Origin of the sequence: Mesorhizobium sp. M0518 (assembly GCF_040321125.1) — a bacterium.
Classification (GTDB): domain Bacteria; phylum Pseudomonadota; class Alphaproteobacteria; order Rhizobiales; family Rhizobiaceae; genus Mesorhizobium.
Genome location: NZ_JAMYQY010000005.1, coordinates 57,672 through 170,841, shown reverse-complemented (window position 1 = coordinate 170,841; position 113,170 = coordinate 57,672). Strand labels below are relative to the sequence as shown.

General features: G+C 62.3%; 108 protein-coding genes, 1 tRNA gene, 2 pseudogenes and 1 riboswitch (1 of these 112 running past the window's edge). Of the genes and pseudogenes, 63 read left to right on the top strand and 48 right to left on the bottom strand.

Features of this window, described 5'->3' with window-relative positions:
• The first annotated feature begins 85 nt into the window (after positions 1–85).
• From NKI66_RS09250 to NKI66_RS09240, 3 genes are all read left to right on the top strand, one after another.
• A complete protein-coding gene (locus NKI66_RS09250; RefSeq protein ID WP_023810464.1) occupies positions 86–388 on the top strand; it encodes a DUF1330 domain-containing protein in 303 nt (100 codons plus the stop codon).
• A gap of 451 nt (positions 389–839) precedes the next feature.
• The gene (locus NKI66_RS09245; protein ID WP_127297149.1) at positions 840–1,139 is read left to right on the top strand and encodes a hypothetical protein; all 300 of its coding nucleotides are present in this window, start codon (positions 840–842) and stop codon (positions 1,137–1,139) included.
• Positions 1,140–1,411: 272 nt separating this feature from the next.
• Positions 1,412–2,239 (top strand): class I SAM-dependent methyltransferase, encoded by an 828-nt coding sequence (locus NKI66_RS09240; RefSeq protein ID WP_164892885.1) that lies wholly within the window; start codon positions 1,412–1,414, stop codon positions 2,237–2,239.
• Positions 2,240–2,731: 492 nt separating this feature from the next.
• On the opposite strand, the gene NKI66_RS09235 is transcribed toward NKI66_RS09240, so the two are convergent.
• Positions 2,732–3,031 (bottom strand): hypothetical protein, encoded by a 300-nt coding sequence (locus NKI66_RS09235; RefSeq protein ID WP_245273186.1) that lies wholly within the window; start codon positions 3,029–3,031, stop codon positions 2,732–2,734.
• Between the two features lie 38 nt (positions 3,032–3,069).
• On the bottom strand, positions 3,070–3,288 hold the full coding sequence (locus tag NKI66_RS09230; RefSeq protein ID WP_352440221.1) for a hypothetical protein: 219 nt from the start codon (positions 3,286–3,288) through the stop codon (positions 3,070–3,072).
• A gap of 769 nt (positions 3,289–4,057) precedes the next feature.
• Between NKI66_RS09230 and NKI66_RS09225 the strand changes: the two are divergent.
• Positions 4,058–4,290 (top strand): annotated as a pseudogene (locus NKI66_RS09225) (hypothetical protein).
• A 155-nt stretch (positions 4,291–4,445) separates the two neighbouring features.
• On the opposite strand, the gene NKI66_RS09220 reads toward NKI66_RS09225, so the two are convergent.
• The 4 genes from NKI66_RS09220 to phaC all read right to left on the bottom strand — a co-directional run bounded on the left by NKI66_RS09220 (position 4,446) and on the right by phaC (position 8,640).
• Positions 4,446–4,688 (bottom strand): DUF6894 family protein, encoded by a 243-nt coding sequence (locus NKI66_RS09220; RefSeq protein WP_023810468.1) that lies wholly within the window; start codon positions 4,686–4,688, stop codon positions 4,446–4,448.
• A gap of 336 nt (positions 4,689–5,024) precedes the next feature.
• Positions 5,025–5,099, bottom strand: a tRNA-Glu gene (locus tag NKI66_RS09215).
• A 241-nt stretch (positions 5,100–5,340) separates the two neighbouring features.
• On the bottom strand, positions 5,341–6,588 hold the full coding sequence (locus tag NKI66_RS09210; RefSeq protein WP_023810470.1) for a YcbK family protein: 1,248 nt from the start codon (positions 6,586–6,588) through the stop codon (positions 5,341–5,343).
• A gap of 216 nt (positions 6,589–6,804) precedes the next feature.
• Positions 6,805–8,640, bottom strand: a complete 1,836-nt coding sequence (phaC, locus tag NKI66_RS09205; protein WP_023810471.1) for a class I poly(R)-hydroxyalkanoic acid synthase — start codon at positions 8,638–8,640, stop codon at positions 6,805–6,807.
• 97 nt (positions 8,641–8,737) lie between these two features.
• Here phaC and NKI66_RS09200 point away from each other — a divergent pair, with 97 nt between their 5' ends.
• From NKI66_RS09200 to recJ, 8 genes are all read left to right on the top strand, one after another.
• A complete protein-coding gene (locus NKI66_RS09200; RefSeq protein WP_023810472.1) occupies positions 8,738–9,130 on the top strand; it encodes a hypothetical protein in 393 nt (130 codons plus the stop codon).
• A 44-nt stretch (positions 9,131–9,174) separates the two neighbouring features.
• A complete protein-coding gene (locus NKI66_RS09195; RefSeq protein ID WP_023810473.1) occupies positions 9,175–10,392 on the top strand; it encodes an LL-diaminopimelate aminotransferase in 1,218 nt (405 codons plus the stop codon).
• A gap of 47 nt (positions 10,393–10,439) precedes the next feature.
• Positions 10,440–11,753, top strand: a complete 1,314-nt coding sequence (locus NKI66_RS09190) for a homoserine dehydrogenase (RefSeq protein ID WP_023810474.1) — start codon at positions 10,440–10,442, stop codon at positions 11,751–11,753.
• A gap of 132 nt (positions 11,754–11,885) precedes the next feature.
• Complete coding sequence (locus tag NKI66_RS09185; RefSeq protein WP_023810475.1) at positions 11,886–12,242, top strand: hypothetical protein; 357 nt, start codon at positions 11,886–11,888, stop codon at positions 12,240–12,242.
• Positions 12,243–12,313: 71 nt separating this feature from the next.
• Positions 12,314–12,481: a Thivi_2564 family membrane protein gene (locus NKI66_RS09180; protein WP_023810476.1), complete on the top strand. Its 168-nt coding sequence runs from the start codon at positions 12,314–12,316 to the stop codon at positions 12,479–12,481.
• Between the two features lie 202 nt (positions 12,482–12,683).
• Positions 12,684–13,667 carry a class II fructose-bisphosphatase gene (gene glpX, locus NKI66_RS09175; protein ID WP_023810477.1) on the top strand — a complete coding sequence of 328 codons (984 nt, stop codon included), beginning with the start codon at positions 12,684–12,686 and terminating at the stop codon, positions 13,665–13,667.
• A gap of 73 nt (positions 13,668–13,740) precedes the next feature.
• On the top strand, positions 13,741–13,974 hold the full coding sequence (locus tag NKI66_RS09170; RefSeq protein WP_023810478.1) for a DUF6434 domain-containing protein: 234 nt from the start codon (positions 13,741–13,743) through the stop codon (positions 13,972–13,974).
• A gap of 180 nt (positions 13,975–14,154) precedes the next feature.
• Positions 14,155–15,939: a single-stranded-DNA-specific exonuclease RecJ gene (recJ, locus tag NKI66_RS09165; RefSeq protein WP_023810479.1), complete on the top strand. Its 1,785-nt coding sequence runs from the start codon at positions 14,155–14,157 to the stop codon at positions 15,937–15,939.
• A gap of 7 nt (positions 15,940–15,946) precedes the next feature.
• Here recJ and NKI66_RS09160 read toward each other — a convergent pair whose 3' ends face one another.
• The 3 genes from NKI66_RS09160 to folE all read right to left on the bottom strand — a co-directional run bounded on the left by NKI66_RS09160 (position 15,947) and on the right by folE (position 18,190).
• Positions 15,947–16,921 (bottom strand): patatin family protein, encoded by a 975-nt coding sequence (locus tag NKI66_RS09160; protein ID WP_196815316.1) that lies wholly within the window; start codon positions 16,919–16,921, stop codon positions 15,947–15,949.
• A gap of 81 nt (positions 16,922–17,002) precedes the next feature.
• A complete protein-coding gene (gene hisI, locus NKI66_RS09155; RefSeq protein WP_023810481.1) occupies positions 17,003–17,464 on the bottom strand; it encodes a phosphoribosyl-AMP cyclohydrolase in 462 nt (153 codons plus the stop codon).
• A 90-nt stretch (positions 17,465–17,554) separates the two neighbouring features.
• Complete coding sequence (gene folE, locus NKI66_RS09150) at positions 17,555–18,190, bottom strand: GTP cyclohydrolase I FolE (RefSeq protein ID WP_023810482.1); 636 nt, start codon at positions 18,188–18,190, stop codon at positions 17,555–17,557.
• 239 nt (positions 18,191–18,429) lie between these two features.
• Here folE and NKI66_RS09145 point away from each other — a divergent pair, with 239 nt between their 5' ends.
• A complete protein-coding gene (locus NKI66_RS09145) occupies positions 18,430–18,867 on the top strand; it encodes an iron-sulfur cluster assembly scaffold protein (RefSeq protein WP_023810483.1) in 438 nt (145 codons plus the stop codon).
• Positions 18,868–18,885: 18 nt separating this feature from the next.
• On the opposite strand, the gene NKI66_RS09140 is transcribed toward NKI66_RS09145, so the two are convergent.
• Positions 18,886–19,791, bottom strand: a complete 906-nt coding sequence (locus tag NKI66_RS09140; protein ID WP_023810484.1) for a LysR substrate-binding domain-containing protein — start codon at positions 19,789–19,791, stop codon at positions 18,886–18,888.
• Between the two features lie 91 nt (positions 19,792–19,882).
• Here NKI66_RS09140 and NKI66_RS09135 point away from each other — a divergent pair, with 91 nt between their 5' ends.
• From NKI66_RS09135 to NKI66_RS09105, 7 genes are all read left to right on the top strand, one after another.
• On the top strand, positions 19,883–20,041 hold the full coding sequence (locus tag NKI66_RS09135; RefSeq protein ID WP_081734812.1) for a hypothetical protein: 159 nt from the start codon (positions 19,883–19,885) through the stop codon (positions 20,039–20,041).
• A 74-nt stretch (positions 20,042–20,115) separates the two neighbouring features.
• The gene (gene yidD, locus NKI66_RS09130; RefSeq protein ID WP_023810485.1) at positions 20,116–20,490 is read left to right on the top strand and encodes a membrane protein insertion efficiency factor YidD; all 375 of its coding nucleotides are present in this window, start codon (positions 20,116–20,118) and stop codon (positions 20,488–20,490) included.
• A gap of 147 nt (positions 20,491–20,637) precedes the next feature.
• Positions 20,638–21,465 carry a class D beta-lactamase gene (gene blaOXA, locus NKI66_RS09125; RefSeq protein ID WP_023810486.1) on the top strand — a complete coding sequence of 276 codons (828 nt, stop codon included), beginning with the start codon at positions 20,638–20,640 and terminating at the stop codon, positions 21,463–21,465.
• Positions 21,466–21,640: 175 nt separating this feature from the next.
• Positions 21,641–23,617, top strand: coding sequence for a threonine--tRNA ligase (gene thrS / locus NKI66_RS09120; RefSeq protein WP_023810487.1), 1,977 nt, complete (start codon positions 21,641–21,643; stop codon positions 23,615–23,617).
• An 86-nt stretch (positions 23,618–23,703) separates the two neighbouring features.
• Positions 23,704–24,642, top strand: coding sequence for a lysophospholipid acyltransferase family protein (locus tag NKI66_RS09115; protein WP_023810488.1), 939 nt, complete (start codon positions 23,704–23,706; stop codon positions 24,640–24,642).
• 108 nt (positions 24,643–24,750) lie between these two features.
• The gene (locus NKI66_RS09110; protein WP_023810489.1) at positions 24,751–25,026 is read left to right on the top strand and encodes a type II toxin-antitoxin system ParD family antitoxin; all 276 of its coding nucleotides are present in this window, start codon (positions 24,751–24,753) and stop codon (positions 25,024–25,026) included.
• Positions 25,016–25,330 carry a type II toxin-antitoxin system RelE/ParE family toxin gene (locus NKI66_RS09105; protein WP_023810490.1) on the top strand — a complete coding sequence of 105 codons (315 nt, stop codon included), beginning with the start codon at positions 25,016–25,018 and terminating at the stop codon, positions 25,328–25,330. The genes NKI66_RS09110 and NKI66_RS09105 overlap by 11 nt, the downstream gene beginning before the upstream one ends.
• 34 nt (positions 25,331–25,364) lie before the next feature.
• On the opposite strand, the gene NKI66_RS09100 is transcribed toward NKI66_RS09105, so the two are convergent.
• Positions 25,365–26,327, bottom strand: a complete 963-nt coding sequence (locus tag NKI66_RS09100) for an RgsD C-terminal domain-containing protein (RefSeq protein ID WP_352751492.1) — start codon at positions 26,325–26,327, stop codon at positions 25,365–25,367.
• A gap of 158 nt (positions 26,328–26,485) precedes the next feature.
• On the opposite strand from NKI66_RS09100, the gene NKI66_RS09095 reads away from it, so the two are divergent.
• Together NKI66_RS09095 and NKI66_RS09090 are read left to right on the top strand one after the other, a co-directional pair.
• Complete coding sequence (locus NKI66_RS09095; protein ID WP_352751490.1) at positions 26,486–27,070, top strand: nitroreductase family protein; 585 nt, start codon at positions 26,486–26,488, stop codon at positions 27,068–27,070.
• The gene (locus tag NKI66_RS09090) at positions 27,071–27,679 is read left to right on the top strand and encodes a flavin reductase family protein (RefSeq protein ID WP_352751488.1); all 609 of its coding nucleotides are present in this window, start codon (positions 27,071–27,073) and stop codon (positions 27,677–27,679) included.
• Here the strand turns inward: NKI66_RS09090 and NKI66_RS09085 are convergent.
• Positions 27,676–28,407 (bottom strand): TetR/AcrR family transcriptional regulator, encoded by a 732-nt coding sequence (locus NKI66_RS09085; RefSeq protein WP_352751486.1) that lies wholly within the window; start codon positions 28,405–28,407, stop codon positions 27,676–27,678. The two genes, NKI66_RS09090 and NKI66_RS09085, sit on opposite strands and share 4 nt — an antisense overlap.
• A 108-nt stretch (positions 28,408–28,515) precedes the next feature.
• On the opposite strand from NKI66_RS09085, the gene NKI66_RS09080 reads away from it, so the two are divergent.
• On the top strand, positions 28,516–29,190 hold the full coding sequence (locus tag NKI66_RS09080) for a methyltransferase family protein (RefSeq protein ID WP_352751484.1): 675 nt from the start codon (positions 28,516–28,518) through the stop codon (positions 29,188–29,190).
• 7 nt (positions 29,191–29,197) lie between these two features.
• Here NKI66_RS09080 and NKI66_RS09075 read toward each other — a convergent pair whose 3' ends face one another.
• Both NKI66_RS09075 and NKI66_RS09070 read right to left on the bottom strand, forming a co-directional pair.
• Positions 29,198–30,079: an HpcH/HpaI aldolase/citrate lyase family protein gene (locus NKI66_RS09075; protein ID WP_352751482.1), complete on the bottom strand. Its 882-nt coding sequence runs from the start codon at positions 30,077–30,079 to the stop codon at positions 29,198–29,200.
• A gap of 3 nt (positions 30,080–30,082) precedes the next feature.
• Entirely contained in the window at positions 30,083–30,535 is a 453-nt protein-coding gene (locus NKI66_RS09070; RefSeq protein ID WP_140760577.1) for a MaoC family dehydratase, read from the bottom strand.
• Positions 30,536–30,683: 148 nt separating this feature from the next.
• Between NKI66_RS09070 and NKI66_RS09065 the strand changes: the two genes are divergently transcribed.
• Positions 30,684–31,808 (top strand): DUF2336 domain-containing protein, encoded by a 1,125-nt coding sequence (locus NKI66_RS09065; protein WP_352552897.1) that lies wholly within the window; start codon positions 30,684–30,686, stop codon positions 31,806–31,808.
• Here the strand turns inward: NKI66_RS09065 and NKI66_RS09060 are convergent.
• Together NKI66_RS09060 and parE are read right to left on the bottom strand one after the other, a co-directional pair.
• Entirely contained in the window at positions 31,805–33,871 is a 2,067-nt protein-coding gene (locus NKI66_RS09060; protein WP_352751481.1) for an FUSC family protein, read from the bottom strand. The genes NKI66_RS09065 and NKI66_RS09060 overlap by 4 nt on opposite strands.
• 45 nt (positions 33,872–33,916) lie before the next feature.
• The gene (parE, locus tag NKI66_RS09055; protein WP_023810500.1) at positions 33,917–35,974 is read right to left on the bottom strand and encodes a DNA topoisomerase IV subunit B; all 2,058 of its coding nucleotides are present in this window, start codon (positions 35,972–35,974) and stop codon (positions 33,917–33,919) included.
• Between the two features lie 229 nt (positions 35,975–36,203).
• On the opposite strand from parE, the gene cpaB reads away from it, so the two are divergent.
• From cpaB to NKI66_RS09005, 10 genes are all read left to right on the top strand, one after another.
• Positions 36,204–37,130: a Flp pilus assembly protein CpaB gene (gene cpaB, locus NKI66_RS09050; protein ID WP_245273189.1), complete on the top strand. Its 927-nt coding sequence runs from the start codon at positions 36,204–36,206 to the stop codon at positions 37,128–37,130.
• Between the two features lie 57 nt (positions 37,131–37,187).
• Positions 37,188–38,606 carry a type II and III secretion system protein family protein gene (locus NKI66_RS09045; RefSeq protein ID WP_502897886.1) on the top strand — a complete coding sequence of 473 codons (1,419 nt, stop codon included), beginning with the start codon at positions 37,188–37,190 and terminating at the stop codon, positions 38,604–38,606.
• A gap of 4 nt (positions 38,607–38,610) precedes the next feature.
• Complete coding sequence (locus NKI66_RS09040) at positions 38,611–38,880, top strand: hypothetical protein (protein WP_128303365.1); 270 nt, start codon at positions 38,611–38,613, stop codon at positions 38,878–38,880.
• Positions 38,881–38,929: 49 nt separating this feature from the next.
• Complete coding sequence (locus NKI66_RS09035) at positions 38,930–40,144, top strand: CpaE/TadZ family protein (protein ID WP_023810504.1); 1,215 nt, start codon at positions 38,930–38,932, stop codon at positions 40,142–40,144.
• Entirely contained in the window at positions 40,141–41,565 is a 1,425-nt protein-coding gene (locus NKI66_RS09030) for a TadA family conjugal transfer-associated ATPase (protein ID WP_023810505.1), read from the top strand. Before NKI66_RS09035 ends, NKI66_RS09030 begins: the two co-directional genes overlap by 4 nt.
• A gap of 4 nt (positions 41,566–41,569) precedes the next feature.
• Entirely contained in the window at positions 41,570–42,535 is a 966-nt protein-coding gene (locus tag NKI66_RS09025; RefSeq protein WP_023810506.1) for a type II secretion system F family protein, read from the top strand.
• A 1-nt stretch (position 42,536) separates the two neighbouring features.
• Positions 42,537–43,499 (top strand): type II secretion system F family protein, encoded by a 963-nt coding sequence (locus NKI66_RS09020; RefSeq protein WP_023810507.1) that lies wholly within the window; start codon positions 42,537–42,539, stop codon positions 43,497–43,499.
• 78 nt (positions 43,500–43,577) lie between these two features.
• Complete coding sequence (locus tag NKI66_RS09015) at positions 43,578–44,402, top strand: PA3715 family protein (protein ID WP_023810508.1); 825 nt, start codon at positions 43,578–43,580, stop codon at positions 44,400–44,402.
• 160 nt (positions 44,403–44,562) lie between these two features.
• Positions 44,563–45,033: a hypothetical protein gene (locus NKI66_RS09010; RefSeq protein ID WP_023810509.1), complete on the top strand. Its 471-nt coding sequence runs from the start codon at positions 44,563–44,565 to the stop codon at positions 45,031–45,033.
• A 165-nt stretch (positions 45,034–45,198) separates the two neighbouring features.
• Entirely contained in the window at positions 45,199–46,374 is a 1,176-nt protein-coding gene (locus NKI66_RS09005; protein WP_023810510.1) for a GGDEF domain-containing protein, read from the top strand.
• Here NKI66_RS09005 and gcvP read toward each other — a convergent pair whose 3' ends face one another.
• The 3 genes from gcvP to gcvT are packed head-to-tail and all read right to left on the bottom strand — an operon-like array spanning position 46,375 to position 50,677.
• A complete protein-coding gene (gene gcvP / locus NKI66_RS09000) occupies positions 46,375–49,185 on the bottom strand; it encodes an aminomethyl-transferring glycine dehydrogenase (protein ID WP_023810511.1) in 2,811 nt (936 codons plus the stop codon). It lies immediately after the preceding gene.
• 17 nt (positions 49,186–49,202) lie between these two features.
• The gene (gene gcvH / locus NKI66_RS08995; protein ID WP_023810512.1) at positions 49,203–49,571 is read right to left on the bottom strand and encodes a glycine cleavage system protein GcvH; all 369 of its coding nucleotides are present in this window, start codon (positions 49,569–49,571) and stop codon (positions 49,203–49,205) included.
• A 5-nt stretch (positions 49,572–49,576) separates the two neighbouring features.
• On the bottom strand, positions 49,577–50,677 hold the full coding sequence (gene gcvT / locus NKI66_RS08990; protein WP_023810513.1) for a glycine cleavage system aminomethyltransferase GcvT: 1,101 nt from the start codon (positions 50,675–50,677) through the stop codon (positions 49,577–49,579).
• Between the two features lie 149 nt (positions 50,678–50,826).
• Positions 50,827–50,913: riboswitch (glycine riboswitch) on the bottom strand.
• A 243-nt stretch (positions 50,914–51,156) separates the two neighbouring features.
• On the opposite strand from gcvT, the gene NKI66_RS08985 reads away from it, so the two are divergent.
• Positions 51,157–52,158, top strand: a complete 1,002-nt coding sequence (locus tag NKI66_RS08985; protein ID WP_023810514.1) for a hypothetical protein — start codon at positions 51,157–51,159, stop codon at positions 52,156–52,158.
• 39 nt (positions 52,159–52,197) lie between these two features.
• Here the strand turns inward: NKI66_RS08985 and NKI66_RS08980 are convergent, their stop codons facing one another.
• A complete protein-coding gene (locus NKI66_RS08980) occupies positions 52,198–52,926 on the bottom strand; it encodes a GntR family transcriptional regulator (protein WP_023810515.1) in 729 nt (242 codons plus the stop codon).
• A gap of 8 nt (positions 52,927–52,934) precedes the next feature.
• On the bottom strand, positions 52,935–54,215 hold the full coding sequence (locus NKI66_RS08975) for a D-amino acid dehydrogenase (protein WP_352720224.1): 1,281 nt from the start codon (positions 54,213–54,215) through the stop codon (positions 52,935–52,937).
• 220 nt (positions 54,216–54,435) lie between these two features.
• Between NKI66_RS08975 and NKI66_RS08970 the strand changes: the two genes are divergently transcribed.
• The gene (locus tag NKI66_RS08970; protein ID WP_352751477.1) at positions 54,436–55,233 is read left to right on the top strand and encodes a maleate cis-trans isomerase family protein; all 798 of its coding nucleotides are present in this window, start codon (positions 54,436–54,438) and stop codon (positions 55,231–55,233) included.
• A 31-nt stretch (positions 55,234–55,264) separates the two neighbouring features.
• Here the strand turns inward: NKI66_RS08970 and NKI66_RS08965 are convergent, their stop codons facing one another.
• From NKI66_RS08965 to NKI66_RS08935, 7 genes are all read right to left on the bottom strand, one after another.
• Positions 55,265–56,056, bottom strand: a complete 792-nt coding sequence (locus NKI66_RS08965) for a molybdopterin-binding protein (RefSeq protein WP_023810518.1) — start codon at positions 56,054–56,056, stop codon at positions 55,265–55,267.
• Between the two features lies 1 nt (position 56,057).
• The gene (locus NKI66_RS08960) at positions 56,058–56,939 is read right to left on the bottom strand and encodes a cytochrome b/b6 domain-containing protein (protein WP_023810519.1); all 882 of its coding nucleotides are present in this window, start codon (positions 56,937–56,939) and stop codon (positions 56,058–56,060) included.
• 97 nt (positions 56,940–57,036) lie between these two features.
• Positions 57,037–57,714 carry a DUF1345 domain-containing protein gene (locus tag NKI66_RS08955; RefSeq protein WP_023810520.1) on the bottom strand — a complete coding sequence of 226 codons (678 nt, stop codon included), beginning with the start codon at positions 57,712–57,714 and terminating at the stop codon, positions 57,037–57,039.
• A gap of 31 nt (positions 57,715–57,745) precedes the next feature.
• Entirely contained in the window at positions 57,746–58,216 is a 471-nt protein-coding gene (locus NKI66_RS08950; RefSeq protein ID WP_023810521.1) for a YaiI/YqxD family protein, read from the bottom strand.
• The gene (locus NKI66_RS08945) at positions 58,213–58,485 is read right to left on the bottom strand and encodes a hypothetical protein (protein ID WP_128303376.1); all 273 of its coding nucleotides are present in this window, start codon (positions 58,483–58,485) and stop codon (positions 58,213–58,215) included. Before NKI66_RS08945 ends, NKI66_RS08950 begins: the two co-directional genes overlap by 4 nt.
• Before the next feature lie 62 nt (positions 58,486–58,547).
• Positions 58,548–59,117, bottom strand: coding sequence for an S-(hydroxymethyl)glutathione synthase (gfa, locus tag NKI66_RS08940; RefSeq protein WP_023810523.1), 570 nt, complete (start codon positions 59,115–59,117; stop codon positions 58,548–58,550).
• A gap of 66 nt (positions 59,118–59,183) precedes the next feature.
• Positions 59,184–60,311, bottom strand: coding sequence for an S-(hydroxymethyl)glutathione dehydrogenase/class III alcohol dehydrogenase (locus NKI66_RS08935; RefSeq protein WP_352720220.1), 1,128 nt, complete (start codon positions 60,309–60,311; stop codon positions 59,184–59,186).
• Between NKI66_RS08935 and NKI66_RS08930 the strand changes: the two genes are divergently transcribed.
• The 4 genes from NKI66_RS08930 to NKI66_RS08915 all read left to right on the top strand — a co-directional run bounded on the left by NKI66_RS08930 (position 60,310) and on the right by NKI66_RS08915 (position 67,031).
• Positions 60,310–60,504, top strand: a complete 195-nt coding sequence (locus NKI66_RS08930; protein WP_023810524.1) for a hypothetical protein — start codon at positions 60,310–60,312, stop codon at positions 60,502–60,504. The genes NKI66_RS08935 and NKI66_RS08930 overlap by 2 nt on opposite strands.
• Positions 60,505–60,512: 8 nt before the next feature.
• Positions 60,513–62,525, top strand: a complete 2,013-nt coding sequence (locus NKI66_RS08925) for an acetyl-CoA carboxylase biotin carboxylase subunit (protein ID WP_352720218.1) — start codon at positions 60,513–60,515, stop codon at positions 62,523–62,525.
• A 107-nt stretch (positions 62,526–62,632) separates the two neighbouring features.
• Positions 62,633–66,160 carry a DNA polymerase III subunit alpha gene (gene dnaE / locus NKI66_RS08920; RefSeq protein WP_023810526.1) on the top strand — a complete coding sequence of 1,176 codons (3,528 nt, stop codon included), beginning with the start codon at positions 62,633–62,635 and terminating at the stop codon, positions 66,158–66,160.
• A 67-nt stretch (positions 66,161–66,227) separates the two neighbouring features.
• Positions 66,228–67,031: a potassium channel family protein gene (locus NKI66_RS08915; RefSeq protein ID WP_352751476.1), complete on the top strand. Its 804-nt coding sequence runs from the start codon at positions 66,228–66,230 to the stop codon at positions 67,029–67,031.
• A 12-nt stretch (positions 67,032–67,043) separates the two neighbouring features.
• Here the strand turns inward: NKI66_RS08915 and NKI66_RS08910 are convergent, their stop codons facing one another.
• A complete protein-coding gene (locus NKI66_RS08910; RefSeq protein ID WP_352552931.1) occupies positions 67,044–67,925 on the bottom strand; it encodes a DMT family transporter in 882 nt (293 codons plus the stop codon).
• A gap of 197 nt (positions 67,926–68,122) precedes the next feature.
• Here NKI66_RS08910 and NKI66_RS08905 point away from each other — a divergent pair, with 197 nt between their 5' ends.
• Positions 68,123–68,629: a hypothetical protein gene (locus NKI66_RS08905; protein ID WP_352440262.1), complete on the top strand. Its 507-nt coding sequence runs from the start codon at positions 68,123–68,125 to the stop codon at positions 68,627–68,629.
• On the opposite strand, the gene NKI66_RS08900 is transcribed toward NKI66_RS08905, so the two are convergent.
• On the bottom strand, positions 68,626–69,954 hold the full coding sequence (locus tag NKI66_RS08900; protein WP_352751475.1) for a DNA polymerase IV: 1,329 nt from the start codon (positions 69,952–69,954) through the stop codon (positions 68,626–68,628). The genes NKI66_RS08905 and NKI66_RS08900 overlap by 4 nt on opposite strands.
• A gap of 65 nt (positions 69,955–70,019) precedes the next feature.
• Between NKI66_RS08900 and NKI66_RS08895 the strand changes: the two genes are divergently transcribed.
• Positions 70,020–70,595: a GNAT family N-acetyltransferase gene (locus NKI66_RS08895; protein WP_023810530.1), complete on the top strand. Its 576-nt coding sequence runs from the start codon at positions 70,020–70,022 to the stop codon at positions 70,593–70,595.
• Between the two features lie 107 nt (positions 70,596–70,702).
• Positions 70,703–72,226, top strand: coding sequence for a hypothetical protein (locus NKI66_RS08890; protein WP_352751473.1), 1,524 nt, complete (start codon positions 70,703–70,705; stop codon positions 72,224–72,226).
• Between the two features lie 17 nt (positions 72,227–72,243).
• Here the strand turns inward: NKI66_RS08890 and NKI66_RS08885 are convergent, their stop codons facing one another.
• A complete protein-coding gene (locus NKI66_RS08885; RefSeq protein ID WP_352751472.1) occupies positions 72,244–72,897 on the bottom strand; it encodes a hypothetical protein in 654 nt (217 codons plus the stop codon).
• Positions 72,894–73,193: a DUF3572 domain-containing protein gene (locus NKI66_RS08880; protein WP_127296144.1), complete on the bottom strand. Its 300-nt coding sequence runs from the start codon at positions 73,191–73,193 to the stop codon at positions 72,894–72,896. The genes NKI66_RS08885 and NKI66_RS08880 overlap by 4 nt, the downstream gene beginning before the upstream one ends.
• Before the next feature lie 225 nt (positions 73,194–73,418).
• On the opposite strand from NKI66_RS08880, the gene NKI66_RS08875 reads away from it, so the two are divergent.
• The 9 genes from NKI66_RS08875 to NKI66_RS08835 all read left to right on the top strand — a co-directional run bounded on the left by NKI66_RS08875 (position 73,419) and on the right by NKI66_RS08835 (position 83,612).
• Entirely contained in the window at positions 73,419–73,790 is a 372-nt protein-coding gene (locus NKI66_RS08875) for a response regulator (RefSeq protein ID WP_013531932.1), read from the top strand.
• A gap of 33 nt (positions 73,791–73,823) precedes the next feature.
• Complete coding sequence (locus NKI66_RS08870; RefSeq protein WP_352751470.1) at positions 73,824–75,197, top strand: PleD family two-component system response regulator; 1,374 nt, start codon at positions 73,824–73,826, stop codon at positions 75,195–75,197.
• Positions 75,198–75,719: 522 nt separating this feature from the next.
• On the top strand, positions 75,720–77,192 hold the full coding sequence (locus NKI66_RS08865; protein WP_352751468.1) for an FAD-dependent monooxygenase: 1,473 nt from the start codon (positions 75,720–75,722) through the stop codon (positions 77,190–77,192).
• Between the two features lie 138 nt (positions 77,193–77,330).
• Positions 77,331–78,065 (top strand): FadR/GntR family transcriptional regulator, encoded by a 735-nt coding sequence (locus tag NKI66_RS08860; protein ID WP_352751466.1) that lies wholly within the window; start codon positions 77,331–77,333, stop codon positions 78,063–78,065.
• The gene (locus tag NKI66_RS08855) at positions 78,062–79,249 is read left to right on the top strand and encodes a PLP-dependent transferase (RefSeq protein ID WP_352751465.1); all 1,188 of its coding nucleotides are present in this window, start codon (positions 78,062–78,064) and stop codon (positions 79,247–79,249) included. Before NKI66_RS08860 ends, NKI66_RS08855 begins: the two co-directional genes overlap by 4 nt.
• A 29-nt stretch (positions 79,250–79,278) precedes the next feature.
• Complete coding sequence (locus NKI66_RS08850) at positions 79,279–80,556, top strand: ABC transporter substrate-binding protein (protein WP_127296148.1); 1,278 nt, start codon at positions 79,279–79,281, stop codon at positions 80,554–80,556.
• Between the two features lie 212 nt (positions 80,557–80,768).
• Positions 80,769–81,692, top strand: a complete 924-nt coding sequence (locus NKI66_RS08845) for a carbohydrate ABC transporter permease (protein ID WP_128303391.1) — start codon at positions 80,769–80,771, stop codon at positions 81,690–81,692.
• On the top strand, positions 81,692–82,540 hold the full coding sequence (locus NKI66_RS08840) for a carbohydrate ABC transporter permease (RefSeq protein WP_027036797.1): 849 nt from the start codon (positions 81,692–81,694) through the stop codon (positions 82,538–82,540). The genes NKI66_RS08845 and NKI66_RS08840 overlap by 1 nt, the downstream gene beginning before the upstream one ends.
• 4 nt (positions 82,541–82,544) lie before the next feature.
• Entirely contained in the window at positions 82,545–83,612 is a 1,068-nt protein-coding gene (locus tag NKI66_RS08835; RefSeq protein WP_352751463.1) for an ABC transporter ATP-binding protein, read from the top strand.
• A 315-nt stretch (positions 83,613–83,927) separates the two neighbouring features.
• Here NKI66_RS08835 and NKI66_RS08830 read toward each other — a convergent pair whose 3' ends face one another.
• The 9 genes from NKI66_RS08830 to NKI66_RS08790 form a co-directional block, all read right to left on the bottom strand.
• Positions 83,928–84,137, bottom strand: a complete 210-nt coding sequence (locus NKI66_RS08830) for a hypothetical protein (RefSeq protein ID WP_013531922.1) — start codon at positions 84,135–84,137, stop codon at positions 83,928–83,930.
• A 595-nt stretch (positions 84,138–84,732) separates the two neighbouring features.
• The gene (gene rpmG, locus NKI66_RS08825; protein ID WP_006201775.1) at positions 84,733–84,900 is read right to left on the bottom strand and encodes a 50S ribosomal protein L33; all 168 of its coding nucleotides are present in this window, start codon (positions 84,898–84,900) and stop codon (positions 84,733–84,735) included.
• Between the two features lie 153 nt (positions 84,901–85,053).
• Positions 85,054–85,512, bottom strand: coding sequence for a YqfO family protein (locus tag NKI66_RS08820; RefSeq protein ID WP_023810542.1), 459 nt, complete (start codon positions 85,510–85,512; stop codon positions 85,054–85,056).
• A gap of 111 nt (positions 85,513–85,623) precedes the next feature.
• The gene (locus NKI66_RS08815) at positions 85,624–86,802 is read right to left on the bottom strand and encodes an MFS transporter (RefSeq protein ID WP_023810543.1); all 1,179 of its coding nucleotides are present in this window, start codon (positions 86,800–86,802) and stop codon (positions 85,624–85,626) included.
• Between the two features lie 77 nt (positions 86,803–86,879).
• Positions 86,880–87,620 carry an NUDIX hydrolase gene (locus NKI66_RS08810; RefSeq protein ID WP_352751461.1) on the bottom strand — a complete coding sequence of 247 codons (741 nt, stop codon included), beginning with the start codon at positions 87,618–87,620 and terminating at the stop codon, positions 86,880–86,882.
• An 86-nt stretch (positions 87,621–87,706) separates the two neighbouring features.
• Complete coding sequence (locus tag NKI66_RS08805; RefSeq protein WP_206638025.1) at positions 87,707–88,141, bottom strand: DUF983 domain-containing protein; 435 nt, start codon at positions 88,139–88,141, stop codon at positions 87,707–87,709.
• Between the two features lie 11 nt (positions 88,142–88,152).
• Positions 88,153–90,471, bottom strand: coding sequence for a ribonuclease R (gene rnr, locus NKI66_RS08800; protein ID WP_023810546.1), 2,319 nt, complete (start codon positions 90,469–90,471; stop codon positions 88,153–88,155).
• Between the two features lie 6 nt (positions 90,472–90,477).
• Positions 90,478–93,114, bottom strand: coding sequence for a type I DNA topoisomerase (gene topA, locus NKI66_RS08795; protein ID WP_023810547.1), 2,637 nt, complete (start codon positions 93,112–93,114; stop codon positions 90,478–90,480).
• A gap of 358 nt (positions 93,115–93,472) precedes the next feature.
• Positions 93,473–93,850, bottom strand: coding sequence for a COG4315 family predicted lipoprotein (locus tag NKI66_RS08790; RefSeq protein ID WP_128303545.1), 378 nt, complete (start codon positions 93,848–93,850; stop codon positions 93,473–93,475).
• A 186-nt stretch (positions 93,851–94,036) separates the two neighbouring features.
• Here NKI66_RS08790 and NKI66_RS08785 point away from each other — a divergent pair, with 186 nt between their 5' ends.
• Positions 94,037–94,783 (top strand): cytochrome c biogenesis CcdA family protein, encoded by a 747-nt coding sequence (locus NKI66_RS08785; RefSeq protein ID WP_023810549.1) that lies wholly within the window; start codon positions 94,037–94,039, stop codon positions 94,781–94,783.
• 7 nt (positions 94,784–94,790) lie between these two features.
• Here NKI66_RS08785 and NKI66_RS08780 read toward each other — a convergent pair whose 3' ends face one another.
• Complete coding sequence (locus NKI66_RS08780; RefSeq protein ID WP_023810550.1) at positions 94,791–95,255, bottom strand: hypothetical protein; 465 nt, start codon at positions 95,253–95,255, stop codon at positions 94,791–94,793.
• Between the two features lie 216 nt (positions 95,256–95,471).
• On the opposite strand from NKI66_RS08780, the gene glmU reads away from it, so the two are divergent.
• Positions 95,472–96,839, top strand: a complete 1,368-nt coding sequence (glmU, locus tag NKI66_RS08775; protein WP_023810551.1) for a bifunctional UDP-N-acetylglucosamine diphosphorylase/glucosamine-1-phosphate N-acetyltransferase GlmU — start codon at positions 95,472–95,474, stop codon at positions 96,837–96,839.
• 6 nt (positions 96,840–96,845) lie between these two features.
• Here the strand turns inward: glmU and NKI66_RS08770 are convergent, their stop codons facing one another.
• The gene (locus tag NKI66_RS08770; RefSeq protein ID WP_023810552.1) at positions 96,846–97,220 is read right to left on the bottom strand and encodes a hypothetical protein; all 375 of its coding nucleotides are present in this window, start codon (positions 97,218–97,220) and stop codon (positions 96,846–96,848) included.
• 222 nt (positions 97,221–97,442) lie between these two features.
• Between NKI66_RS08770 and glmS the strand changes: the two genes are divergently transcribed.
• A complete protein-coding gene (gene glmS, locus NKI66_RS08765) occupies positions 97,443–99,266 on the top strand; it encodes a glutamine--fructose-6-phosphate transaminase (isomerizing) (RefSeq protein WP_023810553.1) in 1,824 nt (607 codons plus the stop codon).
• Positions 99,267–99,374: 108 nt separating this feature from the next.
• On the opposite strand, the pseudogene NKI66_RS08760 reads toward glmS, so the two are convergent.
• Positions 99,375–99,559, bottom strand: a pseudogene (locus NKI66_RS08760) (GIY-YIG nuclease family protein).
• Between the two features lie 286 nt (positions 99,560–99,845).
• Between NKI66_RS08760 and NKI66_RS08755 the strand changes: the two are divergent.
• A complete protein-coding gene (locus NKI66_RS08755; RefSeq protein WP_027036784.1) occupies positions 99,846–100,601 on the top strand; it encodes a DUF502 domain-containing protein in 756 nt (251 codons plus the stop codon).
• Here the strand turns inward: NKI66_RS08755 and recG are convergent.
• Entirely contained in the window at positions 100,553–102,661 is a 2,109-nt protein-coding gene (gene recG, locus NKI66_RS08750; protein WP_352440273.1) for an ATP-dependent DNA helicase RecG, read from the bottom strand. The genes NKI66_RS08755 and recG overlap by 49 nt on opposite strands.
• A 308-nt stretch (positions 102,662–102,969) precedes the next feature.
• On the opposite strand from recG, the gene NKI66_RS08745 reads away from it, so the two are divergent.
• The 3 genes from NKI66_RS08745 to NKI66_RS08735 all read left to right on the top strand — a co-directional run bounded on the left by NKI66_RS08745 (position 102,970) and on the right by NKI66_RS08735 (position 108,291).
• The gene (locus NKI66_RS08745; RefSeq protein WP_023810556.1) at positions 102,970–103,257 is read left to right on the top strand and encodes a succinate dehydrogenase assembly factor 2; all 288 of its coding nucleotides are present in this window, start codon (positions 102,970–102,972) and stop codon (positions 103,255–103,257) included.
• A 28-nt stretch (positions 103,258–103,285) separates the two neighbouring features.
• Positions 103,286–106,783: a transcription-repair coupling factor gene (gene mfd / locus NKI66_RS08740; RefSeq protein ID WP_352751459.1), complete on the top strand. Its 3,498-nt coding sequence runs from the start codon at positions 103,286–103,288 to the stop codon at positions 106,781–106,783.
• Between the two features lie 134 nt (positions 106,784–106,917).
• Positions 106,918–108,291, top strand: a complete 1,374-nt coding sequence (locus NKI66_RS08735) for a class II 3-deoxy-7-phosphoheptulonate synthase (RefSeq protein ID WP_013531905.1) — start codon at positions 106,918–106,920, stop codon at positions 108,289–108,291.
• A 104-nt stretch (positions 108,292–108,395) separates the two neighbouring features.
• Here the strand turns inward: NKI66_RS08735 and NKI66_RS08730 are convergent, their stop codons facing one another.
• Positions 108,396–109,469: a diguanylate cyclase domain-containing protein gene (locus tag NKI66_RS08730; protein ID WP_023810558.1), complete on the bottom strand. Its 1,074-nt coding sequence runs from the start codon at positions 109,467–109,469 to the stop codon at positions 108,396–108,398.
• A gap of 408 nt (positions 109,470–109,877) precedes the next feature.
• Between NKI66_RS08730 and NKI66_RS08725 the strand changes: the two genes are divergently transcribed.
• The 3 genes from NKI66_RS08725 (at position 109,878) to NKI66_RS08715 (ending at position 111,363) form a co-directional block, all read left to right on the top strand.
• A complete protein-coding gene (locus NKI66_RS08725; protein ID WP_352751457.1) occupies positions 109,878–110,294 on the top strand; it encodes a GFA family protein in 417 nt (138 codons plus the stop codon).
• 81 nt (positions 110,295–110,375) lie between these two features.
• Positions 110,376–110,735 (top strand): diacylglycerol kinase, encoded by a 360-nt coding sequence (locus NKI66_RS08720; RefSeq protein ID WP_023810560.1) that lies wholly within the window; start codon positions 110,376–110,378, stop codon positions 110,733–110,735.
• A 40-nt stretch (positions 110,736–110,775) separates the two neighbouring features.
• A complete protein-coding gene (locus NKI66_RS08715) occupies positions 110,776–111,363 on the top strand; it encodes a hemerythrin domain-containing protein (RefSeq protein WP_352751455.1) in 588 nt (195 codons plus the stop codon).
• A gap of 3 nt (positions 111,364–111,366) precedes the next feature.
• On the opposite strand, the gene NKI66_RS08710 is transcribed toward NKI66_RS08715, so the two are convergent.
• Both NKI66_RS08710 and NKI66_RS08705 read right to left on the bottom strand, forming a co-directional pair.
• Positions 111,367–111,954 carry a DedA family protein gene (locus tag NKI66_RS08710; protein WP_352751453.1) on the bottom strand — a complete coding sequence of 196 codons (588 nt, stop codon included), beginning with the start codon at positions 111,952–111,954 and terminating at the stop codon, positions 111,367–111,369.
• Entirely contained in the window at positions 111,951–112,514 is a 564-nt protein-coding gene (locus tag NKI66_RS08705) for a DUF1003 domain-containing protein (protein ID WP_352751451.1), read from the bottom strand. The genes NKI66_RS08710 and NKI66_RS08705 overlap by 4 nt, the downstream gene beginning before the upstream one ends.
• A gap of 92 nt (positions 112,515–112,606) precedes the next feature.
• Here NKI66_RS08705 and NKI66_RS08700 point away from each other — a divergent pair, with 92 nt between their 5' ends.
• Positions 112,607–113,170: the 5' portion of a DNA-3-methyladenine glycosylase I gene (locus NKI66_RS08700; RefSeq protein ID WP_352751449.1), read on the top strand. Its footprint extends 153 nt past the window's final position; 564 of the gene's 717 nt are visible here — the first part of the coding sequence; the start codon lies at positions 112,607–112,609; its stop codon lies off the right edge, out of view.

The following is a 113,170-nucleotide window of genomic DNA, read 5'->3' as shown; positions in this document are numbered from 1 at the left end:
TGAAGAGAGTCGTCTTGACCGACGGGCGCCGCCCCCTGGGAGTGGAACGCAAGGGTCGGGCGCCGTTGAGAAGAAGGATGCGCAAATGGCCGCCTATCTGATCGCGGATGTAGACATAAAGGACGCTGCCGTGTTCGAGGAATACCGGCGGGATGTGCCGGCCACCGAGGAGCGTTATGGTGGGAAATATCTAGGTCGTGGCGGTGCGACCAAGGTTTTGGAAGGTGATTGGGAGCCACACCGTTTGGTTATTATCGAATTTCCCGACATGACGTCATTGATGGGCTGGTACAATTCGCCGGAATACGCGCGCCTTATCGAAATCCGTAAGCGTTGCGCCAACACCAGGATAATTGCGCTTGAGGGGATCGCAACACCCACTGTTTGACAGTGGTGACTCGGCTCCGCCTTCATCAGGCAGAATCCGGCTTTTGCCCGAATCCGCACACCGCGAAGTCAGCTGTTTAAAGCCGGGAAACCAGGCAATAAATACGGGCTTACCACCACTGCGGGGCTTTCTCATCATCGCAGTGCCGAGAACCCAACTCGACCGTGCAATTGAAAAGCCCGCCACGGGGGCGACCTGCGGCGGGCTCTTGGAGCGGCTACATCCCTGAGGAATCGACCACTTTGTAGCAGGATTATGACCCGTGTGACCGCGTTAGCCTATGGTGTGATCGCGGAAGACAGGTCTTCGTTGAAGATAACGGCAGAGAGCTTCCCAGTGGCGGGCCATAGGGCAATCCCAGGTGCGGACCTCTGGATTGCCCATTTTTCTTGGAACCGTCGTGCCGCAGCGAAGTTCGGTACCAAAGGGACATTCCGAAATGGAGTTGATCATGAAACAGGTTCTTTTCGCTTCAGCCATTATGGCACTGTCAACTGGCCTCGCATTTGCGCAATCGACCGACACGACCACAGGCGGATCGTCGACCTCGACAACCAAGACCATGCCGAGCACTACGACCGATCAGGGCACGGATTCGACCACCACGAGTGGAACGAACTCGAACTCCGCCAAGGACTGCGCTCCGGGTCAACAAACTGGCAGCGCCAAGCAGGCCGCCCCAGGTCAACAGGACACCGATGCTAACTCGGCTGCTCCTGGTCAGATGAAAAAGACCACGGAAGGCTGCTGACCTGCCTTTGGACTGTCCCAGGTTGATGCATAGCGGTCGATTCTCAGGATGTAGCCGCTTTCGAAAAGCCTGTCGTGCTAGGCCGCCAAGGCGGGTTCGCCTCGCTGAAGGACTTCTGGGAGGTCCAATGAGGATGCGCCTAAACACCCTTTCAGCCGCCATTTATGTTAGACATCTCTAAAGTGCAGATGAGCCGCTCGGCTTTAGAGTGCGCCAAGGGCCTGCATTCGAGCTCTAACTTGTTGTGCTTTTTCATCCGGGGGGACACCAGTATGACAAGCGAACGTCAGCACGAATACGAACTGGGGCATTCGGAAAGAGAACTGAAAAGGCTTGCGACGCAGGCGACATTGGTTGACCCGATGACACGGAATTACCTGCGGCGAGCTGGTCTCCGAGCGGGAATGCATGTCCTTGACGTGGGGAGCGGCGCCGGGGATGTCGCCTTTCTCGCGGCTGATGTTGTCGGACCCACAGGTCTTGTCATCGGCTCTGACAGGTCGGCGGAGGCTCTTGACGCTGCTCGGGCGAGAGCCGCGCAACGTGGTTTGGAGAATGTAATCTTCCACCAATGTGATCCTGCCACCTTCACTTTCGATGTATCGTTCGACGCTATCGTGGGCCGATACGTATTAATGTTCTCGCCCGATCCCGTCGAAATGTTGAGGGGCGTTGCGCGGCATCTTGCTCCCGGCGGCGTGATAGTATTCCACGAAGTCGATTGGACCGGCGCTGCCTCATTTCCCTCCGTCCCGACCTACGACAACTGCTTTCGATGTATCGTTGAGACATTTCGTCGGGTAGGGACCAACCCAAACATGGGCCTGCAACTCCATTCGACCTTCCTCAAAGCCGGGCTGCCGGCCCCTAGCATGGCGGTAAGTGCTCTAGCCGGAGGTGGATCAGACAGTCTGAGCGGCATTGATCTGATCTCCGATCTCGCAGCGATCATGGCTCCGGTCATGGAGCAGATGGGCGTTATCACAGCTTCAGAACTCGGTCCCGAGACGCTTCAAGATCGAATTCGCGCAGAGGTTTATGCAAGCGCAAGCGTGGTGGTCGGCCGATATGAGGTGGGTGCCTGGTCGCGACGAATGTAAGCACCATGATCATGCCTATGCCTTCTACGTCGCTTTCCTCGCCGAGCCGCCGCTTGATGTCACGGGCGGCGCTCGTGCGGGATATCGGCCCTCCAGCATTCAGCCCACGATGACCTGAAAGCCGGCCCATCGCCTCCTGACAGTCAATCTCAGGGTCACTCGCGCTCATGGTGCGTTGATCATGCGTTTCCTTCCACAGTGCTGTCCTCGTCCAATGCATGCGGAACCGGCAGATACGCATTAGCGACAGCCAATCGCCCACTATCGTTCGGATGGTCCGCCCTCCTGAGCCCCATTTCTTCCGCCACGCCCGACAGGGGCTCTTGGACCCTCGGGTCAAGCGCTGGGTTACGTTTCGGAGCATCAGGGCCGCTCGTAGGAGCATTACCAGAAGGTCCGCGCGGGAAAGGTCGGCGGGCGGGTTCTTTGTTAAAATCGCCCGGCAGCCCGAAAAAAGTTTTCCAGACCGGTGCGGATTTGTTCCCAACCCCACTACTGCTGCTCGGGCATTTCAGTATTTTCCTGAGGGTCTTTTTTCACGCCTGGGCTGGGTGACGTGTCCGCTGGCGCATTACCGCCCTGGTTTTGCTCAGGAGCACGCTTGAACGGTGCCGTCTGCCAAGAGCCGTTCGATAAAGGCGTGAGTACAAAGAATGCTATCAGGCCTAGAAAAAGGACGGCGATAACCGCCACGCCCCACGCCATGAGTCTTCGCGTGCCACGCTGTTCTTGCCTGCGAGATAGATTGTCCGCCATTGCTCCGGCCTTTCGTGACGTGGCGCTGGTGAGCAACGCGCCTTCCCGAACTCGGTTCCGCCCGTCGTCCGACATCAGGCTTCGCCTTGAGGCGGCTTCCCGTCGCAGTGACGGTCTGCGGTTTCTGCTTTCTGCTCCGGGGGTGGCCTCTCCGCTCGAATCACCGGTTCCAGGTCGTTGGGAAAATTGGGCGCGTCGACTGGCAGTTTCGGCAGCAAATCTTTTTCGTCCGGTGATAGCGACGGAAGTATCTCTGCCACCTCGGCCAGGATGTCGTTTACGATCCCGTTCATTGCGTGCCTGCTGCGAAAATATCTCCTCTCGAACTTCGCTATTGCATCAAAGTTCCGGCCCATAAGGATGCTTCGTCATTCAGTGGCACGGGACAGGACCGGTGAATTGGCCAATGTTCGAACCCTGCTGGTGATCTGATTTCCATCCAAGGTTTGGCCCGCTGCCGAGCGGTGGGGGCTTTTTTATGTATTAGCGGAACCTGATATGTCGAGGCGGGTTGGAAATGGCGGCAGCGTCCCCCGCTGCCGGGCCGAGGCTCCAAGCCCCGGCCGGGTCCGCCTCTGCCCGCCAGTGGGGGCGGACCCACTGGAACACGCTCCGAAAAGGAGGTTTGGATCGCGCTCGGTTCCCCTGGCGGAGCAGAACATCGGAAGGCCGTCACTGCTCCCTCAGGGCGACAAAATTGATGGGAACATTTTAGCAAACTGTAAATTGAAGGTTCTTCTGCAGGAGGCCAAACTGTCCCAGCGGAGCGTCGACAAAGACCGGTTGGAGCGCGCAGACCGTGAGGCAAAGATTGCTAACGCGGCCGAGAGAGAGGCGCGAGATACAAAAACTGCCCGACTTCGAGAACAACGCCTTGCTGCCGAAGCCAAGGCTTCACAAATCAAGAAAGGTCGATCCGGGTGCTAGGTCGCTTTAGCCGCTGATGCTCGCGCTCGATGCTCGGCTGCTTGATCGGGCCGACTACGGTCGCTTGCCAGCCCGATGGCGATGAGGAATATAATCCTTCCGTTGCGGCGATCCCCTCAAACGGAGTTCGCACAAATGGCCCGATCGAAACCTTCCAAGCAGTTATCACAGGTTGAATCGAGCGCTTTCTGGTGGCAGCGGAAGCGCTGCACCTGAGCATCGTCAAGCCGTTCATATCGCCGCTCTGCGACCACTACAGACAGACACGCGTCTTACATGAGGTGCTTTTGAAAGCCGTGCGGGATGTGACCGGAAGGGAAGTCGAGTTCATCCGGTGGAACACTACTGGGCCGGTGCTACCCACTTAAGGCCTGACGTGTCGGTTAGTCCTTCTAGCAGCTTGCGCGACTCTGCGATTGTGCGGCGCGTCTCCGCGATGGCCGAAAGCATGTTGTCTGCCTCAGCGACCGCATGTCGCTGGCGTCGGTGCGCCGCCATAATGAATAGCTCTAAGGCGATGTCCTCATCCATCGGGCAGCTCACGCACCCACTCGAACGTGACCTTCACGGTGAATAGCGGCTTGCTGGTGTGGTCGCGGACACGGATGGCAACTTTCCTGAAAGTTTCCGGCATCTGGTCTTTGGCTATTTCGAGTAACGCTGTTGCTGCCTCATCTTCAGCGGCTTTCCGGCTTTTAAGCTCGGTGCCTTCAGGGTCGGGAAACACTTCGCCATCGTCCGTTAGATCAAAGAAGAAGCGGGCCATATGGCCTTAATTCCTAACCCCGAAACTACTTGCTGGTTATCCAGTCCACCAAGCCAACTTCGATCTGCTCGCACCCGACATATTCGCGGACCAAGCATGAGGACATTGACGCGCTGCTCTGGTCGTTCCTACCGGAAGAAGTATTGGAAGAGGCGGTCAACGCTTCGGAAGGCGGCGCAGCCTGAACTGTCGCGTTTGGCCCGCTACCTCACGGTGGCGGGCTTTTCTCAGTCACGTTGATTCGGTTTGTGCGCGAACGTCCGCTGAAATTCGCTGCGCTTATTCGACGCTTATGTGACGAATGGGGTACAGATTCGGCTAAGTCGTTGAAAGATCTGGTACGCCCAAGGGGAATCGAACCCCTGTTACCGCCGTGAAAGGGCGGTGTCCTAACCGCTAGACGATGGGCGCGCTCAGACGAAGCGGCTTATACTGGCGTTGTGCGCAACCGGCAACCCGTCAGGTGCCACCTTGGACAACTTTTTTCCGGGCCTGCCAAATCAACGATTTCCCGAAGTTGGCGAGCTTGACGATTAGCGGGGACGCCGCATCGCTCTGCTCCGGAATGATGAAGTTGGGAAGGCTTCGGCCAATCCGATATTCGGGATGCCCAACGGAACGATCTTGGCCGCCAGCCGATCTCAGATCCGCGCTAGCCGTCACCGCCGCTGCGCCGGCGGCAGCGCCAGTTCCAGTCGCGCTCGGGGCCGACGTCGACGTGAACCGATTCTGTGTGGCAGTAGGTGCCGACGCCGCCGCGGCCGGGCATGCTTCTGATGTAGCTCGCCAGTTCCCATTTCGAAACGCCGGGCACCTGGATGTCGGCGGCGGCGCAATACATGTGCAGCGAATTTTTGGCGCCGTTGGCGCGCCGGTTGCGGGCCGGGTCGCGATAGCCTGACGTCACCGTCATCTTGCGGCCGTAGTGGCCTTCGATCGTCTTCAGCACACGCACCAGCGACGGCTTCAGGCAGGCCACGTCGACGCTCTCGTTCTGCTTGAGCAGCCCGTTGGGCGCCAACCGGGCCATGCCGGCGGCTGACGCAACCTGATAGGAGCCGCCGATTGGCCCCTCATCCTCGTTGAGGTCGACGTCGCTTTCGTCATCGAGGCCGGACTTGCGCTTGATCTCGAACAGGGCCGTTTGGCGCACGCCGGGCAGGGCATCGCTGCCAGTGACGTGGCCGGTATCGCCGCCGAGCGAAGCCAGCTGCACCGGCTTGGCCGTGGAACTGGCCGAGGCAAGCGTGATGATCGGCTTTGCCGCTGCTGGCGCCGCTTTTGCCTGCGCCGGGGGCTGCTCGCCCGTCCGGGCGTTGCTGATGATGGGGGCTGGTGTCGCCGAGGCTGGCGTTGCGCCAAACATCGAGGCGAGGAAGCCTTTCTTCTTTGGTGCTTCGGCCTGCGGCATCTCGCCAGCTGTCACATAGACCGGGTTGTTCATGGCCGGAACGGCAGCGGGCTTCGGCGCCGCCACGTCGCCGTCGACCGCGGCAATCTGCTGGGCGACCGCGTCGGTTTGGCGCGCGGTCTGTGCCTGCTGCGTCAGCGATTGCGGCGTGTTTCCAACGATGGTTTCGGCGCCCGCCGGCGTGGTCAGCGGAAAGGCAGCTCCCGGTTTGGACATAGGCACGTAGGCGACTTTTTCAGGCAGCGCCGTATCGCTTGCCGTCATCACCGTCGTCTGCTCGGTCGTGATATCAGACGAATCGGAGGCGATCGCCTTGCCGCTGGAGGCCGCGTTTATGTCCGATGCGGTGGCATTGTAACCGGGCATTCCGACCGACATTGTCGGGTCGCCAGCCGAAGTGCAGGAGGCCAGAAGCAAGGAGCAGAGCGCTGCCACAATGGCGCGGCGTTCTCCCTTTGCGAGGCTCCATCCTGCTGATTTCAAAGTCAAATTCCCCCTCGATGTCCGGTCGGTATATCCTTGGCGCCACACGCATGCGTCGATGCCAGGGTGACCTTTGTCTCCGATCCGGAAACGAGACCTGTGTCAAATCCGCAAGCCTGAAAGTATTTTTGCGGTGATTGCCGAATTACGGCCGCTTGATGGTTGACGACACCATTTCGCCCGCTTTTGGCGGTCCGTCAACTCACCACACATTACAGTCCGTTACACACGTACTTTCACATAGGTGCCGGGAGCATCACCCAAGGTTTTCATATGCTTGCCCGGTTTGCGGGCAGGCACGCGCGTGTTGTCCTTGGCCTCTATCCAGTCTTGCCAGTGCGGCCACCAGGATCCTGGATGGTCGGTGGCATTGGCTATCCACTGGCTAAAGTCGCCCGTCGGCATACCCCCGGTCCAATACTGGTATTTGTTGGATGCCGGCGGATTGACGACACCGGCGATATGGCCCGATCCGGCCATCACATACTCGACTGTGCCGCCGAAATATTTCGAGCCGAGGAACACCGAAAGCGCCGGCGCGATGTGATCTTCCTTGGAGGCGAGGTTGTAGACCGGGATGGTGATGTCGCCGAGCGAGACCGTATGGCCCGCCAGTTCCATCGTGCCTTGCGAAAGGTTGTTCTCGAGATAGCAGTTGCGCAGGTAGAAAGAGTGATTGGCCGCCGCCATGCGGGTGGAATCTGCATTCCAGTAGAGCAGGTCGAAGGGCAGGGGATCCTTGCCGCGCATGTAGTTGTTGACGACATAGGGCCAGATCAGGTCGCCTGAGCGCAGCATGTTGAAGGCGGTCGCCATCTTGGTGCCGTCGAGATAGCCTTTTTCGCTCATCGACTTTTCCACAGCGGCGACCTGTTCTTCGTCGACGAACACTTTCAGGTCGCCGGCATGGGTGAAGTCGACCTGCGTGGTGAAGAACGTAGCCGATTTTATGCGGTCGTCGCCCTCTTGCGCCATCAGCGCCAGTGCCGCCGCCAAAAGCGTGCCGCCGACGCAATAGCCGATCGCGTTGACGTCGCGTTCGCCGGTGGCCTTCTCGACCGTGTCGAGGCCATATTGCAGACCCTCGCGGATATAGGCTTCCCAGCTCTTGGTGCCGTGGCGCTCGTCCGGATTGATCCAGGAGATGACGAACACGGTGTGGCCCTGTTCAACCGCCCAGCGAATGAAGGATTTCTGCGGGTTCAGATCGAGGATGTAGAATTTGTTGATCCATGGCGGGCAGATCAGCAGGGGCCGCTTGAGCACCGTCTCGGTGGCCGGGTCGTACTGGATGATTTCGGCGACGTCGCTGCGGCCGACCACCTTGCCGGGAGTGGTGGCGATGTTCCTGCCGATCTCGAAGGGGGAGTAGTCGGCCTGCCGCAGCTTCAGGTCGCCCTTGCCGGCGGCGATGTCCTCGGCCAGCATCTTCATGCCGCGCACCAGGTTTTCGCCGTTCGAGGCGACGGTTTCACGGAACAGTTCCGGATTGGTCAGGATGAAATTCGACGGCGAGATGGCGTTGGACACCTGCTTGACGTAAAAGCCGGCCTTGTGGCGGGTGTGCTCGTCCAGACCTTCGGCGTGCTCGACCAGATCGGCCGCCCAGCGCGAGGTGACGAGATAGGCCTGCTTGAGGAAATCGAAGAAGGCATTGCGGCCCCATTCCGGGTCGAGGAAGCGCTTGTCCCCGCGCTCCGGCTTGACCGCGTCCTCGGTGTCTTGCGCGGCGTTGCTGGTGCGCTGAATGGCGTTGGCCCAGACCGTCATATAGCCGGAGAACAACCGCGTCTGCGCTTCCAGCGCGCGCTGCGGATCGGCAAGCCAGTATTCGCTGAGCTTGGAAAAGGTCTTCACCATATCGACAACGGGCTCGGCGACATGGTCGCGCACGTCGCCTTTTTCGCGCGGCTCAGCCCAGGCGGAAGCTGCCTTGCCGGCCTGCTCGATCATGCGCGCCATGTTCAGGGCGAAGCGTTCCGGGTCCTTCACCAGATATTGCTCGACGGTCGAAGGCTCGTCATCTTCCGCTTTGCCCGAATCGGGTGTTTTGGACATGGTTGGCGGGGTTCCTCCCGAGGCCTTTTCTTGACATATTAACATGGGACATCCGACCGGGCCAATCTCGCTCTACCTCGGCTGCCAGGGAAACAATATGACGATTAATATTGGCGAGACTGTTTTTTTCGGTGCCGGACGTTTTTGCCGCATCGGCGTGGCGATCGTCCTCATCGGGATTGCCGGGTGCTCGAGCACCAACACGAATGGCCCGACGCCTGTCGCTGCGGGTGCGGGGCCGAAGGATACCGGCACCTTTCCGAACCTGAACATCAAGCCGCAAGTGGCGGCGTCGCAGTTCACCGAAGCCGAGAAGAACGCCAAGCTCGCGCAATTGAAGGCGGATGAGAATGCGCAGGCGGCAAAGGGCGGCGGCCCGAAGGTCGCCAACCAGGCGGCGCTGACGGATCTGGCCAAGAAGCATGGCGACGAAACGCTGAGGCAGATCGAAGCCAAATGCGACCCCACCCTCGACCCTACCTGCAAATAAGTATATAGCGCGCGCCCAACACCCCTTCGCTGTCTGGAACTGCCATGGAAGAATTTCACAAGGTTCGCCGGCTTCCGCCTTACGTGTTCGAGCAGGTCAACCGGCTGAAGGCCAGCGCCCGATCGCGTGGCGCCGACATCATCGACCTCGGCATGGGCAATCCGGACCTGCCGACGCCCAAGGCTATCGTCGACAAATTGTGCGAGGTCGTGCGCGACCCGCGCACGCATCGCTATTCCTCGTCGCGTGGCATTCCGGGCCTGCGTCGCGCCCAGGCCGCCTACTATGGCAGGCGCTTCGGCGTGAAGCTCAACCCCGACACGCAAGTGGTGGCCACGCTTGGCTCCAAGGAAGGCTTCGCCAACATGGCGCAGGCGATCACGGCGCCCGGCGACGTGATCCTGTGCCCGAACCCGACCTATCCGATCCATGCCTTCGGCTTCATCATGTCGGGTGGCGTCATCCGCTCGCTGCAGGTGGAGCCGGACGACGGCTTCATCCCGGCGCTCGAGCGCGGGGTCAAACATTCGATCCCGAAGCCGCTGGCGCTGATCCTCAACTATCCGTCGAACCCGACGGCGCTGGTCGCCTCGCTCGATTTCTACAAGGATGTGGTCGCCTTCGCCAAGAAGAACGACATCATCATCCTGTCCGACCTTGCCTATTCGGAGATCTATTTCGACGGCAATCCGCCGCCTTCGGTGCTGCAGGTGCCTGGCGCGATCGACGTTTGCGTCGAATTCACCTCCATGTCGAAGACCTTCTCCATGCCCGGTTGGCGGATGGGCTTTGCCGTCGGCAACGAGCGGCTGATCTCGGCGCTGACGCGGGTGAAATCCTACCTCGATTACGGCGCCTTCACGCCGATCCAGGTGGCGGCGGCACACGCGCTCAACGGCGACGGCGCCGACATCGCCGAGGTGCGCGATATCTATCACAAGCGCCGCGACGTGATGGTCGATGCCTTCGGCCGCGCTGGCTGGACCATTCCGGCACCGGCGGCATCGATGTTCGCCTGGGCGCCAATCCCGGAGCCGTTCCGACATCTCGGCTCGCTCGAATTCTCCAAGCTGCTCATCGAACATGCCGACGTGGCCGTGGCGCCGGGTGTTGGCTTCGGCGAGCATGGCGACGAATTCGTGCGCGTCGCTCTGGTCGAGAACGAGCACAGGATCCGGCAGGCGGCGCGCAACATCAAGCGCTTCTTGTCGACCAGCGCCAAGCAGCCCAACAATGTCGTGCCGCTCTCCGCTCATCGGTAAGCTTGCCGCAGACGATTTCGATCGAATTTTGAGGGACGTCGCCGGATATGGCTGAAGCATTGCGTGTTGGAATTGCCGGCCTCGGCACCGTTGGCGCGTCGGTGGCGCGCGTGCTGCGCGACAAGGCGGTGGAACTGACCCGCCAGTGCGGCCGCGACGTCATCGTCACCGCCATCTCGGCGCGTGACCCGAAGCGCGATCGCGGCGTCGATCTCAGCTCGGCAGAGTGGTTCGACGATCCGGTCAAGATGGCGCAGACCGCCGAAATCGACGTGTTCGTCGAACTGATCGGCGGCGACGAGGGTCCGTCGCGCTCATCGGTGAAAGCGGCACTCGAAGCCGGCCGTCATGTCGTCACTGCCAACAAGGCGCTGCTGGCCAAGCATGGCGTTGCGCTGGCCGAAATCGCCGAGAAGAAGGGCGTGCTGCTCAACTACGAGGCGGCAGTGGCGGGCGGCATTCCCGTCATCAAGACCATGCGCGAGGCGATGGCCGGCAATTCGGTCACCCGCGTGTTCGGCATCCTCAACGGCACCTGCAACTACATCCTGACGCGCATGGAGGCCGAGGGCATCTCGTTTGATGCTTGCCTGAAGGACGCGCAGCGGCTGGGCTATGCCGAAGCCGATCCGACCTTCGACATCGAGGGCCACGACACCGCGCACAAGCTGTCGATCCTGACCAGCCTTGCCTTTGGCACCAGGATCGCCGCCAATGACATCTACATGGAGGGCATCTCCAACATCACCCAGGCCGACATCCGCGCGGCCGCCGATCTTGGCTACCGGATCAAGTTGCTGGGTGTCGCCCAGCGCACCGAGAGCGGCATCGAGCAGCGCGTGCATCCGACGATGGTGCCGACCGCATCGGTCATCGCGCAGGTGCATGGCGTCACCAATGCGGTGGCGATCGAGACCGACATTCTGGGCGAACTGCTGCTATCAGGCCCCGGTGCCGGCGGCAACGCCACCGCCTCGGCCGTCATCGGCGACATCGCCGACATCGCCAAGAGCCGGCCAGGATTCCAGCATGGTCCGGTCTTCGGACGGCCGGCGAAGGAGCTGAAACCCTACAAGAAGGCGCAGATGCGCAGCCATGCCGGCGGCTACTTCATCCGGCTGACCGTGCATGACCGCATCGGTGTGTTCGCGGCAATAGCCAAGCGCATGGCCGACAGCGATATTTCGCTGGAATCGATCGTCCAGCACGCGGTCAACGGCGAAGCGGCGGCACAAAAAACGGTGATCCTCGTCACCCACGAGACGACCGAGGCCGCTGTGCGCAAGGCCGTCGACGGCATCACCAAGGATGGCCATCTGACCGACAAGCCGCAGGTCATCCGCATCGAGCGGGCAGGGTAGCTTTTGCCCGATAGGCCCTGCGGGACAGGAATCCCGCAGGCATTGAGGTCCGGTCTGGTGGGGACAGCCGCCACACGGGAACGAATTGGTGTCGTCGCCGTTCTCTTGGTCAGCAACCAGAGGAACCGCTTCATGGCCGATGCCAACAAGTCCGACACCCCTAATATCGACGACATCCAGAAGACGCTGGAAAAGCAGATTGCCGATTTGCGCAAGGAGATCACCAAGATCAACAAGAGCATTTCGGCGCGGGGCGCGGAAATGCTCGATGACGCCAGCGAACAGGCGTCCGAGTTGTACGACACGGCCGCGAGCCGCGCTTCGCGTACGGCGCAACAACTGCGCAGCCAGGCTCAGTCCGTCTCGGAAGTAGCGCGCGAAAACCCCGGTACGACGACTGCCCTGGTCGGCGTGATCGGTTTGCTCGGCTTTATGGCCGGTTTCGCCATAGGTCAGTCGACGAACGATACGTCGCGCCGCTGGTATTGACCACGGCGCGATAGGGCCGGGTTTGCCGGCTCGTTTCCTTGTTTCAGCACATCATTTTTAAGGAGGGCACTGTGGCTTCATCCGCCTTGATTAGCATCCTGATCACATTCCTCGTCATCATCCTCGTTCTCTATCTTGTTCAGCGCCTGCCGCTCGACGGCCGGATGAGGCAGATCGTGCAGGTTATCGTCCTCATAATCGGCATCATTTCGCTGCTCAAATATCTTGCGGTTTTCTAGCGCCAAAGAGGTCTAACTTTCGCTTTTCAAGGCCGGCCCGGTTCATTGCGGCCGGCTGGCCTTGTTTCAAAAATGCGGTTTAATCGATTGATATTGCTGACTATTCGATAAAATCTTCCGCAGGTCTTGCCGTTGTCATGCTCGTTTGACAAAACAGGCCCGCCTCCGGCGGGGGCCGCATTGCCAACGAGGAAATCACCAGATGAATGTGGCCCAGAACATCGTCGCCGGCCTTGACCGGATACTCACCATGGAACTGGTGCGCGTCACCGAACGAGCCGCCGTCGCGGCCGCCAGGCTGCGCGGGCGCGGCGACGAAAAGGCGGCCGACCAGGTAGCCGTGGATGCCATGCGCCAGGAGCTCAACCGGCTTTCCATCAAGGGCACGGTGGTGATCGGCGAAGGCGAACGGGATGAGGCGCCGATGCTCTACATCGGCGAGGAAGTCGGCACTGGCAAAGGTCCGGCCGTCGATATCGCGCTCGATCCGCTCGAAGGCACGACGATTTGCGCCAAGAACCTGCCCAATGCACTCGCGGTCATCGCGATCGCCGAAAAGGGCAGCCTGCTGTTCGCGCCGGACGTCTACATGGACAAGATCGCCATCGGTCCGGGCTATGCGGACGGCGTCATCGACATCGACGCCTCGGCGGCTGAGAACATCGCCAGCCTCGCTCGGGCCAAGGGCGTCGCTGTATCGGAAATCACCACCTGCATTCTCGACCGGCCGCGCCATGCCAAGCTGATCGATGCCGTGCGCGCCACGGGGGCCGCGATCCGGCTGATCGGCGATGGCGATGTCGCCGGCGTCATCCACACCACGGACCCGGAAGAAACCGGCATCGATATTTATCTGGGCACTGGCGGAGCACCCGAGGGCGTGCTGGCCGCTGCCGCGCTGCGCTGCACCGGCGGCCAGATGCAGGGCAGACTGATCCTCGACACGGCGGAAAAGGTTGCTCGCGCGGCAAAGATGGGTATTTCCAATCCGAAACGGGTCTATCGGACGGAGGACATGGCGCGCGGCGATGTGTTGTTCGCGGCCACCGGTGTCACCGACGGCAACATGCTGGCTGGCGTCAAGTTCGGCCACAATTACATCACCACCCACACGATCGTGCTGCGCTCGTCGTCGCGGACGGTGCGCGAGATCAAGGCCCGCCATCAGGATCTGGATAAGTTCTGACGCTCGCTTGCGAAGCCGCCTTGCAATTGTTAGCCATTCGGGCGCATCCGATGATGGCTGCAGGGATTTGACGATGAAACCGTTCGACTGGCATGCGGATCCGATTTCGCGTGCCACCGCCATCACAAAGTCCTATCGCAACACCCAGAATGTGCGTCGCTTTCTCATCCGGGAATGCGGCAACGCATTCATGTTCGACCGGCCTTTCATGGCCTGGCTCAAGGACGGTGTGGAAAAGACGATGGGCGATGCGGCCGACGAATGGCTTAGGCGACAGGCTGAAAAGCGGAAAGCGCAGTTTTCTTGACCTATTCCGGGACGGCGCACACCCGTGAATCGCATGGCTTTGCCCGCCTTTGGCCTATAGAGCGTCGCGTGAACGTGACGCGCTTGAAATTGTTGCCAATGCGGGTCGTGGCCTCAAAACCGCTGCGCACTTATGGGCGGCATGCATTGTCGTGCGGCCAACGATGAGTTGGCAAAGCGTATGACCGGCGAAAAACGCCTCTTCCTCGATGTCAGGCAGTCGGTATCAGGGGTTTCCTGGGAACATCGGCTGACAGAACGCCAGGACATGATTGCGCTCGCCATCGCGCAAGGCCATGGCGTGCCCGACATCGTCGCGCGGGTGCTTGCCGGCCGTGGTGTCACCGCCGAACAAACCGAGCGGTTTCTCGACCCGACGATCCGCGATCTTCTGCCGGATCCGGCATCGCTGACCGACATGGACAGGGCGGCGGCCCGCATCGCCGCCGCAGTGATGGCCAGGGAAAAGGTGGCGATCTTCGGCGACTATGATGTCGACGGCGCCGCCTCGTCGGCGTTGCTGAAGCGGTTCCTCACGCATTTCTCGGTGCCGTCGGAAATCTACATCCCGGACCGTATTTTCGAGGGCTATGGCCCCAACCCCGACGCCATGCGCGAACTTGTTTCGCGTGGTGCGACACTGATCGTCACTGTCGATTGCGGCACCAACAGCGCCGTTTCCATCGATGCCGCCAACGAGGCCGGGGCCGACGTCGTGGTGCTCGACCACCACCAGGTCGGCGGTGCCTTGCCGGCGGCAATCGCTGTCGTCAATCCCAATCGCGACGACGACCTTTCCGGGCAGGGCCATCTCTGTGCCGCCGGCGTGGTCTTCCTCGCCCTTGTGCAGACGGCCAGGATCCTGCGTAGCCGCATGCCCGATGCTACGCCGCCAGACCTGCTTTCGCTGCTCGATATCGTGGCATTGGCCACTGTTTGTGACGTGGTGCCACTGACCGGCGTCAACCGTGCCTTCGTGGTCAAGGGGCTGCAGATGGCGCGCCAGCAGAAGAATGAAGGGCTGGCGGCACTGGCACGGGTGTCGCGCATCGGCGAGCCGATCAGCACTTTCCATCTGGCCTATCTGATCGGTCCGCGCATCAATGCCGGCGGACGCATCGGCGATGCCGCACTTGGCAGCCGGTTGCTTGCGACCGACGACCCGGTGGAGGCGCGCACCATTGCCGAGACGCTCGACCGGCTCAACCAGGAACGGCAGTTGATGGAGCAGGAGATGCTCGCGGCGGCGCGCGCCGAGGCCGATGCAGAGCTTGCCGGCGGCAATGGCCCGGCTATCGTCGTCACCGCCAGCAACAGCTGGCATCCGGGTATTGTCGGCCTGCTCGCTTCGCGATTGAAGGACCACGCCCGCCGGCCGGCCTTCGCCATCGCCTTCAACACTGTGGGCATCGGCACCGGTTCGGGCCGCTCGGTCTCGGGTTTCGACCTCGGCCGGCTGGTGCGCGAGGCGGCCGTTGCGGGGCTGATCGTCAAGGGCGGCGGCCATGGCATGGCGGCGGGCATCACCGTCGAGCGGGCGAAGCTTGGTGAGCTCAGGGCGTTTTTCGAAGAGCGGGCGGCAGCCGACGTGTTCCGCCTGCAGGGCGAGGAAAGCCTGGCCATAGACGGTGCGCTTGCCGCTGAAGGCGCGACGCTCAGCCTGCTCGATGCGCTGGAGAAGGCCGGACCCTTCGGTGCCGGGCACGCTGCCCCCGTTTTCGCGCTGCCGCGCCACCGACTAGCCGATGCGCGGCCGGTCGGCACCAACCACATCCGCGTGGAGCTGCAATCGGAAAGCGGCGGCCGCATCCAGGCGATCGCCTTTCGCGCCGTCGATACCGCGCTTGGCGAATTTCTGTTCAAGAACCGGGGCAAGACGATCCACGTCGCCGGTTCGCTGTCGGGAAATTACTGGAACGGCAACCGCACCGTGCAGTTTCGCATCACCGATGCGGCGCGTGCGTAGGTTTTGATCAGGCGAGAACGGTCTGCAGCCGGGTCAACTCGCCGATCTGGGCCATCGTCGCCTGATAGCCGATGTTGATCGCCTCGTCGGCGCGGTGGAACTCGGTCAGGCCGATATGGCTGAGCTTCGGCTGCAGCGACATATCGGGCGGGTCGCCGGCAAGCCTGGCACGCGAAATGCGGTCCTGGATGATGTTGAAGGCCTCGACCATGACGCCGGTAATGCCGAGCCGCGTCTGATGCGACTGGTGCTCGGCGTCGACCTTGCCGGGCCTTGGTGCGTCCTTTTCGATGACCAGTTCGCCGGCGCTGTGTTTTATCACCGCGGCACGGCCGAACAGATCATAGTGAAGGTTGACCGCCACGACGAGCGGCTGCTCGTAGGCGCGGCAGACCGAAACCGGTACGGGGTTGACCAGCGCGCCGTCGACCAGCACGCGGCCATTGCAATTCACCGGCTCGAACACGCCGGGAAGCGCATAGGAGGCGCGCATGGCGGTGATCAATGAGCCGCTCGACAGCCAGATTTCGTGGCCGGTGCGGATTTCGGAGGTGACCGCCACGAACGGCTTGGCAAGGTCCTCGAAACGAATGCCGGCCATGTGCTCGCGCAGCCTTGCATCGAGCTTCATGCCGCCGAACAGGCCGCTGCCGCGCAAATTGAGATCGAGCAGGCCGAAGATGCGGCGCTTGGTCAGGCTGCGGGCGAATTCTTCCAGTTCGTCCAGTTTGCCGGCGAGATAGCAGCCGCCGACCAGCGCGCCGATCGAGGTGCCGGCGATCATCGATACTTCGATGCCGGCTTCGTCGAGCGCGCGCAGCACGCCTATATGCGCCCAGCCGCGGGCGCACCCGCCACCTAAGGCGAGCGAAATGCCTGTTTTCTTCTGGGAGTTCGTTTCGGACGCGCCGCCTGACGAGGACAGGCCGTTGGCCTCCCTGACATCTGGTCTGTTACGCAATGACGCCCACTCGAGCATCATGATCTCCCTTGTCCCACGGCTACTATACGAGCGGGCCGTATCGAAATGATGAATCCGTGTGGTCGGTGTCAGGCAGAAGGTTCAAGCTAGTGGTTTCCGATACGTTTTTTCCGCATCGAACAGCGGCTTGCTGCCGTCGTCGGCAAGCGTCCCCTTGCCATCGATCAGCCCCACCGTCCGATAAAAGCATGAACGCCGGCCAGTGTGACAGGTTGCGTCGTGGCCCAATACTTTGACGCGCAACCATATGGCATCCTGGTCACAATCCGTGAGCATCTCGACGACATGCTGAAAATTGCCTGATGTTTCGCCCTTTTTCCAAAGTTCGTCGCGCGAGCGCGACCAGTAGTGGGCTATGCCGGTCTCCAGTGTCAGTGCCAGTGCTTGCGCATTCATATGCGCAACCATCAACAGCATGCCGTCCGCGGCGTCTGTCACGATGACCGTGACCAGCCCGGCTGCATCGAAGCGCGGCGAAAACACCGCGCCTTCCTCAAGCGCTTTCTTGTCCGACGGAGCTTTTGGAAATTCCAGTGCCGACATCGCCGGTCCATTTTCCTCTTTGACCATGATCTTGTCCGAAAACCGGTCTCCACTTTTCGGGATCATGGTCTGATGGCCGGCGAGGGCCGATCAGACCCCGCCGCCGCGCACCATGGTGACGAAACGGACCTGCTCTTCGGGCGTGTCCTTGAAAACGCCGGTGAAGGTCGAGGTCAGCGTGGTTGAACCCTGCTTGCGGATGCCGCGCATGGCCATGCACATGTGCTCGGCCTCGATCATGACGGCGACGCCGCGCGGATTGAGCACGTCCTGGATGACGCCGGCGATCTGCGCCGTCAGCGCCTCCTGGGTCTGCAGGCGGTGGGCGAAGATATCGACGACGCGGGCGATCTTGGACAGGCCGACAACCTTGCCGTCCGGAAGATAGCCGACATGCGCCTTGCCGATGATCGGCACCATATGGTGCTCGCAATGTGAATGGAATGTTATGTCCTTGACGATGACCAGATCATCGTAGCCGGCGACCTCCTCGAAGGTGCGGCCGAGCTCGTCGGCCGGGCACATGTCGTAGCCACCGAACATTTCGCGGTAGGCCTTTGCCACCCGCTTCGGCGTGTCGACCAGCCCCTCGCGGTCCGGATTGTCGCCGGTCCAGCGCAAAAGCGTGCGCACGGCGGCTTCGACTTCGGCTTCGCTCGGCCGGTCGGTGACCGGCTTTTCCATATAGGCTGACTGTGGCATGAGCTTCTTGATGACGGCATCCATAAAGGCGTCTCCCGTAGTCCCTCTCGGCGGAGGAACGAGTTGAACGGACCACGACCTTTCGGTGTCGGAAACTCGCCCCGTTTCCAGCCCCGTAAGCGGCGTGAACTTCCCGGCAAGGACATTGGCTTTCGTCTTCTTGTCGATACCGGACTGCCACCATTATATAAGGTCATAGCGAGCGAAAGGAAGACACGACAGCGGCAATCGCTGTTCGCTTGGCGGCGACGGATTGGAAAATAATGATAAACGAGGTCTACAACGCGAAAATTCTCGGTTTTGCCGGGAACATTGGCCGCATCGGCCGGCTCGATCATCCTGACGCAACCGCCAAGGCGCACTCCAAGCTATGCGGTTCCACGGTCACCGTCGACCTCAAGATGCAGGACGGCGTGGTCACGGACTTTGCCCATGATGTGAAGGCCTGCGCGCTCGGCCAGGCGTCGTCATCGATCATGGCGCAACATGTCGTCGGCGCGAGCGCCGAGGAATTGCGCGCGGTGCGCGACACCATGCTGAAGATGCTCAAGGAAGATGGCGCCCCGCCGGACGGTCGCTTCGCGGACCTCAGATATCTGGAGCCGGTGCGCGATTACAAGGCCCGTCATGCCTCGACCATGCTGACTTTCGACGCCGTGGTCGACGCCATCGGCCAGATCGAGAAGCGCGCCGAAGCCTGAGGGCCGGCAACCGACCGTTTACAATGCACGTCTGCTTTCGGCAAATTCGCCGCGTACCCAGTCCGCGAACGCGGCGGCCGGCTCCGACAGATCGCGCAAGCTTCTGGCCACCAGCCAATAGGCGCCGGATGCGACGTCGATGTCGAACGGTTTGACCAGCGCGCCGGACGCGACTTCTCCGCCGATCTGCAAGAGATCGCCCAGTGCAACGCCATGTCCGAGCAAGGCGGCCTGCTTTGAAAGCGACGCATCCGCCAGCATCGGCCCGCGCGCCGGCACGGCGTCGGCGGGCACGCCGGCCGCTTCGAACCAGCGCGCCCAGCCCTGGCGGTTCTCCTCGTGCAAAAGCGTGTAGCGACCAAGATCGATCGGCTTCTCGAGGGCGGGGCCCGAGGCAAGCAGCGCCGGCGACAGAACAGGTGAGTCGACTGTCGAAGCAAGTTGCTCGGCTTCGCTGCGCGGCCACGCGGTGGCATGTGCGCTGAAGCGCAAGGCAAGCTCCGGCTGATCGCTGCGGAACTCGATCAGCCTTGGATCGACCTCGAGCGAGATGTCGATGTCAGGCCGCAATTGGCGAAACCGGTTGAGCCGTGGCACCAGCCACACGGATGCAAGCGACGGCTCGACACTGACACGGACCACGGACTGCGCCGGTGTCGCCACCAGTTCTCCAAGCAAGGTGTCGATAGCGTCGAAACTTCTGACAAGCTGATCCAGCAGACGCCGTCCGGTGTCGGTCAGTTCGACACGGCGATGGTGACGTTCGAACAAGGGTTGGCGCAGGAAGATTTCGAGTTCCCGGATCTGCCGGCTGATCGCCGCCTGTGAGACGAAAAGCTCCTCGGCGGCCCGGCTGAAGCTCAGATGCCGGCCCGCCGCCTCGAAGCTCCTCAATGCCGTCAGCGGCAGGCGCCCACGCTTCATTTCGCATAACCCAGGATTATCCGAAGTGGAAATTATACTCGTTTGAAGGCGAAGGCCAGCGGCCGTCTAATCGCATCAAAGGAGACCGACCATGATCCAGTTGCTGAGCATCTTTGGCGATGTCATGCGGATCGCAACGTTTCAATGGCGTGACAGAAGACAGCATGAAAAGCGTTACGAAGAGCCGACCAGTCGTGGCCGGTGGGTGGCTTCGGCTGACTGGCAGCCGTTTCGTCGTTTCCGTCCGTGACGGTGGGCGCGGGGATTGCGTTCTCTAGTAGAAGCCCACATCTATCGCGTGGGAAACGCGAAACGGAGACTGTGGTGCGCGACCAGCATGGGCATGCGCATATCGCCCGGCCGCCGAAACGCGGCCGTAACTGGCCCGGTCCATGGCGCAAGACGCCGGGCCGTCTCCTCGGCACGTCGCTCGTGCGCCTCTACCAGCTGACATTGTCGGGCTTTGTCGGCAATTCCTGCCGGCATCTGCCGACCTGTTCGGAATATGCCCATGAGGCGATCGCCCGCCATGGCCTGTGGGCGGGCGGTTGGATGGGATTTTTCCGGATGCTGCGCTGCGGGCCATTCGGCACGCATGGCATAGACCTCGTGCCGGAGGTGCTGGAGGATCGTTATGTCTGGTTCACGCCATGGCGGTACTGGCGGATCGGCAGCAAGCGCGGCGAAGCGCAGGGGTGATCGCGTCAGTCAGGTCCCGCCGGCTCTGCCCGTTTACGATCCGGTAGGGTTAACAACAGCCTGCACAAAGACTGCGCATTTGAGACAAAATCGAGACAAGAGACCTCGCTAAGCCGCTCGCGAACCCCCTTCTGGAGCGAGCAGAAAATGCGCAATTTCGACCGTCTTCCCTTCATCTTTGCCGGGATACTGTTCCTGCTCGCCTGGCTGCTGGGATTTCCGCTGCGCGCGCAATCGGCGCCGCTGGGGGACGTGCAGTGCACGGTGATCGCCGATGCGGCGAGCGGCAAGGCGCTCTACGAGGACGGGGTGTGCGACGAGCGGTTCAGCCCGGCTTCGACGTTCAAGGTGCCGTTGTCGCTGATCGGCTATGACAGCGGGATCCTGAGCGACGAGCACACGCCGAGCTGGGATTACAAGCCTGAATTCAACGCGGTGAAGCGGGATCAGAAGACCGTCGATCCGGTGGTCTGGGAGCGGGATTCGATCCTGTGGTTTTCCCGGGAAATCACCCGCCGGCTTGGGTCTGGGAGTTTTGCCGGTTATGTCTCGAAATTCGACTACGGCAACGCCGATGTTTCCGGCAATCCCGGCAAGAATGATGGTTTGACCAAGTCCTGGGTGAATTCCTCGCTCAAGATCACGCCGGTCGAGCAGGTCGAATTCCTGCGCAAGCTGCTGGCCCGCAAGCTGCCTGTCTCGGCCAGGGCTTACGACATGACATCAGCCATCATCCCGACCTTCCAGGCCGGAGGCTGGACGGTGCAAGGCAAGACCGGAAGCACCAGGCTGCGCAACGACGTCGACAAGGTTCAGGACAAGCGTTCGCTCGGCTGGTTCGTCGGCTGGGCGCAAAAGGATGGCCGCCAGATCGTCTTTGCGCGGCTTGTCGTCGACACCAACCGCACCGACATGCCCAAGGGCCTCAAGACCCGCGCCGCGTTCCTGAAGGACCTGCCGCTCCTCATCAAATGAACGCTGACATTTGAGCCGGGCTTTACGGAGGCGGAATCTGTCCATAAAAGACAGCCGCTGCCGGACGCATCCGGCTTTTCCCTATGCATATCGTAACCCAAAACCGCCATACACTTTTGGGCGACATGCATTTCAACCACCCGCGCTCGTTTGCGGGACTGGATAGGAGATATATATGCTGAATTCCGTTTCCCTGACATTTCCCGATGGCTCCGTCCGCGAATACGACGCGGCGATGACCGGTGCCGGCCTCGCCGAATCGATCTCGAAATCGCTGGCCAAGAAGGCGGTCGCCTATGCGATCGACGGCACCGTTCGCGATCTCAGCGATCCGCTCGGCAAGTCCGGCAAGGTCGAGATCGTCACCCGCGACGACCCGCGCGCGCTGGAGCTGATCCGCCACGACGCGGCCCATGTGCTGGCAGAAGCCGTGCAGGAATTGTGGCCGGGAACGCAGGTGACCATCGGGCCGGTGATCGAGAACGGGTTCTACTACGACTTCGCCCGTAACGAGCCGTTCACGCCTGACGATTTTCCGGTGATCGAGAAGAAGATGCGCGAGATCATCGCGCGCAACAAGCCGTTCACCAGGGAAGTGTGGTCGCGCGACAGGGCGAAAAAAGTCTTTGCCGACAAGGGCGAGCGCTACAAGCTGGAGCTGATCGACGCCATTCCTGAGGATCAGAATCTCAAGATCTATGCGCAGGGCGACTGGTTCGACCTCTGCCGTGGCCCGCACATGGCCTCGACCGGGCAGATCGGCAATGCCTTCAAACTCATGAAGGTGGCCGGCGCCTATTGGCGCGGGGATTCGAACAACCCGATGCTGACCCGCATCTACGGCACGGCCTGGGCCGACCAGGCGCAGCTCGAAGCCTACCAGATGATGCTGGAGGAGGCCGAGAAGCGCGACCATAGGAAGATCGGCCGCGAGATGGACCTGTTCCATTTCCAGGAAGAGGGACCGGGCGTCGTCTTCTGGCATGCCAAGGGCTGGAAGATGTTCCAGAACTTGGTCAACTACATGCGCCGCCGCCTCGACGAGCAGGGCTATCAGGAGGTCAACGCGCCGCAGGTGCTCGACAAGAGCCTGTGGGAGACGTCAGGCCATTGGGGCTGGTATCGCGACGCCATGTTCAAGGTGACGGTCGCCGGCGACGACACCGATGACGACCGGGTCTTCGCGTTGAAGCCGATGAACTGTCCGGGCCATGTGCAGATTTTCAAGCATGGGTTGAAGTCCTATCGCGATCTACCCGTGAAGCTTGCGGAATTCGGCAATGTGCATCGCTACGAGCCGTCGGGCGCGCTGCACGGGCTGATGCGTGTGCGCGGCTTCACGCAGGACGATGCGCACATCTTCTGCACCGAGGAGCAGCTGGCCGCAGAGTGCCTGCGCATCAACGATTTGATCCTGTCGACCTATGCTGATTTCGGTTTTGACGAAATCAGCGTCAAGCTTTCGACGCGGCCCGACAAACGCGTCGGCACCGACGAAGCCTGGGATCACGCCGAAGCAATCATGGGCAGCGTGCTGGAGACGATCAGGACACGATCCGGCAATCGCATCAAGACCTCGATCAATCCGGGCGAAGGCGCCTTCTACGGACCGAAATTCGAATATGTGCTCAAGGATGCTATCGGCCGCGAATGGCAGTGCGGCACGACGCAGGTCGACTTCAACCTGCCGGAACGGTTCGGCGCCTTCTATATCGGCTCCGATTCCGAGAAGAAGCAGCCTGTGATGGTGCACCGCGCCATCTGCGGTTCGATGGAGCGCTTCCTCGGCATCCTGATCGAGAACTATTCCGGCCATTTCCCGCTGTGGTTCGCGCCGCTGCAGGTGGTGGTGGCGACGATCACCTCGGATGCCGACGGCTATGCGACCGAAGTGGTGGCAAAGCTGAAGGCCGCCGGGCTGTTGGCGGAAGCGGATTTGCGCAACGAGAAGATCAACTACAAGGTCCGCGAACACTCGCTGGCCAAGGTTCCGGTCATCCTCGTCTGCGGCAAGCGCGAGGCGGAAGAGCAGACGGTCAACATGCGCCGGCTGGGCTCACGCGACCAGGAATCGCTTGGCCTTGACCAGGCGATCGCGCAATTGACCGAAGAAGCCGTCACGCCCGACCGCAGGCGCAAACGCGCTGCCTGATCGGCATAGTTTTTCGGCCAAATGGCGGTGGAGCGATCCACCGCCATTTTCATATCCTTGTCACGCCGACCTTGTAACGAACCCCTATGCTCAAGCTGAAATCGCGCGAACGACCCTTTCCCGAGCTTTCCTATGCCAATCCGCGCCAGCCGGCGCTGACGCGCTGGTTCATCCATTCGATCGAAGGCCTGTCGGGCCGCGACCGCTACACCGCGCTTTACGATTTTTGGCGCCGCCAGGTCGTGCCGACCGGCGAGCGTGTGTTCAGCCGCATGCTCGACCTGATCGACGTCCGCGTGCGGACGGCAGATCAGTGGCCGCCAGCGCAATTGCCTGATACGCCGCTGGTGATCGTCGCCAATCATCCGTTCGGCATCGGTGACGGCATTGCCGTGCTGTCGCTGGCCGAGCAGCTCGGACGGCCGTTCCGGGTGATGATCCACAAGGACCTGCTCAAGATCCGCGAGATGGAGCCCTACTCGCTGCCGATCGACTTTTCCGAGACCAAGGACGCGCTGAAGAACAACATGGCCGTGCGCCATGAAGCGGTGCGGCTGCTGAAGGAGGGCGTCACCATCGTGGTGTTTCCGGCCGGCGGTGTCGCCACCGCGCCAAAAGGTTTTGGCCGGGCGCGCGACCTGCCGTGGAAGATGTTTCCGGCCCGTCTCGTCCAGGAGGCCAAAGCGTCGGTCATCCCGATGCATTTTTCCGGGCAGAACGGCAGGCTGTTCCATCTGGTCAGCGGCCCGATGAACATGGCTGAGAGCGACGGCCGGGTGGCGAAATTCATCGGCAAGGCCTCGGTGACATTGCGCACGTCGCTGCTCATCCACGAATTCGCGCGGTTGTCCGGCAAGGCGATCGACGTGCGTGTCGGCAAGATGCTGAGCTGGAGCGAACTGGAGCCATTGCGCGACCGCAAGGCGTTGCTCGACCGCCTTTATCGCGGCGTGTTCGACCTTGCGCCAGTCGTGAGGCGCCGCCGGATTCCGTTCCTGCCGGCGCGGACCAAGCTGGCTGCTTGAGGCAACAAACGTCCGGCTCACGAGGGGCCGAGACTCGACCGTCCGTTCAGAAAATAGTATGACACTGTAACGTTGCGGTGCTATAAGGAGGCAAGAAACGAACTTGCCATGAGAACCAGCAAACCAATCACCGTGACCCTCGGCCGCCAGCAGAGCAGCGTCGACGCACGTCTGGCCTCGGGCGCCTACGATTCCGCCAGCGAAGTCATGCGCGCGGCGCTACGCGCCCTCGATCGCGAGGAGCAGATCATCACCGCTGTTATGCACGCCAAGGTCCAGGAAGCCCTTGACGACCCGCGTCCGGACATCCCGGCAGAAGACGTCTTCAAAGCGTTGCGCGCCCATCATGCGGACCGCATGAAGGCCTCTAAGCGTGACGCATAAGGTCGTCTTCAGGCCAGCGGCTCAAGCCGACCTCTTCGCCATCTACAATTACATCGAAAACGACAGCGGGAATCGGCGTGCCGGCGACTACGTCAACCGCATAGAGGCCGCGTGTATGGCGCTGTCCACCTTCCCGGAGCGCGGGACCGTGCGCGACGCTGTTGGCCCCGGCGTCCGCATCGTCGGTTTTGAACGCCGCGTATCTATCGTTTTCCGGGTCAACGGTGACACCGTGGTCATCCTGCGTGTGCTCTACGGCGGACAGGATTATCCGGCCAGTTCAGAGGATGAAGCAGACACCTGATTCCTCTGGTAGGGATTGCGAACTGCAGTCTGGTCTAATCAGCGCCTTCCTCAGGGTCCATCGCCGCGGCCTCGGTGGCCAGAACCTCGATTTCCTGGTTCTGCCCGGCCACGACCGTAAAATCCTTCTGATAGATGCGGTCGCGGTTCTTGGCGATGATGGTGTAGTCGCCCTCGGCCAGCACCATAGAGGCGAAGGCGCCGACGGTTTCCTTGATCGGATCGCCGGATTCGTTGAGCAGCGACCAGGACGTATCGGCGATCGCCTCGCCACCGGTCTCACGCACCAGCTTCATCGTGATCTCGGCGGCGTGGTGCTCGACGGTGGCTTCGGTCAGCTTGCCGGCCTCGACGCGGATGTCGGAGCGGATGACCGCGTTGACCGCGCCATAGGTCGAGACGACATGGTAGATGCCGGCGTTGAGCCGCACGACACTGTTGGGCTCGACATCGGGAATGATCAGCGCGCGGTCGCCATTGGCCTCGGCGGTGCCCTCGTAGATCGAAAAGCGCAGCTTCTTCGGTGGAATGCGCACGCCGCCGGACAGCACGGCGTCGAGCTTGAGGCCGCCGGCATCGAGCACGAGGCTTTCGCGCTTGGCGTCCTTGCCGACAGTGATGCGCTTGGTGGCTCCAGCCCGGCCGTAGGAGGCGTGAACCAGATAGCTGCCAGGCTCGAGCTGGAAGACGGCGGTGCCGCCATGGGAGGAGGCGACCATCGGCAATTTGCCGTTGACGGCTTCGGGCTTGAAGACCCGCCAGACGATGCCGCGCGTGATGTCGGAACCCTTGTCGGTCAGCTGGGCGGACAGCGTGATGGCGCCGCCGCCGCTTAGTGCCAGTGACGTCTCGCCTTTCGGCGTCGCGTAGCTCGAAATTCCCGGAAGCTTCAGGTTGCTAACACCGTCGACGTTCTGCGCCATGGCGAACGAAACCGGCGCCATCAACAGCAGGGCACCGAGCCAGATCAGGAAAAGACGGACAGTCCCCTCAAACATGCCTTGCGTTGAAGCCCATGGCGGTGGCAATTTCAAGGCTTAAGAGTCCGATCGATACGACTCTCTTCCGTCCGGCGTATCCCGCGTCAATGCCCGAGCCGCCGAATTCCCGATGGTGCGCTTCAGCTCAAAACAGAATGTTCAGGAGACTTGCGCCCATGGCGTCGCCGATCATCGATTTCCTGCTGACCCGAAACTCCGCTCCGATTCCTGATCTGAAGGAGCCGGCGCCGAGCGATGCGGAGATCGCGACGATGATCACTGCTGCTTCGCGGGTGCCCGACCATGGCCGATTGGAGCCCTGGCGCTTCATCGTCTATCGTGGCGACGCCCGCGTCGGGATCGGCAGGCAACTGGCAGCGCTTGCAGAGCAGCGGGAGGGCCCATTGCCGGAAGGCCGCCGCAATCAGGAACTGGCGCGGTTCTCGCGCGCGCCGCTGGTGATCGGCGTAGTATCTATCCCCCGGGAGAATCCAAAAATCCCGCAATGGGAAATGTTCCTGTCGGGCGGCATGGCGGCGATGAACCTGATGACAGCAGCCAACGCGCTGGGCTATGGCACCAACATGATCAGCAACTGGTATTCAGATGTGCCGGAGGGCAGGGCGCTGCTGGGGCTGGCGCCGCAGGAGCGCGTCATCGGCTTCATCCATATCGGCTCCTATGCCGGCCCGGCACCGGAGCGGCCCCGGCCCGATCCGGCAAAGCTGTACAGTGACTATTCGGGGCCGTGGGCGGGCTGAATGTTCTACGAACCTTCAAAGGGCCACGGCCTGCCGCACGACCCGTCGAAGGCGATCGTGGCGCCGCGTCCGATCGGCTGGATTTCGACATTGAACGGGGCTGGTGAGATCAACCTCGCGCCATACTCCTTCTTCAATGCCGTCTCGACGCGACCGTTCATCGTCTGGTTCTCCTCCGAAGGCGAGAAGGACAGCGCCTCCTTCGCGCAGGAAACCGGCGAGTTCGTCGCCAATCTCGTCAGCCGCGATCTCGCGGAGAAGATGAACCGCACATCGGTCAATGCTCCGCGCGGCGTCAATGAGTTCGTCTATGCCGATCTTGCGATGGCGCCGTCGCGCCTGGTGGCGCCGCCGCGCGTGGCGGCAGCGCCGGCAGCGCTCGAATGCCGGGTGACGGAAGTTTTTCGGCCAAAGGCGCTGGACGGATCGCCGACAAGTGCCGTCGTCGTCGCCGGTGAAGTGGTCGGCGTGCATATCGACGACGCCTTCCTCAGTGACGGCCTGTTCGACATCACCAAGGCCGGCAATGTCGCTCGTCTCGGCTATATGGACTATGCCAGCGTCGACCAGGTGTTTTCGATGCGCCGGCCGCGCTGGGACAAGGACTAGATATCAGGCTTGGCCAGCGCCTTGCCGGCACTCTTTCGCCGCCTGGCCGTCATGACGGTGCGCACATAGCCGGGCTCGCCGATCCGGATGCTTCCATCGGGCAGGCCCAGTATGCGGTCGAGAGCGATCTCGTAGAGCCTGACGCGTTTCTCCAGGGCCTCGATCGCGACCTCCATGTCGGCGTCGCTGCCGCCGGCAATTGCCTTGGCAACGACGTCATGCGTGGCCATGCCGAACTGCATGACGATGTCGGCAACACCTTCCGGATCGAAGGTCCTGAAAGTGCCGTCTTCGATCCCTTGCCTGATGATCTTGACCAGCAGAGGTGAAAACGAAGCGCTGGCGGCCAGATTGATACGGTGGAAAAGCACCAGATTCTCAGGCCGAAACATCGTCTCGAAAAGAGTCCAAGCTTCCGGCGCGGTCTCGATCTTGGCCCGCCGCGACCGGCTGAGCAGGCCATTCAGGCGGCCAAGCGGGTCTAGGCCCGGATCGTCGATTATGTCTTGCACCCCAGCCAGTGCCTGTCTTGCAAAGCGATCGGCCAAGGCTTCCAGAAGAGCCTCCTTGGAGGGGAAGTAGTGATAGAAGGCGCCCTTGGAGACGCCGGCGGACGCAATCACGTCGTTGAGGCTCGCTTTGTCATAGCCCTGCGTCAGGAAAAGCGTCTGGGCATGGTCCAGAAGTTCTTCTCGCCTGAACTCTGGATGCTTGATGATACGGGGCATGATGAACCTTCTTCACAGCTCGCTTGAATTACAGACCATTGGTCGGTATGGTAGACCGATGGTCTAAAATTGCTAGCGCAAGTGAGTGGATATCATGAAAGGTCGATCATGATCGCGAAATTGGTCCTTCAAACATTCGTCTGGTTTGGCGCCATGGGCGCCTTGCTCTTCCTGTCGGCCAGCACGCTGCACTGGCCGGGGGCGTGGGTCTATCTGGTGGGGATGGTGGGGCTCAGTCTCACCTTGGGCGTGGCGCTGGCAAGGCGCGATCCCGGCCTGATGAATGAGCGGCTGAGTTCTCCCATCCAAAAGAATCAGGACACGGCCGACAAGGTCCTGCTGTCCATACTACTGTTCGCTATCTTTGGTTCGCAGATATTCATGGGGTTCGACGTCCGTTTCGGCTGGTCCGTGGTTCCCGTCTGGGTGCAGGTGGTCGGCGCGCTCGTCCTGCTGCTCGGAATCTGGATCTGCTATCTGACGATGCTGGAGAACAGTTTCGCGGCGCCCGTGGTGAAGATCCAGGATGAACGCGGACAACATGTGATCTCCACGGGGCCTTACAGCTACGTCCGCCATCCGATGTACGCCGGCGCCATCCTCTTCTTCGCCGGCACGGCACTTCTGCTTGGTTCCTGGTGGGGGCTGGCGTCGGTACTCGTGATCGTCGTTCTCCTGGCCATCCGCACCTTCATTGAAGAGAAGACGCTTCGCACCGGCCTGCGCGGCTATGACGACTATGTGGCCCGGGTCCGTTACCGCCTGATCCCGTTGGTTTGGTAGCAGGCGCTCAGGCGGAAACACCTGCCGCCTTTGCCCGCGCCAGAAGCCCCTCGGCTAGCCGCAGGTGCGGGCGGTCGAACATCCTGCCGTCGATGTTGACGACGCCGGGACTTCCCGCTGCCGCGAACGCGGCAACGATTGCCGCCGATTGTCTCACGGCGTCGACCGACGGCGTGAAGGCGGCGTTGATGACCGGCACCTGATCGGGGTGGATCGCCATCTTGCCGGTGAAGCCATCGCGCTCGGCCTCGGTGCATTCCGCTTCGAAGGCCGCCATGTCGCGAAAATTCGGGAAGACGGTGTCGATCGCCTCGACCTCCGCCGCACCGGCGGCAAGTATGGTCATGGTGCGAGCGTGACGGAACACGTCCGCGTAGCGGCCATGCTCGTCGCGGGCGCTGCGCGCGCCGATCGCCGCCGACAGGTCTTCAGCGCCCCAGGTGAGGCCGGCAAGCCGCGCGCTTGTCCCGGCATAGGTCGCAGCCGCCAGCACGCCTGCCGGCGTTTCTGTGATGATCGGCAGGATCTTGATCGCGCCGTCGGCCAAGCCGTTTTCGGCCTCGCGCACCCTGAGCTTTGCCGACAGGTGCTGCACATCCTGGCCGCTGTTCGACTTGGGCAGCATGATGCCGTCGGGTCGTGCCGGCACCAACGCCGCCAGATCGTCATCCGTCAGCGCGGTCGACAGGTCGTTGACCCTGACATAGATGGCTGAACTGGTTTGCGCCCTGCGTTCTAGGATGAAGCGCGCCGCCACCTCGCGTGCCAGCGCCTTGTTGTGCGGCGCCACGGAATCCTCAAGGTCGACGATGACCACGTCGGCGCCGGCACCAAACCCCTTTTGCAGCTTCCTCTCGGAATCACCGGGGACGAACAGCAAAGAACGCATGCGTCAGGCCGCCTTCTTCAGCATCATCGCTTGCCTCGTGCATTTGGCGACAAGGTCGCCATGCTGGTTGTAGGCGCGATGCTCGAATTCGACGATGCCGCGATCGGGTTTCGACCTGGACTCGCGCACCGAGATGACTGTCGTCTCAACGCGAATGGTGTCGCCATGGAAGACCGGATGCGGAAACACGGTCTCCTTCATGCCGAGATTGGCGACCGTAGTGCCGACTGTGATGTCATTGACCGAAATGCCGATCATCAGGCCGAGCGTGAACAGCGAGTTGACCAGCGGCTTGCCCCATTCGCTCTTGGCGGCGAAATCGAAGTCGATGTGCAGCGGCTGCGGGTTCAGCGTCATTACCGAAAACAGCATGTTGTCGCTTTCGGTAACGGTCTTGCGCAGCGTGTGCTGGAAGACATGGCCGACAACGAACTCTTCGAGATAAAGCCCGGCCATTTCTTCTCCCCAGGTGCTTGACGGTGATAGGCGCTGCAAATCAGGCTCGCAAGCCAGTTAATGAACATGGTGAACGGTTCGTAAACCAATTCTGCCTACGGTCGTCAGTGGGTCAGAAGCTTCTGACAAGGGGCGTAAGCAGGCGGGCATGGTTGTTGTTTCGCATTTCCTGAAATGGATCTACACGGCCAGGGTGTCGGAGCGTGCCGCGGCGGCGAGCGCTCTGGCCCGGGCCTATATCAATTCCGAATTGCCTTTCGAGGACCGTTGCGCCGCCGAGGCGGCGCTGACGCTGTTGCTCGACGATGCCTCGTCGAAGGTGCGGCTGGCGATGGCCGAGGCGCTGTCGATGAGCCACCACGCGCCAATGCAGATCATCAGCGTGCTGGCCTCCGACCAGCCGGAAGTCGCCGGCGTGGTGTTGGCGCGCTCGCCGCTGCTCACCGACGCCGACCTGATCAACCGCGTGGCTTCAAGTCCGAAGGCGACGCAGAAATTGATCGCCGACCGGCCACTCGTCTCGATGGCGCTGTCGGCGGCCATCGCCGAGATCGGCGAGGCGGACGCCTGCGCCGTGCTGCTCGCCAACAGCGGCGCCGACATCGCCTCGCTCAGCTTCCGCCGCATGGCCGAACGGCATGGGCACCTGCCGCTGGTGCGCGAGGCGCTGATATCGGATATCAGGCTGCCGGCCGACTGCCGGCATATGCTGCTCGTCAAGCTTGGCGAAATGTTGAAAACGTCGCCACTGGTGATGGCGATGATGGGCGCGGCGCGAGCCGACCGCGTCATGCGCGACGCCTGCGTCAAGGCTTCCGTGACGCTGATCGAAGGCACGCGCCAGGAAGAACATGCGGCCCTGATCGAGCATCTCAGGCTGCGTGGCGACCTTACCGCGAGCTTTCTGATCCGCACCATCGCGCATGGCAAGGTCGATTTCTTCGGCTCGGCGCTGGTCGCGCTCAGCCAGCAATCCGAACAAAGGGTAAGAGCGCTGCTGGCCGGCGGGCACGACGTGGCCTTGCAGGCGCTGTTCCGCAGCGCCGGACTCGCCGCAGTCACCCATGCCATCATCCTGCGTGCGCTGAAGATCTGGCGCGAGGTTGCCAACGGCAAGCGCGTCGCCGGTGTGCAGGAGGTCAGCTGGCTGATGCTCAAGGAGGTGGGCGGTCAATCCGCCGAGGGTGATCTCGCCGCCTTGGTCAAGTCGATCCATCTCGACGCGCTGCGCGAAAACGCGCGAGGCCACGCGCTGGCGATAGCGGCAGCTTAACCTTTATCCCTCGCGAAAAAGTCCGGGAAATCCTCAATCGCGGCGGCGATGATGCGCAGCGATGCTGCGATTTGAAGCAATTCGCTGGTGCCGTTTCGCTCGGCGATGTTCGCTGCGTACTGCCGGGCGACGGCGACGGTCGAGGTCTGCGGATCGCTGGGGGCGCGGAAAAGCAGTTCGCGCGCCAGTCCCCTCAGGAAGTTGGCGATCGAAAGCGCGGTCTCGGATGGAATGGCATGGCTTTGGCTTGCATCGCGCAGCCGAAGGACCTCCAGGCCGACGGTGACGGCGGCGACTCCGCCGCCCAGAACCGCATCGCCCTTCTGACCGGCATTCTGCACCAGCGGCATCAGCTGGTTGATGCGGTCGTAGGCGAGGCTCTCGAAGGCCGAACGTCTCGGCACGCGCTCATGCAGGCAAAGCCGCGCCAGATCCTCGCGCATGGCGCGCACGATGCGGTTGGCCGCGAGCCACGGATCGGCGGGTAGCACGACGATGAAGACACCGATCGCCAGCAGGATGCCGACCAGGATCGACGCCGAACCGGCGAAGAAGGGTCCGGGATCGTAGGTCATCGCCTGGTGGGGGCTCAGGAAGGCAAGGAAGTTGATGGCGAAGGCCGTCGCCACGCCGACATAGCGTGGATTGGCCATGGCCAACGCCGTCGGTACAAGGATGGGCACGACAAACAGCATGAACCAGCCGAAGCCGGGCAGGGCAGGCAATGCGATCTGGCCGACGAGAAAGGCAAACGGCAGCGCCAGAAGCGTTCCCTTGAAGAAACCCCAGGCGACCTGCACAGGGTCGGGGCGAGCAGCAAACAGGCTCGATACGACAGCAACGAGAATGACCGTACCGGCCGCTTCCGACCATTTCGTCGTCAGCCAGAAGGCAGCGACCAGCAGCGTGGCAAGGGCAGCACGCAAGGCGTTACGCGATGCGCCGGCGTAATCGCGATGCACCACCAGCGCAGGCTGCCTGCTGCCCCGGGCCGGACGCGTGGCAGGCGCGCGCAGGGCGTCGAGGCCGCGCAGCACCTGCTTGAGCGCATCGGCGAAATCGGCGGCGATGGTCAGGCGGGTGATAGTGCCGATCCTGTCGTTGCCCTGGTCGGTCGAGGTATCGGGCATTTGCCGGGCGTTTCCGGCAATCGCATCGAGCCGAGCCACCCACAGCGCCGTATCGTCCAGCGCGCCGGGCTTGGTCGCCAGCTCGCTGACCAGCGATTGTAATTCCGAGCGCACCGGAATGAGCGCCGCATTCTTCGGGGCGGCGTGCGAATGCAGCGCGCGTGCCGCCGAGAGCGCGGAGAGCAGCTGTCCGATGGTGCGCCGGACTGGATGGGCGCGCGGCGCGAAGCTTGGCGCTTCGAGCCTGGCATAGGCGCGCATCTCGCCGAGCGTCTGGGCATCAGTGATCAGCTTTCGGTGCAGCGCGGACAGCGTTGCCGGGTCGCCGCCGGAGAACGCACCGCCGGCATAGGTGGCAAGATCAAGGATGCAGCGTTTCAGGCGCGAGACGATGGCGTCGCTGGCCAGTTTTGGCAGGATCAGGCGGCTGGTCAGGCCGGCGCAGACAATGCCAAGCACGATCTCGGCACAGCGCGCGACCGCGAGGTCGACGACGAGATGCGGCTGTCCGAAAGCGGGCAGGCCGATGATCATTGCGGTGTAGCCCGTGAGGGCGGCGCCATAGGCTTCCGGATTGCGCAGCAGCGACGAGACGAAGGTGCAGATGCCGATCCAGACGGCAAGCACCGTTACCAGCACCCAGGGGTTGGTGCCGCAAACGGTGGTGATGCCGATCGCGGCGATGCCGCCGACCAGCGTGCCGAGCAGCCGGTAGAAGCCCTTCGCCAGTACCATGCCGGCAACCGGCTGGGCGACGATGAACACCGTCATCATGGCCCATTGCGGATGGTCGAGCTTCAGCGCATAGGCGGCTAGCAGAGCGATCAGGCCAGCCGAAACAGTGCGCAGCGAGAAAATCCAGTCCGAACGCGTCGGTTGCGTCAAGCCGGCTAAACTCGTCTCGAAATAGCCTTTCAGCCGCGCCCAGGTCACATGCTCGTCTCCGCAACTGGAGCCTTGTTATGGACCGGCTGGTGGCTAGATATCCAGCACTTCCGTCTCGGCGAATTCGGCGCGTTCCTGGATGAAGCGGAAGCGGGCCTCCGGCTTGGTGCCCATCAATGCATCGACGGCGTCCTTGGTCGCCGCCTCGGCGTCGATCACATCGATCCGAAGCAGCGTGCGCTTCCTCGGATCCATGGTGGTTTCCTTGAGTTGGGCCGCCATCATCTCGCCCAGACCCTTGAAGCGGCCAAGCTCGACCTTGCCGCGCCCGGTAAATTCGGTGCGCATAAGCTCGTCCTTGTGCGCGTCATCCCGGGCATAGGCGACCTTGCCGCCTTGCCTGATCGAGTATAGCGGCGGTACCGCCAGGTAAAGGTGGCCGCCGCGCACCAGCGCCGGCATCTCCTGGTAGAAGAAGGTGATCAGCAGCGAGGCGATGTGGGCGCCGTCGACATCGGCGTCGGTCATGATGATGACGCGGTCGTAGCGCAAATCCTCGTCGCGGTATTTCGACCGCGTGCCGCAGCCGAGCGCCTGGATCAGGTCCGAAATCTGCTGGTTGCCGGCAAGCTTGTCGTTGCCGGCGCTGGCAACGTTGAGGATTTTTCCGCGCAATGGCAACACCGCTTGGCTGGCGCGATCGCGCGCCTGCTTGGCCGAGCCGCCGGCCGAGTCGCCTTCGACGATGAACAGTTCAGCGCCGGCCGCGGCATTCTGCGTACAGTCGGCGAGCTTGCCCGGCAGCCGCAATTTGCGCACCGCGCTCTTGCGCGACACTTCCTTTTCCTGGCGCCGGCGTACCCGCTCGTCGGCGCGCGCGATCACCCATTCGAGCAGCTTCGAGGCTTCCTGCGGGTTGTCGGCCAGCCAATGGTCGAACGGGTCGCGGATCGCGGTCTCGACGATGCGGATCGCCTCGATCGTCGCCAGCCTGTCCTTGGTCTGGCCGACGAATTCCGGCTCGCGGATGAACACCGACAGCATGCCCGCCGCCGAGATCATGACGTCTTCCGAGGTGACGATCGAGGCGCGCTTGTTGCCGACGAGATCGGCATAGGCGCGCAGGCCCCGCGTCAGCACGTTGCGGAAGCCGGCCTCGTGTGTGCCGCCTTCGCCGGTCGGGATGGTGTTGCAGTAGGAATTGATGAAGCCGTCGCCGCCGAACCAGGTCACCGCCCATTCCAGCGACCCATGGCCGCCTTGTTTCTCGCTCTTGCCGGCGAAGATTTCGCGCGTCACCTGGAAGTCGTCGCCGAGCGATGCCTTGAGATAGTCCTTCAGGCCGCCGGGAAAATGGAATTCCGCCTTGGCCGGTGTCTGGTCCTTTTCCTTGATCAGCGACGGATCGCAGGTCCAGCGGATCTCGACACCACCGAACAGATAGGCTTTCGAGCGCGTCATGCGGTAGAGCCGCGCCGGTTCGAACGCCGCGCCCTTGCCGAAAATCTGCTCGTCGGGGTGGAAGCGGATCTTTGTGCCGCGCCGGTTGTGGACCTCGCCCAACTGTTCCAGCCCGGTCACGGGAACGCCGCGCGAGAATTTTTGCCGATAGAGTTGCCGTCCCCGCGCGACCTCGACCTCGAGATGGTCCGACAGCGCGTTGACCACGGACACGCCGACGCCATGCAGGCCGCCTGATGTCTCGTAAACCTTGGAGTCGAACTTGCCGCCCGAATGCAGCGTCGTCATGATCACTTCAAGCGCCGGCTTCTTGAACTTCGGGTGCGGATCGATCGGGATGCCGCGGCCATTGTCGGTCACGGCGAGATAGCCATCGGCCGAGAGCTCGACATCGATGAAGGTGGCATGGCCGGCCACCGCTTCGTCCATCGAATTGTCGATGACCTCGGCGAACAGATGGTGCATCGCCTTGTCGTCGGTGCCGCCGATATACATGCCTGGCCGTCGGCGCACCGGCTCCAGCCCTTCCAGCACCTCGATGTCGGCGGCGCTATAGCCCTCGCTGCCGTCCTTGGTCGAGGCAGGACGCTTGGTGGCTTGCACCACCAGTGGATCCGCAGGGCGCGCTGGCGCGCGAACCGGCTGCGGCTTGTTGTCGTCATTGCCGAAAAGATCGTCCATGCCTGCCATAGAGTCCGATGCTGCGAATCACCTCGCGATACTGCCACGCTTTTCAGCGCCAAGCGACCGAGGTTCCTGTTCCGTTCGGGGATATGGCCCCTCTTACTCCAAAACCATTCGATAACCAAGCCGGCGGAAATAGGTCCGATACCGCGGTGCAGGATTCCTGATTCTTTAACAATGCCGCCTAGGGTTAAGCCCAACAAAACAAGAAACTGCGGGCATCAGGGGTTTCGGCGTGAGGGGCAAGGCCATATCGATGATCGGCATCGCCGCCGTTTTCGGGGCGATCTCGATCTTTGCCGCGGATTTCTGGGTCAAAAGCCAGGCCAAGGCCGATTCCGAAGAGAAGACGTCGTCTATTCCGGCAGCTGTCGTGCCGAAGGTCGAGTTCAAGACCATCGTGGTGGCGAATGCCCCATTGCGCTACGGCATGGCGCTCGACCGCGCGCAGCTCAGCGAAATCCCGTGGTCGCAAGAGGCCGTGCCGCAGGGCGCCTTCACCACCATCAATGCGGTGCTTGCCGATGGCAGCCGCGTGGTGCTGTCGCCGATCGAGGTCAACGAACCGGTACTGCTGACCAAGCTGTCCGGTCCGAACGGCCGCGCGACACTCTCCAACATGATGACGCCCGGAATGCGGGCGGTCACCATCCGCACCGACGAGATAGCAGGTGTCGGCGGCTTCGTCACACCGGGCGACCGCGTTGATGTCGTGCTGACGCGCGATGCCGGCGAAATTCAGGAAGTGGCCAAGAATGCACAGGGTGCGGCCGGATCGACGGTCACCTCCGAGATTGTCGTTGCCGATGCCAAGGTGCTGAGCGTCGGGCAAGGTGCCGACGAGCGCCAGACGACGCCGCAGATTTCCAATTCGGTGACCATCGAGGTGACGACCGACGGCGCGCAGAAAGTGGCGCTGGCCCGCACTGTCGGTACGCTGTCGCTGTCGCTGCGCTCGGCCAGCGAAGGCGGCGACGGCAAGGGCGGCGTCACCACCATCTCTTCGTTCGGTGGATCGGCCGCCTCGAACGTGCAGGCCGCTGCCGGCTCGCTGTTCGATGCCGTGGTGAAAGAGCCGGAGAAGCCGAAGTTCAAGACGGTCATCGTAACGCGCGGCACAAAGGCCGAGGAATACCAGGTTCCTTCGCGGGACCAGAAATAAGCCAGTGGGGACTGGGTGAGGGACGGGACAATGTTCGGGCTGTTCACATATCGGGTCATGGGGCGGTTGCGCGTTTTGCGTGCGGCGGCTGTCGCGTCTTCGCTGGCTGCTGCCGCGATGCTGGCCTTCGGCGCCTCGGCGAGGGCTGACAACGAGATCGTCTATGTGTCGTCGACCAAGAATGCGTCAATCAAGGTCGCCAAGGGCAAGCCGAAGACGATCATGACCAGTGCCGCCTTCTACCAGATCGTCATCGGCGATCCGGAGATCGCCAACGTCAATCCGCTGACCGACAAATCCTTCTATGTGCTCGGCAACAATCTCGGCACCACCGGCATTGCCCTGTTCGATGAGAAAAAGCAGCTTGTCGGCACTGTCGACATCGAGGTGACGCTCGACACAGACCAGTTGGCCAGCACCATTCGCGCCAGCGTGCCGGATGCCAGGATCAAGGTCGGATCGGCCAATGGCCGGGTCGTGCTGTCGGGCGAGGCGGATGACGCGGTCGCCGCCGAAAAGGCAAACAAGATCGCGACGCGCTTTTCCGGCACTGAAGAGGTGATCAACTCGGTCAACATCTCGTCGTCGCAGCAGGTCCAGCTCAACGTCCGCTTTGTCGAAATCAACCGCCAGGCGGGCCAGGATCTCGGCGCCAAATACGCCGCCAATTTCGCCTATGGCATGGGTGGCCGCGACGTCACGCTGCCGGCCGGATCGATACAGGGCGCGGGAACAGGCGAGATCATCGGCAAGCTGCTGTCGAATGGCGTCTCCATCGATATCGCCATCAAAGCGCTGGAAGAGCGCGGCTTGGCGCGGCGGCTGGCCGAGCCGAACCTGATCGCCCGGTCCGGCCAGACGGCGAGCTTCCTCGCCGGCGGCGAGTTCCCGATCCCGGTCTCCGAGGACGACGGCAAGATCTCGGTCAGCTACAAGAAGTACGGCGTCAGCCTGGATTTCACGCCGACGGTTCTGAAGGACGGGCTGGTCAGCCTGGACATCGCGCCGGAAGTCTCCTCGATCGACGCGTCTGCCTCCTACAACATAGGCAGCATTTCGGTGCCCGGTTTCATCGTGCGCCGTGCCAGGACATCGGTCGACCTGAAGAACGGCCAGAGCTTTATGATCGCCGGATTGCTGCAGTCGCAGAACGACATCACCACGTCGCGCATTCCCGGCCTCGGCAAGATGCCGGTGCTTGGGGCGCTGTTCTCGTCGAAATCCTATCAGCGGCGCGAGACCGACCTCGTCATCATCGTAACGCCCTATCTGGTCAAGCCGGTCGATCCGTCGAAGAAGCTCGTCGAGCCGACCGATGGCACGCAGCCGGCCAGCAACGCCGATTATTTTCTCAACAACACCGAGGAAGTGAAGGGCGCCGATACCGGTCGCACCGTGGCGCTGGCAGACGGCCGCGTCACTCAACCTGCAGCGGCCGCTTCGGCTGGGCATTTCCTCGACCTGCCGAAGGATTGAAGCCATGCGTCTGGTCTTTGGATCGAGCGTCGCCTTGCTGCTGGCCGGCTTTACCGCTGGCTGCACCAGCGACGACTATGTGCGCAGCGAAGGGCCGACGGCCGGCGCCGGAAATGCGCAGGCCGCCAACACCGTCATGCAGATGGTCGATCCCTGGAAATACGGGGTCCAGAACACCAGGCTCCTGGTGCCGGCCCAACGAGGCAGTGCCGCGGCCGTAACACCCGATCAGGCGGCCGGTGCCAAGGCGTCGCAGTCCAGCACGACCAATTGATCCCACGGGCAACTGATCCAACGGTCGATCGACCTGACAGGCTGACAGAATGGCAAACGGCATCAAGACCAGGAAGATCCTGCTCGTATCGACCGACAGGACGTTTGCGCAGGACACGCGCACCGCGTTTTCCGCCTCCGAGATCATACAGCTCTCGACAGTGGAGAAGAACGTTACCGAGTTGCGCGGCGAGATCCAGGAAGCCGACTTCGGCGCCATCATCGTCGACATGGATGCGGCAAGGCTGGAGGAGGTCGAGTCGCTGCAGCGCATCATGCGCCGGCTGGAGGACAAGGTTCCTGTCGTCGTCGTCACCCAGGAGTTCAACGCGGCCGCGGTGCGTATTCTCGTGCAGCTCAAGGTCGCGGATTTCCTGGTCAAGCCGATCACCACCGCCGATCTGGTGCGCTCCGTGGTGAGGGCGCTGCAGGGACCCGGTCGGGAGGAAAACAGCGAGTCGCAGATCTACACCTTCATGCCTGCCGCGGGCGGCGTCGGCACCACGACGCTGGCGCTGCAGACCGCCTTTCAGCTGCATCACTCGGTGACGCGCGGCGCGTCGACCTGCGTCGTCGATCTCAATTTCCAGCAGGGCGCCTGTGCCGAATATCTCGACCTCGAACCGCGTTTCGACATCACCGAGATCGAGAACCAGCCCGAGCGTCTCGACCGCCAACTGCTCGACGTGATGCTGTCCAAGCATGCCAGCGGGCTGTGCGTGCTGGCGGCACCGGCGCATCCGGCAGAGATGCGCTCGTTCAAGACCGATGTCGTGGTGCGCATGCTGGACCTCGTTTCGGCCTATTTCGACAATGTCGTCATCGACATGCCACGCACCTGGTTTCCATGGACGGAAACCGTGCTGCTCGGTTCCAACAAGCTCTACATCGTCGCGGAAATGACGGTGCCGTGCCTGCGCCACACGCAGCGGCTGATCCAGGCGGTCTACGAGACTGCCGGCAAGGAAGTGAAGCCGAACGTTATCGTCAATCGTTTCGAACAGAAGATGTTCGATAACGGCATCAAGCAGGCGGACGTCCAGGAAATTCTCGGCGAGCATTTCGTCGGCGGCATCGCCAACAACTACCGGCTGGTGCGCGAAGCGGTCGATCGCGGAGTGCCGCTGCACGAGATCGATCCCAACGCCAATGTCGTCAACGACCTGAAGAAGATCATCCTGCCGGAAGAAGCGGTCCCAACCCGCGCGAAATCGCGCTCGCTGTTTGGTATGGGCCGTGGATTGCTGAAGAGGAAAGCCGGATGACCAGCCGCTTCTCCGCCCTGCAGAACCGAGATGCGCGTCCGCAGCAGCGCGCGCCTGAGACGACGCCGGTCGCCCATCATGCCGTCGTCATTCCGACCAGCCGAAAGGCTTTGCCGGCAAAGCCGGACACTGCGCCGGCAAAGAATGCCAACAAGGTGCTCGATGCGCGCGTGCGTATCCACAGGCTGCTGCTCGAAGAGATCAATCTTGTCGCGCTGGAACGTTTGCCGAAGGAAGAGATGCGCCGGCAAGTGCATGATTTCGTGTCGGAAAAGACCAAGCAGGAGCGGATGGCGATCAACACCGTCGAGCTCGACGCACTGGTCGACGACATCGTCGACGAGATGGTCGGCCTCGGTCCGCTCGAGCCGCTGCTCAAGGACCCCGACATCAACGACATCCTGATCAACGGCCACATGAACTGCTTTGTCGAAAAGAAGGGCAAGCTGCAGCCGGTACACATTCCGTTCAAGGATGAGGCGCATCTCCTGCGCATCGTCAACAAGATCGTCGCCGCGGTCGGTCGCCGCGTCGACGAATCGCAGCCGATGGTCGATGCCCGCATGCTGGACGGCTCGCGCTTCAACGCGGCCATCCGCCCGGTTGCGGTCGATGGGCCGCTGGTGTCGATCCGCAAGTTCTCCAAGAACAAGCTCGGTCTGCACAAACTGGTCGAATTCGGCGCCATCACCCAGAACATGGCCGAAGTGCTGGCGGCGGCCGTGCATGCCCGCAAGACGACGATCATTTCGGGCGGCACCGGCACCGGCAAGACGACCATGCTCAATGCGCTGTCGGCCTTCATTCCGGAAGACGAGCGGCTGATCACCATCGAGGACGCGGCCGAACTCCAGCTGCAGCAGCCGCATGTCGCGCGCATGGAGACGCGGCCAGCCAACATCGAAGGCCATGGCGAGCTGAAGCAGCGCGACCTGGTCAAGAACGCACTGCGCATGCGCCCCGACCGCGTCATTCTCGGCGAGTGCCGCGGCGAGGAGGCTTTCGACATGCTGCAGGCGATGAACACCGGCCACGAAGGGTCGATGGCGACCATTCATGCCAACACGCCTCGCGACGCCATTTCGCGGCTCGAGCAGATGCTTGGCATGACCGGCATGCCGATGACGGTACAGTCGATCCGCAGCCAGATCGCCAGCGCGCTCGACCTGATCGTTCAGCTGACGCGCCTGTCCGACGGCAAGCGCAAGGTGACCAGTGTCGCCGAGGTGACCGGCATGGAAGGAGATGTCATCCAGATGCAGGAGATCTTCCGCTTCGTGCGCACCGGCATGGAGGCCGACGGCAGGATTCTGGGGCACTACGAGGCGACCGGCATCCGGCCGCGCTTCCTTGAGGATCTGCGCGCTATGGGCATCGAGTTTCCTGGACGATATTTCGAACCCGGCCGGCCGCAGGAGTAGCCAAGTGTTCGATGGAATGAGCGCGATCTATGTAGTTTATGCCGCGGCCGCGCTGACCGGCATCCTGATCGCCGAGGCCTGCTACCTGCTTTACGCCGGTCGCAGCGACAAACGCACCGCCATCAACCGGCGCATGAAACTGCAGGAAAGCAAGATCACCCAAGAGCAGGTGCTTGTCCAACTGCGCAAGGAACGCGGCCTCGATGCAGGCACGCCGCTGTTTTCGCTGGATCGGTTCCGCGCTTTGCGAACCCAGTCGGGCATGATCATGCCGCTGTCGAAATTCCTGATGATCACCTGCGGCGTGGCGATGGCGATGACCCTGGTCGCCATCTGGTACGGCTTGCCGCCGCTGATGGGGCTTGTGCTGTTTGTGGTGCTTGTGCCGGTGCTGCCAGTGATCACGCTGCGCTTCAAGCGCAAGCGCCGGGTGAAGCGGTTCGGCATGCAGTTGCCGGAGGCGCTGGAACTGATCACGCGTGGCCTAAAGGCCGGCCATCCGGTGCCGGTGGCGATCGCCATGGTCGCGCGCGAGATGCCCGACCCGATCGGCACCGAGTTCGGCGTCATCGCCGACGAGGTGACCTATGGCTCCGATCTGGTTTCGGCGTTGAACTCGCTGTTCGACCGGGTCGGCCAGGAGGATCTGCCGCTGTTCGTCACCGCTGTCTCGATCCAGACCAGTTCGGGCGGCAATCTGCGCGAGATCCTTGACGGCCTGGCGACGACGATCCGCGAGCGCGGCAAACTGCGCCGCAAGGTGCGCGCAATTGCGACAGAAGGCCGGATGTCGGCCTACATACTGACGGCGGTGCCGGCGTTGCTGTTCACCGCTATCATGGCGCTGATGCCGGGCTTCTACAGCGACGTCTGGGGCGAGGCGAAAACCTGGTACCTGCTCGGTGGGTCTATCACCTGGCTGATGCTGGGCAATCTGATGATGTTCAAGATGTCGAATTTCAAGTTCTGACATGCAGGGCTTCATCGAATTCCTCGCCTCGCTTGCACCGATCTCGTTGATGCCGGTGGCCATCCTGCTGCTGGCGGCGGGTGCTGCCGCTGTTGCCTGGCCTGTTGTCATGGCGAAGGGCGACCGCAACGAGGTCATGCGCCGGCTCAGGGTCGACAACGGTCCCGTGGCCGCCAAACCAGAGCCGGTGCAGAAGAAGAATACCGGCGTCGTGCGCGAGAAGGCGGTGAAGCGGGCGCAAGAATTCTACGCCAGGAGCGATCCGGAAAATGTCGCCCGGCTGCGCATGAAGCTCATCCAGGCGGGCTACATGGAGCCGCGTGCTGTCGGCACGTTCTTCCTGATCCGGTTCAGCGCGATGATCGGCACGGCAATCGGTGTGTTTGTGCTCAACCGGTGGATGGCCAGCCCGGACGCGACGATGGCCAGTCGCTGGACATTCGTCATCCTGTCGGGAGCGGCCGGCTATTTCCTGCCCGGCCTGGTGTTGAGCCAGAAAGTGCGGGAGCGCAGGCGTGAGTACCGCAACGGCTTTCCCGATTTCATGGACCTGATGATTGTCTGCTCGGATGCCGGCATGAGCATGGAGGCGGGCATAGAGCGCGTCTCCAAGGAACTCGCCAAGACCTATCCCGCGCTCAGCCAGAACCTGCAGCTGGTGTCGCTGGAGCTGAGGGCCGGGCGCAGCCTCGACGATGCGCTGAAGGCGCTCGCCGACCGCCTCAGCCTGGACGAGGTGCGTTCCTTCGCCACATTGCTGCAGCAGTCCAAGGAACTCGGCACCAGCCTGTCGGGGGCGCTGCGCGTTTTCTCCGACGACATGCGCCATAAGCGTATGTCGTTGGCCGAGGAAAAGGCGCACGCTTTGCCGGCCAAGATGTCGGTGCCGGTTGTTGTGTGCATCCTGCCGGTGGTGCTGATGATCGCGGCCATTCCAGTCATCGTCAAAATGACGGCGCACTAGCGAGCGCTTCACAAAAGCCCTAGCAAGGGGCTGACAACCATTGTTCTGACCGAACCCGGCTTTGCAGGTGAGAAGTCCATGCTGCTGCGCACTCTCTTGCTCGGCCTTGCCGCGGCCAGCCTGTCGCCCGCCTGGGCCGTGGCCGACGATTGCGGCGATGCCGCCGCCTTGGTGCAGCAGGCCTATCCCAAAGCTCGAAAGAACGCCGACGGCACCTCGTTCACGCTCGAACCCCACACCAGCATCGCCCTGACATTCGCGTATGGCGATCCGCCGGGGCTGGTTTGCAAGATCTGGCCCGCCCATGACGACCTGCTGTTGGTCGCAGTGCCGCTGATGGAGGGGTCCCAACCCAGCGACTACGCGCATGCCGGCGATATCGAGCTTTTGATTGTCGACAGGAAGAGCCGGCAGGTGCGCCAGCGCTTGCTCCAGCCCGGGCTGATGAATGATGATGCCATCGCCATCCGCAAGGTCGAACTTGATACCGGCCGCTATGCGCTGGCGCCCGATGTTACTGCCTTTGGCCTGCGCATCGAAATGGCGAACAATTCGCTGCCTAATCCCTTCAGTGAAACCGACCTGCGGCTCTATGCCGTCGATGGCGATTCCCTGAGGATGGTGCTCGATGGCCTGGTCGTGGGCGGCAATGGCGGCGAGGGCGATACCAATTGCGCCGGATACTTTCATACTAGTCGGGTTAGCCTGGCGATGAGCCCGGCCAAACATCATGGCTACCACGACATAACGGTGGTCGAGCAAATGGATACTGACAATCCGTTGCCCGACAAGGATGGCGAGTGCCAGTCCCATCCCGGCAAGTCCGTGAGCCAAACCTACCGGCTGCGCTATGATGGCAGCCGGTATACGGCTCCTGCGGGGCTCAAAGCCCTGGAGCCGTGAGGACGCCGCTGGCTGCGACTGAAGCAGCGTGGCCTGGTGGTTAATGGCTGGTGTGCCCGAAACCAAATTTTGGTGACGTTTCGGCACCAAAGTTTAAGCGTCGCTGATATAATGTGTTTCCTGAAGAACGACCCGGCAAATCGGGCGATGAGGCAGGGGCATGCGTCACAGTAACTTCACGGCAATGGCCGCGATTTCGGCCGTCTTGATGATGTCTGGCTGTACAACGGGCGGCGTCGACACCACCAAGACCACCGCCATCCAACCGGCGGCAAAGGACATCGACACCTCCGATCTGGCGCAAGGCAAGGCGCAGTTTCGCGACGCCAATTACGGCCTCGCCGAAAAGCACTTCCGCAAGGCCGTCGAGTTGAAGGCCGACAATGCGGAGGCCTGGATGGGGCTCGCTGCTTCCTATGATGAACTCGGCCGCTTCGACTTCGCCGACCGTGCCTACGGCCAGCTTTTGAAAGTCGCCGGCCGCAAGCCGCAGATCGTCAACAACATGGGCTATTCGCAACTGCTGCGCGGCAATCGCAAGAAGGCCAAGGCGCTGCTGCTCGAAGCGAAGGCCGGCATGGCCGATCCCACCGTCGTCAACGCCAACCTCGCTCTCTTGAACAAGGGTTGACCTCGCGTCGTCCAAGGGTCCGGTTTCGGGACACATGGCATCGAACGTTTTGTAAACCCTATCCGTAGGTTGCATCGATAGATCGGCTGAAAACCCATATCTGAGGGCTGCCGCTGACCTTAGAGTGCAGCGCAACCGCCGACGCTCGAGAGGCCCTTGCCCGATATGCTGGACTTCAGTTCGCTCCTGCTCGCAGCTGCGCTGTCGGGCATCTGCCTCAGCGTCACCATGTTTGCGATCTGGTTCACCGCGCCCAAGGCAGGCTTCGTGCTGACGGTGGCGTGCGGCATTCTGGTGCTCGTCGCGCATGTGATCCTGTTCTGGCGATACACCAAGGATCCCGATCCGCTGCTCTGTCAGATCGTGCTTGCGCTGCTCAGCCTGGGGTTCCTGATCCTCTGCGTGTCGGCCATGCAATATCTGGGCGTGCCCGGCCACAGACGCGCCGTTGCACCGGCGCTTGCCGCCATGGCTGTCTGTGCGGCAGTGACCTTCCTGGGGCTTGACGGTGTCGGCTTCATCGTCACCTACGCCACGGTGACGGTGCTTCTGTCGGCGATCGGCGCCATGTTTTGGATCAATGGCAGTCACGATCGCCGGATCCTGCTGGTGGTTTCGTTTCTGAGCGGCACCTGCGCTGTGTCGTTTGCGCTTTGTGGCGTGGTTCTGCTGACCAAGGGGCAATGGACGCTCGCGGTCGCGCCCGACAACTGGGCCGAACGACTGAATTCCGTCGTGGCGGTGGCTTGCATGACCGGGCTCGGCGCATTGACGCTCTCCCTCCACCATCTGCAGGCGCAGATCGAGCTGAAGGCCGAGACCATGACCGACCCGCTGACGGGGTTGATGAACCGGCGGGCGTTGACGTCGCTCTACGGCGAGCGGAGTTTCGGTCCGTTCATGTCCGTCGTCATGTTCGACCTCGACCACTTCAAGCGGACGAACGATGTCTATGGCCATCCGGTCGGGGACCAGGTCTTGTGCCGCTTCGCCGCGGTCATCAAGAAATATGCCAGGACCGGCGTCGACGCTTTTCGCCTGGGCGGCGAGGAATTCGCCGTCGTCATGTCGCGAATGACGGAAGAGAAGGCCCATGATCTCGCCAGCAAGATCTGTGTGGCCTTCGGCACCGAGATCGTCGCCACCCAACTCGGCAAGTTGCGCAGCACGGTCAGCGGCGGCATCGGCTTTGGCGAGGCAAGCGGCAGCAGCCTCGATGAGGTGCTGACCGAGGCCGATGCGGCGCTCTATGCCGCCAAGCGCGCCGGGCGAAACTGCGTCATCAGCCGTAAAAGGACAGGCAAGGCCGAACCTATCAAGCCGGCCTTGCGCTCCGCGTAATTATTCCGCCGCACCCAGATAGTCCGACAGTGGCGGGCAGGAGCAGACCAGGTTGCGGTCGCCGGCGACATTGTCGATGCGTGACACCGGTGGCCAGTATTTGGCTGCCGTGTCGGCGTCGCCGGCGGGATAGGCCGCCTCCAGGCGCGAGTAGGGATGCGTCCACTGGCCGGCCAGCACCTCGGCGGCGGTGTGCGGCGCGTTGACCAGCGGATTGTCGGCCAAAGGCCATTCGCCCCTGGCGACTTTCGCTGCCTCGCCTGCGATGGCGATCATCGCCTCGCAGAAGCGGTCGAGTTCCCGCTTGGGCTCGGATTCGGTCGGCTCCACCATCAGCGTGCCGGCGACCGGGAAGGACATGGTCGGCGCGTGGAAGCCGTAGTCGATCAGCCGTTTGGCGACATCGTCGACACTGATGCCGGCGCTGTCCTTGAGCACGCGGGTGTCGAGGATGCATTCATGCGCGATGCGATCGTGCCTGCCCTTGTAGAGAAGCGGGAAATGCGGCGCGAGCCGTGTCGCCACGTAGTTGGCCGAGATGATGGCGGTCTCCGTCGCCTGCTTCAGTCCGGCGGCGCCCATCATGCGGATATACATCCAGGTGATCGGCAGGATCGAGGCACTGCCGAATGGTGCGGCCGACACGGCGTGCGCCGAACCTTCGGTGACATGTCCCGGCAGATAGGGCTGCAGATGCGCCTTTACGCCGATCGGGCCGATGCCCGGGCCACCGCCGCCATGCGGAATGCAGAAGGTCTTGTGCAGGTTCATATGACAGACATCGGCGCCGATATCGGCGGGCCGCGCCAAGGCGACCAGCGCGTTGAGATTGGCGCCATCGAAATAGACCTGGCCGCCATGCTCGTGGATAAGGGCGCAGAGGTGGCGTGCACCTTCCTCGTAGACGCCATGCGTCGAGGGGTAGGTGAACATCAGTGCCGCGAGATTCTTGGAATGCTCGTTGGCCTTGGCTCTCATGTCGTCCATGTCGATATTGCCGTCCTCCAGGCAGCGCACAACGACAACGCTCATCCCGGCCATCGCAGCACTTGCCGGATTGGTGCCATGAGCGGAGGAGGGGATCAGGCAGACGGTGCGATGACCTTCGCCGCGTGAGCGATGATAGGCGCGGATTGCAAGCAGGCCGGCATACTCGCCCTGGCTGCCGGCATTGGGCTGCAGGCTGACGGCGTCGAAGCCGGTGATCTCCGACAGCCATCCTTCCAGTTCGCCGATCATGGCGCGATAGCCGGCCGAATGGCTTGCCGGCGCGAAGGGATGCAAATTGGCGATTTCAGGCCAGCTTACCGGCATCATTTCCGCCGCCGCGTTGAGCTTCATGGTGCAGGATCCCAGCGGGATCATGCTGCGGTCGAGCGCCAGATCCTTGTCGGCCAGCCGGCGCAGCAAGCGCATCATGTCGGTTTCCGACTTGTTCTCATGGAACACAGGCTGGGTCAGGAACTCCTTGCCGCGCGGCTTGCCAGGTACGGTGCTGTCGGCCGACGGAGAGGCCTTGGCGCCGAACAGGGCGGCGATCGCATCGAGATCGGCATCGGTCGAGGTCTCATCGAAGCTGATGCCGACATGGTCGGCATCGATGACGCGCAGCAGCCGGCCGGTCTTTTCAGCCGCAGTGGCGATCTGCGCCGCCTTGCCCTTGGTCTCCACCGTCACCGTGTCGAAACGGCTGGCGCCGATCACCGACACGCCTGCCGCTTCGAGGCCGCTTGCCAGACGATTGGCCAGCGTGTGGATGCGCCCGGCAATCGCCTGCAGCCCGGCGGGGCCGTGCCAGATCGCATAAGCCGTCGCCATGTTGGCAAGCAGCGCCTGTGCGGTGCAGATGTTGGAGGTCGCCTTGTCGCGGCGGATATGCTGTTCGCGTGTCTGTAAGGCAAGCCGGTAGCCGGGCCGGCCTTTGCTATCGGTGGATTGGCCGACCAGGCGGCCAGGCATCAGCCGCGTCAACTTGTCGGAGACGGCGCAATAGGCGGCGTGCGGCCCGCCAAAGCCCATCGGCACGCCAAAACGCTGCATCGGGCCGACGGCAATGTCGGCGCCAAGCTTGGCCGGCGCATCGGTCAGCGCCAGGCCGAGCGGATCGGCAATGAAGACGACGATGGCGCCGGTCGCACGCGCCTTGTCGATCGCCGCCTTGTGGTCGCCATAGACGCCAAACGTATCCGGCCAGGAGACGAGCAAAGCGGCGGTGTTGTCGTCGATCGTCTCGCCATCGATCTCGATGCCGAGCGGCTCGGCGCGGGTGCGCACCACGTCCAGCGTCTGCGGATGCGGCGTGCCGGCAAATGCGATCTTGGTGCGCTTGTCGCGGTGGTGGCGCAAGGCGATGCCGACGGCTTCGGCCACGGCGGTTGCTTCATCCAGCAGCGAGGCCGAGGCCACCGGCAGGCCGGTCAATTCGGTGACCAGCGTCTGGAAATTGAACAGCATTTCGAGCCGGCCCTGGCTGATCTCGGCCTGATAGGGCGTGTAGGCGGTGTACCAGGCCGGGTTCTCGAACAAATTGCGCTGGATGACCGGCGGCACATGGACGCCGTGATAGCCGGCGCCGATGAAGCTCTTCAGCACCGTATTCTTGGCCATGATCGCCGACAATTCGGCCAGCGCTTCCGCTTCGCTGGCCGGTGCGGGCAGGGTCAGCGGCAAGTCGAGGCGGATCGACTGCGGCACGGCCTGGCTGATCAGCGTCTCGACGGACGGAACGCCGATCACGGCAAGCATGGCTCTGACATCGTTGACGCTCGGACCGATATGGCGAGCCGAGAAGGGAGTGAGTGCTGCGGTCATGTCAATACGTCCTGATATCAACCGATATGGGCTTTGTAGGCGGCCTCATCCATGAGACCGGCGAGCTGGCTTTCGTCGGCAAGCTTCATCTTCCACAGCCAGCCGGCCCCTGTTGCGGCCGAGTTGACCAGTGACGGATCCGACGACAGCGTGCCGTTGGCCTCGGTGATCTCGCCATCGACCGGTGCATAGACATCGGATGCCGCCTTGACGGATTCGACCACGACGGCGGTGTCCCCCTTGGTCAATTTCTTTCCGGTCTCCGGCAGTTCGACGAAGACGAGGTCGCCGAGCTGCTCCTGCGCGTAATCGGTGATGCCGACCGTGGCGACGCCGCCCTCGACGCGGAGCCACTCGTGATCTGATGTGAAATAGGTCGTTGCCATTGAGGTCATCCTTTGCGGTAGCGATGCGGTGTGAAGGGCAGGGAACTGATATCGACTGGGATTTTCATGCCGCGCACGTCGGCGAAGACCCGCGTTCCCGGCTTTGCCAGAGGTGTCGAGACATAGCCCATGGCGACCGGATGGCCGGCCGAGGGGCCGAAGCCGCCCGATGTGACCTGGCCGGCCGGATTGCCGTCGGCGTCGAAGAGCGCGGCACCGCCACGCACCGGCCGGCGACCTTCCGGCTTAAGCCCGACCCGCTTTTGCGCGGGGCCTCGTTCCACGGCGGCGCGGAGCGCATCGGCGCCGATGAAAGCGCCGGAAGCGCGGATGTCCTTTGGAATTGCCCACATCAACGCAGCGCTGGCCGGATCGGTCTCCGGCGTGATGTCCTGGCCATGCAGGCACAGCCCTGCCTCCAGCCGCAGACTGTCGCGGGCGGCCAGGCCGATCCACAGCACGCGTTCATCGCCGAGCAGCTTCGCGACGAGGTCGCGCGCATCGGCTTCCGACAGGCCGATCTCGAAACCGTCCTCGCCGGTATAGCCCGACCGGCTCATGAACCAGTTCTTGCGCGGTTCGACACCATGCATGAACAGCAGCGAGCCGGTCTCGATGCCGGCGCGCGAAAGGGCGGCCCAGGCTTCAGGACCCTGGATGGCCAGGAAGACGCGGTCGAGCGGCTCGACCCTGGCGTCGAAATCCGCGGCAAGTGCACGCAAATGCTTTTCGTCGGCGACGGCGTTGCCTGCGTTGGCGACCACCATGAACCTGCTATCGCCAAGTCTGGTGACGATCAGGTCGTCCAGAATGCCGCCTGCCTCGTTGAGGAAAAATGACAGTTTGGACTGTGAGATTTGGAGTGCGCCTGCATCCAAGGGGCAAGCGCGGTTGAGCAGCGCAACCGCCTCCGGCCCGCTGACTTCGAACAGCTTCATATGCGAGATGTCGAACAGGCCGGCCTGTTCGCGGGTGTGAAGATGTTCCTTCATGACGCCCGCCGGATAGGTCAGCGGCATCGACCAGCCGGCAAAAGCGCCAAAACGCGCACCGGCGGCCACATGGATGTCTTCGAGGGGTAGGTGTCTTGTATCGTCGCCCGTCATGTCGTCTCCAGAGTCGCACGCAATCGGCCGCGAATGGCGACCAGTCCGTGCCCCTCTGTCTGAAGCCTGAGAGACTCGCGCAGCCGGAGCTCTGTCAGCGGCGCTTACACCTTCGGCGCGGGGGCAAGCCCCGACTTTCCAGAGTGTCTTTCCCGTCTACGGTTCTTTTGCCTGAGAGATTTCGGGCGATTTCCCCTTCGGCGACAGCTCTCGCTGTTCTCTCCCGCAAACAGGTAGGACTCAGACCCTGAGTCCTCGACGCGCCATCCATAGCTCGCGCGCGACGGCTTGTCACCTGTCAGCGACATCTAAAGCGCGTGCATGCCATTCTTCAAAACCGCGGCACGTTTTTGGGCGACATGCGTTGGCCGACAAGTCTTCGCTAACCACGCCGTTTGCCGGTTTTTCAAGACACTGCTGATATGTTGGCTTGTATGACGCTTGGGGCCGGCGCTTGGCGACGGCGGACGGGGACGACAATGGGCGAATTGATCATGAGCGCGCCGGTGGCCGGGCTGACCTCGAAAAGCCGCATCGCCGCGGAGGACGTGGCGATGTTGCGCCATGAAGTGTTCGGCGATGGCGTCGTGACGCGCGGCGAGGCCGAGGCGCTGTTCGCGCTCGATGCAACGGCGAAGGACAAATGCCAGGAATGGCCGCCCTTCTTCGTCGAGGCGGTTACCGACTATATCGTCCACCAGGAAAAGCCGTCGGGCTATATCTCGCAAGACAATGCCGACTGGCTGATCCGCACGATCTCGCGCGATGGTATGGTCGACAGCCGGACCGAGCTCGAATTGCTGGTGCACGTGCTGGAACAGGCGAAATCGTCGCCGAGCCAGCTTTGCGTCTATGCGCTGGAGCAGGTGGCGCATGCCGTCATTGACGGCAAGGGGCCGCTGATGCTCGGCGGCGCGCTGGCTCCCGGCCTCATCGCACAGGCGGAGGTCGAGCTGCTGCGCCGGATCCTCCGTGCCCATGGCGGCGACGGCAACATCGCCATCACGCGCGCCGAGGCCGAGGTGCTGTTCAAGATCAACGAGTGCACTGCTCAAGGGCACAACGATCCGTCCTGGAACGAGCTGTTCGTCAAGGCGATCGCCAATTTCGTCATGTGCTCGGCCGGCTACGAAGCACCGACGCGCGATGTGGCGCTGCGCCGCGATGCCTTCCTCGAACATGCCGATCCGGAAATCGGCGGCTTCTTCAGCCGCATGATCTCTGGCGGCCTTGCCGGCATCATGGAAGCCTATCGGTCTCCAGGCGACATCGAGGCCGAGTGGGAAGCCAGGAACAGGGCGGCCGAGGCCCTGGCCCGCCGCGCCGAGACGATCGATGCCGGCGAAGCCGGCTGGCTGATCGAACATATCGGCGTCGACAGGCCTCTTTACGAGAACGAACGCGCGCTGTTGACCCTGATCAAGCACGCCTCACCGGAAATCCATCCGGCGCTGAGGCCGCTGCTCGACAAGGTTGCCTGAGCGGTAGGGGTTGCCTCGGTCAAAGCCGGGGTTGCCCGATTAGATCTGGTCGACGTCGATGTATATCCTTGCCAAGCCTTCCCTGACGGTCGACATGGCATCGGCGACGCTGATGGCGATGTGGTCGTGCATGAGCCTTGCGGCCCTGTCGGCATCGCGGGCTACCATGGCTCGGGCGATTTCGCTGTGTTCGGTGTAGGTCGTCGACAATCGCCGGTGCTTCTCCACTTCGATCGTGCGAACGAAATGGATGCGCGTGTTGATGCCTTCGAGCATGCGCGCCAGTTCGGGATTACCTGACAGCCTGGCGATGCGGATGTGAAATTCCTCGTCCCTGGCGGTCAGTTCGGCGCTGGAAAATGAGTCGGCGCGCGCCATGGTGAGCGTCCACCAGTCGACGAGCGCGGCAAGCTCCTCATCTGTCGCGCGCTGGATCGCCAGCCTGACGGAGCGCTCCTCGAGCACCGCCCGCACGTCGGAAAGATTGACGATCTCGTCTACATCGAAGCCCCGGCAAAAGAAGCCGCGATTGGTCTGGAAAGTGATGAGTTCTTCTGTGACCAACCGCTGGAGCGCCTCCCGGATCGGGCTGCGGCTGACATTCAGCCTGGCGGCAAGCGCCACTTCGTTGATGCGCTCGTTCGGCTTGAAGCGATAGTCCATCGCCATGCGACGGATTTCTTCATAGACACGCGGGCCGGTCTTGATCGGCTTGGATGGCAGGGCCGCGCTGTTGCCCTGGTTGGTTTGCCTGGTGGGTCGGAGCATGGCGTCGGTCAAGCCTTTGCGGCGCTTGGTTCGGCGAACCGCGCCCGTGTGGGAAGGATGTCATCGAGGGCGATTGGTGCCGCCCGGCCGGCGATCAGATCGGCGACGATGCGGGCCGATCCATGTGCCATGGTCCACCCGATATGACCGTGGCCGGTGTTCAGCCAGAGATTTTTGATGTTGCGCAGGCCGAGGATCGGCAGGTTGTCGGGCGTCATGGGCCTCAGGCAGGCCCGCATCTCGGCGCGATCATAGGCGATGCCGCGCGGGAACAAGTCCTGCGTGACGCGCTTCATGAAGGCGAAATCCGAAGGCTTGTGGCTGCGATCATAGCCTGCGAATTCCGCGGTGGCGGTCACGCGGATGCGATCGCCCATCGGCGTGATGGCGACGAGGTTGTGCTCATCGATGACAGGGAGTTTTGGAGCCAGCGCCCGATCGACGATGGGAATGGTCATGGAATATCCCTTGACCGGATAGATCGGCAGACCAAGGCCGATCTTGCGGGCGAGGACGGGGCTCTCGGCGCCGAGACTCAGAACGTAGGTGTCGGCCAGAAACTCTCCCTTGTCGGTGACGACCTTGGTGATCGTTTCCTTTCTGCGTTCGATCCCCACGATCCTGGTCCCTGTCAGGATCTTGCCGCCCCTATTTTCGACGATGGCCGCCAGCGCGCGCGTGAACTTGGCGGCGTCGCCGGTTTCGTCGGTCGGACACAATACGCCGCCGGCAATGTTGTCGCGCGACGAAGCCAGCGCCGGCTCGCGGTCAACGATTTCCTGCGCGTCTACGATGCGGATCTCCTGGCCGTCGGCTTCCAGCAGGCGCATGTTGGCGACGCCCTTGTCGAGCGCCTGATGGCTGCGGTGGAAATAAAGAATGCCGTCCGACGTCCTGTCGTACGGGATCGCCTCTTCCCTGACGACCGCCTGCAGGACCGATTGGGAATGGACCGCAAGCCGATGTTTGAGCAGAGTGTTGCGACGTGCTTTGGCGGCCGTGCATTGCATGAGGAAGCGCAACGACCAGCTGTAGAGATGCGGGTCGGTGGAGAGCTTGAAACGAAGCGCCTGGTCTTTCAGGAACAGTGACTTCAGCAGGGTTTTTGGCGCGGCCGGCGATGACCAGACGAAGGAATGGCCGGGCGCGATCATGCCGGCATTTGCCCAGCTTGCCCCTTCGGCCACCTGTGATGCCTGCTCGAGAACGGTGACCGTGTGGCCGTCCTTCTGCAACTGATAGGCCGTGGTGATCCCGACAACGCCGCCGCCCAAGATCAATACGCGCATCGCTGTCCCGAATGGTTGTCGTTTCTATTGTCGACAATTCAATAGGAAGACGCTGGTCATTGTCAACGGCGCGTGGGTCGACGATCGATTCACCGTTCAGACAGGGCGAACCCCGGCATTTCTCGGTTCCCAAAATTCGAACGGAGCTCTTGACACGTTTGGCAAAGTTGTCGTTTCTATTGTCGACAATTCTGATTGGCATCAGGAAGGGGACTGTGCCATGGACGCCCCGCTTAGCCGCGCCGACGACACGCTTGTCCTCGACAAGGAACACATTCCCTTCACGACCGACGACGGCATCGGCACCCGCGCCAATCTCGGCCTGCTCGTCCTTCGGACCGACCAGACCATCGAGGATGAATTCCGCTATGCGCTGCCCGCGCGCGCCATCGCGCTGTACGAGGCGCGGCTCTACAGCGATGTCGAGATCACGCCTGAAAACCTGATGAAGATGTCGGCCGTCATCCCGGGAACGGTCGGGCTCTTGCCGGACGTCAAGTTCGATGTGATCGGCTTTGCCTGCACTTCGGGAGCGCTGGTTATCGGCGAGGACAAGGTCGCCGAACGCGTTCACGAGGTGCTGCCGGGCGTGCAAGTGACCAACCCGGTGACGGCGGCGCGGGCGGCGCTGAAGGCCCTGGGCGTTTCGCGGATCGCGTTGCTCACCCCTTATTTGGCAAAAATCAATCATTCCCTGCGGGCATCGCTGATGGCGCGGTGGATGGATATTCCGGTCATGGGCTCCTTCAACGAGGCGGACGACAATGTCGTTGCACGCATCACGCCGGCGTCGGTCAAGCAGGCCATCTTGGAAATCGGTGCGTCGAGCGACTGTGAGGCGGTGTTCGTTTCCTGCACCAGCATGCGCGTTGCCCGCATCATCGAGGAGGTCGAGAAGGAACTGGGGAAACCGGTAACCTCGAGCAATCACGCCCTTGCCTGGCACATGCTGCGGCTCGGCGGCATTGGTGAGCAGATTGCCGAAAAGGGCGAACTGTTTCGCCGCTCGCTAGGCTAGCATCTTCAGAGCCGGATTTGCGGTGTGCAGCTCAGATCCCGCCGTACCAGTCGTAGCCATTGTCTTCCCAATAGCCGCCGCGACCGCCGCCGACTGTGGCGAAGCCATCGACCAACTCGATCTTGTAGAGATATTTCGGCATCTTGTAGCCGAGCTGGCGCTCGACGCGAACCCGCAGCGGCGCGCCGTTCTCGACCGGCAGCGGCTTGCCGTTCAGGCCATAGGCGAGGATCGTCTGCGGGTGACGGGCATCGATCAGGTCGATGCTGCCGTAATATTTGATGTCGCCCGACAGGCTGCGGTCGATCGTGTCGAGGCAATGGAACATGACATAGCGCGCCTGTGGTTTGACCACCGCCTGGTCCAGCACCAGCGACAGCGGGGTGCCGGTCCATTTGGCTATGCAGCTCCAGCCTTCGACGCAGTCATGGCGGGTGATCTGGGTGCGGCTCGGCATGTTCTGAAGCTGCTCGCGGCTGAGCGACAGCGGCTTTTCGACGAGACCCGTCACTTCCAGACGCCAGTCGGCGAAATTGTTGGCGAGCAGGCCTTTGTAAACATCGTCATCGGGAGCGGTGACACCGTTCGGCCGCTGCGGCTGGCGTATGTCGGCCTCGGTGAATTCCGGCGCCAGCGCGTCACGTCCGGCAAGCAGGCGCTGTGCCCGGTATGTCAGGTCATTGGCGTTTTCGAGAAAACTGCGCAGGCCGCTGCCAACACCTAGCTGACTGTCGAAGGCGTCGCAGCCCGACAGCATGATGCCGGAGACGCCAAGGCTGGCACCGGTCAGGAATTTGCGGCGGCTGATCTGGAATTTTGCCATGTCAGGCATTCCTCTCGACGGGTTTGTCGTCCTGTGCGGGAGGATCGGTGCGATACCAGCCGGTGATGATCGAGCGCAGTTCGTTGATCGGGCCGGCGGCCAGGATCATCAGGATATGGACGACGAAGAAGGCGACCAGCAGCACCATGACGGTGAAATGGATGGTGCGTGCCGTCTGCCGGCCACCGAGCAGATCGTTGAGGAACGGCAGCACCGAATTCATGCTCGGCGACATCGCCAGGCCGGTGATGATCATCAGCGGCAACAGCACGAACAGCACGCCGCTATAGGCCATCTTCTGCAGCGTGTTGTATTCGCGCGCGTGGTGGAATTTGAGCTTGGCATGGTCGACGATGTCTTGCGGCAATCGCTTCAAATCGTCGAGGCGTGGCGCGAGATCGCGCCGCAGATGGCCGTTCACGATGCTGGCGACAAACCAGACGATCAACGTCGTGGTCAGTATCCAGGCAAAGAAGAAATGGATGACGCGCGCGGTGCCGAGATCATAGTAGGACGGGATGGTCGCCCAGGATGGAAAGGCGCGGGATGTCTCCTGGCCGGCCGGACCCGACCAGCCGAGCACGCCAGTCGTGTCGAAGCGCTTGCCGAAGATTTCCGTGTAGCCGCGCGGACCCGCGTCGGAATTCTCAGCGCCGATGGCGAAGATGGTGTTGTTGTAGTCAAAGCCCGATTCTTTGCCGATATAGAGCTGCGGACGGGCATTGAAGATCTGCAGGCCTGACAGCAGCATGAAGAACAAGGAGATGGCCCAGAGCCAATGCGTCAACCGCGTCCAGCGAGACTGCCGGTAGATCAGCGTTTTGTCGTTCGACGCAGAAGCGCCTGGATCGGCGGCGGATTGGCTTCTGGCAACGGATTCCATCGTCTTTCGTCTCCCGGCCTCGCGGCATGGCCTGCGCGTTCATTGTCCTCCTGATACGTCGCGATCCAAACCGATGTTTCATCCGATCACGGATTTATTACGGACCGCCCAGGCTGACGGCGAGATTGACGGCAGCGGCGACGATGACCGTGTTGAAGAAAAACGACAGGATGGAATGGACAAGCACGACACGACGCATATGCGTTGTCGAGATGTTGGTATCGGCAGTCTGTGCGGTCATGCCGATCACCGTCGAGAAGTACAGGAAATCCCAGCCCTCCGGCCGTTTGTCGCCCGGAAACAGCAGTCCGCCGACCGGGATTTTCTTCCTGGTCTCGGCATCCACCGCATCGCCGTCCATCCAGTAGACATGGGCATAATGGAGCGCTGCCATGGCATGGATGGTGAACCAGCCGAGCGGGATCGACAGCAGCGCGAAGGTGAGCTCGACGGGATGGCTTCTGTCCTTCTGATTGATCAGCAGGAACAATGAGATAACGGCAACGCCGACGACGACAAGCGTCACGGCGAAGATGACCAGCACAGGCTGGTCCGTGGCACGCGCATTCCTGCTCAGATACCTGCCGGTGAACTTCGGCATCTGGGCGACGACGAGAATGACATAGGCGGCAAAGAACGCGTTGGCGCCGATCGAATAGGCAAGCGGGGCGTGCAGCAGCAACGCCACGAGAAGCGCAAAAACGCCAACGCAGGCCGACACAGCGAACAGCATGTGGCGCTGAATGGGAGACTTCACCGGGGTTTCGGCAGCCATGTCGGTTCCAACCTTGGATGGCGCTCGGTTTCTAGTCTGGTGTGGCGGATTTGAGCGCCCGCCGCAAGATGCGGTCGAGTTCGCCCAGAAACCGCGACCGGTCTTGTGGCGCGAAGCTGGCATTGTAGCCCTTGCTTTCGCCGGTCTCGCGCAGATGCTGCTTCAGGTCACGCATCGCCATCGCCATGCCGATCGTTTCCGGAGTGAAGGGGCGCCCCGTTGGCCCAAGCACATGGGCGCCGAGCGCCACCGCGCGGGCGGCCAGCGGAATGTCCGCGGTGATCACAATGTCGTTGGTGCGTGCATTGTCGACGATCCAGTCGTCGGCGGCATCAGCGCCCTTGGAGACCACGACATTGCGGATCATCGGATCGCGCGATGGCCGCAGGCCGCCATTGGAGACGTAGGTGACAACGACGCCATGCCGGTCGGCCACTTTTTCGACCTCGGCCTTGACCGGGCAGGCGTCTGCATCGACGAGAATGGCGGGGAGTTCGCTCATGCTTGGGTGGTGCCGTCTTCGACCACGATCTCGGCTTCCTTGTCGACCATATGTTCGCGCATCAGCATTTCGGCTTCTTTCACCGCTCTCTTCACATACGGGCCTCGGGCGCTGAATGTGATCTCGTCAATGCATCTATCGATTTCGCCGAGGTCGATGCTGACGCGTTTGTTGTCGCGAAATGTTCGCCAGAGGTCTTCGCCGAAATTGCGAATGCGGTGGATACCTGACGCTTGCCCGTCGCGAAATTTGATGCGGATTATGACCATGCCTTTGCAAGCTTTCGAACGGCTGGTGCGGGCCGGACCAGGAAGGTCCAGCCCGCAATCGTTCAGGCCGGCAGCGCTCCGGACTTCTTCGCCGTCCAGGTGGCGATGTAATCCATCAGGCCGGGGTTGAGGCAGTCATAGGGCTCCAGCCCGATTGTCTTCAGCTGCGAACGGATGCCGTCCATCCCCTTCGGATCGACACCGGACTCGATGATCGATGAGACAAAGGCGGTAAAGCCCGGCGGCGACCAACCGTCCTCTTCGAAGCGTTCGGGATGGATGAAGGACAGGCCCTTGAACGGATGGTCGCGCTCGACCGGCCCGTGCATGTGGACACCGCAGCCGGTGCAGGCATGGCGCTGGATCAGCGCTGAGGGGTCGACCACCTTCAGCTTGTCGCCGTTTTCGGTGACGGTGACGTCGCCGGTGCCGGCCACGGCAACGACTGAGAACACCGCGCCTTCCGGCTTCCAGCATTTGGTGCAGCCGCAGGCGTGATTGTGGGCGATCTGGCCTTTGACCTTCACCTTCACCGGCTTGCTGGTGCAGGCGCAGACCAGCGTGCCGCCGGCAAAGCTTGCGCTTTCCTTCGGCAAGCCATTGTCGATTTTCGGATGCAGTTTCTCCGCCATTCTTTTCTCCTCCCAGTTGTGAACCACAGGGGTCGCTGGCCGTTGGTCGGCGGTTTGTGGTCTTCCTCAGTAAACGACGACGCTTCTGATCGATTTGCCCTCATGCATCAGGTCGAACCCCTTGTTGATGTCCTCGAGCTTCAGCGTGTGGGTGATCATCGGATCGATCTGGATCTTGCCGTCCATGTACCAGTCGACGATCTTGGGCACGTCGGTGCGGCCGCGCGCGCCGCCGAAGGCGGTTCCCATCCAGGTGCGGCCGGTGACCAGTTGGAACGGCCTTGTCGAAATCTCCTGTCCGGCGCCGGCGACGCCGATGACGACCGACTTGCCCCAGCCGCGATGCGAGGCTTCCAGCGCCTGGCGCATCACCTTGGTGCTGCCGGTGCAGTCGAATGTGTAGTCGGCGCCGCCGATCTGGTCGGCGCCACGCTTGGTCATGTTGACGAGGTGGGGCACGACATCGCCGTCGATCTCCTTCGGATTGACGAAATGCGTCATGCCGAACCGCTCGCCCCACTCCTTCTTGTCGTTGTTCAAATCGACGCCGATGATCATGTCGGCGCCGGCAAGTTTCAGGCCCTGGATCACGTTGAGGCCGATGCCGCCGAGGCCGAAGACGACGGCGGTGGCGCCGATCTCGACCTTGGCGGTGTTGATCACAGCGCCGATGCCGGTGGTGACGCCGCAGCCGATGTAGCAGATCTTGTCGAAGGGGGCGTCGGGGTTGACCTTGGCCAGCGCGATCTCGGGCAGCACGGTGAAATTGGAGAAAGTCGAGCAGCCCATATAGTGAAAGACCTTGTCCTTGCCGATCGAGAAGCGCGATGAACCATCGGGCATCAGGCCCTGGCCCTGGGTGGCGCGGATGGCCGTGCACAGATTGGTCTTTCGCGACAGGCAGGAATGGCACTGGCGACATTCGGGCGTATAGAGCGGGATGACGTGGTCGCCCTTCTTGAGCGAGGTGACGCCCTTGCCGATATCGACGACGACGCCGGCGCCCTCATGGCCGAGGATGGCTGGAAACAGGCCTTCCGGATCGGCGCCAGACAGCGTGAATTCGTCGGTGTGGCAAATGCCGGTCGCCTTGATCTCGACCAGCACCTCGCCCTCGCGTGGGCCGTCGAGATCGACCTCCATGATCTCCAGCGGCTTTCCGGCGGCGACAGCGACAGCGGCGCGGGTTTTCATGGGGCAGTTCCTCCAATGCGAATTTTTTTCCAAGGTTTCAGGTTTTATCGACACGATCAACCGGAACCTGGTGCCAGGACTGGTCCACAGCGGTGAATTGGAATCGCAGATCGATTGGAAGGCAGTGAATTGCATGGTCGGCTTGACCCTGCAAGCACAGGCCATAAAAGGAACGGCCGACCCGAGGGGATGACATTTCGCATGTTCACGAAAATCCTGATCGCCAATCGCGGCGAAATTGCCTGCCGCGTCATCAAGACGGCGCGCAAGATGGGTATCGCCACGGTTGCCGTCTATTCCGATGCCGATCGCGATGCCGTGCATGTCGAGATGGCCGACGAGGCGGTGCATATCGGGCCTTCGCCAGCCGCGCTGAGCTATCTCGTCCCGGAAAAGATCATCGCCGCCTGCAAGGAAACGGGAGCCCAGGCCGTGCATCCCGGCTACGGATTCCTGTCCGAGCGGGCGGCTTTCTGCGAAGCGCTGGAAGCGGAAGGCATCATTTTCATCGGCCCGAAGCCCAAGGCGATCAAGGCGATGGGCGATAAGATCGAATCGAAGAAGTTCGCCAACGCCGCCAAGGTTTCCACCGTGCCCGGCTGGCTCGGCGTCATCGAGAATGCCGACCATGCCGAAAAGATCGCCGGCGAGATCGGTTATCCCGTGATGATCAAGGCTTCGGCCGGCGGCGGCGGCAAGGGCATGCGCATCGCCTGGAGCGAGGCCGAAGTGCGCGACGGCTTCGACCGCGCGCGCTCGGAAGCCAAGAGCTCGTTCGGCGACGATCGTCTCTTCATCGAGAAATTCATCGTCGATCCGCGCCATATCGAAATCCAGGTGCTGGCCGACGCGCATGGCAACGCGCTCTATCTCGGCGAGCGCGAATGCTCGATCCAGCGACGCAACCAGAAGGTCGCCGAAGAGGCGCCGTCGCCCTTCCTGGACGCCGCGACACGCAAGGCCATGGGCGAGCAGTCGGTGGCGCTGGCCAAGGCCGTCGATTACCAGAGCGCCGGCACGGTCGAATTCATCGTCGACAAGGACAAGAACTTCTATTTCCTTGAAATGAATACACGATTGCAGGTCGAGCATCCGGTGACGGAGCTCGTCACCGGCATCGATCTGGTCGAGCAGATGATCCGCGTCGCCGCCGGCGAAAAGCTTGGCCTGAAGCAAAGCGACATCAAGCTGAACGGCTGGGCGGTGGAAAGCCGGCTCTATGCCGAAGACCCTTACCGCAACTTCCTGCCTTCGATCGGCCGACTGACGCGCTACCGGCCGCCTGAGGAAGGACAATTCGGCGATGTCGTCATCCGCAACGACACCGGCGTCACCGAAGGCTCCGAAATCTCGATGTTCTACGATCCGATGCTCGCCAAGCTGTGCACCTGGGCGCCGACGCGTCTGGAGGCCATCGATGCCATGTCGGAAGCGCTCGACAGCTTCGTCGTCGACGGTATCGAGCACAACATTCCGTTCCTGGCCGCCTTGATGCAGCATCCGCGTTGGCGGGAAGGGCGGATATCGACCGCTTTTATATCGGAGGAATATCCCGACGGCTTCGCGCCGGTCGTACCGAACGACGATGAGAAGGCCGTGCTGGCGTCGATCGCGACCGCGGTGGAACTGCTGCGCCGTGACCGGCTCGACCGGCTGGGCGGGCGGCTGGCGCCGCATTCGGGAGCTCTGAAGCGCGACTGGGTGGTAAAGATCGGCGATGACTATCTGTCGGCGTCGATTATCGAGGGCATGATTTCCATTCCGATGGAAATCGATCTGTCGATCGAGGGCGGCAGGGCGTTGACCGTTGCATCAGACTGGCGGCCGGGCGATCTGATCTGGCGCGGCACGGTAGGCAAGCGCAAGGTTACGGCCCAGGTCAGGCCGGTTGCCAACGGCTTTCGCATAGCCTGGAAAGGCATGTCGGTGACCGCGCGCGCCATGCTGCCGCGCACCGCCGAGCTGGAAAGGCTGATGCCCGAAAAGGTGGCGCCGGACACGTCGAACCTGCTGCTTTGCCCGATGCCTGGCCTTGTCGTGTCAATTGCCGTTGCCGAAGGCCAGGAGGTCAAGGCCGGCGAGACATTGGCGGTGGTCGAAGCGATGAAGATGGAAAACGTGCTGCGTGCTGAACGCGACCTTGTCGTCTCCAAACTCAACGCCAAGCCAGGCGACAGCTTGGCCGTGGATGCGGTGATCATGGAGTTTGCGTAAGGCTGGCCGGGCCGGCAGCCTGTGATCAGCAGCGGTTTGTGCTGGACTGGCATCGCGCGGTCCCGGACAATACATCTCCATCGACTCAAGGACCTTCACACAGCACCATGGCCGACGAAAAACTTCCCCGCGATCCCCTGAAGCGCGAAGCAGCGATTGCTGCGGCGCGGCCCGAGGCCCCGGCGCGGCCCTTCGTCCATCTGCGCGTGCATTCGGCCTATTCGCTGCTGGAAGGCGCCTTGCAGATCGGCAAGGTGGTGGCTCACGCGGTCAAGGACGAAGCCCCGGCCATCGCCGTCACCGACACCAACAATCTGTTCGGCGCACTGGAATTCGCGCAGAAGGCGGTGAAGGACGGCATCCAGCCGATCATCGGCTGTCAGACGGCGCTCGCCTTTTCCGGCGAAAACAGCGATGGCCAGCGCGACCGCAGGCGGCAGGGCCCGGATATGCGGCCGGTGGTCCTGCTCGCCGCGACCGAAGCCGGCTATTCCAATCTGGTCAGGCTGGTTAGCCGCGTCTACCTCGAAACGCCGCCGGGCGAAGCCGTGCACCTGACCACCGAAATGATGGACGGCTATTGTGACGGATTGATCTGCCTCAGCGGTGGGCCGCGCGGACCGATCGGCACCGCGCTCAAGGAAGATCGCCGCGACCTGGCCGAAGCCCGGCTTTTGACCCTCAAGGAGATGTTCGGCGACCGGCTCTATGTCGAGTTGGACCGGGTTTCCGGTTATGACCGCGTGATCGAAAAATCCTCGATCGATCTGGCGTATGCCCATGAACTGCCCCTGGTCGCCACCAACGAGGCGTTCTTTTCCTCTCGTGACGACTATGACGCACATGACGCGCTGATCGCCATCGCCGAGGGATCGGTCGTCGCCGCCGACAATCGTCGCCGGCTGTCGCCGGACAATTTCCTGCGCAGCCAGGCCGATATGGCGCGGCTCTTTGCCGATCTGCCGGAGGCGATCGACAACACTGTCGAGATCGCGCTGCGCTGCTCCTACTATCCCAGGAATCGCAATCCGATCCTGCCGCGCTTCACCGGCGGCGATGTCGCCGACAATGACGCCGCGGTGCAAGCGGAAGCCGACGAACTGGCCCGCCAGGCGCATGAGGGGCTCGACGCGCGCCTCGCCATGCATGGCCCAACCGCCGGCTATACGGTCGAGCAATACCGCGAGCGGTTGAACTTCGAGCTTGGCATCATCACCAAGATGAAGTTTCCGGGCTACTTCCTGATCGTTGCCGACTTCATCAAATGGGCGAAGGCTCAGGGCATTCCGGTCGGGCCGGGCCGCGGTTCGGGCGCAGGCTCGCTGGTCGCCTATTCGACGACCATCACCGACATCGATCCGCTGCGCTTCTCGCTTCTGTTCGAGCGCTTCCTCAATCCCGATCGCGTGTCGATGCCCGACTTCGACATCGACTTCTGCCAGGATCGACGTGAGGAGGTCATCCGCTACGTCCAGCAGAAATACGGTCGCGACCAGGTCGGCCAGATCATCACCTTCGGTACGCTGCAGGCTCGCGCCGTGCTGCGCGACGTTGGCCGTGTGCTGCAGATGCCCTATGGCCAGGTCGACAAGCTCTCCAAGATGGTGCCACAGAACCCGGCCAATCCGGTCAAGCTCGCTGACGCCATCGCCAACGAGCCGCGCTTTGCCGAAGAGGCCGAGAGGGAGCCGATCGTCCAGACGCTGCTCGATATGGCGCAGAAGCTGGAAGGCCTTTACCGCCATGCCTCGACGCACGCCGCCGGCATCGTCATCGGCGACCGGCCGCTGTCGGAACTGGTGCCGATGTACCGCGATCCGCGCTCGGACATGCCCGTCACCCAGTTCAACATGAAATATGTCGAGCAGGCCGGACTGGTGAAGTTCGACTTCCTCGGCCTGAAGACGCTGACCGTGCTGGAGACGGCGGTGAAGCTGATCCGCCGGCGCGGCATCGAGATCGATCTGGCGACGATCCCGCTCGACGATCCCGACACCTACGCCATGCTGTCGCGCGGTGAAGTGGTCGGCGTGTTCCAGGTGGAAAGCGCCGGCATGCGCAAGGCGTTGATCGGCATGCGGCCCGACTGCATCGAGGACATCATCGCGCTGGTCGCGCTCTACCGCCCCGGTCCGATGGAGAACATTCCGACCTACAACGCCAGAAAGCATGGCGAGGAGGAGATGGCGTCGATCCATCCCAAGATCGACCATCTGGTGAAGGAGACGCAAGGCGTCATCGTCTACCAGGAACAGGTGATGCAGATCGCGCAGGAGCTGTCCGGCTACTCGCTCGGCGAAGCCGATCTGCTGCGCCGCGCCATGGGCAAGAAGATCCGCGCCGAGATGGACAAGCAGCGCGAGCGCTTCGTCTCCGGCGCTGTCGAGCGTGGCGTCGGCAAGCCGCAAGCCGACTTCATTTTCGACCTGCTGGCCAAGTTCGCCGACTATGGTTTCAACAAATCGCATGCCGCCGCCTACGCGGTGGTTTCATACCAGACCGCCTATCTCAAGGCGCATTATCCGGTCGAGTTCCTGGCGGCGTCGATGACGCTCGACATGGGCAACACCGACAAGCTCGCCGATTTCCGCCAGGACGCGCTACGCCTCGGCATAGAGGTTCTGGCGCCGTCGGTGACATCGAGCTTTCGCCCCTTCGAGGTCGGTGAGAACCGCATCTACTATTCGCTGGCGGCGCTCAAAGGCGTCGGCGACGCGGCGGTCGAACACATCGTTGCCCAACGTGGGGAAAGGCCGTTCAAGAACCTTGCTGATTTCTGCGAGCGGGTCGATCCCAAGATTGTCGGCAAGCGCGTCTTCGAAAGCCTGATCATGGCCGGTGCGCTCGATTGCTTCGGCCACGACCGCGCGTCGATGATGGCGGGCGTGGAGCGCATGATGGGACTGGCGTCGCTGGCGCAGCAGAATGCGGTTTCCGGCCAGCACGACATCTTCGGCGCTTCGCTCGGCGCCCAGTCGCAGGCACTCAATCTGCCGGCGACAGAGCCGTGGCTCGCCGCCGACCGGCTGCACCGTGAATTCCAGGTGGTCGGCTTCTATCTCTCGGCGCACCCGCTCGACGAGTACAAGGCGGCCCTGCAGAAGATGCGGGTTCAGACGTGGGCCGAGTTTTCGGCGGCCGTCAAACGCGGTGCCGCCGCCGGCCGTCTGGCCGGCACGGTGACGTCCAAGCAGGAGCGCAAGACGCGCACCGGCAACAAGATGGGCGTTATCGCCTTTTCTGACACATCCGGCCAGTACGAAGCCGTGCTGTTTTCCGAAGGACTGGCGCAATATCGCGATCTGCTCGAGGCCGGCCGCTCCGTGGTCATCACCGTTGCCGCCGAGGACAGGCCGGAAGGCGTCAATCTGCGCATCAACTCAGTGCAGTCGCTGGAGGACGAGGCAAGCCGTATCCAGAAGGCACTTCGCATTTTCGTGCGCAACGCCTCGCCGATCAACACGCTGGCCGGCCAACTGACCGTCAGGGGCGAAGGCCAGGTCAGCTTCGTGCTGATCAAGGAAGAGGGCGAGGGGGAAATCGAGATCGAGCTGCCGAACCGCTACCGGATTTCGCCGCAGATCGCCTCGGCGATGCGCGCGGTGCCGGGCGTGGTCGAAGTGGAGTTGGTGTGACCCCCGCTCTTTCTCGCGCGCGGCAATCAGCCGGGCGGTCGCTGCCGCGAACGCCAGCGCAGTCAGCATGAAGCCGGCACAGAGGAACGGGTCGCAGACGGTTTCAACCTTGGCGCGGCTGCGTGACAGGCTGCGCAGGCTCTATCATGGGCGCACGCCGGCCGCTTTCCGGTTCCAACTGGTGGCCGTCGTCATCGACCTCGCCATCATCGCTTTCTTCATCGCGACGCCGGTTCTTCAGGACAAGCCGTCATTCCTCTGGCTCGACTATTCGGCGGCCGCGCTTGTCGCCGCGGACCTGGTCGCCCGGCTGCTTGCCTCCAAAAACATGCTGCGGCTGATGAAGCAGCCGACGTCGTGGGTCGATGTCTTCATCCTTTTGACGCTGCTGATGCCGACGGCGTTCGCCAATCTCGCCTTCCTGCGCATCCTGCGGCTGTGGTCGCTGTCGCGCAGCGGTTCGCTCTGGCGGCATCTGGAGATGCGCGGCCTGCGGCCGTGGCGCGAGGCCAGCCACGCGGTCATCAACCTCTTGACCTTCCTGTTTGTCATCACCGGCTTCGTCTACACGTTCTTCTTCCGCACTGGCGCCGGCCTGGAGAACTATATCGACGCGCTTTATTTCACCGTCGCCACGGTGACGACGACCGGCTTCGGCGACATTGTGCTGCCGGGCATAGCCGGCAAGCTGACGGCAATCGTCACCATGATCATCGGCATATCGCTGTTTGTCAGACTGGCTCAGGCGATCTTCCGGCCAGCCAAGGTTTTGTTTCCCTGTCCGCAGTGCGGCCTGCGGCGGCACGAGCCGGACGCCGTGCATTGCAAGGCCTGCGGCCATCTCCTCAACATACCCGACGAAGGGAACTGACGGCCGGCGGGACTACGACGCCGCCACTTCGGCCGGCTTCATTGGCCTGCGCTGAAGATTGAGCAGATTGCCCATCAGGATCAGCAGCGCGCCACCAGCGGTGAAGGCGTCGATCTGCTCGCTATAGAGCAGCCAGCCAATCAGCGCCGACAGCGGCACGCGCAGGAAATCCATCGGCGAGACGATAGTCGCGTCGGCATGACCAAGCGCACGGGCCATGCAGAAATGCGACGACATGCCGGTGAAGGCGATCAGCACGATCCATGGCCACAGCTCCAGTGGCGGGTTGCGCCACGTATAGAGCGCCGGGATGAGACCGACTATCGACTGGATAATCAGCATCCAGCAGATGATGCGCACGACGCTGTCCGTCCGGGTCAGCGATTTGATCGTGACCACCGAGATGCCGAAGCAGGCCGCGGCACCCAGCACGACGAGATGTCCAGGATCGATCGAGCCGACACCGGGGCGCACGATGATCACCACGCCGATCAGCCCCAGCCCGATCGCTGCCAGCTTGGGCCGGTTGAGCCTTTCGTCAAGAAAAATCACCGCCAGGATAGCTGTCCAGATCGGCGTGGTGAATTCGATCGAGATCAGCACGGCCAGCGGGATCAAAGTGAGGGCGTAGAGCCAGGCCGCCTGGCCCGTGTAGTGGATGACGTTGCGGGCGATATGGGCAATGGGGCGCCGCGTGCGCATGGCTTGAAAGCCGCCACTCGTCATCACCAGCGGCAGAAGGATGAAGAAGCCGATCACAGAGCGCAACTCCAGCACCTGGAAGACGTTGAGCTCCGCTGTCGTGGCTCGGCCGGCGACCGTCATCCCAAGGAAGGAAGCGATCGACAGCGCCATCCAGAACGCGGCCTTGGGGATCGAGGGTGTGGGTGCCATTCGCGCTATGTCGCAGGCCAGGACTTCTGCCGCAATCGCTACGCAAGGCATTCTTCTGGGCCAGTCGCGACTGGCTGGATATTGTAAAACAGTCATGTGGCGGGCGGAACCTGAAACGGCAAGTGGCGTTGAATCCCGATGGTCAGCCGTGCTGGCGGACCGTCCCGCCTTTTTGAAGATCGACAGGGAGAGCTTCGATGAGATCCTTCGCGCAATTCGCGCTTGCCGGCGGTTTACTGGTTGCGGCAGGCGCGGCACATGCCGACGAGACGCAATTTCTCCAGTCGTTCAAGGGCAATTTCGCCGGCAGGGGTATCGTCAAGGTCACCACCGATGCGCCGACCGTGAACGTGTCCTGCACGTTCAGCTCGAACGCGACATCGACCTCCCTGTCGCTCGACGGCAATTGCCGGGGGCTTGTCGTGGTCACGCGTGCCATCAGCGCGGATCTGAAGGCCAGCGGCGCCAAATACAGCGGCACCTATGTCGGCTCTCGCACGGGACCGGCACAGCTCAACGGCAGCCGTTCGGGCAACGCGATCAACCTGGGCATTCGCTGGGCCAAGGAGGTCAATGGCGACCGAAGGGCGCAGATGAAGGTCGAGAAACGCGGCGAGAACGGCATGCGGCTGACCGTCATCGACACCGACCCGAAAACCGGCAAGAGCGTGGTGACGAGCAGGATTGATCTGCAGCGCACCTAATCCTCGAGCGGCTCCGGCGGATGGGCGTCGCGGCCCTTGCCGAATGTGTAGCCGGTTTCCACCGCCTTGCGGCCGAACTTGTCGCGGAGGGCATCGATGGCGCCTTCGGCCATGGCGCGCTTGCGCGATTGGATGTCGACCAGATCGGGCGGGTCGGCCTTGTCGTCGTCCGAGAGGTCGCTGACACCGATGCCGAGCAGCCGATATTTCGTGCCGTCGGTTTCCTTGCGCAGAAGCTCCACCCCGGTCTGAAAGATGCGGTCGGCGAGCCGGGTCGGATCGCCGAGCTGGCGATTGCGCGTGCGCAGCTTGAAATCCTGGCTCTTCAGTTTCAGCACCACAGTGCGCCCGGCAATGCCTGACTTTTTCAGCCGTGCCGAAACCTTTTCCGAAAGACCCCTGAGAACCGCGACCAGTTCCTCTAGCGACGCGATGTCGGTGTCGAAGGTGGTTTCGGCCGATACGCTCTTGGCATCCTGGTCGGGATCGACGCGGCGGACGTCCTCGCCGCGCGAAAGGTGGTAGAGCCGGTCGCCCATCGTGCCGTAGCGGCGCATCAGGTCGCCGCGATCCATCTGCTGCAACTGGCCGATAGTGCGGATGCCGTCACGCTCCAGGGTGGCGTTGAATGCCTTTCCGACACCCCAGATCATGGTCACCGGCTGCGCCGCCAGGAAGCCGACTGCCTCGGCCTCGCCGATGACCGAGAAACCGCGCGGCTTGCGAAAATCAGACGCAATCTTGGCAAGGAACTTGCAATAGGACAGGCCGGCCGAAACGGTGATGCCGATCTCCTTCTCGACGGTCTGCGCGAAGCGCGCCAGCACCACAGCAGGCGGCAGGCCGTGCAGTCGTTCGGTGCCGGCGAGGTCGAGAAACGCCTCGTCGATCGACAGCGGCTCGACCAGCGGTGTCAGCGCTTGCATCATGGCGCGCACTTCGCGGCCGACGCGCACGTATTTTTCCATGTTGGGGCTGATGACGACCGCCTCCGGGCAGGCTTCGAGCGCCTTGAACATCGGCATGGCCGAGCGGACGCCCTGGATGCGGGCGATGTAACAGGCGGTGGAGACGACGCCGCGCTTGCCGCCGCCGATGATCAGCGGCTTGTCCTTGAGCGCCGGATTGTCGCGCTTTTCGATCGCCGCATAGAAGGCGTCGCAATCGATATGGGCCAGATGCAGCCGGTAAAGCTCGGGATGACGCACAAGCCGGGGGCTGCCGCAGCGCTCGCAGCGGCGCGTCGGGCTGCGCTGAAACATCAGGCAGTCGCGGCAAAAACCGTGATCGGGATTGTTGACAGGGGCCGCCATCGCTGCGAACATAAAGAGAACAGAAGCAATGGTACGACAGTGCAAGGCCAGCGACAAGGCTGGCCTGGGGAGAACGCATGAGCACGACCATAGCGCCGCTTGCGCCCGAGCTTTGGGCTGAATTCGAGGACCTCTTCGGCAAGCAAGGCGCCTGCTACGGCTGCTGGTGCACGCATTTCCGGCTGGCGCCGGCGATGCGCCGCGAGAGCAGCCGGGAACGCAACAAGGACCACATCAAGGCGCGTATCGAAGCCGGCCCGCCGCCCGGACTGCTGGCATTCGAGGATGGCCAGGCGGTTGGCTGGATGCAGATCGGACCGCGCGCCGACGTGCCCGAATGGAACAATCAGGGCAGGGGGTCGGCACCGGTCGATCCTGCCGACGCGGGGGATGCGGCCGTTTGGGCGATCTCCTGCTTCTTCATCCGCGCCAAGGCGCGCGGCAGGGGCATCACGCATCGCCTCGTCGAAGGCGGCATAGGTTTCGCCCGCCAGAATGGGGCCCGGCTGCTGGAGGCGTGCCCGATGGACCTGTCTCGCGATTCGCGCTCGATCGGCCTGTTCGTCGGTTCGTCACGGGTCTTCGAGAAGGCGGGTTTCGAGCGGCTGGTGGAACGCAAGGCCGGTCGCCCGCTGATGCGGCTGGTGCTTTGATCGAGATGGTCTGCCCGGGTGCCGTTGTCGATCTCACCTTGCGGTTGCAGCGGTAATTTCATACCAGACGGACAAAGTCTTTCTTCTAGGTCAAACGGAGAATTCGCGTGAACCGTGCCCTGCCATTCGTGTTCCTTCTTGCGTTGAGTGCCCCTGCTTTCAGCCAGACCGCCGACAGTCAGGGTGCGAAGCAATTGTCCGACGACTTGTCCCGCTATGTCGGCAAGCAGGCCATCGACAAAGGCATTTTGAAGGTTTCGCTCGAAGGTGGCGCCTACAAGATCGTGTTCGATTTCAAGGCACTTGCCGCATCATTTCCGGACCAGAAACTGCTGAAGTTCGACTTCGCGCCCTATGCCTTGATGGTCAAGCCGCGCAGCGACGGGTCCTGGGATGTCTCCATGGATTTCTCCCAAACCGCCTCCTTCGAGTTCAACGGACCCGAGGGGCTGCAAAGCACTCAGTTTTCGATCAAGGACGGCAAGGGTTCGGGCGTCTACGATCCAAATCTGGCGGCCTTTACCAGCGGCACCAGCTCGATCGCCGGCATGACGATGGCATCGAAGGATGCCAAGCAGCACATGGAAGCCAGCACGGGCGCCGGCATCGCGACCGTTGCCGCGACCAAGTCGGCGACCGGGGGCGTCGATTTCACAACCTCGCAGAAGGTGTCGAGTTTTGTCGAAGCGATCAATTTCGATGACCCCGAGAGCGGGCTGAAATTCCCGGTCACCGTCAGGTCGCCGGAATTGTCGGTCGAAGCCAGCGGCAAGGGCGTGCGGACCAAGCCATTGCTCGATCTCCTGGCATTTGCGGTGGCCAACGAGGACGAGGCGACGCTGAAGGACAACCAGGCGCAGCTCAAATCGCTTCTGCTCGCCGCCTTGCCGCTTTGGCAGCGTATCGACGGGACCTACGGTTTCAAGGATTTCGAGGTGGAAAGCCCGGTCGGCAATTTCGGCGCCACCCAGCTCAGCACCGTGTTCGGCACCGATGGCGTGGCCCAGAACGGCACGATCACGTACGGCATCAAGGCATCGGGGCTGACCGTGCCGACCCAGCTTCTGCCGAGCTGGAGCGTGGGGTTGTTGCCCACCGATGTCGATTTGAACTTTGGCGGCGCCAATATCGATCTCGACAGCATGGCGAAGAAGGCGATCGAAGCCTTTGATCTCAATAAGAATCCGCCGCTGTCGGCCGAATTCGGCGAGCAACTTAAAGTCGACTTCATGGCCAGGATGCCGAAGGTCGTGCTTGGCCACAGCACCCTGAAGAACAAGGACACGGAGATCGCGCTGGAAGGCGAGATGACATTCCCAGGCGAAAAGCCCGAAGGTAGCGTGACCGTCAATGTCGCCGGCTTCGACAAGCTTGTCGAAGGCCTGCAGCAAGCGGCAAAGTCGGAACCGGAGGTTGGCCAATACGTGCCAGTCGCTCTCATGGCGAAGGGCTTTGGCAAGACGCTGCCCGATGGCCGGCTGGAATGGATCGTCAATGCCAAGGCCGATGGCTCGGTCACCGTCAATGGCGTCATGCTGAAGCCCGCCGATCCGGCCGTGGACGACAGCGTGGATGATGGTGACGGCGCCGATGACAGCGGAGACGACAGCGGCGGCGCAGGTGCGAACTGAACCCCTGAAGCTGGAGTTCAGAGCCCCAGCGCGCTTTGAATCTTGGGCGCTGCCTCGTGCCAGTCCTGGACGACGACCACATCGTCCGTCACCGGCGGCAGGAATGCGCGCAGCGAATTGTCGGCCATCAGGTGGAACAGTTCGGCGTCGGCGACCGATTCCCGTACCGACGCCAGATTGTGCGGCTGATCGTCGACGAAAACCACCGGTCGGCCGGCCCTGCCGCGAAGCTTGGCCACCGCCGGTCCTTTGGCCATTTCAGTGGTCAGAAGCGGATAGCTCAGTCCAAGCGCGTCGAGATGGACGCGACGCACGGCACGGTGCTTGTGCGGCATGGCCGTCAGCAAAACGATTTCCGCGCGGTCGCCAAACCCTGCCAGGGCTTCTGCAGCGCCGTCAGTAATGTTTTGCCAATCGGCTTGCGCGTCAAAGAAATCGGCCAGCAGTGCCGTGACTTCGGGCTGTTCGATCAGGCGGCCGCTAGCGGTCTCTGCTATGTTGCCGGTCAGCCGAAACGAGGCCAGCGTCAGGCCATAGCCGCGCGCCTTGAGGAAATTCGGAAACGGCCGGATGAATTCGAGCACGACATCGTCGACATCGAGGACAAGCAAGGGTCGGTCGTCGGCTACCAGTTCTTCAATCTGGCGCGCGGTTTCCGGATCATCGCTCATATGGAATGCTCGTGGTTGTCGTCGCCCAGCGGCAGCGACCGCAGCGCCTTGCCGACAGCAGCCGGCGGCGTGCCGGTTTCCTCGGCAAAGCGCATCAGCGTCGGCTCGTGGGCAAGAATGAACTGCAGCACACCGGCCATGAATCCCGGTTCGCTGGCGGCTTTGCGGATTGAATGCGCCTCTATGCCGGTGATCGCCAGAAAGCGCGGCAGCAGCTCCGGATCGGAGGCGACGAAGCCCAGGGCCTTCACGGCAATCGATTCCGCTTCTTCACGCATTGACGCTGCGTTTGCCATCACTACCTTCGGTGCGTGGAATGAGTCTCTCCCGCAATAATGGCAAGAGTTGCTGGCGGCAAGCGGTTAGAGCGGCGCCCGAGGTGGAATCCAAACAGCTTTTCGCACGGTGGATTTCCGTTTCGTCAATCATATTGCCGTAAAGTGAAGCAGGGTTTGGTGCGTTCAGACATGGGCGCATGACGGTCGCCTTCGAAGCGGAAGGGCAGCCGGGACGGGAAATCGATGCCGAAGAAGGTTATGATCGTCGAGGACAATGAGCTCAATATGAAGCTCTTTCGGGACCTCATCGAGGCAAGCGGTTACGAGACCGTGCGCACCCGCAACGGTCTGGAAGCGCTCGATCTGGCGCGCCAGCACCGGCCGGATCTGATCCTGATGGATATCCAATTGCCTGAAGTGTCGGGGCTTGAAGTGACCAAATGGCTGAAGGAAGACGACGAGCTGCACGTCATCCCGGTCATTGCGGTGACCGCCTTCGCCATGAAGGGTGACGAGGAACGTATCCGCCAGGGCGGCTGCGAGGCTTATATTTCGAAGCCGATCTCGGTGCCGCGTTTCATCGAAACCATCAAATCCTATCTGGGCGATGCGTGATGTGCCCTTTCAGCCGAGCCGGAGCCTTGTGAAATGACTGCGCGGATCCTCGTCGTCGACGACATCCCTGCCAATGTGCGGCTGCTGGAAGTCCGGCTGCTGGCCGAATATTTCGAAGTGCTGACCGCCACCAACGGGCCGGATGCGATCGAGACCTGCGAGAACGGCAAGGTCGATGTCGTGCTGCTCGACGTGATGATGCCGGACATGGACGGCTTCGAGGTCTGTCGGCGGCTGAAGAGCGATCCGGCGACATCGCACATTCCGGTGGTGATGATCACCGCGCTCGACCAGGTTTCCGACCGCGTCCGCGGGCTCGAGGCCGGCGCCGACGACTTCCTGACCAAGCCGGTCAACGATCTGCAACTGATGACGCGAGTCAAGAGCCTGGTTCGCCTGAAGTCGCTGACCGACGAGTTGCGGCTGCGCGCCTCGACGACGCGCAACATCGGCATCGAGGAGTTGCTCAGCCGTAATTTCGCATCCGAGGACACGACGCCCAAAGTGCTTTTGATCGACGAACGCAAATCATCCGTCGAGCGCATCCAGAAGATGCTGCGCGACCGGGCCGATCTCGACGTCACACATGATCCGCATGCCGGTTTCTTCCAGGCCGCCGAGACGTCCTATGAATGCGTGATGATCTCGACCGCGTTCGCCGATTTCGATCCGCTGAGGCTCTGTTCGCAGTTGCGCTCGCTCGATCGCACCCGTTTCGTGCCGATCATCCTGCTGGCGGAGGAGGGCGAGGAGGAACGCATCATCCGCGGCCTCGAACTCGGCATCAATGATTATCTGATGCGGCCGATCGACCAGCAGGAGTTGACGGCGCGGCTGCGCACCCAGGTGCGCCGCAAGCGCTACAACGACCAGCTGCGCGCCAGCGTCACCCAGACCATCGAAATGGCGGTGACCGATGGACTGACCGGGCTGCACAACCGCCGCTATCTGGACAGCCATCTGCAGACGCTGTTCGATCGCGCCGTGGCGCGGCGCCGGCCGCTGTCGGTGATGATCACCGACCTCGACCGCTTCAAGGCGATCAACGACGTGCACGGTCATGACGGCGGCGACGAGGTTCTGCGGGAATTCGCACGGCGGCTGCGCAAGAATGTCAGGGGTATCGACCTTGCCTGCCGTTTTGGCGGGGAGGAGTTCGTCGTGGTGATGCCGGACACCGAGGGCGCGGTGGCCGAGAAGGTAGCCGAGCGCATTCGCGCCGAAATCGCCCAGGCAGCTTTTGCCATCGGCCAGGACGGCAAGGCGATCGAAGTCACGGTCAGCGTCGGCGTGTCGTCGGTGCTGAAAGGCGTGGACACGGTGGCGGCGCTGATGAAGCGTGCCGATCTCGCGCTCTACGAAGCCAAGAGCGGCGGCCGCAACCGGGTTGTTGCCAAAGCCGCATAACCGGCCAAGGCTCCGAATATCCAGTCAACCCGACAGGGTTACCCGTTTACCTTAATCCAAGCGATTCGCGAGCCTTGGTTAAGAAACTGTTGATTTTCATAAGCTCTTGCGCAACTGTGCAGGCCAAGACGAAGCCGGCACGAGGATAGAAAGCCGGCTCCGATCCCTGGGAATACCCCATGATGCTCAGGTCCGCCGCATCTCCTGGGTCCGTGGGGTCGGCCGGCCGGCGCTGGCACATAGTGGCCTCCTCGTACCGCTGCCAAACGCCGACCGGCCCCCTTCTCTCCAAAAGAACATCAGAACGTGCCAAAGCACGGAGGAATCTGCGTTTCTGCAGGTGAAATCGGAACACCCGTTCTAGCCGTTCCTACACAGTTTCGCTGTGAGGGCAGCCAACGATGAGGGGAAGAATACCCCTTCCATTTCATACATATGGCGCACAAGAGGCTTGCGGCAAGACCCGGCTCCTCCCGTAAAACCGCGACCCAAGCCAGGGTGCGGAAAACGGGAGTTATGATAATGATTTCAGATCATGCGGTTGTGATCGCCGGGGGTGGTCCGACGGGATTGATGCTGGCAGGCGAACTGGCGCTGGCAGGCGTGGACGTTGCCATTGTCGAAAGGCGACCGGATCAGAAACTGGCAGGATTGCGCGCTGGCGGCCTGCATGCGCGCACTCTTGAGGTGCTCGACCAGCGCGGAATTGCGGATCGGTTTCTTTCACAGGGACAGATATCGCCGTCCGTGGGCTTCCACATGATCCGGTTAGACATCAGCGATTTTCCCACGCGCCACAATTATCTGCTGGCGCTGCGGCAAAACCACATCGAGCGCATCCTGGCCGACTGGGTCGGCGAGTTCAAGGTGCCGATCTATCGCGGACACGAGGTTGCGGGGTTTGCCCAGGACGCCAGCGGCGTCGATGTCAAACTGTCCAACGGCCACCGGCTGAAGACGACATATCTGGTTGGTTGCGACGGAGGCCGCAGCACCGTTCGCAAATCAGCCGGTATTGAGTTCGCCGGATGGGATCCGACGATGAGCTGGATGATTGCCGAGGTCGAGATATCGGAAGAGCCGGAATGGGGCTTCCGCAGCAACGCCTTCGGAATTCATGCCCTGGGTAAGATCGAGGACGGCAAAAAAGTTGGCGTCGTGCTGACGGAACCGAACCTGGAGGCGCGCGGCGACCCGACCCTGCGCGAGCTCAGCGAGGCGCTGACTGCCATCTACGGCACCGACTTCGGGGTCCACAGCCCGACCTGGCTCTCCCGCTTCACCGACATGACGCGCCATGCTGCCGCATACCGCGACAGGCGCGTGCTGCTGGCGGGTGATGCCGCGCACATCCATCCGCCAATGGGTGGGCAGGGCCTCAACATCGGCGTGCAGGATGCGGTGAATCTTGGATGGAAGCTGGCCCAAGTCATCAAGGGGATATCGCCGCAAAGCCTGCTCGACAGCTATCACGCCGAGCGTCATCCGGTTGCCGCCCGCGTGTTGCGCAATACGATGGCACAGGTCGCGCTTCGCCGCACGGATGACCGCAGCAAGGCCTTGGCCGACACTGTTGCCGAGTTGCTCGGCATGGATGAAGCCCGCAAGAAAATCGCCGCGGAGATGTCTGGTTTGGGTGTCCATTACGACCTTGGCGAGGGGCATCCACTGCTTGGGCGGCGAATGCCCGATCTCGATCTGACCACCGCTGGCGGACCGTTGCGGGTCTTCACCTTGCTGCACGACGCGCGGCCCGTGCTGCTCAACTTCGGTGAGCAAGGCAGGCTGGACATCACGCCCTGGGCTGATCGGGTCCGGCAGATCGACGCCGGTTACGCCGGTATCTGGGACCTCCCGGCTCTCGGGACGGTCGTTGCGCCCGACGCGGTCTTGGTCCGGCCCGATGGTTATGTGGCTTGGGCCGGGGCGGGAACCCAACAGGGGCTGGTGGACGCGCTGACCACCTGGTTCGGGTCGCCTGCTGCCGCAGGTTAGCAGACATGTCGAAGCGCGATCGCGCGACCGCCTTGAAAGCATTTCGTCGCTCCCTCCGACAGGGCTCCTGACAGCTGGTTGACAGGAGTTTTCTTCTGTGCAGAAATTGGTTGGACCATTGGACCACTTGGAGGAAATGTGGACCAGAACAGCCTGCCACCCATCCAGACCTCGGCTCGCGACGACGCCGTGTTGAAGGCGTTGGTGGGATTTGTTCGCGCCGAAGCCCTGCAGCCGGGTGAGAGACTTCCAACCGAACGCATTCTGGCCGAGCGGCTGAAGGTCAGCCGGAACACCGTGCGCGAGGCACTGACGCGCTGGGAAGGGCTCGGCCTCGTCGAGAGGCGCCAGGGCAGCGGCACCTATCTCAAGGCGGCTGTTTCACACGATATGCTGCACATGCCGCTGACGCTGGCGGGCGGCAATGATTTCACCAGCCTGATGCAGACGATGGAGATCCGCCGCGCACTGGAGGCGGAGGCCGCAGCTCTTTGCGCCGAACGCGCCAGCCAGGCAGATATCGCCGAAATCGCACGCAAGCTCGACATCATGGAGCAGGCGTTCCGCACACGCGACGGCATGTCGTCGGAAGAGGATTGGGAGTTCCACCAGGCGATCTACCGGGCCTCGGGTAATCCGCTGTTCGAGCAGATCATCGCCGCCATGTACGAGTTGTTCCACCGCTTCTGGGAGCATCCGCTCGGCGTGCGCGACTTCGGCCACGCCAGCTTTCCCTATCACCGCACCATCTACGAACGCATCGCCGCGCGCGACCCGCAAGGCGCACGCGCCGAGGCGCTCAAGCTGATCGCCACCGTCGAAGACGATCTCAAGCGCGGTGCGGCTAAACTCCAACTTTCGAGCCAGACATGAACGAGCATCCATCAGGTTTCGATCACGACTATCTTGCCGAGGCCGCGACACTCTTGGCGCATGACGAACCGTTCCCTGGCGGCGCGGTGGTGCCGCCGATCTACCAGACCTCGCTGTTCACCTTCGCCAATTATGCCGAGATGGCCGATACCTTTGCCGGGAAACGAAAGCAGCCGATCTATTCGCGTGGCGACAATCCGACGGTGATGGAGTTCGAGGCGCGCGTGGCAGCGCTTGAGGGCGCAGAAGCCGCGCGCGGCTTTTCCAGCGGCATGGCGGCGATCAGCGCCACGGTGCTTGCGTTCGTTGGGGCAGGCGAGCGCATCGTGGCGGTGCGCAATTGCTATGGCGATGCCTACCGGCTGTTCGAGCGGCTGTTGCCTCGGCTCAACATCAAGGTCGACTATGTCGACGGCTCCGACCCGGATGCGGTCGCGGCGGCACTTCCCGGCGCCAAGCTGCTCTACCTGGAAAGCCCGACCTCGATGATGTTCGAGCTGCAGGACATCGCGCATCTGACACGGCTGGCCAAGGAACAGGGCATCGTCACCACCATCGACAATTCCTGGGCGACGCCGGTGTTCCAGAAGCCGATCGCGCATGGCGTCGACCTGGTGCTGCATTCGGCCTCGAAATACCTTGGCGGCCACAGCGACACCGTCGCTGGCGTCGTCGCGGGTTCGGCCGCTCATATCAAGCACATCAACGAGCAGACCTATTCCTATCTCGGCGGCAAGCTGTCGCCATTCGAAGCCTGGCTGTTGCTGCGCGGCTTGCGCACGCTGCCGCTGCGCCTGCCGCACCACATGAAGAGCGGCCTGACCATCGCCGAACGGCTGAAGGCGCATGCCAATGTCGAGCGCGTCAACCATCCTGTCTATTCGAACCATCCGGGCAAGGCGACACTGGCCGGCTATGCCGGTCTGTTCTCCTTCGAGGTGACGGACGAGATCGACATCCCCGTCTTCGTCGATGCGATGAAATATTTCCGCATCGGCGTCAGCTGGGGCGGGCATGAAAGCCTGGTCGTGCCGGCCAAGGCGTCGCTGGAGCAGACGCCTGGCCTGAATTCGATGGCGCGCTTCGGCGTCAGCCCCCGAACCATCCGCTTCAATGTCGGATTGGAGAGTGTCGAAGACCTGTGGGCGGATGTCGCCCAAGCCTTCGAAAAAGCCAGAAAATAACAAGCGGGTTCAAAATGGGAGTCTTGAACATGAAAAAACTGACCGTCATGCTTGCCACCGTTGCGGGACTGGCGATTTCCGCCGGAAATGCCGTGGCCGATTCGACCCTGAAAATGGTCGAAGTCATCACCAGCCCGCCACGCACCGAGTTCCTGAAAAAGCAGATCGCCGAGTTCGAAACAGCCAATCCGGGCATCAAGGTCGAGCTGATCTCGCTGCCCTGGGGCCAGGCCTTCGAGAAATTCCTGACCATGGTGCAGGCCGGCGATACGCCCGACATCGTCGAAATGCCGGAACGCTGGATGGGCCTCTATGCCAACAACGCCCAACTCGAGGATCTTGGCCCCTATATGGCCAAATGGGACGACGCCAAAACGCTGGGCGACCGCGCCAAGCAGTTCGGCTCGACCGTCAACAACACCCAGTTCATGATCCCTTACGGCTACTATGTGAACGCGCTGTTCTGGAACAAGAAACTGTTCAAGGAAGCCGGCCTCGATGGTCCGCCGGCGACGCTCGATGATTTCATCGCCGACGCCAAGAAAATCTCTGCGTTGCCGGGCAAATATGGCTACTGCCTGCGCGGCGGGCCGGGCGCTTTCAACGGCATGCACATGTTCATGAACATCGCCGCCGGCAAGGGCGGCTACTTCAACGAGGATGGCACTTCGACGATCAACGAAGAAGGCTCGGTCAAGGGCCTGCAGATGCTGGCCGACATGTACAAGGACGGACTGGCGCCTAAGGATGCGGTGAGTTGGGGTTTCAACGAAACGGTCACCGGCTTCTATTCCGGCACCTGCGCCATGCTCAACCAGGATCCGGACGCGCTGCTCGGCATTGCCGACAAGATGAGCGCCGACGATTTCGCGGTAGCGCCATTGCCGGTCGGGCCGAGCGGCAAATCCTATCCGACGCTGGGCTATGCCGGCTGGGCGATGTTCGCCAACTCGCAGCACAAGGACGACGCCTGGAAACTGATGGCGACGCTTCTGTCGCCGAAGGACAATCTGGAATGGGCCAAGGAAGTCGGCGTTGTCCCGATCCACAACGGCGCCGACCAGGATCCCCATTTCAAGACGGAGCAGTTCAAGGGCTGGTTTACGGAGCTCAGCGACAGCTCCAAATATGAAATGGTCACCCCGCCGACGCATCTGGAGAACCTCGGCAATTTCGTCGACCAGGTGGCGATCAAGAATTTTCAGGAAGTGCTGCTTGGCCAGAAGACGGCCAAGGACGTCGCCGACCAGTGGGCTGCCTTCCTGACCAAGGAACAGCAGGATTGGCTGGCGAAGAACAAGAAGTAGTTTTTCTTCCCTTCTCCCCGTTCACGGGGAGAAGGTGTCACGAAGTGACGGATGAGGGGCGGCGCCACGCCTCGATAGGTTCGCGCTGCCCTCATCTGCCTGCCCGTCCTCCGCAGCAGCTGCGGAGGGTGGACCGGCATCTTCTCCCCATATAGCGACGGGGAGAAGGACGCTGTCCCCGACGCCGCTCCAGGGAGCTAGATCCACACCCAATGACCTACGCCGTGTCCGAAATACGATCCGCCGGCAAGCCGCGTCGCAAGCGGCTATCCCATGCCGCAATCGAGCCATGGCTCTATCTCAGCCCGGCGATCATCCTGCTGATCGTGGTGCTCTTGGTGCCGCTGGTCGTCGGCATCAGCTACTCCTTCCGCAAGTTCTCGGCGTTCAAATCCGAATATGTCGGGCTCGGGCAGTATCAGGCGATGCTGTCGGATCAGGTGCTGGGGCAGGCGCTGGTCAACACGTTGTGGTGGACCGTCGCCAGTCTGTTTTTCCAGTTCTTCCTTGGCCTCGGCCTGGCGCTGCTGCTCGACAAGCCATTTCGCGGCCGCAAGGCCGTGCAAGCCCTGGTGTTCCTGCCCTGGGCGGTGCCGTCCTTCTTGTCGGGCCTGACCTGGGCCTGGCTGTTCAATCCCATCATCGGCCCATTGCCGCACTGGCTGTTTGCGTTGGGGCTGAAAGCCGAGCCGACCAATGTGCTGTCCGATCCCTCAACCGCCATGTGGGGGCCGATCGTCGCCAATATCTGGTTCGGCATTCCGTTTTTCGCCATCACGCTCTTGGCGGCACTGAAATCCATTCCGTCGGAACTGCATGAGGCAGCGGCTATCGATGGAGCCTCGCCCTGGCAGCGCTTCACCAAGGTGACGCTGCCGTTCCTGGCGCCGACCATCGCCATCACCGTGATGTTGCGCACCATCTGGATCGCCACCTTCGCCGACCTGATCTTCGTCATGACCGAGGGCGGACCCGCCGGCTCGACCAACACGGTGCCGGTCTACATCTATGTCAGCGCCTTCAAGTCGCTGGACAAGGGCTATGCCTCGGCGGTGGCCGTGCTGCTGCTGGTCCTGCTCATTGCTTATGCGATCGCGCTGATCGGCATCCGTCGCACGCTGGTGAGGCACGTCTGATGATCGCAGGGCGTTCAACCTCGCAGCGCTTCTTCGGCGGCATCGGCCTCTACGCGGCAATCGCGGCTTACGTGCTCTTTGCCTTGTTCCCGATCTACTGGACGCTAAAAATCTCGGTCACGCCGGAGCGGCTGCTCTATTCCGAAGGCATCACCTTCTGGCCGTCGCACATGACGCTGCAGAACTTCGTCACCGTGCTCGAGGCCACCGATTTTCCGCGTTATTTCCTCAACAGCGTCATCGTCTCGGTATCGACGGCGGCACTGGTGACAATCATCGCCACGCTCGCCGGCTATGCAATGTCGCGCTTCACCTTTCGCGGCAAGGCGGCACTGGCGCTGATGTTGCTTTTGACCCAGACCTTTCCGCTGGTGATGGTCATTCCGCCGATCTACCGCGTGATGGGCCAGATCGGGCTGATCAACAGCCTGACCGGGCTGATCATCATCTACACCGCCTTCAACACGGCCTTTGCCACCTTCCTGATGCAGTCCTTCTTCGACGGCATCCCGAAGGACCTGGAGGAGGCGGCGATGATTGACGGGTGCACCCGCGCGCAGGCGATGCGCAAGGTGATCGTGCCGCTGACGCTGCCGGGCATGGGCGCGACGCTCGGCTTCGTCTTCACCGCCGCCTGGAGCGAATTGCTGTTCGCGCTGATGCTGATCTCCAGCGACGACCAGAAGACCTTCGCCGTCGGCCTGCTCACCTTCATCGGCAAGTTCGCCGTCGACTGGGGACAGATGATGGCGGCATCCATCCTGGCGCTGATCCCGGTCTGCATCTTCTTCGCCTTCCTGCAACGCTATCTCGTCACCGGCCTGACCGCCGGCGCCGTCAAAGGATAGATCGATGGCCTCTGTTACGCTCGAAAAGGTCCGCAAGGACTATGGCGCCGTCCGCGTCCTGCACGCGGTCGACCTTGAAATCGCCGATGGCGAGTTCGTCGTCCTGGTTGGGCCGTCAGGCTGCGGCAAGTCCACGCTCTTGCGCATGATCGCCGGGCTGGAGGAGGCTTCCGGCGGCGAGATCCGCATCGGCGAGCGGCTGGTCAACGACGTAGCACCCAAGGACCGCGACATCGCCATGGTGTTCCAGTCCTATGCGCTCTATCCGCATATGGACGTGTCGAAGAACATGGGTTTCAGCCTGCTCTTGAAGAAGGCGCAGAAGACGACGATCGATGCCAGGGTGGACGGCGCCGCCAAGCGGCTCGGGCTCGACACCTTCCTGCAGCGCCTGCCGCGGCAATTGTCGGGCGGCCAGCGCCAGCGCGTCGCCATGGGCCGTGCCATCGTGCGGGATCCCAAGGTCTTCCTGTTCGACGAACCGCTGTCGAACCTCGACGCCAAGCTGCGCGTCCATATGCGCGCCGAGATCAAGGCGCTGCACCAGCAACTGAAGACGACATCGGTTTATGTCACGCACGACCAGATCGAGGCGATGACCATGGCCGACCGGATCGTCGTCATGCATGACGGGCTGATCCAGCAGGTCGGCGCGCCGCTCGATCTCTACGATCGGCCGGCCAACATGTTCGTCGCCGGTTTCATCGGTTCACCCGGCATGAATTTCCTGCCGGCGACGGTTCGGGAGGGCGCTACCCCGGAGGCCGTACTGACCGACGGCCAGGCGCTGAGGCTGCCGGAAGGCCTGCCGCTCAAGGATGGTGACGCCATCACCGTCGGTTTGCGGCCCGAGCATATCAAATTGGCGGATGACGGCGCGTTGAAGGGCGAGGTGGGGGTGGTCGAGCCGCTCGGGCTTTCGACGCAGTTCTACGTCAAGCTGGCCAGCCAGCAGCTTTGCGTCTTTGCCATGGGCCGTGCCGGCGTGAAGCCCGGCGACGAGGTACGGTTGGCGGCCGAACCACACCAGCTGCATCTATTCGATCCGAAGAGCGGTGAGCGCATCGGCTGAGGGGACTCAGCCAGGGCGGATGCGGGCAGCCGGATCAGGCGCAGTTATCGGGCGGGAATACACGGTAACGCTACATTTCAATTGGATAAAATAGCGGAACGTCCAAGAGACATTTCCGGAACCTAACAGGACCGCTTGGACCTTTGCGCGTAGAGCACAAGACCTTAGTCCCGCCGTCTTCTCAAAAGAACGGAGGTTATTTCGCCACGAACTAGGCCGCCGTCGGAGCTAGTCAACACCGACGGCGGCACCTGCAATATGGATGAGTGGGTTGTGTGCGGATATGGTGTGATCGCGGAAGGTGATTGTAAATCGCTAACCGCGAGGGCTTCTTTTAGACAGCGGCGAGCTGTCCAACGGGTTCTCAGCCGACTTGGCCGATCGCCGCTCCTTCAGCCACAGGGACTTCTTTCTCCTTGCCAGGTTCTCGTCTCGAACGCTGTCTTCGGCGGTCACTCCGCCATGCATCGCGGCAATCACGTAGTCGGCTCTGTTGGTTCGAAAGTCGCCTTTTTGTACGGACATCGTTTTCTCCCAGTGCGAGGCATTTCCCCCCTTTTTGCCTGACGCTGAAACTAACTGCCTATCCGTGGCGCAAGTCTACCAATCGGCGATTGTATTAAAACGATACACTCAGCAGGTATGGTGATGGCACGATCGCACGAGAGGAGCCCATGCCGGCGGGGCTTCTTCATTGACCCGGTTGTGATCCTTGCGGGGGTGCCGCGGCGGGAGGGGCCGGAGCCTGCGGTGCGGGTTCCGTGGAAGGCGGGGCGGGGCTGTCAGGCTGAGGTGCAGGCTGTGCGGCCTCTTCCTCAGTCAGAACCTGGTCAGTCCTGGCCTTGATCTCATCGGCCGTCTGCTGGCTTATCAGCCCGTTGCTGACGGCGAAACCAGCAGCCAGAGCGACAAGGGCTGCAATGATTGCAGCTTTCAACTTCTTCGACATCCATAGGCGCCTTGTTCGTGACACCCAACCCACGGCCAAGGGTGCCGCAACCATGGCGAAGGGTCAATCCTTTGGCTGGAGTCTCTGCTCGGATGCAACGAAATCAATTGGCTACAAACGAAAAACGCCGCCCATTGGGCGGCGTTTCGGCATTGCAGCGGGAAACCCAGATTACTTGATCTTGGTTTCCTTGAATTCGACGTGCTTCTTGGCGACCGGGTCGTACTTGCGGAACGACAGCTTGTCGGTCTTGGTGCGGCTGTTCTTGCTGGTCACGTAGAAGAAACCGGTGTCGGCGGTCGACAGAAGCTTGATCTTGATGTTTGCGGCTTTGGCCATGATATCAGTCCGTTTGTTCGTGGGGTTTTGGCCGCTGGAGCACGGGGAAACACCCGGACGCGGGAAACTTGGCGCGACACATAAAGAACGCGCCCGGAAAGTCAAGCCCGGCAAGCCTCGTGCGATCCGCCTGAGCCTGCTGGTGAACGGAAATCATGCGGTTTCTGTCGCCGGTGCAGCAACCTTCTTCCAGTCTCCGGTCGTGTTCCACCAGCGATTCGGATTGGCGCGGTCGTCCAGCCCCTTGGAACGGCTGGCGAGAATCGGTTGAATGCGGATCACCGGTTCCTGATAGGAATGTGCTTGGAAAATCGCCTCGACGACACGAGCGGCCAGCGCCTGATCGTCCGGCAGTTCGAAGGAAACCTCGACCGTGCCGGGCCGCCGTCTCAATTCGGTTTCGGCGCCGGCGGCCGCACCGTCAAGCGGCCTGTAGCGTTCGATGCCGTGCGCCGACTGATAGGCATTGCGGTCGTATTTGCCCATGGCCAGCGGCGCAATCGCCACCACGGCATCCATGATGCGGTCGACGTCGGCGGCCGGAGCCTGGAACGTTACGAGCAGAAGCAGTGTCATTCGTAGCGATGTGGTTTCAAAGCCGCTGTCGATCATGGAAGTGTCCTCGAGTGTTTTGGGACGCCTTTTTAGCCCTGTGCTCCTGACACGGTTCTGTCAGCAGCCTGTCTCCGTGCCGTGCCAAATGCATGGCTGGCCACAGTCGCGCTACAGCAGGATCTTGCGAACCAACCTGACGGCGACCAAAGCGATATAGGCGGCGAAGAACAGGCCGAGCGACCAGCCGAAGCCGGACGGGCCGAACGCATCCATGCCGATGCCGATCGCCTGCGGGCCGAGCACCATGCCGACGCCGTAGCACAGCACGAAGGCGGCGTTGGCCGACGCCAGTTCATGGCCGGAAAGCTGCGAGCCGAGATGGGCGAGGCCGATCGTGTACATGGCAGCGACGACGCCGCCCCAGACGAACAGAAGCGCGGCCATCAAATGCCAATTCTGGGCGAAGAAGGGCATGAAGACGGTGCCGATAAGACCGACCGTGGCGCAGGCAATCAGCAGGTAGCGGCGATCGCTGACGCGGTCGCTGATCATGCCGATCGGGATCTGCAACAACACATTGCCGAGGCCGATCATGGTCAGCAGAAGGGCTGCATCGGCTTCGGAGTAGCCGATTCGGCTGCCATAGATCGGGAACAGCGCAAAGCCGCCGGTTTCCACCGCGCCGAACACCAGCACGGCAGCGGTCGCCGACGGCACGAGCCAGATGTAGCGCAGAAAATTGCTGGTTTCGCCATCCGAGGCGATCGACGGGCTCTCGTTGCGTGCTGCCAGCACGGGTATGGCCGCCAGCGTCACCAATGCGATGATGACGCCGAACGGCCTGAAGCCGGAACTGCCGAGATGGGCGAACAGCCACGGTCCGGCGGCAAAGCCGAGCGACAGGACAGTGGCATAAATGCCCAGCACAAGGCCGCGTCGGTGCGGCGGCGCCGAGGTGCTGATCCAGAATTCGGACAGGATGAACAGCACCGTCAGCGCAATGTGCAGCACGATGCGCAGCGGAAACCACATCCAGAAATCGGGTGCGAAATGGAAGCCGACAAAGGCCAGCGCGCCGGCGGCGATCATGGCGATCATTGTCCAGGCAACGCCGAAGCGCATGGCGAGCGGGGTCGCCAGCGGCGCACCGGCGATCGAGGCGAGGCCGGCGACGGCGGTGTTGAGGCCGATCATCGAAGCCGAATGGCCGCGCGTTTCGAGGATGACGCTGAGCAATGGCATGCCAAGGCCGATGGCGATGCCGACGACGCTGATCGACGAGATCGCCGCCACCATCGGCAGCCAGTGTACGCGTTCGTCGCCCTGTGGTTGGGTATCGACCGTCATGAGATGCTGAATACTCTGTCTTTTTGATCTTACGCAATTCCGGGCGGAAAACCGCGTCACACTTTCCTGGAATTGCTCTAGAGAAGTTCGCGGGTGAAGCGGTTGCGGACAAGCCGGTAGAAGGGCACGGGACCGCCCGGACGCAACAGCGGGTCATGGGCGAGGCGCTTTTGCAGCTCGCCCAGGATCATTCGGGTGATATCGGGTATGTCGGCTTCCCTGGCCTTGGCGAGCGGCAGCCAGACCAGCTCTTCGAGCTCGTTGGTGGGACCGCCACCGGGCAGTTCGACGGCGACGTGGTCACGCCAGGCGCTGAAAAAGCGGGTGTCGAAGCGGCGCACCCGGTTGGGCGGCGTGATCGCGCGCGCGACGAAGCGCAGCATGTCCAGCGAGGGTTGCACGCCGTGTTCGGCAAAACCCTGCCAGTCGGACCTGAAGGTTGCGAAGGCACCCTTGCGGCCGATCAGCAGCCCGGCTTCCTCATAGGTTTCGCGGATGGCCGACAGGGCGATGGCGCGGGCTCGTGCGGCGCTTGTGCGGCCCGGCCCGGCGATCAGCCTGGCTTCCTGCTCCGGGTGCAAGGCGGCGACGACCGGTATGCGGCTGTCGGTCGGATCGGTGCGGCCGCCGGGAAAGACGAATTTGCCCGGCATGAACGCGTGGCCGGCATGACGGCGACCCATCAGAACCAGCACGTCATCGTCCTTGCGGTCGAGCAGGATGAGGGTTGCCGCGTCGCGCGGGCGGATGGGCCGGTCGCTATGAGCGATCATGCTCCGCTCGATCCTGTCGACTTCCGCCTTGGTCATACCGTCCATGCGCAGGACCTAGCGGAAACTTCTGGCAAGCGAAAGTGGCCTTTCACGGTCGGTATGTTGCACCAGGCAGCATTCTTGGCTGCGGCCTAGGCTTCGGGATGCGGCTCGATCACGTCGTGCTCGCCGCCGAAGCCGTGCATATAGAAGGCCCATTGCAGTCCGATGACGGCACCCTTGATCGGCTGCAGCAGCGCAACCGACAAAAGGATGGTCAGCGGCACCCAGATGGCGATGTGCTGCCATGTGGACAGCGTCGACGTCGCCTCAACGCCCATGAAGGCGCCCAGCACGATATGGCCGACGATGACTATGACGAGATAGGCGGGCAGGTCGTCGGCCCGGTGGTGATGCAATTCCTCGCCGCAGACACTGCATGTGTCGACGGTCTTGGTGAAAGCGCGAAACAGCTTGCCTTCGCCGCAATGCGGGCAGCGGCCGAGCAGGCCGCGCTTCATCGCCGTCCACAGCGGGCGCGTGGTCCGGCCCGAGTGATGTTCTCCGCCGAAAACCTGTTCTTCCATGGCTGTTGTCATCATCGTCTCCTGCCGCGCGAACCCGGTCGCGATTGCGACGCGCGGGCGCGGCCCTTGGCCTTGTGAAACGACCGCTTGGAGCCCGGCAGAGGCTTCGGGTCGGTCAACATCTCGAAGCGCATCGCCCCGGCCATCGGCGCCACCTCGATGAGTCGGACCTCGACACGGTCCGCGAGCTGATAACCTTTGCCCGAGCGTTCTCCGAACAGGGAGCGAGCGGTTTCATCGTATATATAGTAATCGCCGCCCAGAGTTGACACCGGGATGAAGCCATCCGCGCCGTACTGCGGCAATTGGACAAATAGTCCTGACTTGGTGACGCCGGAGATGCGGGCATCGAACCGGTCGTCGACGCGTTCGGCGAGATAGCTGGCGATCAGACGGTCGACCGTGTCCCGCTCGGCCGCCATTGCGCGGCGTTCCGTGCCGGAAATCAGCACCGCGACATCTTCGAGCCGTGCCGCTTCGTCCTGCGTCAGCCCGCCCGGACCCAATCCGAGTGCGGCAATAAGTCCGCGATGCACGATCAAATCGGCATAGCGGCGGATCGGCGAGGTGAAATGGGCGTAGCGGCGGAGGTTGAGACCGAAATGGCCGATGTTCTTTGGCGAGTATTCGGCTTGGCTCTGCGAGCGCAGAACCACTTCGTTGACCAGGCCTTCATTGTCGGCGCCGCGCACGCGCTCCAAAATGCCGTTGAACTGGCTTGGCTGCATCTGCGCGCCGCGCGCAAGTGACAGGCCCAATGTCTGCAGGAACTCGCGCAGCGATTCCTGTTTGGCCAGCGATGGCGCGTCATGGACGCGATAGACCAGTTCCTGTTTCTTCGCCTCGAGCGTTTCGGCCGCCGCGACATTGGCCTGGATCATGAATTCTTCGATGAGCTTGTGGGCATCGAGCCGGTCCGGCACGATGACGCGATCGACGGTGCCGTCCGGCTTTAGCACGATCTTGCGCTCCGGCAGGTCGAGTTCGAGCGGCTGGCGGCCATCGCGGCCGCGCTTCAGGATCGCATAGGCGTCCCACAGTGGCTTCAGCACGGTTTTGAGGATAGGGCCTGTCTTGTCGTCCGGCGCGCCCTCGATCGCCGCCTGAGCCTGCTGGTAGGCGAGCTTTGCCGCCGACTTCATCATGACGCGATGGAAGGAGTGCCTGAGCTTGCGGCCCTCGGCCGAAAAAACCATGCGCACTGCCAATGCCGGCCGGTCCTGGCCCTCGCGCAGCGAGCAGAGATCGTTGGAGATGCGCTCGGGCAGCATCGGCACGACGCGATCCGGGAAATACACCGAATTGCCGCGCTTCAGCGCTTCGCGGTCGAGTGCCGTGCCGTAGCGCACATAGGCGGCGACGTCGGCGATGGCGACAGTGGCGACCACGCCGCCCGGGTTCTTCTCGTCGAGATCCGGCGTGGCGAAGACGGCGTCGTCATGATCCTTGGCGTCGGCCGGATCGATGGTGATCAACGGCAGGTCGCGCCAATCCTCGCGGTGATCCAGCGTCGCGGGTTTGACCGCTTCGGATTCTGCGATGACGTCGGCCGGGAAGATATGCGGAATGTCGTGTGCGTGGATGGCGATCATCGAGACCGCCTTTTCGCTGGTCAGCGAACCCAGCACGTTGAGCACCTTGGCTCTCGGCAGCCCATAGCGGGAAGCCCGCGCGGGCTCGACCTCGACCAGGTCGCCGTTCTTGGCGCCGTTCTGGAATTCCTTGTCGACGATCAGTTCGGGCTGGCGCCGTTCCACCGGCTCGATGCGGAAGGTGCCGTCCTGCAAGATGCGAAAGACACCGAGCACGGCATCGGTGCGTTTTTCGAAAATCTTCACCACCCGCCCGGTGTAGGCGGGGCCGCCCAGGGCAACGTTCGTCTCGTCGGCCGGAAAGGTCTTGGCCAGCACGCGGTCGCCAATGCCGGGCGCCGGTCCACTGCCACTGCGCGACAGGCGGATGGAAACGATGGGCGGCGGTCCATTGGCCGTGTGTTCGGTAGGACGCGCCAAGAGCACGCCATCGGCATCACGGTCAAAAATATCGAGGACCGTGACATGGGGCAGGGCGCCGACGCGGGCCAACCCCTTGCGCTCCTTGGTAAGGACGCCTTCGTCCTGCAAGTCGCGCAAAATGTCCTTCAGCCAGATGCGATCGTCGCCGCGCAGCGCGAACGCCTTTGCGATGTCGCGTTTGCCGGCGCGATCGGGATTTTCGGCGATGTAGCGCAGGATTTCGTCACGCGACGGCCGGTAGTCGTCCTTGACCTTGGCCCTGGTGTCGGCGGTGCGCGGATCGCCGTGGGTTCTGCCGGTGATCTTGCGCGCCACGCTGCCCTATCCTTTTTTCTTCGCGGCCGGCTTCTTCGCAGCCGGCTTCTTGGCGGCTACTTTCTTGGTTGCCGGGGCCTTGGCCGCCGCTGCCTTGCGGAACGGCTTCTTGCCGCCGCCGCCCTTGGCTTCCTTCTCGGCAATCAGCGCCAGCGCGTCCTCGATGGTCACCGACTGTGGATCCCTGCCCTTGGGCAGGGTGGCGTTGACCTTGCCGAAATTCACGTAAGGTCCGTATTTGCCGTCGCGCACGACGATCTTGCCGCCGCCATCGGGATGGTCGCCAAGCTCCTTGAGCGCAGCGGCAGTGCCGCCATTGCGTCCGCCCTTGCCCTTCAACTGCTTCTCGGCGATCACCGACACGGCGCGGTTGAGGCCGATCGAGAACACGTCCTCGATGCTCTCGAGATTGGCATAGGTGCCGTCATGCAGCACGAACGGACCGTAGCGGCCGAGCCCGGCCGAGATCATCTTGGCCGTTTCCGGATGCTGGCCGACATCGCGGGGTAGCGACAGCAGCGCCAGCGCCTTTTCGTGATCGATCGATTCTGCCGTCCAGCCCTTGGGCAGGCTGGAGCGCTTGGCTTCCTTGCCGTCGCCGCGCTGCAGGTAGGGGCCGAAGCGGCCGCTCCGCAGCGTGATTTCCTCTGACGTGTAGGGATCCTTACCGATGACCTTGGTGCCGTCCTCGCCGCCGCCATTCTCGCCATTCGGATTGGCGGCGTCGCCGAGCTGGCGGGTGAAGGAGCATTCGGGATAGTTGGAGCAACCGACGAAGGCGCCGAACTTGCCGAGTTTCAGCGACAGATTGCCGGTGCCGCATTTCGGGCAGATGCGCGGGTTCGAACCGTCTTCGCGCGCGGGAAACACCAGCGGCGCCAGTTCCTCATTGAGCGCGTCGAGCACGTCGGTGACGCGCAGTTCCTTGATGTCGGCGACGGCACCGGAAAAATCCTTCCAGAAATCGCGCAGCACGTCCTTCCAGGCGAGCTTGCCGTCCGAGATCTCGTCGAGCTTTTCCTCGAGGGACGCGGTGAAGTCGTACTCGACATAGCGCTTGAAGAAGCTTTCGAGGAAGGCCGACAGCAGCCGGCCCTTGGCCTGCGGCACCAGCCGGCGCTTGTCGATGGTGACATAGTCGCGGTCTTCGAGCGTCTTCAGGATCGCCGTATAGGTGGAAGGCCGACCGATGCCGAGTTCTTCCAGCTTCTTGATCAGCGACGCCTCGGAATAGCGCGGCGGCGGCTCGGTGGTGTGCTGGGTGGCATTGATCGCCTGGCGGGCAAGCTGCTCGCCGGCGCGGATTTCGGGCAGGCGACGATTTTCCTCGTCTTCCGTATCGTCGTCCTTCTGGTCGGTGTAGGCGGCAATGAAGCCGTCGAAGCGAACGACCGAGCCGACGGCGCGAAGCTCGGCGGTGCGCGATCCATTGACCGCTTCGATCTCGGCGGTGGTGCGCTCGATCTCGGCCGACTGCATCTGGCTGGCGATGGCGCGCTTCCAGATCAGCTCATAGAGCCGCATCTGGTCGGAATCGAGATATTGCCTGACCGATGCCGGCGTGCGCATGAAATCCGTCGGGCGGATCGCCTCGTGCGCTTCCTGGGCGTTCTTGGCCTTGGCCGTATACTGGCGCGGCTTTTCCGGCAGGTATTTTGCGCCGAATTCCTTGGTAATGGCGTCGCGTGCGGCGTCGATCGCCTCGGGTGCCATCTGCACGCCGTCGGTTCGCATATAGGTGATGAGACCTGTGGTCTCGCCGCCGATCTCCATGCCTTCATAGAGGCGTTGCGCCACCTGCATGGTGCGGCTGGCCGAGAAGCCGAGACCTGACGAAGCGGCCTGCTGCAGGGTCGAAGTGGTGAAGGGCGGGCCGGGATTGCGCTTGGTCGGCTTGGCTTCCACCGACACCGCCTTGAAGGTTGCGCCATCAAGCATCGACTTGATGTCGTCGGCCTGCGCCTTGTTGGAAATGTCGAGCTTTTGCAGCTTCTTGCGGTCGAAGGCGGTCAGCCGCGCTTCAAAATTCTCGTTGCGCGGCGTGCCCAGCAGGGCGGCGATCTGCCAGTATTCCTCGCGGATGAAGCGCTCGATCTCGGATTCGCGGTCGCAGACGAGACGCAACGCAACCGACTGGACGCGGCCGGCCGAGCGGGCGCCCGGCAGCTTGCGCCACAGCACCGGCGACAGCGTGAAGCCGACGAGATAATCCAGCGCCCGGCGGGCGAGGTAGGCATCGACCAGCGGTGCATCGATCTGGCGCGGATTGGCCATCGCCTCCAGCACCGACGATTTGGTGATGGCGTTGAAGACGACGCGGCTGACCGGCTTGTCCTTCAGCGCGCGCTTCTGCTTCAGCACTTCCAGCACATGCCAGGAAATCGCTTCGCCTTCGCGATCCGGATCGGTGGCGAGGATCAGGCCGTCGGCGTCCTTGACCGCCTTGGCGATGTCGGCGAGGCGTTTGCCAGAGGCGGTGTCGACCGCCCAGGACATGGCGAAATCCTCATCCGGACGCACCGAGCCATCCTTGGCCGGCAAATCCCTGACATGGCCGAACGAGGCCAGAACCTTGTAGTTCTTGCCGAGGTATTTGTTGATTGTCTTCGCCTTGGCCGGCGATTCGACGACGACGACGTCCATGAGGTCTCATATCAGCTGTGGTGCGGCAGAAGAATTCCGCTGCGCGCGACGAAATCTCGTTCTATTTGTCGCTCACATGGCCGCGCTTTTGCATCCGGTCAAGGGGAAGCGCCCAAATTGCGGGCCGGTCCGCAGCAATACACTCTAAGAGTGTATGGAGAAAATCACAGAATTTTGGGAAAGGGAGATGTGGTGCCGAGCCGGCGAAAACGACCTGGTTTCACTTTTCCACCGAGTCGCGGAGTGACGGCCGGGAATAGCGTCGGTTCGACGCCAGAACGGCTGATTGATGCTGGCCGCCGGCGGCATGAAGCGATGCCCGGCGACCAGTCAGCAGGCGGGACTGGGATAGAGTGGCTTAGTCGGCCTTGACGATGTGCCAGACTTCGCCGACGCCGTCGCCGGTCACGTCGCCGGGCTTCTTGTCCTTTATGAAGGTGTAGACCGGCTTGCCGTCATAGGCCCACATCTTGGTGCCGTCGGTGCGGTCGACAACGGTCCATTCGTCATCCGCCTTGGCGCCGGCTTCGGCCTTCAGCGGCGGCCAGTTGGTGGCGCATTTGTCATAGCAGTTGGTCTTGCCCTTCTCGTCCTTGTCATAGGTGTAAAGCGTCATGCCGTTGGCGTCGGTGTAGATCTTGGTGCCATTGACCTCGGCTTCCTTCCACGCGTCGGCGGCGAAGGATGCGGCTGTGCTGAGTAGAAGCGCTGCCAGTCCTGCGGTTATGGTTTTCATGGAAATCTCCCTGACTGATATCTGGAGACGCGCGGGAAATCGCGGCCTCACAGCATCAACGCCTGCGGGCTGTGGTTTCTTCCTGGCAAGTGCGTCGGGCAATGGATGATCTTGCCAACACAATGGTGATTGGTGGACAAGGCTGCGCGTCGCTATATCGGCGTCACGGCATTGGAGTTCTTGGAAATGGCATTGGACATCGGCTATGTCAGCGCGATCGGGGCGGGAGCTATCTCGTTCCTGTCGCCTTGCGTGCTGCCGCTGGTGCCGCCTTATCTCTGTTATATGGCCGGCGTGTCGGTCGACGATTTCCGCGGCAATGCCGGTGCGACAGCGCGTGAAGGCGCACGCGGCGCGCTGCTCTTTTCCTCGATCGCCTTCGTGCTCGGCTTCTCGACCGTCTTTGTCGCGCTGGGCGCCGGCGCCTCGACCATCGGCCGGCTGCTGCGCGTCTGGCAGGAGCCGCTGGCAATGGGCGCCGGTGTGCTGATCATCCTGATGGGCCTGAATTTCCTCGGCATCCTGCGCATTCCGCTGCTGTCGCGCGAGGCGCGCTTCCAGTCGCAGGGCAAGCCGGCAAGTGCCGTCGCGGCCTATGTCATGGGACTGGCCTTCGCCTTCGGCTGGACGCCCTGCATCGGCCCGGTGCTGGGGCCGATCCTGACGCTGGCAGGTGGCCGCGAAACGGTGGGCGAGGGCGCGCTGCTGCTCGCCGCCTATTCGCTCGGGCTGGGCATCCCATTCCTGATCGCCGCACTGTTTTCCGGCGCCTTCATGCGCTTCCTCGGCAAATTCCGCGTCCATCTCGGCCGCGTCGAAAAAGCGATCGGCGCGCTGCTGGTCGTCGCCGGGGTGTTTTTCCTCACTGGTGGCGTGCAGACGGTGTCGTATTGGCTGCTGGAGAATTTTCCGGTGCTGGGGCGGCTGGGGTAGGTTTGATCTAAATTTGGATGCGGCTCACCGCAACGCGGTCACGAGCTACCGTGGGATCGCTGAGAACTCGCTCGATCCAAGAATGGGTATCCGGACTTGGAAAAGCGATCTTGCCAATCGCCGTGGTGTCATTTTGCCAAATTTCTTCGCGCATTAATCCTCGATCTTTCAGCTCCTTCAGGCATTCAAGCGTTGCCATGGCAATGGGCGCAAATCGCACTATCTTTTCGATATCGAATCCTGCCTCCCGAATGTCGCGAGCCAAAGTTACAACCGCGAAATGTGATGCTGTTTCGGCTTCGCTGTATCCGCTCTCGAGAGACAGTAGCGCGACACCTGCTCCGTAGGGGGTGATGTCAACGCCAAGATACCTTGCAAAGTTCTCTACACTACCAAGCCTTGAATTTTTCTGGTCGGCGCTCGAAACAATTTCTCGCGAGATATTCGACTGCTTTTTTGAAAACGGCCACATGTGAATTATCCCCGAGACGATTAGAAAATTTAACATGATCTAACAGCACCGGCTATCGCTTTGCTTTTGCTTAGGGCGACGCGGATGCCTACGGCAACGCGGATCGAATCCTGAACGCCTCCGCTCCCACCTCACCGGAATTTAACCGCATTGGTGAAGCATGGCGCCACTGCTAGCATGCTTTGATTCCCAACCCTTTCATATGGTTGTCGTTCCATGAGCCAGAGATCCTGCCTGTCCGTCATCCTTGCCGCCGGCGAAGGCACGCGCATGAAGAGCGTGCTGCCGAAGGTGCTGCACCAGATCGCCGGCCTGCCGATGGTCGCCCATGTGGTGAAGGCAGCCGAAGCCGCTGGTGCCGGCAGCCAGGCGCTGGTGATCGGCCATGGGGCCGAAGAGATGCGCAAGGCGGCGGCGAAATTCGCTCCAAAGGCCGAGACCTTCGTGCAGGACAAGCGCCTCGGCACCGCGCATGCCGTGCTCGCCGCGCGCGATGCGATATCAAAGGGTTATGACGATATCCTGGTGATGTTCGGCGACACGCCGCTGATCGACGCCGATGCGCTGACCGTGGCGCGGCTGAAACTGGCGGAAGGTGCGGCCGTCGTGGTGGTTGGCTTCCGTCCGCCCAGCCCGACGGGCTATGGCCGGCTGATCGAAAAGGACGGCAAGCTGGTCGCCATCCGCGAGGAAAAGGATTGCTCCGAGGAGGAGAAAAAAATCGGCTTCTGCAATGCCGGGATGATGGCGGTAGCCGGCGCTCACGCGCTGACGCTGCTCGATCAGGTCGACAACAAGAATGCCAAAGGCGAGTATTACCTCACCGACATTGTCGAGATCGCCGGCGCGCGAGGCCTCGATGTCGTCGCCACCGAAGCCAGCTTCGAGAGCGCGCTCGGCATCAACAATCGCGCCGAACTGGCGCAGGCCGAGGGCATCTGGCAGGCGCGCCGCCGCCATGAGGCAATGCTGTCGGGCGTGACGCTGATCGCGCCGGAGACCGTGTACTTCTCGCACGACACCGAGATCGGCGCTGACACCATCGTCGAGCCCAATGTCTGGTTCGGCCCGGGCGTGAAAATCGCCACGGGCGCCAAGATCCATGCCTTCAGCCATATCGAGGGCGCCACCATTGCGTCCAATTGCGATGTCGGGCCGTACGCGCGGCTGCGGCCGGGCGCGGATCTCCGAAACAAGGCCAAGGTCGGTAATTTCTGCGAGGTCAAGCAGGCGGTTATCGAGGAGGGCGCCAAGGTCAACCATCTGACCTATATCGGCGATGCCCGCGTCGGCGCGGGTGCCAATATCGGCGCCGGCACCATCACATGCAATTACGACGGCTATTCGAAATTCTTCACGGACATCGGCGAGGGCGCGTTCATTGGCTCCAATTCGTCGCTGGTGGCGCCTGTCACCATCGGCAAGGGCGGCTACATCGCCTCGGGCAGCGTGATCACCGAAAGCGTGCCCGACGACGCGCTGGCCTTCGGCCGCGCCCGCCAGAAGACGATTCCAGGCAAGGGCAAGGAATTGCGCGAGCGCTTTGCTTCGGCGGCGGCGGCGAAGAAAAAGGCTGCTGGATAACGGGCGTTAGCCGGAAGTCTTCGCGTCCTTGCCGAAAGCGGCTGTGACTTCGATCTTGCCGACGATCGCCTTGTTGAATTCAGGGAGATCTTCGGCCGGAATCCAGTATTCCAGATGCGCCTTGCTGCCAGCGTGCTCGACCCGGTAGCGGTCGAGAAAGCTCTTGAGAACGTCGAACCGGGTGACGAACCCCGAGCCGCTGGCCGGCACGTTCCAGTCGCGTGCGATCTGCACCGCATAGGCTTCGGTCGTCACGGGATAGAAAATGGGCTGCTCGGGCAGGCGCGGCGGAAACGCCTGCATCCCCGAGGCCTGGATCAGTTTCAGTTCCCTGGGGCCGACAGGGCGCCAGAGGGTTACGGTGGGCTTGCTCTCGCTCATGGCAGGGCTATTAGCGAGATATCTCTCTGGTGAAAACCATCGTCTGAAAACCGAAGCCTGACAAACCGAACGATTGCAGTAACCGGATTGCAAGGCGGCCTGTCATGGTGCATCGACAGAATGAGCGTTCCGTTATACGGGACGAAATGCAATGTGACTTTCCACGGCAGGCCGGCCATCCCTAAATAGCGCTGGTTTTCCGGGGAATCGGGGGCTTTCTGCATGTGCGGTATCGTTGGAATCGTCGGCCACTCGCAGGTTGCGCCGCTCATCGTCGATGCGTTGAAGCGGTTGGAGTACCGCGGCTATGACTCGGCCGGCGTCGCCACCATCGAGCGTGGCGAACTCGCCCGCCGCCGCGCCGAAGGCAAGCTGATCAACCTGGAGCGCCGGCTCAAGGACGAGCCGCTCGACGGCACGATCGGCATCGGTCACACACGCTGGGCGACGCATGGCGTGCCCAACGAGACCAATGCGCACCCGCATTTTTCCGATGGCGTCGCCATCGTCCACAACGGCATCATCGAGAATTTCGCCGAACTGCGCGCCGAGCTGATCCGCGACGGCTATTCTTTTTCGTCGCAGACCGACACCGAGGTCGTGGCGCATCTGGTGGCGCGCGAACTCGCCAGGGGGCTGAAGCCGGTTGATGCCGCGCACCAGGCGCTGAAGCGGCTGGAAGGCGCTTTCGCGCTGGCCATCATGTTCAAGGGCGATGAAGACCTGATCGTCGGCGCGCGCAACGGTCCGCCGCTGGCTGTCGGCCATGGCGATGGCGAGATGTTTCTGGGTTCAGACGCCATCGCGCTCGCCCCGTTCACCAATTCGATCACCTATCTCGAAGATGGCGACTGGGCGGTGGTGCGCCGCGACGGCGTCACCATCTTCGACATCGACGGCACAAAGGTCGACCGCAAGCGCCAGCAGTCCCTCTCGACCAGTTTCATGGTCGACAAGGGCAATAGACGCCACTTCATGGAGAAGGAAATCCATGAACAGCCCGAGGTGATCTCGCACACGCTGGCAAATTATCTGGATTTTGTCGGCGGCGTCTCCAAGCCGCTCGACCTGCCTTTCGATTTCGCCAAAATCGACCGGCTGGCGATTTCGGCCTGCGGCACCGCCTATCTCGCCGGCCTGATTGGCAAGTACTGGTTCGAGCGCTACGCGCGACTGCCGGTCGATATCGATGTCGCTTCGGAATTCCGTTACCGCGAAATGCCGCTGTCGAAGAACGATGCCGCCTTCTTCATCTCGCAATCGGGCGAGACCGCCGACACGCTGGCCTCGCTGCGCTACTGCCGCAAGGCGGGGATGAAGATCGGCGCCGTCGTCAATGTGCGCGAATCGACCATGGCGCGCGAATCCGACGTCGTGCTGCCGACGCTCGCCGGGCCGGAAATCGGCGTCGCCTCCACCAAGGCGTTCACCTGCCAGTTGTCGGTGCTGGCATCGCTTGCCGTGCGGGCTGGCGTGGCGCGCGGTACGATCTCGAAGGAGCAGGAAAAGACCTTTGTGCGCGAGCTTTCGGAAGCACCGCGCTATGCCAATCAGGTGCTGAAGCTCGACCATCAGATCGAAAAGACCGCGCGCGACCTCGCTCACTATAAGAACGTGCTCTATCTCGGCCGCGACACCAATTTCCCGCTGGCCATGGAAGGCGCGCTAAAGCTCAAGGAAATCTCCTATATCCACGCCGAAGGCTATGCAGCCGGCGAACTGAAGCACGGCCCGATCGCACTGATCGACGAGAACATGCCGGTCATCGTCATCGCGCCGCACGACCGCATTTTCGAAAAAACCGTGTCGAACATGCAGGAAGTGGCGGCGCGCGGCGGCAAGATCATCCTGATCACCGACAGCAAGGGTGCGGCACTGACGAGCGTCAAGACGATGGAGACGATCGTGCTGCCGGACGTGCCGGAAATCATCTCGCCGATCATCTACGCGCTGCCGATCCAGATGCTCGCCTATTTCACCGCCGTCTTTATGGGCACCGACGTCGACCAGCCGCGCAATCTGGCGAAATCGGTGACGGTGGAGTAGGCCTCATCCTTTCGTCATCCACGGGCGGAGCGGGAGCGAAGCTCCTGCGCAGACCCGAGGATCCATTCCGGGACGGTATGGCGGATCAAAGCGGTGCAGAACTTGGCGCTACCACCCAGTCCCGCGGAAAAGCTCGAACCACTCCGGATTGACCTTTTCGATCAATTCAATCTTCCACTGACGCGGCCAACGTTTCAGCGACTTCTCGCGCTGGATCGCATCGGATCGTTTGTGACGCCAATATAGATGGTGCCGCGTTTCCGGCTCGCAGTTAAATAGACATAGCCCGTCATGAACGAAGTATAGCGACCGAAGGATTCGCCGACCATCTTGAGGGGTTGCGTTCTTCGGCCGACGTCACGGAATGGATCCTCGGGTCTGCGCCGCGTCGCTTCGCTCCTTGCTCCGCCCGTGGATGACGAAGGGGAGGGATGTTTCGGCTAATCGCGAACGTATGCTGCTTCCGTTTGGATTGCTTCGCTGGAAGCGGCGGCATAATCGGCTCTTTAAAAACTTCGCAGTTCCAAAGCTTCGTCCGGTTCACTAATGTTGCGCTGCAACCCGCGCCTCCGGTGAATCATGTCCGACGCTCCCAAGACTTCCGGCGTGACCCGGCTGAGGAACTATTTCCTCACGGGCTTCATTGTCTGCGCGCCGCTGGCGATCACCGCCTACATTGCATGGTCTTTCATCGGCTGGGTCGATTCCTGGGTGAAACCCTATATTCCGGCCCGCTACAGCCCTGACACCTATTTGTCGTTTCCGGTGCCGGGGTTCGGGCTGATCGTCGCGTTGATCCTGATCACGCTGATAGGCTTCCTGACGGCCAACATAGTCGGCCGCGCCATCGTCAATTTCGGCGAGCGCCTGCTTGGCCGCATGCCGCTGGTGCGCGGCATCTATGGCTCGCTGAAGCAGATTTTCGAGACCGTGCTGTCGAACAAGGGTGACATGTTCCGCCAGGTCGGGCTGGTCGAATATCCGCGCAAGGGTGTGTGGTCGCTGGTGTTCGTCGCCAGCGAGAAGGAAACCGAGATCAACCAAAAGCTCGACCAGGAAGGCGATCCGCTGATTGCCGTGTTCATGCCGTGCACGCCGAACCCGACCACCGGATTCCTGATGTATGTGCCGAAGTCGGACATCGTGCTGCTCGACATGACGATCGAGGACGGCGCCAAGCTGATCGTCTCGGCCGGGCTGGTGGCGCCCGAGGTCAAGCAAATGGTTGTCGTGAATGGCGAGCCGATCGAGGGGATGCTCGCCAACCCGTCGGTTGCCGCCCTGGCTCAGCCGGCGCGCAGGAGCCGCACGGCCTCGTCGCGGCCGAACAAATAAAGCAGCAGGCGCAACGCCTCGCCACGCTGCGATTGCAGCTCCGGGTCGCGCGACAGGATCAGCCTGGCATCGTCGCGGGCGGCCTCCAGAAGATCGGCATGCGCCTCGATGCGCGCCACCTGGAAACCCGGCGTGCCGGACTGGCGGGTGCCAAGCAATTCGCCTTCGCCGCGCAGCTTCAGGTCCTCCTCGGCGATCAGGAACCCGTCCTCGGTCTCGCGCATCACCGACAGCCGGCGTTTCGCGGTCTCGCCGAGCGGGTCCTTGTAGAGCAGCACGCAGGAGGAGGGCTTGTCGCCACGCCCGACCCGGCCGCGCAACTGATGCAATTGGGCGAGGCCGAAGCGCTCGGCGTGCTCGATGACCATGACGGTGGCGTCCGGTACGTCGACGCCGACCTCGATGACCGTGGTGGCGATCAGGATGCGTGTCTCGCCCTGCTTGAAGGCGCGCATCGCCTCGTCCTTGTCGGCACCTTTCATGCGGCCGTGAACGAGCCCGATACGGTCGCCGAACAATGGTTTCAGCGAGGCGAAGCGGTCCTCGGCCGACATCAGCTTGATTTCTTCGGATTCCTCGACCAGCGGACAGATCCAGTAGATCTTCTGGCCGCCGGCCACCGCCTCGACCATGCGGCCGATCAGTTCATCGAGCCGCTCCAGCGGCAGAGTAACGGTACGGATCGGCTGGCGGCCGGCCGGTTTTTCCGTCAGTTTCGACACGTCCATGTCGCCGAAAGCGGTCAGCACCAGCGTGCGCGGGATGGGAGTGGCCGTCATCACCAGCATGTCGGGCGCATCGCCCTTGGCGGTGATGGCGAGCCGTTGATGGACGCCGAAACGGTGCTGCTCGTCGATCACGGCAAAGACCAGGTCGTGGAACATGACCGTCTCCTGGAACAGCGCATGGGTGCCGACGACGATGTCGATCTCGCCGCTTGCCAGGCCGGCCAGCGTATCAGCGCGTTCGCGGCCCTTCTCGCGGCCCGTGAGGATGGCGATGCGCAGCCCGACCTTGGCGGCAAGCGGCGTGATGGTCGCCAGATGCTGGCGCGCCAGGATTTCGGTCGGTGCCATCAAGGCCGCCTGGCCGCCAGCCTCGACAGCCCGCGCCATGGCCAACAGCGCGACGACCGTCTTGCCGGAGCCGACATCGCCCTGCAGAAGCCGCAGCATGCGCTCGGGATCGGCGAGGTCGGCATTGATTTCGGCCAGCGCGAACTCCTGGCTCGGTGTCAGCGAATAGGGCAGTGCGGCTCGCAGTTTTTCGACGATGCGGCCGTCGCCGACCAGAGGGCGGCCGGACAGGCGGCGGACTTTTGCCCGCACCAGCGCCAGCGAGACCTGGCCCGCCAGCAGCTCATCATAGGCGAGGCGCCGCCAGGCAGCGCCATCGACGGAGACATCGATCGGGTCGGCCGGATTGTGGATGCGGGCAAGCGCGCCGGCAAAGGAGGGAGACGTGTGGCGGCGCATGAAAGCGCCGTCCTGCCATTCGGGAAATTCGGGCACACGCGCCAGCGCCTGGCCGATCGCCCGGCGCAGCACCTTGCCCGAGAGCCCGGCTGTCAGGGGATAGACCGGTTCGACCAGCGGCAGGTTTTCCGCCTCGCTGGCGAGCGCGATGTGGTCGGGGTGGACCATGCTCGGGCGGCCGTTGAACCATTCCATGCGGCCGGAGACCACGACATGCTCGCCCTCGGGCATCGCCTTTTCGAGATAGGAAGCGTGAGCATGGAAGAAGGTCAGCGCGATCTCGCCGGTGTCGTCATGGGCGAAGACCCGGTAAGGCACCGACCTGTTGCCGCGCGGCGGCGGCTGGTGGCGGTCGATGCGCACCTCCAGCGTCACGATCTGGCCCTCCGCGGATCCTGCGATGCCCGGCCGGCTGCGCCGGTCGATGACGGTGTGCGGCAGCACGAACAGAAGGTCGCCCGCGCGGGCGGGGCGGTCACCCAGATCGGCCGGGACAACCTTCTCGATCAGCGCGCCGACTTTCGGTCCGACGCCGGCAAGCGAGGTGATCGGGACAAACAAGGGATCGAGGATGGAAGGTCTCATCTGAGAGAAACCATGCGGTGTCTGCGCTCACCCCCCTCTGGCCTGCCGGCCATCTCCCCCTCAAGGGGGGCGATTAGCAGTTCTGACCTCGCCCGCCTTGCGCAGTTGGAAATTGGCGAAAGCAGTCGTGCCATACGATCTCCCTCCTTGAGGGGGAGATGTCCGGCAGGACAGAGGGGGGTGCTAGCGCCGATACTGTCAGGAATGTTCGTCACACCGAGATGTTAGACGCCAACCGGGCCGTTGCAAGGCTGACAGCCCCTTCTATCCACGCTATATGCGCCCGCAGCAAGCAAGGATGCGGCACGATGACCGGAACGACGAGATCAAGCGAGGGGCTCGACGTCCGCCGCCGCAAGCTTCTGTTTCGCTCCTGGCATCGCGGCATGCGCGAGATGGACCTTATCCTCGGCACCTTCGCCGACGCTGAGATCGGCGCCTTGACCGGCGACGAAATCGACCAATATGAGAGGCTCCTCGACATTCCCGATACCGAATTCCTGCCCATGGTCACCGGCGAACGCCCGGTTCCGGCCGATATCGATTGTGCCGTCCTGCAAAAGATCCTGGCTTTCCGCCAGTCCATGACATTTTGAACAACGACAGTCTGAACGACGTGATTTCATGAGCCTCATTCCCACCATCGGTCTGCCGAAAGGCCGCGCCGGCCAGTTCATCGTCGACGGCGTCGCCGACGGCTACGAAGCCTTTGCGCTGGTGCAGGCGGCACTCGAGATCGCGCCCGACAAGCCGGTTCTGTTCGTCGCACGCGACGGTCAGCGCCTGCCGGCGATCATCGAGGCGCTGTCTTTCGCGGCCCCCGGCCTGCCGGTGCTGGAACTGCCGGCCTGGGATTGCTTGCCCTACGACCGCGTCTCGCCCGGCTCGGATGCGGCCGCCAAGCGCCTCGATGCACTGACCGCCATGATCGCGCTGGCGAAGAAGCCGCACCGCGCCGTCATCCTCACCACCGCCAACGCGCTGCTGCAGCGCATTCCGCCGGCGGATCTCGTCGAGGCACAGACCTTCCACGCCAGGCCCGGCAACCAGATCGACATGAACGTACTGGTGTCGCGACTGGAAACGTCCGGTTTCGAGCGCGTGCCGACCGTGCGCGGTATCGGTGAATTCGCGGTGCGGGGCGGCATTCTCGACCTGTTCGCCCCCGGCTGGACCGAAGCGCTCAGGCTCGATTTCTTCGGCGACACGCTGGAATCGATCCGTGTCTTCGATGCCGCCACGCAGCGCACCACCGGTCAACGCAAGTCGATGGCGCTGCAGGCGATGAGCGAGGTGGCGCTGACGGCGGAAACCATCAGCCGTTTCCGCCGCTCCTATATCGAAGCCTTTGGCGCTCCACAGCGCGATGACGGGCTCTATGCAGCAGTCAGCGAAGGCAGGCGGTTTGCCGGCATGGAACACTGGCTGCCGTTTTTCTATGAGCGGCTGGAGACGGTGTTCGACTATCTGCCTGACACGCCTGTCATCTTCGACCATCTGGCGCATGAGGCGCTGGCCGAGCGCCACACGCTGATCCTCGACCATTACGAGGCGCGCAAGAAGCAGGCGGACGGTGCCTTGAAGGACGCCGTGCCCTACAAGCCGGTCGCACCGGACCTGCTCTATCTCTCCCCGGAAAACCTGATTGCCTCGCTAGGGCCGCGTGAAGCGATCGACTTCACGCCGTTTGACGCGCCTGACGCCGGCGCGAAAAAGGTTTTTCATGCCGGTTCGCGCCTTGGCCGCAGCTTTGTCGAGGAACGCGCCGATCCGAACGCCAACGTGTTCGATGTCGTCGTCAAACACATCGCTGACGAGCGCGCAGCGCGCCGCCGCATTGTCATTGCCGGCTGGACCGAAGGCTCGCTCGACCGGCTTGGCCAGATCCTTGCCGAACACCATCTCGGCAACCTCAAGCAGGTGGCGACGCTGGCGGAAGCCGAAAAGCTCGAACCGGGTCAGGCGGCCTTGGCCGTGCTGCCGCTCGAATCCGGCTTCGAGACCGAAAAACTGGTCGTCGTCGCCGAACAGGACATTTTGGGCGACCGGCTGATCCGGCGCTCGAAACGCAAGAAGCGTCCCTCGGATTTCATTGCCGAGGCCTCGGCGCTGTCGGCCGGCGACATTGTCGTCCACGCCGACCACGGCATTGGCCGCTTCATAGGCCTGCGCACCATCGAAGCGGTCGGCGCACCGCATGACTGCCTGGAAATCCACTATGCCGGCGACGACCGGCTGTTCCTGCCGGTGGAAAACATCGAACTCCTGTCGCGCTACGGTTCTGATACGGCCGAGGCGACGCTGGACAAGCTTGGCGGCGGCGCCTGGCAATCGCGCAAGGCGCGGCTGAAGAAACGTCTGCTCGACATGGCCGGTCAATTGATCCGCATCGCCGCCGAGCGGCAGATGCGCTCCGCACCGCCACTGGTGCCGGCAGAAGGCCTCTATGGCGAGTTCGCCGCGCGGTTCCCCTATGAGGAAACCGACGACCAGCAGACAGCGATCGACTCGGTACGGGACGACCTTGGCGCCGGCAAGCCGATGGACCGGCTGATTTGCGGCGATGTCGGCTTCGGCAAGACCGAAGTGGCGCTGCGCGCCGCCTTCATCGCGGCGATGGAAGGCTTTCAGGTGGCGGTTGTGGTGCCGACGACATTGTTGTCGCGCCAGCATTTCAAGACCTTTTCGCAGCGTTTCTCCGGCCTGCCGATCCGTGTCGGCCAGGCGTCGCGGCTAGTCGGCGCCAAGGAACTGGCCGAGACCAAGAAAGGTATCGCCGAGGGCCAGGTCGACATCGTCATCGGTACGCATGCGCTGCTCGGTTCCGCAATCTCGTTCAAGAACCTTGGCCTGCTGATCATCGACGAAGAGCAGCATTTTGGCGTCAAGCACAAGGAGCGGCTGAAGGATTTGAAGACCGACGTGCACGTGCTGACGCTGTCGGCGACGCCGATCCCGCGCACGCTGCAACTGGCGTTGACCGGGGTGCGCGAACTGTCGCTGATCGCCACGCCGCCGGTCGACCGCATGGCGGTGCGCACCTTCATCTCGCCCTTCGATCCGCTGGTCATCCGCGAGACGCTGCTGCGCGAGCGCTATCGTGGCGGCCATTCCTTCTATGTGGTGCCGCGCATCAGCGATCTCTCGGAAATCCATGATTTCCTGAAGGAATACGTGCCGGAGTTGAAGGTGGCGGTGGCCCATGGCCAGATGCCGCCGGGCGAACTCGACGACATCATGAATGCCTTCTACGACGGCCAGTACGATGTGCTGTTGTCCACGACCATCGTCGAATCCGGCCTCGACATCCCGACCGCCAACACGCTGATCATCCATCGCGCCGACATGTTCGGCCTGTCGCAGCTTTACCAGTTGCGCGGCCGCGTCGGCCGCTCGAAGGTGCGCGCCTATGCGCTGTTCACGCTGCCGGCCAACCGCAAGCTGACCGACACCGCGGAGCGGAGGCTGAAGGTGCTGCAATCGCTCGATACTCTGGGCGCCGGCTTCCAGCTCGCCAGCCACGATCTCGATATCAGGGGCGCCGGCAATCTTCTCGGCGAAGAGCAGTCCGGCCACATCAAGGAGGTCGGCTTCGAGCTCTACCAGCAGATGCTGGAAGAGGCTGTCGCCGAGGTGAAGGATTCCGGCGAGGTCCAGGATGGCGGCTGGTCGCCGCAGATTGCCGTCGGCACGGCGGTGATGATCCCGGAAAGCTATGTTCCGGACCTGCAGCTTCGGCTGGCGCTTTATCGCCGTCTCGGCGATCTCGAGAACACCGAGGAAATCGACGCTTTCGGCGCCGAGCTGATCGACCGCTTCGGCCCGCTGCCGGAAGAGGTCAAGCATCTGCTCAAGATCGTCTTCATCAAGGCGCTCTGCCGCAAAGCCAATGTCGAGAAGCTCGACGCCGGGCCGAAGGGCGTCGTCATTCATTTCCGCAAGCGCGAATTCTCCAACCCGGTTGGGCTCGTCCGGTTCATCGGCGAGCAGGGCTCGCTGGCCAAGATCCGGCCGGACCACAGCGTCGTCTTCGTACGCGATTGGCCAACCCCCGAGAAGCGATTGGCGGGCTCGGCGGTGGTCATGACGCAGTTGGCGCGGCTGGTGGAGAAGGCGGCATAGCCCGCCCGGACCATTCGCCAGCGCTTGAATTCCGGTCTAGAATAGGAAATCGGCTTCGTGTATGGAGCCGCGATCCCCAAATGGGGGCGGGAATGGCGGAGTATAGGCCGCTGGAAAGAGCGTTGGGTGCAGCGATGACGAAATGGTCGCCGAATTCGTGGAGAGCAAAGCCGATCAAGCAGGTCCCTGCCTATCCGGACCTTGCCGCGCTGAAGAACACGGAGGCCCAGCTCGCAACCTTTCCGCCGCTGGTTTTTGCCGGTGAGGCGCGCAAGCTGAAGAAGCAGCTCGCTTCTGTCGCCGCCGGTGACGCATTCCTCCTGCAGGGCGGCGATTGCGCCGAGAGCTTCGCCGAGCATGGCGCGGACAACATCCGCGACTTCTTCCGCGTCTTCCTGCAGATGTCCGTGGTGCTCACCTTCGCCGGCGCGCAGCCGGTGGTGAAGGTCGGCCGCGTTGCCGGCCAGTTCGCCAAGCCGCGATCGTCCGACAACGAAACCAAGGGTGAGGTGACGCTGCCCAGCTATCGCGGCGATATCATCAACGGCATCGAATTCGACCCCAAGTCGCGCATTCCGGACCCCGCTCGCCAGGAGATGGCGTATCGCCAGTCGGCGGCGACGCTCAACCTTTTGCGCGCCTTCGCGCAAGGCGGCTATGCCAGCCTGGAGAATGTGCACCGCTGGATGCTCGGCTTCGTGTCCGACAGTCCGCAGGGCGAGAAATACGAGTCTCTTGCCAACCGCATCACCGAGACGATGGACTTCATGAAGGCCGTCGGCATCACCTCGGAAACCAACTACGCGCTGCGCGAGACCGATTTCTACACCAGCCACGAGGCGCTGCTGCTCGGCTATGAGGAGGCACTGACGCGTGTCGATTCGACCTCCGGCGACTGGTACGCCACCTCGGGTCACATGATCTGGATCGGAGACCGCACCCGCCAGCCCGACCATGCGCATGTCGAATATTGCCGTGGCATCAAGAACCCGCTCGGCCTGAAATGCGGTCCGTCGCTGACGCCGGACGGCTTGCTGGAGCTGATCGACCTGCTCAATCCCGAGAACGAGCCCGGCCGGCTGACGCTGATCGCCCGCTTCGGTTCCGACAAGGTCGCCGACCATCTGCCGAAGCTGGTGCGCGCGGTGCAGAAGGAAGGCCGCTCCGTGGTGTGGTCGTCGGATCCGATGCACGGCAACACGATCGAGGCCGCCGGCTACAAGACGCGGCCGTTCGACCGCATTCTGAAGGAGGTGCAGACCTTCTTCGAGGTGCACCGCGCCGAAGGCACGCATCCGGGCGGCATCCATGTCGAGATGACCGGCAAGAACGTCACCGAATGCACCGGTGGCGCGCGCGCCATCACCGCCGAGGAGTTGCAGGACCGCTACCACACCCATTGCGATCCGCGTCTTAACGCCGACCAGGCGATCGAACTGGCGTTCCTGGTCTCGGATCTGTTGAAGAAGAGCCACCCGGTGCAGCACAAGCAGGTTGCCAACGGCTGATTTTCGCGCAGTCCGAATAAGATCCACGAAAGGGCGTCCGAGAAATCGGGCGCCTTTTATGTCTGCGCTAGTCCAGTGTTCCCGGCACCAGCGGGCAGGGACTGTCAGTCCTTCTTGTAGAGCAGCCAGCTCTTGCCGGCCCGGGGGCCTGCCATCGTCGAGTGCCTGGTGACGCGGTTGCGGCCGCTGACCTTCGAGCGATAGAGCGCCCGGTCGGCCTTGGTGTAGAGATCTTCGGGTCCTTCGGCTTCGGACGCCATGCAGATACCCATCGAGACGGTAACGGTGCCGTAATTCGTACCGGTCTGGCTGCTGGTGAACGGCGTCTGCGCGATCAGGGCACGAATACGCTCCGCGACGTCATAGGTGGCGTCCTCGCTGGCGCCCTCGATGATCAGCGCGAACTCCTCGCCGCCGGTGCGGGCGACGAACATGTCGCCGCGAATGCTGGTCTGGAAAATATCGGCGATGCTCTGGATGATCTTGTCGCCGACCGGGTGGCCATAGCGGTCGTTGATATCCTTGAAGCGGTCGATGTCGACAAGAACCAGGGCGTTGAACAGGATACCCCTGTTGCTGTTGTAGATCCTGGTGATCTCCTTGTCGAAGGCGCGCCGATTCCAGATATGGGTCAACGGATCGGTGTCGGCCAGCCGCTTATACTCCTCAAGCTTCGACTTGACGCTCTCGAGTTCGGCCGTCTTGTCGCTGAGCGTCGAGGCCACCTGCCGGCCGTGATCGATCGTCGAATTGGTGGCAACCGCCATGGCGTTGGCGATCTTCTGCAGGAGATCCTGAGAGAGAAGGCTGCGGCCGCTGAGGCCGCTCGATGTCTCATCGAGGATCCTGCCGTATTTCTCGATGTGGCTGCGCTCGCTCCGCAGCAACGAAGCAACCTCCTCGAGCTCCCTGGCGATGACGTCTCTGGCATGCTCGACGATGCCCGGACCATGGTTGTGGGCAAAGAAAGTGCGCCCGATCTGGTCCAGTTCATCTTGTGTCGGCCGGCTGCTCAGCGAAACGACGGCGAGGCTGAGTTCGCGATTGGTGCCGCTCAGCGCCTCGTAGAAAATCTCGTAGTTGCGCGGCAGGCTGAGCACGCCCAGCTGGCGCATTGTGGCAACGACACTGGCCGCGATGTCGGTGCTTCGTTCGGTCGGAAGAGCTGCCGGCTGCATTTTTGATTCTTCCCCTCGGATTCCGCTGTAGAATTCGCGGGTTCCCTTTGTCGCCGACCTGGGGAATGCGACCGACTCCAGAACAACTTGCAAAGGGATGCGTCCCCACCCACGACCTTCGCTTGCCATGACCATAAATGCGCCAGCGCTAAAGTTTCCTTAATTTGCCGAGATTCCACAGTTTTTCTCTACCTGCGGCTGTAAAAGCTTAAATTTGCGCACCCAATAATCGAAAACGACGCCAGTTTGGTGGCTTTGAATCCGAAATTCGCGCATCGCGCTCTTGAAAATGAAACCGAATTTCGGATTCACCACGCCAGTACATGTCGCATTTGCTTGCGTGTGGTCGTCGCAAAGCTGGAATCCTGACGACGATGCTGAGGCAGAGTTTTCCTCGAGGAGGTCGAAATGAGCGACAATCACACGGGATCGTGTCTGTGCGGAGCCGTCCGCTTCAGAACGAACGGGGCGCTGCGTGGCGTCGTCTATTGCCATTGCTCGCAATGCCGCAAGCAGAGCGGACATTTCTATGCCGCGACCAATGTTGCCAACGCCGACATTGTGATCGAGGGCACGGAAAGTATCACCTGGTACGAAGCCTCTACCTTCGCCAGGCGTGGGTTCTGCAAGGCATGCGGATCGGTGCTGTTCTGGAAGCCGCGAGACCAGGACTACGTTTCAGTCATGGCGGGATCGTTCGACAAGCCGACAGGCCTTGACGGGGAATGCCATATCTTCGTCGGTGACAAGGGCGACTATTATTCGATCGACGACGGGCTGCCACAGTTTGAAAAGTCGACACCGTCCATACCAGTTGCTGAATGAATCTTGGACAAGTCACCTTATTCCATTGATCTGCCCAGCCATTGCATTATCCCGTGCCGGTGATTCGCAAAGGGGTTTGGCATGCAGCGGCTGATCGATGCTTATTTCAATTCGGTGCGGGCGTTTCGCAAGCTGGCCACCAGCGAGAAGGCTTTCCAGCAGGAGCTGATGCTGCTGGCGCTTGCCTTGCCGCTCGGCTGGTTCGTTTCGATCTCGTGGCGCGGCTATGCCTTGCTGATTGGCGCCGTGCTGCTCTTGATCATGGTCGAAGTGCTTAACACCGGCATCGAGGCGGCATGCGACGCTTTCAGCCGCGAGTTCAATGTCGATATCCAGTTGGCCAAGGATTGCGGTTCGCTGGCGGTGCTGATTTCGGTGCTCATCGTCGCCGGCGTCTGGGGCATCGCCATTATCGAGCGGATCACTGGGCTACCGATCTAGCCTTTCGATGCCTATATGCCAGTCACCAAAGGAGACTGTCATGGCCGGGGCCGCCAATTTTCTGCTTCTCGACCGCGTGGGCCTGCCAGACGATCTGCGCTGGCTGGCCGAGAAATATCCGCGTGAAAACTGGCAGGACCATGCCAACATCCACGGCATCGCCAATATGTGGCTGCAGCGGCACGACATGTTCCGCGAACTTGGCGGCATGCTGGCCAACGGCATTGAAGACTTCCGTGAGGGACGGCTGACGGCGCCTGATTTCGCGCGCTGGTTCGCGCCCCGCCTCAATCATTTTCTAGGCAACCTCGACGGTCACCACAACGTCGAGGATTATCAATATTTTCCGCTCTTCGCCAAGGCCGAGCCCCGTTTGAAGCACGGTTTCGAGATACTCGATGCCGACCATCACACCATCCATGAAGGGCTGGAGCGCAATGCCGAGGCGGCCAACGCGTTCATCAAGACGCTTCAGGAGAGCGAAGACAGACAGCGCTTCGCCGCCGACGCCTATGCCGACGAAAACAGCCGGCTGATCGCCATGCTGACAAGGCATCTTGCCGACGAGGAAGACCTGATCATCCCGCTTATCCTCGATCGGGGGGATCAGGCGCTCGGCGTGGATTGACGATCAGCCCTCCTTGGCGCGTTCCTTCCTGGCGATGTGACGGGCGACGACCCATGCCAGAACGGCCACGGTCAGGCCGATGCCAAGCCCGATCAGCAACCGTTCGTGATGCATCAACGCCTGGCCGATGACGCGCTCGGCGCCAAGTCCAAAGATATAACCGATCGTGCCGAACAGTACCGCCCAGACCGCCGATGAAAGCGCGTTGAGGATGACGAAGCGCGGCGCGGCAATGTTGGAAAGCCCGGCTGCAATGCCGCCGACGAGGCGCATGCCGTAGATATAGCGGTTGGACAGCACGAAAATGTCGGGATGGGTGTTGAGCAGCCGAAAGGCGCGGCGGAAGCCGGGCCGTTTGCGCAATCTGACGACATAGGGATGGTCGGCGAAGCTTCGTCCGAGGATGAAGAAGAAAGTATCGCCGACGAAGGCGCCGAGCGCGGCCGCAAGAACCGCGTGCCACAGGACGAAGACCTGCTGGTGGGCGAAGAAGCCGCCAAGGATGGCGGCACTTTCGCCCTCCGCGACGCAACCGATAAAGACCGCGAGCAGCCCGTATTGTTCGATGAAATGATGGATCGCGCCGGTCATGAAGCCGACTGCTGCGAAGACAGCCTTTCGTCGATCCGCTTGACCATTTCGGTCAGTTGCACGATCTCGTCGCGCATACCGAGAATCTGGCCGTGGCGCAGTTCATCCAGCTTTTCATGCAGCGCCATGATCTCGATCTCGGCTTTCAGGTTGACCTCGTAATCGTGGGCGGCGTCGATGCGGTCGCGTTCGGTCTGGCGGTTCTGCGCCATCATGATCACCGGCGCCTGCAAGGCGGCGACCATCGACAGAACGAGATTGAGGAAGATGAACGGGTAGGGATCGAAGGCGTCACGCGACAGCAGCCAGACATTGCCTGATGTCCACAGGATCAGAAAGGCGATGAAGGTCAGGATGAAGGACCATGACCCACCGATGCGGGCGATCATGTCGGCGAGCCGGTCGCCGAAGGTCTGGTGGAAGGCGACGGCCTTGTTGGTGTCGCGCGAGATGGTGGTCCGTTCGAGCGTCGATTGCAGCACCCGGCTTTCGAGCTGGCTGAGGCCGTCCGGCCGCCGCTTGAGCCAGCGGTTCGCCAGGTCGTCGATCGTCTTGTTCATGGCCATCTCCAGGGTCTTTGGCTTGCCGTAAGAGGTAGAGGCTGCCGGCTCACACGGGAAGTGTTAGATTGATTCCAGTTGCCGAGGGACCAATGGCCGATTTCAGGAAAATTCGCGCACGCGCCGCAAAACGCAAGGGCGGCGAAGAGGAACTTACGTCGCTGCTGGGTCCGGCGCCTGACAATGCCGCCGTGGCTGACATCGCCGATGACCGCATTCTCTCTGTTATGGCCGAACGCGTCTTCGCCGCTGGTTTCGTCTGGCGCGTCATCGAGCAGAAATGGCCGGGCTTCGAGGAGGCGTTTCTGCGCTTCGAGCCGAAGCGGCTGTTGTTCCAGCCCGATGATTTCTGGCACGATCTGACGGCCGACCAGCGCATCGTGCGCAACCCGCAGAAGATCAGATCCGTGCGCGACAACGCTGCCTTCGTCGAGCGCGTGTCGAAGGAATATGGCGGTTTCGGCCAATTCCTCGCCAACTGGCCGGCTGACGACCAGGTCGGGCTGATGGCCTGGCTCGGCAAGCATGGCAGCCGGCTGGGCGGCAATACGGGCCAGTATTTCCTGCGCTGGCTGGGTTGGGATGCGTTCGTCATCTCGGGCGATATGGCCGCGGCGTTGCGCGACGCCGGCCTCGACATCGCAGAAAGCCCGACT

Bases quoted from the DNA above. Each gene is read 5' to 3' on its own strand.
- NKI66_RS08945 (WP_128303376.1), bottom strand. From the start codon at position 58,485: ATGGTCATAATCCGCATCAAATTTCGCGACGGGCAAGCGTCAGGTATC.
- glmS (WP_023810553.1), top strand. From the start codon at position 97,443: ATGTGCGGTATCGTTGGAATCGTCGGCCACTCGCAGGTTGCGCCGCTC.
- NKI66_RS09020 (WP_023810507.1), top strand. From the start codon at position 42,537: ATGCAGGGCTTCATCGAATTCCTCGCCTCGCTTGCACCGATCTCGTTG.
- NKI66_RS09080 (WP_352751484.1), top strand. From the start codon at position 28,516: ATGATCGCGAAATTGGTCCTTCAAACATTCGTCTGGTTTGGCGCCATG.
- NKI66_RS08880 (WP_127296144.1), bottom strand. From the start codon at position 73,193: ATGGCAAACGCAGCGTCAATGCGTGAAGAAGCGGAATCGATTGCCGTG.
- NKI66_RS09240 (WP_164892885.1), top strand. From the start codon at position 1,412: ATGACAAGCGAACGTCAGCACGAATACGAACTGGGGCATTCGGAAAGA.
- NKI66_RS09045 (WP_502897886.1), top strand. From the start codon at position 37,188: ATGGGGCGGTTGCGCGTTTTGCGTGCGGCGGCTGTCGCGTCTTCGCTG.
- NKI66_RS08885 (WP_352751472.1), bottom strand. From the start codon at position 72,897: ATGAGCGATGATCCGGAAACCGCGCGCCAGATTGAAGAACTGGTAGCC.
- NKI66_RS09230 (WP_352440221.1), bottom strand. From the start codon at position 3,288: ATGAACGGGATCGTAAACGACATCCTGGCCGAGGTGGCAGAGATACTT.
- NKI66_RS09135 (WP_081734812.1), top strand. From the start codon at position 19,883: ATGATCCAGTTGCTGAGCATCTTTGGCGATGTCATGCGGATCGCAACG.
- NKI66_RS08905 (WP_352440262.1), top strand. From the start codon at position 68,123: ATGAGATCCTTCGCGCAATTCGCGCTTGCCGGCGGTTTACTGGTTGCG.
- NKI66_RS08710 (WP_352751453.1), bottom strand. From the start codon at position 111,954: ATGACCGGCGCGATCCATCATTTCATCGAACAATACGGGCTGCTCGCG.
- NKI66_RS08925 (WP_352720218.1), top strand. From the start codon at position 60,513: ATGTTCACGAAAATCCTGATCGCCAATCGCGGCGAAATTGCCTGCCGC.
- NKI66_RS09010 (WP_023810509.1), top strand. From the start codon at position 44,563: ATGCGTCACAGTAACTTCACGGCAATGGCCGCGATTTCGGCCGTCTTG.
- NKI66_RS08770 (WP_023810552.1), bottom strand. From the start codon at position 97,220: ATGAGCGAGAGCAAGCCCACCGTAACCCTCTGGCGCCCTGTCGGCCCC.
- glpX (WP_023810477.1), top strand. From the start codon at position 12,684: ATGAATGTGGCCCAGAACATCGTCGCCGGCCTTGACCGGATACTCACC.
- dnaE (WP_023810526.1), top strand. From the start codon at position 62,633: ATGGCCGACGAAAAACTTCCCCGCGATCCCCTGAAGCGCGAAGCAGCG.
- NKI66_RS08805 (WP_206638025.1), bottom strand. From the start codon at position 88,141: ATGGAAGAACAGGTTTTCGGCGGAGAACATCACTCGGGCCGGACCACG.
- NKI66_RS09190 (WP_023810474.1), top strand. From the start codon at position 10,440: ATGGCTGAAGCATTGCGTGTTGGAATTGCCGGCCTCGGCACCGTTGGC.
- NKI66_RS08875 (WP_013531932.1), top strand. From the start codon at position 73,419: ATGCCGAAGAAGGTTATGATCGTCGAGGACAATGAGCTCAATATGAAG.
- NKI66_RS09140 (WP_023810484.1), bottom strand. From the start codon at position 19,791: ATGAAGCGTGGGCGCCTGCCGCTGACGGCATTGAGGAGCTTCGAGGCG.
- NKI66_RS09100 (WP_352751492.1), bottom strand. From the start codon at position 26,327: ATGTTTGAGGGGACTGTCCGTCTTTTCCTGATCTGGCTCGGTGCCCTG.
- NKI66_RS09075 (WP_352751482.1), bottom strand. From the start codon at position 30,079: ATGCGTTCTTTGCTGTTCGTCCCCGGTGATTCCGAGAGGAAGCTGCAA.
- NKI66_RS09040 (WP_128303365.1), top strand. From the start codon at position 38,611: ATGCGTCTGGTCTTTGGATCGAGCGTCGCCTTGCTGCTGGCCGGCTTT.
- NKI66_RS08960 (WP_023810519.1), bottom strand. From the start codon at position 56,939: ATGGAATCCGTTGCCAGAAGCCAATCCGCCGCCGATCCAGGCGCTTCT.
- NKI66_RS08855 (WP_352751465.1), top strand. From the start codon at position 78,062: ATGAACGAGCATCCATCAGGTTTCGATCACGACTATCTTGCCGAGGCC.
- NKI66_RS08830 (WP_013531922.1), bottom strand. From the start codon at position 84,137: ATGTCCGTACAAAAAGGCGACTTTCGAACCAACAGAGCCGACTACGTG.
- NKI66_RS08720 (WP_023810560.1), top strand. From the start codon at position 110,376: ATGCAGCGGCTGATCGATGCTTATTTCAATTCGGTGCGGGCGTTTCGC.
- NKI66_RS08975 (WP_352720224.1), bottom strand. From the start codon at position 54,215: ATGCGCGTATTGATCTTGGGCGGCGGCGTTGTCGGGATCACCACGGCC.
- NKI66_RS08950 (WP_023810521.1), bottom strand. From the start codon at position 58,216: ATGAGCGAACTCCCCGCCATTCTCGTCGATGCAGACGCCTGCCCGGTC.
- NKI66_RS09160 (WP_196815316.1), bottom strand. From the start codon at position 16,921: ATGATGCTCGAGTGGGCGTCATTGCGTAACAGACCAGATGTCAGGGAG.
- NKI66_RS08850 (WP_127296148.1), top strand. From the start codon at position 79,279: ATGAAAAAACTGACCGTCATGCTTGCCACCGTTGCGGGACTGGCGATT.
- NKI66_RS08735 (WP_013531905.1), top strand. From the start codon at position 106,918: ATGACGAAATGGTCGCCGAATTCGTGGAGAGCAAAGCCGATCAAGCAG.
- NKI66_RS08815 (WP_023810543.1), bottom strand. From the start codon at position 86,802: ATGACGGTCGATACCCAACCACAGGGCGACGAACGCGTACACTGGCTG.
- NKI66_RS09200 (WP_023810472.1), top strand. From the start codon at position 8,738: ATGACGATTAATATTGGCGAGACTGTTTTTTTCGGTGCCGGACGTTTT.
- NKI66_RS09015 (WP_023810508.1), top strand. From the start codon at position 43,578: ATGCTGCTGCGCACTCTCTTGCTCGGCCTTGCCGCGGCCAGCCTGTCG.
- NKI66_RS09085 (WP_352751486.1), bottom strand. From the start codon at position 28,407: ATGCCCCGTATCATCAAGCATCCAGAGTTCAGGCGAGAAGAACTTCTG.
- recJ (WP_023810479.1), top strand. From the start codon at position 14,155: ATGACCGGCGAAAAACGCCTCTTCCTCGATGTCAGGCAGTCGGTATCA.
- NKI66_RS09115 (WP_023810488.1), top strand. From the start codon at position 23,704: ATGCTCAAGCTGAAATCGCGCGAACGACCCTTTCCCGAGCTTTCCTAT.
- blaOXA (WP_023810486.1), top strand. From the start codon at position 20,638: ATGCGCAATTTCGACCGTCTTCCCTTCATCTTTGCCGGGATACTGTTC.
- NKI66_RS08865 (WP_352751468.1), top strand. From the start codon at position 75,720: ATGATTTCAGATCATGCGGTTGTGATCGCCGGGGGTGGTCCGACGGGA.
- NKI66_RS08705 (WP_352751451.1), bottom strand. From the start codon at position 112,514: ATGAACAAGACGATCGACGACCTGGCGAACCGCTGGCTCAAGCGGCGG.
- NKI66_RS09090 (WP_352751488.1), top strand. From the start codon at position 27,071: ATGTTCTACGAACCTTCAAAGGGCCACGGCCTGCCGCACGACCCGTCG.
- NKI66_RS08745 (WP_023810556.1), top strand. From the start codon at position 102,970: ATGACCGGAACGACGAGATCAAGCGAGGGGCTCGACGTCCGCCGCCGC.
- NKI66_RS09170 (WP_023810478.1), top strand. From the start codon at position 13,741: ATGAAACCGTTCGACTGGCATGCGGATCCGATTTCGCGTGCCACCGCC.
- folE (WP_023810482.1), bottom strand. From the start codon at position 18,190: ATGGATGCCGTCATCAAGAAGCTCATGCCACAGTCAGCCTATATGGAA.
- NKI66_RS08835 (WP_352751463.1), top strand. From the start codon at position 82,545: ATGGCCTCTGTTACGCTCGAAAAGGTCCGCAAGGACTATGGCGCCGTC.
- NKI66_RS09185 (WP_023810475.1), top strand. From the start codon at position 11,886: ATGGCCGATGCCAACAAGTCCGACACCCCTAATATCGACGACATCCAG.
- NKI66_RS08910 (WP_352552931.1), bottom strand. From the start codon at position 67,925: ATGGCACCCACACCCTCGATCCCCAAGGCCGCGTTCTGGATGGCGCTG.
- NKI66_RS09035 (WP_023810504.1), top strand. From the start codon at position 38,930: ATGGCAAACGGCATCAAGACCAGGAAGATCCTGCTCGTATCGACCGAC.
- NKI66_RS08730 (WP_023810558.1), bottom strand. From the start codon at position 109,469: ATGCAGCCGGCAGCTCTTCCGACCGAACGAAGCACCGACATCGCGGCC.
- NKI66_RS08725 (WP_352751457.1), top strand. From the start codon at position 109,878: ATGAGCGACAATCACACGGGATCGTGTCTGTGCGGAGCCGTCCGCTTC.
- NKI66_RS08840 (WP_027036797.1), top strand. From the start codon at position 81,692: ATGATCGCAGGGCGTTCAACCTCGCAGCGCTTCTTCGGCGGCATCGGC.
- NKI66_RS08915 (WP_352751476.1), top strand. From the start codon at position 66,228: ATGAAGCCGGCACAGAGGAACGGGTCGCAGACGGTTTCAACCTTGGCG.
- NKI66_RS08935 (WP_352720220.1), bottom strand. From the start codon at position 60,311: ATGAAAACCCGCGCCGCTGTCGCTGTCGCCGCCGGAAAGCCGCTGGAG.
- gfa (WP_023810523.1), bottom strand. From the start codon at position 59,117: ATGGCGGAGAAACTGCATCCGAAAATCGACAATGGCTTGCCGAAGGAA.
- NKI66_RS08955 (WP_023810520.1), bottom strand. From the start codon at position 57,714: ATGGCTGCCGAAACCCCGGTGAAGTCTCCCATTCAGCGCCACATGCTG.
- phaC (WP_023810471.1), bottom strand. From the start codon at position 8,640: ATGTCCAAAACACCCGATTCGGGCAAAGCGGAAGATGACGAGCCTTCG.
- NKI66_RS08845 (WP_128303391.1), top strand. From the start codon at position 80,769: ATGACCTACGCCGTGTCCGAAATACGATCCGCCGGCAAGCCGCGTCGC.
- NKI66_RS08900 (WP_352751475.1), bottom strand. From the start codon at position 69,954: ATGTTCGCAGCGATGGCGGCCCCTGTCAACAATCCCGATCACGGTTTT.
- NKI66_RS08755 (WP_027036784.1), top strand. From the start codon at position 99,846: ATGTCCGACGCTCCCAAGACTTCCGGCGTGACCCGGCTGAGGAACTAT.
- NKI66_RS08715 (WP_352751455.1), top strand. From the start codon at position 110,776: ATGGCCGGGGCCGCCAATTTTCTGCTTCTCGACCGCGTGGGCCTGCCA.
- NKI66_RS09005 (WP_023810510.1), top strand. From the start codon at position 45,199: ATGCTGGACTTCAGTTCGCTCCTGCTCGCAGCTGCGCTGTCGGGCATC.
- NKI66_RS08785 (WP_023810549.1), top strand. From the start codon at position 94,037: ATGGCATTGGACATCGGCTATGTCAGCGCGATCGGGGCGGGAGCTATC.
- NKI66_RS09245 (WP_127297149.1), top strand. From the start codon at position 840: ATGAAACAGGTTCTTTTCGCTTCAGCCATTATGGCACTGTCAACTGGC.
- recG (WP_352440273.1), bottom strand. From the start codon at position 102,661: ATGAGACCTTCCATCCTCGATCCCTTGTTTGTCCCGATCACCTCGCTT.
- NKI66_RS08780 (WP_023810550.1), bottom strand. From the start codon at position 95,255: ATGTGGCCGTTTTCAAAAAAGCAGTCGAATATCTCGCGAGAAATTGTT.
- NKI66_RS08790 (WP_128303545.1), bottom strand. From the start codon at position 93,850: ATGAAAACCATAACCGCAGGACTGGCAGCGCTTCTACTCAGCACAGCC.
- gcvT (WP_023810513.1), bottom strand. From the start codon at position 50,677: ATGACGGGCGACGATACAAGACACCTACCCCTCGAAGACATCCATGTG.
- NKI66_RS08965 (WP_023810518.1), bottom strand. From the start codon at position 56,056: ATGGCAAAATTCCAGATCAGCCGCCGCAAATTCCTGACCGGTGCCAGC.
- NKI66_RS08970 (WP_352751477.1), top strand. From the start codon at position 54,436: ATGGACGCCCCGCTTAGCCGCGCCGACGACACGCTTGTCCTCGACAAG.
- NKI66_RS09220 (WP_023810468.1), bottom strand. From the start codon at position 4,688: ATGGCCCGCTTCTTCTTTGATCTAACGGACGATGGCGAAGTGTTTCCC.
- NKI66_RS09250 (WP_023810464.1), top strand. From the start codon at position 86: ATGGCCGCCTATCTGATCGCGGATGTAGACATAAAGGACGCTGCCGTG.
- gcvP (WP_023810511.1), bottom strand. From the start codon at position 49,185: ATGACCGCAGCACTCACTCCCTTCTCGGCTCGCCATATCGGTCCGAGC.
- NKI66_RS08980 (WP_023810515.1), bottom strand. From the start codon at position 52,926: ATGCTCCGACCCACCAGGCAAACCAACCAGGGCAACAGCGCGGCCCTG.
- thrS (WP_023810487.1), top strand. From the start codon at position 21,641: ATGCTGAATTCCGTTTCCCTGACATTTCCCGATGGCTCCGTCCGCGAA.
- glmU (WP_023810551.1), top strand. From the start codon at position 95,472: ATGAGCCAGAGATCCTGCCTGTCCGTCATCCTTGCCGCCGGCGAAGGC.
- NKI66_RS08895 (WP_023810530.1), top strand. From the start codon at position 70,020: ATGAGCACGACCATAGCGCCGCTTGCGCCCGAGCTTTGGGCTGAATTC.
- NKI66_RS09145 (WP_023810483.1), top strand. From the start codon at position 18,430: ATGATAAACGAGGTCTACAACGCGAAAATTCTCGGTTTTGCCGGGAAC.
- topA (WP_023810547.1), bottom strand. From the start codon at position 93,114: ATGGACGTCGTCGTCGTCGAATCGCCGGCCAAGGCGAAGACAATCAAC.
- NKI66_RS09110 (WP_023810489.1), top strand. From the start codon at position 24,751: ATGAGAACCAGCAAACCAATCACCGTGACCCTCGGCCGCCAGCAGAGC.
- rpmG (WP_006201775.1), bottom strand. From the start codon at position 84,900: ATGGCCAAAGCCGCAAACATCAAGATCAAGCTTCTGTCGACCGCCGAC.
- gcvH (WP_023810512.1), bottom strand. From the start codon at position 49,571: ATGGCAACGACCTATTTCACATCAGATCACGAGTGGCTCCGCGTCGAG.
- NKI66_RS09030 (WP_023810505.1), top strand. From the start codon at position 40,141: ATGACCAGCCGCTTCTCCGCCCTGCAGAACCGAGATGCGCGTCCGCAG.
- NKI66_RS08870 (WP_352751470.1), top strand. From the start codon at position 73,824: ATGACTGCGCGGATCCTCGTCGTCGACGACATCCCTGCCAATGTGCGG.
- NKI66_RS08985 (WP_023810514.1), top strand. From the start codon at position 51,157: ATGGGCGAATTGATCATGAGCGCGCCGGTGGCCGGGCTGACCTCGAAA.
- NKI66_RS08810 (WP_352751461.1), bottom strand. From the start codon at position 87,620: ATGGACGGTATGACCAAGGCGGAAGTCGACAGGATCGAGCGGAGCATG.
- NKI66_RS09195 (WP_023810473.1), top strand. From the start codon at position 9,175: ATGGAAGAATTTCACAAGGTTCGCCGGCTTCCGCCTTACGTGTTCGAG.
- hisI (WP_023810481.1), bottom strand. From the start codon at position 17,464: ATGTCGGCACTGGAATTTCCAAAAGCTCCGTCGGACAAGAAAGCGCTT.
- NKI66_RS09065 (WP_352552897.1), top strand. From the start codon at position 30,684: ATGGTTGTTGTTTCGCATTTCCTGAAATGGATCTACACGGCCAGGGTG.
- NKI66_RS09095 (WP_352751490.1), top strand. From the start codon at position 26,486: ATGGCGTCGCCGATCATCGATTTCCTGCTGACCCGAAACTCCGCTCCG.
- NKI66_RS09070 (WP_140760577.1), bottom strand. From the start codon at position 30,535: ATGGCCGGGCTTTATCTCGAAGAGTTCGTTGTCGGCCATGTCTTCCAG.
- NKI66_RS08930 (WP_023810524.1), top strand. From the start codon at position 60,310: ATGGGGCAGTTCCTCCAATGCGAATTTTTTTCCAAGGTTTCAGGTTTT.
- mfd (WP_352751459.1), top strand. From the start codon at position 103,286: ATGAGCCTCATTCCCACCATCGGTCTGCCGAAAGGCCGCGCCGGCCAG.
- parE (WP_023810500.1), bottom strand. From the start codon at position 35,974: ATGGCAGGCATGGACGATCTTTTCGGCAATGACGACAACAAGCCGCAG.
- NKI66_RS08820 (WP_023810542.1), bottom strand. From the start codon at position 85,512: ATGATCGACAGCGGCTTTGAAACCACATCGCTACGAATGACACTGCTT.